The 115,343-nt window shown below is 38.2% G+C and carries 100 protein-coding genes, 1 other RNA gene and 4 pseudogenes (2 of these 105 cut by a window edge); 77 read left to right on the top strand and 28 right to left on the bottom strand.

Going from position 1 to position 115,343, the window contains the following annotated elements:
* Nucleotides 1-151, bottom strand: partial view of an HdrB C-terminal domain-containing protein gene (locus TH67_RS03125; RefSeq protein WP_072594318.1) — the 5' portion only. 863 nt of this gene lie to the left of the window's left edge; the window shows 151 of its 1,014 coding nt (coding positions 1-151); the start codon lies at nt 149-151; the stop codon falls past the left edge of the window.
* A gap of 62 nt (nt 152-213) precedes the next feature.
* Here TH67_RS03125 and TH67_RS03120 point away from each other — a divergent pair, with 62 nt between their 5' ends.
* The 4 genes from TH67_RS03120 (at nt 214) to rnpB (ending at nt 3,622) form a co-directional block, all read left to right on the top strand.
* A complete protein-coding gene (locus tag TH67_RS03120) occupies nt 214-1,035 on the top strand; it encodes a thiamine-phosphate kinase (RefSeq protein ID WP_072594317.1) in 822 nt (273 codons plus the stop codon).
* Complete coding sequence (gene truD / locus TH67_RS03115; RefSeq protein WP_072594316.1) at nt 1,013-2,137, top strand: tRNA pseudouridine(13) synthase TruD; 1,125 nt, start codon at nt 1,013-1,015, stop codon at nt 2,135-2,137. The genes TH67_RS03120 and truD overlap by 23 nt, the downstream gene beginning before the upstream one ends.
* Before the next feature lie 396 nt (nt 2,138-2,533).
* A complete protein-coding gene (locus TH67_RS03110; RefSeq protein WP_072594315.1) occupies nt 2,534-3,151 on the top strand; it encodes a Type 1 glutamine amidotransferase-like domain-containing protein in 618 nt (205 codons plus the stop codon).
* 145 nt (nt 3,152-3,296) lie between these two features.
* Nucleotides 3,297-3,622, top strand: an RNA gene (gene rnpB, locus TH67_RS03105) — RNase P RNA component class A.
* 14 nt (nt 3,623-3,636) lie between these two features.
* Here the strand turns inward: rnpB and TH67_RS03100 are convergent.
* From TH67_RS03100 to TH67_RS03085, 4 genes are read right to left on the bottom strand one after another with little or no spacing between them, the layout of a single operon-like run.
* Nucleotides 3,637-3,864 (bottom strand): hypothetical protein, encoded by a 228-nt coding sequence (locus TH67_RS03100; RefSeq protein WP_072594314.1) that lies wholly within the window; start codon nt 3,862-3,864, stop codon nt 3,637-3,639.
* A complete protein-coding gene (gene fliS / locus TH67_RS03095) occupies nt 3,857-4,228 on the bottom strand; it encodes a flagellar export chaperone FliS (protein ID WP_072594313.1) in 372 nt (123 codons plus the stop codon). Before fliS ends, TH67_RS03100 begins: the two co-directional genes overlap by 8 nt.
* A gap of 9 nt (nt 4,229-4,237) precedes the next feature.
* Complete coding sequence (fliD, locus tag TH67_RS03090) at nt 4,238-5,998, bottom strand: flagellar filament capping protein FliD (RefSeq protein WP_072594312.1); 1,761 nt, start codon at nt 5,996-5,998, stop codon at nt 4,238-4,240.
* Between the two features lie 2 nt (nt 5,999-6,000).
* On the bottom strand, nt 6,001-6,396 hold the full coding sequence (locus tag TH67_RS03085) for a FlaG family protein (protein ID WP_072594311.1): 396 nt from the start codon (nt 6,394-6,396) through the stop codon (nt 6,001-6,003).
* 120 nt (nt 6,397-6,516) lie between these two features.
* Here TH67_RS03085 and TH67_RS03080 point away from each other — a divergent pair, with 120 nt between their 5' ends.
* From TH67_RS03080 to TH67_RS03015, 14 genes are all read left to right on the top strand, one after another.
* Nucleotides 6,517-6,861 carry an ornithine carbamoyltransferase gene (locus TH67_RS03080; RefSeq protein ID WP_072594310.1) on the top strand — a complete coding sequence of 115 codons (345 nt, stop codon included), beginning with the start codon at nt 6,517-6,519 and terminating at the stop codon, nt 6,859-6,861.
* Nucleotides 6,858-7,424, top strand: a complete 567-nt coding sequence (gene rsmD, locus TH67_RS03075) for a 16S rRNA (guanine(966)-N(2))-methyltransferase RsmD (protein WP_072594309.1) — start codon at nt 6,858-6,860, stop codon at nt 7,422-7,424. Before TH67_RS03080 ends, rsmD begins: the two co-directional genes overlap by 4 nt.
* A 64-nt stretch (nt 7,425-7,488) precedes the next feature.
* On the top strand, nt 7,489-8,541 hold the full coding sequence (locus tag TH67_RS03070) for a flagellar basal body P-ring protein FlgI (RefSeq protein WP_072594308.1): 1,053 nt from the start codon (nt 7,489-7,491) through the stop codon (nt 8,539-8,541).
* Nucleotides 8,541-8,840 carry a rod-binding protein gene (locus TH67_RS03065; protein ID WP_021091392.1) on the top strand — a complete coding sequence of 100 codons (300 nt, stop codon included), beginning with the start codon at nt 8,541-8,543 and terminating at the stop codon, nt 8,838-8,840. Before TH67_RS03070 ends, TH67_RS03065 begins: the two co-directional genes overlap by 1 nt.
* A gap of 58 nt (nt 8,841-8,898) precedes the next feature.
* Complete coding sequence (locus TH67_RS03060; RefSeq protein ID WP_072594307.1) at nt 8,899-9,102, top strand: flagellar biosynthesis anti-sigma factor FlgM; 204 nt, start codon at nt 8,899-8,901, stop codon at nt 9,100-9,102.
* Nucleotides 9,103-9,115: 13 nt separating this feature from the next.
* A complete protein-coding gene (gene flgN / locus TH67_RS03055) occupies nt 9,116-9,547 on the top strand; it encodes a flagellar export chaperone FlgN (RefSeq protein WP_072594306.1) in 432 nt (143 codons plus the stop codon).
* Nucleotides 9,548-9,550: 3 nt separating this feature from the next.
* The gene (flgK, locus tag TH67_RS03050; RefSeq protein ID WP_072594305.1) at nt 9,551-11,422 is read left to right on the top strand and encodes a flagellar hook-associated protein FlgK; all 1,872 of its coding nucleotides are present in this window, start codon (nt 9,551-9,553) and stop codon (nt 11,420-11,422) included.
* A complete protein-coding gene (locus TH67_RS03045) occupies nt 11,419-12,186 on the top strand; it encodes a TIGR02757 family protein (RefSeq protein WP_072594304.1) in 768 nt (255 codons plus the stop codon). The genes flgK and TH67_RS03045 overlap by 4 nt, the downstream gene beginning before the upstream one ends.
* Before the next feature lie 66 nt (nt 12,187-12,252).
* On the top strand, nt 12,253-12,789 hold the full coding sequence (locus TH67_RS03040; RefSeq protein ID WP_072594303.1) for a superoxide dismutase family protein: 537 nt from the start codon (nt 12,253-12,255) through the stop codon (nt 12,787-12,789).
* Between the two features lie 154 nt (nt 12,790-12,943).
* Nucleotides 12,944-13,705 carry a TSUP family transporter gene (locus tag TH67_RS03035; protein ID WP_072594302.1) on the top strand — a complete coding sequence of 254 codons (762 nt, stop codon included), beginning with the start codon at nt 12,944-12,946 and terminating at the stop codon, nt 13,703-13,705.
* Nucleotides 13,706-13,770: 65 nt separating this feature from the next.
* On the top strand, nt 13,771-14,454 hold the full coding sequence (locus TH67_RS03030) for a F0F1 ATP synthase subunit A (RefSeq protein ID WP_072594301.1): 684 nt from the start codon (nt 13,771-13,773) through the stop codon (nt 14,452-14,454).
* A 164-nt stretch (nt 14,455-14,618) separates the two neighbouring features.
* Nucleotides 14,619-16,040: an Asp-tRNA(Asn)/Glu-tRNA(Gln) amidotransferase subunit GatB gene (gatB, locus tag TH67_RS03025; protein WP_072594300.1), complete on the top strand. Its 1,422-nt coding sequence runs from the start codon at nt 14,619-14,621 to the stop codon at nt 16,038-16,040.
* 12 nt (nt 16,041-16,052) lie between these two features.
* Nucleotides 16,053-16,943 carry an NAD(P)H-dependent glycerol-3-phosphate dehydrogenase gene (locus tag TH67_RS03020; RefSeq protein ID WP_072594412.1) on the top strand — a complete coding sequence of 297 codons (891 nt, stop codon included), beginning with the start codon at nt 16,053-16,055 and terminating at the stop codon, nt 16,941-16,943.
* Nucleotides 16,940-17,995 carry a glycoside hydrolase family 3 N-terminal domain-containing protein gene (locus TH67_RS03015; RefSeq protein WP_072594299.1) on the top strand — a complete coding sequence of 352 codons (1,056 nt, stop codon included), beginning with the start codon at nt 16,940-16,942 and terminating at the stop codon, nt 17,993-17,995. The genes TH67_RS03020 and TH67_RS03015 overlap by 4 nt, the downstream gene beginning before the upstream one ends.
* Nucleotides 17,996-18,075: 80 nt before the next feature.
* Here TH67_RS03015 and TH67_RS03010 read toward each other — a convergent pair whose 3' ends face one another.
* From TH67_RS03010 to rarD (TH67_RS02990), 5 genes and pseudogenes are all read right to left on the bottom strand, one after another.
* A complete protein-coding gene (locus tag TH67_RS03010; protein ID WP_072594298.1) occupies nt 18,076-19,269 on the bottom strand; it encodes an McrC family protein in 1,194 nt (397 codons plus the stop codon).
* Between the two features lie 16 nt (nt 19,270-19,285).
* Nucleotides 19,286-20,356, bottom strand: a pseudogene (locus TH67_RS10875) (McrB family protein); the annotation flags it as partial.
* 723 nt (nt 20,357-21,079) lie between these two features.
* Nucleotides 21,080-21,532: an MmcQ/YjbR family DNA-binding protein gene (locus TH67_RS03000; protein WP_072594296.1), complete on the bottom strand. Its 453-nt coding sequence runs from the start codon at nt 21,530-21,532 to the stop codon at nt 21,080-21,082.
* Nucleotides 21,525-22,379 (bottom strand): EamA family transporter RarD, encoded by an 855-nt coding sequence (gene rarD, locus TH67_RS02995; RefSeq protein WP_257638029.1) that lies wholly within the window; start codon nt 22,377-22,379, stop codon nt 21,525-21,527. The genes TH67_RS03000 and rarD (TH67_RS02995) overlap by 8 nt, the downstream gene beginning before the upstream one ends.
* 16 nt (nt 22,380-22,395) lie before the next feature.
* Nucleotides 22,396-23,283: an EamA family transporter RarD gene (gene rarD, locus TH67_RS02990; protein WP_072594294.1), complete on the bottom strand. Its 888-nt coding sequence runs from the start codon at nt 23,281-23,283 to the stop codon at nt 22,396-22,398.
* Nucleotides 23,284-23,428: 145 nt separating this feature from the next.
* On the opposite strand from rarD (TH67_RS02990), the gene TH67_RS02985 reads away from it, so the two are divergent.
* From TH67_RS02985 to lpxD, 12 genes are all read left to right on the top strand, one after another.
* The gene (locus tag TH67_RS02985; RefSeq protein WP_072594293.1) at nt 23,429-24,769 is read left to right on the top strand and encodes a class II 3-deoxy-7-phosphoheptulonate synthase; all 1,341 of its coding nucleotides are present in this window, start codon (nt 23,429-23,431) and stop codon (nt 24,767-24,769) included.
* 23 nt (nt 24,770-24,792) lie between these two features.
* Nucleotides 24,793-25,749 carry an NAD(P)/FAD-dependent oxidoreductase gene (locus TH67_RS02980; RefSeq protein ID WP_072594292.1) on the top strand — a complete coding sequence of 319 codons (957 nt, stop codon included), beginning with the start codon at nt 24,793-24,795 and terminating at the stop codon, nt 25,747-25,749.
* Between the two features lie 2 nt (nt 25,750-25,751).
* Nucleotides 25,752-28,004, top strand: coding sequence for a vesicular transport factor Uso1p (locus tag TH67_RS02975; protein ID WP_072594291.1), 2,253 nt, complete (start codon nt 25,752-25,754; stop codon nt 28,002-28,004).
* Complete coding sequence (locus TH67_RS02970) at nt 28,001-28,708, top strand: tRNA1(Val) (adenine(37)-N6)-methyltransferase (protein ID WP_072594290.1); 708 nt, start codon at nt 28,001-28,003, stop codon at nt 28,706-28,708. The genes TH67_RS02975 and TH67_RS02970 overlap by 4 nt, the downstream gene beginning before the upstream one ends.
* Nucleotides 28,705-29,070, top strand: a complete 366-nt coding sequence (locus TH67_RS02965) for a YkgJ family cysteine cluster protein (RefSeq protein WP_021091298.1) — start codon at nt 28,705-28,707, stop codon at nt 29,068-29,070. The genes TH67_RS02970 and TH67_RS02965 overlap by 4 nt, the downstream gene beginning before the upstream one ends.
* The gene (locus tag TH67_RS02960; protein ID WP_072594289.1) at nt 29,049-30,314 is read left to right on the top strand and encodes a tetratricopeptide repeat protein; all 1,266 of its coding nucleotides are present in this window, start codon (nt 29,049-29,051) and stop codon (nt 30,312-30,314) included. Before TH67_RS02965 ends, TH67_RS02960 begins: the two co-directional genes overlap by 22 nt.
* A complete protein-coding gene (gene trpC / locus TH67_RS02955; protein WP_072594288.1) occupies nt 30,311-31,096 on the top strand; it encodes an indole-3-glycerol phosphate synthase TrpC in 786 nt (261 codons plus the stop codon). Before TH67_RS02960 ends, trpC begins: the two co-directional genes overlap by 4 nt.
* Nucleotides 31,096-31,578, top strand: a complete 483-nt coding sequence (locus TH67_RS02950; RefSeq protein ID WP_072594287.1) for an HIT family protein — start codon at nt 31,096-31,098, stop codon at nt 31,576-31,578. The genes trpC and TH67_RS02950 overlap by 1 nt, the downstream gene beginning before the upstream one ends.
* The gene (mnmH, locus tag TH67_RS02945; RefSeq protein WP_072594286.1) at nt 31,565-32,578 is read left to right on the top strand and encodes a tRNA 2-selenouridine(34) synthase MnmH; all 1,014 of its coding nucleotides are present in this window, start codon (nt 31,565-31,567) and stop codon (nt 32,576-32,578) included. Before TH67_RS02950 ends, mnmH begins: the two co-directional genes overlap by 14 nt.
* 264 nt (nt 32,579-32,842) lie before the next feature.
* Nucleotides 32,843-34,537, top strand: coding sequence for an acetolactate synthase large subunit (locus TH67_RS02940; protein ID WP_257638028.1), 1,695 nt, complete (start codon nt 32,843-32,845; stop codon nt 34,535-34,537).
* Nucleotides 34,538-34,539: 2 nt separating this feature from the next.
* A complete protein-coding gene (gene ilvN / locus TH67_RS02935; protein ID WP_257638027.1) occupies nt 34,540-35,001 on the top strand; it encodes an acetolactate synthase small subunit in 462 nt (153 codons plus the stop codon).
* The gene (lpxD, locus tag TH67_RS02930; RefSeq protein ID WP_072594283.1) at nt 35,001-35,954 is read left to right on the top strand and encodes a UDP-3-O-(3-hydroxymyristoyl)glucosamine N-acyltransferase; all 954 of its coding nucleotides are present in this window, start codon (nt 35,001-35,003) and stop codon (nt 35,952-35,954) included. Before ilvN ends, lpxD begins: the two co-directional genes overlap by 1 nt.
* Before the next feature lie 147 nt (nt 35,955-36,101).
* Here the strand turns inward: lpxD and TH67_RS02925 are convergent, their stop codons facing one another.
* The gene (locus TH67_RS02925; RefSeq protein WP_072594282.1) at nt 36,102-37,298 is read right to left on the bottom strand and encodes an acetate kinase; all 1,197 of its coding nucleotides are present in this window, start codon (nt 37,296-37,298) and stop codon (nt 36,102-36,104) included.
* Between the two features lies 1 nt (nt 37,299).
* Nucleotides 37,300-38,667, bottom strand: a complete 1,368-nt coding sequence (gene pta, locus TH67_RS02920) for a phosphate acetyltransferase (RefSeq protein WP_072594281.1) — start codon at nt 38,665-38,667, stop codon at nt 37,300-37,302.
* Nucleotides 38,668-38,735: 68 nt separating this feature from the next.
* Here pta and flgH point away from each other — a divergent pair, with 68 nt between their 5' ends.
* From flgH to hypA, 16 genes are all read left to right on the top strand, one after another.
* Nucleotides 38,736-39,443: a flagellar basal body L-ring protein FlgH gene (flgH, locus tag TH67_RS02915; protein ID WP_072594280.1), complete on the top strand. Its 708-nt coding sequence runs from the start codon at nt 38,736-38,738 to the stop codon at nt 39,441-39,443.
* A 344-nt stretch (nt 39,444-39,787) separates the two neighbouring features.
* Complete coding sequence (locus tag TH67_RS02910; RefSeq protein WP_072594279.1) at nt 39,788-40,933, top strand: hydrogenase small subunit; 1,146 nt, start codon at nt 39,788-39,790, stop codon at nt 40,931-40,933.
* A 9-nt stretch (nt 40,934-40,942) separates the two neighbouring features.
* Nucleotides 40,943-42,661: a nickel-dependent hydrogenase large subunit gene (locus TH67_RS02905; protein WP_072594278.1), complete on the top strand. Its 1,719-nt coding sequence runs from the start codon at nt 40,943-40,945 to the stop codon at nt 42,659-42,661.
* Nucleotides 42,662-42,670: 9 nt separating this feature from the next.
* Entirely contained in the window at nt 42,671-43,351 is a 681-nt protein-coding gene (gene cybH / locus TH67_RS02900; protein WP_021087640.1) for a Ni/Fe-hydrogenase, b-type cytochrome subunit, read from the top strand.
* On the top strand, nt 43,351-43,893 hold the full coding sequence (locus TH67_RS02895) for a HyaD/HybD family hydrogenase maturation endopeptidase (RefSeq protein WP_072594277.1): 543 nt from the start codon (nt 43,351-43,353) through the stop codon (nt 43,891-43,893). Before cybH ends, TH67_RS02895 begins: the two co-directional genes overlap by 1 nt.
* Nucleotides 43,890-45,362 (top strand): hypothetical protein, encoded by a 1,473-nt coding sequence (locus tag TH67_RS02890; RefSeq protein WP_072594276.1) that lies wholly within the window; start codon nt 43,890-43,892, stop codon nt 45,360-45,362. The genes TH67_RS02895 and TH67_RS02890 overlap by 4 nt, the downstream gene beginning before the upstream one ends.
* The gene (gene hypF, locus TH67_RS02885) at nt 45,346-47,571 is read left to right on the top strand and encodes a carbamoyltransferase HypF (protein WP_072594275.1); all 2,226 of its coding nucleotides are present in this window, start codon (nt 45,346-45,348) and stop codon (nt 47,569-47,571) included. The genes TH67_RS02890 and hypF overlap by 17 nt, the downstream gene beginning before the upstream one ends.
* Nucleotides 47,572-47,616: 45 nt before the next feature.
* Nucleotides 47,617-48,030, top strand: coding sequence for a nickel-responsive transcriptional regulator NikR (gene nikR / locus TH67_RS02880; RefSeq protein ID WP_021091291.1), 414 nt, complete (start codon nt 47,617-47,619; stop codon nt 48,028-48,030).
* Between the two features lie 16 nt (nt 48,031-48,046).
* Entirely contained in the window at nt 48,047-48,415 is a 369-nt protein-coding gene (locus TH67_RS02875; RefSeq protein ID WP_072594274.1) for a Na+/H+ antiporter NhaA, read from the top strand.
* A 96-nt stretch (nt 48,416-48,511) separates the two neighbouring features.
* On the top strand, nt 48,512-49,771 hold the full coding sequence (locus TH67_RS02870) for a DUF2157 domain-containing protein (RefSeq protein ID WP_072594273.1): 1,260 nt from the start codon (nt 48,512-48,514) through the stop codon (nt 49,769-49,771).
* Nucleotides 49,768-50,373 carry a GDYXXLXY domain-containing protein gene (locus TH67_RS02865; protein WP_072594272.1) on the top strand — a complete coding sequence of 202 codons (606 nt, stop codon included), beginning with the start codon at nt 49,768-49,770 and terminating at the stop codon, nt 50,371-50,373. The genes TH67_RS02870 and TH67_RS02865 overlap by 4 nt, the downstream gene beginning before the upstream one ends.
* A 168-nt stretch (nt 50,374-50,541) precedes the next feature.
* Nucleotides 50,542-51,354 carry a hydrogenase nickel incorporation protein HypB gene (gene hypB / locus TH67_RS02860; protein WP_072594271.1) on the top strand — a complete coding sequence of 271 codons (813 nt, stop codon included), beginning with the start codon at nt 50,542-50,544 and terminating at the stop codon, nt 51,352-51,354.
* Entirely contained in the window at nt 51,354-51,593 is a 240-nt protein-coding gene (locus TH67_RS02855) for a HypC/HybG/HupF family hydrogenase formation chaperone (protein WP_072594270.1), read from the top strand. The genes hypB and TH67_RS02855 overlap by 1 nt, the downstream gene beginning before the upstream one ends.
* On the top strand, nt 51,593-52,681 hold the full coding sequence (hypD, locus tag TH67_RS02850) for a hydrogenase formation protein HypD (protein ID WP_072594269.1): 1,089 nt from the start codon (nt 51,593-51,595) through the stop codon (nt 52,679-52,681). Before TH67_RS02855 ends, hypD begins: the two co-directional genes overlap by 1 nt.
* 8 nt (nt 52,682-52,689) lie before the next feature.
* Nucleotides 52,690-53,682: a hydrogenase expression/formation protein HypE gene (gene hypE, locus TH67_RS02845; RefSeq protein ID WP_072594268.1), complete on the top strand. Its 993-nt coding sequence runs from the start codon at nt 52,690-52,692 to the stop codon at nt 53,680-53,682.
* Nucleotides 53,682-54,023 carry a hydrogenase maturation nickel metallochaperone HypA gene (hypA, locus tag TH67_RS02840; RefSeq protein WP_072594267.1) on the top strand — a complete coding sequence of 114 codons (342 nt, stop codon included), beginning with the start codon at nt 53,682-53,684 and terminating at the stop codon, nt 54,021-54,023. The genes hypE and hypA overlap by 1 nt, the downstream gene beginning before the upstream one ends.
* Before the next feature lie 220 nt (nt 54,024-54,243).
* Here the strand turns inward: hypA and TH67_RS02835 are convergent, their stop codons facing one another.
* Nucleotides 54,244-56,709: a YhdP family protein gene (locus TH67_RS02835; RefSeq protein ID WP_081370902.1), complete on the bottom strand. Its 2,466-nt coding sequence runs from the start codon at nt 56,707-56,709 to the stop codon at nt 54,244-54,246.
* A gap of 73 nt (nt 56,710-56,782) precedes the next feature.
* Between TH67_RS02835 and mltG the strand changes: the two genes are divergently transcribed.
* From mltG to TH67_RS02755, 19 genes and pseudogenes are all read left to right on the top strand, one after another.
* Complete coding sequence (mltG, locus tag TH67_RS02830; RefSeq protein ID WP_072594266.1) at nt 56,783-57,727, top strand: endolytic transglycosylase MltG; 945 nt, start codon at nt 56,783-56,785, stop codon at nt 57,725-57,727.
* 83 nt (nt 57,728-57,810) lie between these two features.
* Entirely contained in the window at nt 57,811-59,985 is a 2,175-nt protein-coding gene (locus TH67_RS02825) for an NADP-dependent isocitrate dehydrogenase (protein ID WP_072594265.1), read from the top strand.
* A 4-nt stretch (nt 59,986-59,989) separates the two neighbouring features.
* Nucleotides 59,990-60,883 carry a malate dehydrogenase gene (locus tag TH67_RS02820; RefSeq protein WP_072594264.1) on the top strand — a complete coding sequence of 298 codons (894 nt, stop codon included), beginning with the start codon at nt 59,990-59,992 and terminating at the stop codon, nt 60,881-60,883.
* Nucleotides 60,884-60,891: 8 nt separating this feature from the next.
* A complete protein-coding gene (locus tag TH67_RS02815) occupies nt 60,892-61,203 on the top strand; it encodes a 4Fe-4S dicluster domain-containing protein (RefSeq protein ID WP_072594263.1) in 312 nt (103 codons plus the stop codon).
* Nucleotides 61,200-62,330, top strand: a complete 1,131-nt coding sequence (locus TH67_RS02810) for a 2-oxoglutarate synthase subunit alpha (protein ID WP_072594262.1) — start codon at nt 61,200-61,202, stop codon at nt 62,328-62,330. The genes TH67_RS02815 and TH67_RS02810 overlap by 4 nt, the downstream gene beginning before the upstream one ends.
* Nucleotides 62,320-63,165: a 2-oxoglutarate ferredoxin oxidoreductase subunit beta gene (locus TH67_RS02805; RefSeq protein ID WP_072594261.1), complete on the top strand. Its 846-nt coding sequence runs from the start codon at nt 62,320-62,322 to the stop codon at nt 63,163-63,165. Before TH67_RS02810 ends, TH67_RS02805 begins: the two co-directional genes overlap by 11 nt.
* Entirely contained in the window at nt 63,162-63,713 is a 552-nt protein-coding gene (locus TH67_RS02800) for a 2-oxoacid:acceptor oxidoreductase family protein (RefSeq protein ID WP_021085834.1), read from the top strand. Before TH67_RS02805 ends, TH67_RS02800 begins: the two co-directional genes overlap by 4 nt.
* A 301-nt stretch (nt 63,714-64,014) precedes the next feature.
* The gene (locus TH67_RS10310; RefSeq protein ID WP_180371718.1) at nt 64,015-64,371 is read left to right on the top strand and encodes a hypothetical protein; all 357 of its coding nucleotides are present in this window, start codon (nt 64,015-64,017) and stop codon (nt 64,369-64,371) included.
* Nucleotides 64,331-65,152 (top strand): hypothetical protein, encoded by an 822-nt coding sequence (locus tag TH67_RS10305; protein WP_180371717.1) that lies wholly within the window; start codon nt 64,331-64,333, stop codon nt 65,150-65,152. Before TH67_RS10310 ends, TH67_RS10305 begins: the two co-directional genes overlap by 41 nt.
* Nucleotides 65,153-65,303: 151 nt before the next feature.
* Nucleotides 65,304-65,804, top strand: a complete 501-nt coding sequence (locus TH67_RS10300; protein WP_180371716.1) for a TonB-dependent receptor domain-containing protein — start codon at nt 65,304-65,306, stop codon at nt 65,802-65,804.
* A 53-nt stretch (nt 65,805-65,857) separates the two neighbouring features.
* Nucleotides 65,858-66,193 (top strand): TonB-dependent receptor domain-containing protein, encoded by a 336-nt coding sequence (locus TH67_RS10295; RefSeq protein ID WP_257638023.1) that lies wholly within the window; start codon nt 65,858-65,860, stop codon nt 66,191-66,193.
* A 91-nt stretch (nt 66,194-66,284) separates the two neighbouring features.
* Nucleotides 66,285-67,124: a class I SAM-dependent methyltransferase gene (locus TH67_RS02790; protein ID WP_072594260.1), complete on the top strand. Its 840-nt coding sequence runs from the start codon at nt 66,285-66,287 to the stop codon at nt 67,122-67,124.
* 18 nt (nt 67,125-67,142) lie between these two features.
* Nucleotides 67,143-68,126: pseudogene (locus TH67_RS02785) on the top strand (FecCD family ABC transporter permease).
* Nucleotides 68,123-68,899 (top strand): ABC transporter ATP-binding protein, encoded by a 777-nt coding sequence (locus TH67_RS02780; protein WP_072594259.1) that lies wholly within the window; start codon nt 68,123-68,125, stop codon nt 68,897-68,899. The pseudogene TH67_RS02785 and the gene TH67_RS02780 overlap by 4 nt, the downstream one beginning before the upstream one ends.
* Nucleotides 68,900-68,910: 11 nt before the next feature.
* Complete coding sequence (locus TH67_RS02775) at nt 68,911-69,924, top strand: ABC transporter substrate-binding protein (RefSeq protein ID WP_072594258.1); 1,014 nt, start codon at nt 68,911-68,913, stop codon at nt 69,922-69,924.
* Nucleotides 69,925-70,320: 396 nt separating this feature from the next.
* On the top strand, nt 70,321-72,183 hold the full coding sequence (sdhA, locus tag TH67_RS02770; RefSeq protein ID WP_072594257.1) for an 8-methylmenaquinol:fumarate reductase flavoprotein subunit: 1,863 nt from the start codon (nt 70,321-70,323) through the stop codon (nt 72,181-72,183).
* Between the two features lie 9 nt (nt 72,184-72,192).
* A complete protein-coding gene (gene sdhB, locus TH67_RS02765) occupies nt 72,193-73,158 on the top strand; it encodes an 8-methylmenaquinol:fumarate reductase iron-sulfur subunit (protein WP_072594256.1) in 966 nt (321 codons plus the stop codon).
* 2 nt (nt 73,159-73,160) lie between these two features.
* Nucleotides 73,161-74,018, top strand: a complete 858-nt coding sequence (gene sdhE / locus TH67_RS02760) for an 8-methylmenaquinol:fumarate reductase membrane anchor subunit (protein ID WP_072594255.1) — start codon at nt 73,161-73,163, stop codon at nt 74,016-74,018.
* 214 nt (nt 74,019-74,232) lie between these two features.
* On the top strand, nt 74,233-78,939 hold the full coding sequence (locus TH67_RS02755; protein ID WP_072594254.1) for a hypothetical protein: 4,707 nt from the start codon (nt 74,233-74,235) through the stop codon (nt 78,937-78,939).
* 57 nt (nt 78,940-78,996) lie between these two features.
* On the opposite strand, the gene htpG is transcribed toward TH67_RS02755, so the two are convergent.
* Entirely contained in the window at nt 78,997-80,853 is a 1,857-nt protein-coding gene (gene htpG / locus TH67_RS02750; RefSeq protein WP_072594253.1) for a molecular chaperone HtpG, read from the bottom strand.
* Between the two features lie 247 nt (nt 80,854-81,100).
* Here htpG and TH67_RS10770 point away from each other — a divergent pair.
* Nucleotides 81,101-81,997: pseudogene (locus tag TH67_RS10770) on the top strand (Cache 3/Cache 2 fusion domain-containing protein); the annotation flags it as partial.
* A gap of 27 nt (nt 81,998-82,024) precedes the next feature.
* Nucleotides 82,025-83,077: pseudogene (locus TH67_RS10765) on the top strand (methyl-accepting chemotaxis protein); the annotation flags it as partial.
* Nucleotides 83,078-83,223: 146 nt separating this feature from the next.
* Here the strand turns inward: TH67_RS10765 and TH67_RS02740 are convergent.
* The 6 genes from TH67_RS02740 to TH67_RS02715 are packed head-to-tail and all read right to left on the bottom strand — an operon-like array spanning nt 83,224 to nt 88,119.
* Nucleotides 83,224-83,898, bottom strand: a complete 675-nt coding sequence (locus TH67_RS02740) for a lysophospholipid acyltransferase family protein (RefSeq protein WP_072594251.1) — start codon at nt 83,896-83,898, stop codon at nt 83,224-83,226.
* Nucleotides 83,879-85,174 (bottom strand): SH3 domain-containing protein, encoded by a 1,296-nt coding sequence (locus TH67_RS02735; protein ID WP_072594250.1) that lies wholly within the window; start codon nt 85,172-85,174, stop codon nt 83,879-83,881. The genes TH67_RS02740 and TH67_RS02735 overlap by 20 nt, the downstream gene beginning before the upstream one ends.
* Nucleotides 85,168-85,833 (bottom strand): phosphoribosylformylglycinamidine synthase I, encoded by a 666-nt coding sequence (purQ, locus tag TH67_RS02730; RefSeq protein WP_072594249.1) that lies wholly within the window; start codon nt 85,831-85,833, stop codon nt 85,168-85,170. The genes TH67_RS02735 and purQ overlap by 7 nt, the downstream gene beginning before the upstream one ends.
* Nucleotides 85,830-86,066, bottom strand: a complete 237-nt coding sequence (gene purS, locus TH67_RS02725; RefSeq protein WP_072594248.1) for a phosphoribosylformylglycinamidine synthase subunit PurS — start codon at nt 86,064-86,066, stop codon at nt 85,830-85,832. The genes purQ and purS overlap by 4 nt, the downstream gene beginning before the upstream one ends.
* 8 nt (nt 86,067-86,074) lie before the next feature.
* Entirely contained in the window at nt 86,075-86,785 is a 711-nt protein-coding gene (gene purC / locus TH67_RS02720) for a phosphoribosylaminoimidazolesuccinocarboxamide synthase (protein ID WP_021091373.1), read from the bottom strand.
* 17 nt (nt 86,786-86,802) lie between these two features.
* Nucleotides 86,803-88,119 carry a S41 family peptidase gene (locus tag TH67_RS02715; RefSeq protein ID WP_374057345.1) on the bottom strand — a complete coding sequence of 439 codons (1,317 nt, stop codon included), beginning with the start codon at nt 88,117-88,119 and terminating at the stop codon, nt 86,803-86,805.
* A 208-nt stretch (nt 88,120-88,327) separates the two neighbouring features.
* Here TH67_RS02715 and TH67_RS02710 point away from each other — a divergent pair, with 208 nt between their 5' ends.
* Complete coding sequence (locus TH67_RS02710) at nt 88,328-90,901, top strand: ATP-dependent Clp protease ATP-binding subunit (RefSeq protein WP_072594247.1); 2,574 nt, start codon at nt 88,328-88,330, stop codon at nt 90,899-90,901.
* A gap of 104 nt (nt 90,902-91,005) precedes the next feature.
* On the opposite strand, the gene TH67_RS02705 is transcribed toward TH67_RS02710, so the two are convergent.
* Complete coding sequence (locus tag TH67_RS02705; RefSeq protein ID WP_072594246.1) at nt 91,006-92,544, bottom strand: inorganic phosphate transporter; 1,539 nt, start codon at nt 92,542-92,544, stop codon at nt 91,006-91,008.
* Nucleotides 92,545-92,673: 129 nt separating this feature from the next.
* Here TH67_RS02705 and TH67_RS02700 point away from each other — a divergent pair, with 129 nt between their 5' ends.
* Together TH67_RS02700 and TH67_RS02695 are read left to right on the top strand one after the other, a co-directional pair.
* Nucleotides 92,674-93,579, top strand: a complete 906-nt coding sequence (locus TH67_RS02700) for a Ppx/GppA phosphatase family protein (RefSeq protein ID WP_072594245.1) — start codon at nt 92,674-92,676, stop codon at nt 93,577-93,579.
* Nucleotides 93,580-93,609: 30 nt separating this feature from the next.
* A complete protein-coding gene (locus tag TH67_RS02695) occupies nt 93,610-94,041 on the top strand; it encodes a GatB/YqeY domain-containing protein (protein WP_072594244.1) in 432 nt (143 codons plus the stop codon).
* Between the two features lie 475 nt (nt 94,042-94,516).
* Here the strand turns inward: TH67_RS02695 and TH67_RS10590 are convergent, their stop codons facing one another.
* From TH67_RS10590 to TH67_RS02670, 7 genes are all read right to left on the bottom strand, one after another.
* Nucleotides 94,517-94,663 (bottom strand): hypothetical protein, encoded by a 147-nt coding sequence (locus tag TH67_RS10590; protein ID WP_257638022.1) that lies wholly within the window; start codon nt 94,661-94,663, stop codon nt 94,517-94,519.
* Nucleotides 94,660-94,824 (bottom strand): hypothetical protein, encoded by a 165-nt coding sequence (locus tag TH67_RS10585; protein ID WP_257638021.1) that lies wholly within the window; start codon nt 94,822-94,824, stop codon nt 94,660-94,662. The genes TH67_RS10590 and TH67_RS10585 overlap by 4 nt, the downstream gene beginning before the upstream one ends.
* Nucleotides 94,825-94,886: 62 nt before the next feature.
* Nucleotides 94,887-95,009: a hypothetical protein gene (locus TH67_RS10580; RefSeq protein ID WP_257638020.1), complete on the bottom strand. Its 123-nt coding sequence runs from the start codon at nt 95,007-95,009 to the stop codon at nt 94,887-94,889.
* Between the two features lie 4 nt (nt 95,010-95,013).
* Nucleotides 95,014-96,360, bottom strand: coding sequence for a TolC family protein (locus TH67_RS02685; protein WP_072594243.1), 1,347 nt, complete (start codon nt 96,358-96,360; stop codon nt 95,014-95,016).
* A 1-nt stretch (nt 96,361) separates the two neighbouring features.
* Entirely contained in the window at nt 96,362-98,290 is a 1,929-nt protein-coding gene (locus TH67_RS02680; RefSeq protein WP_072594242.1) for a MacB family efflux pump subunit, read from the bottom strand.
* Nucleotides 98,291-99,484 carry an efflux RND transporter periplasmic adaptor subunit gene (locus TH67_RS02675; protein ID WP_072594241.1) on the bottom strand — a complete coding sequence of 398 codons (1,194 nt, stop codon included), beginning with the start codon at nt 99,482-99,484 and terminating at the stop codon, nt 98,291-98,293.
* A gap of 54 nt (nt 99,485-99,538) precedes the next feature.
* Nucleotides 99,539-101,572 carry an ATP-dependent helicase gene (locus TH67_RS02670; protein ID WP_072594240.1) on the bottom strand — a complete coding sequence of 678 codons (2,034 nt, stop codon included), beginning with the start codon at nt 101,570-101,572 and terminating at the stop codon, nt 99,539-99,541.
* Between the two features lie 65 nt (nt 101,573-101,637).
* Between TH67_RS02670 and pbpC the strand changes: the two genes are divergently transcribed.
* The 7 genes from pbpC to TH67_RS02635 form a co-directional block, all read left to right on the top strand.
* Nucleotides 101,638-103,806, top strand: a complete 2,169-nt coding sequence (gene pbpC / locus TH67_RS02665; protein ID WP_072594239.1) for a penicillin-binding protein 1C — start codon at nt 101,638-101,640, stop codon at nt 103,804-103,806.
* 1 nt (nt 103,807) lies between these two features.
* Nucleotides 103,808-108,928, top strand: a complete 5,121-nt coding sequence (locus TH67_RS02660; RefSeq protein ID WP_072594238.1) for an alpha-2-macroglobulin family protein — start codon at nt 103,808-103,810, stop codon at nt 108,926-108,928.
* Between the two features lie 120 nt (nt 108,929-109,048).
* Nucleotides 109,049-111,670: a valine--tRNA ligase gene (locus TH67_RS02655; protein ID WP_072594237.1), complete on the top strand. Its 2,622-nt coding sequence runs from the start codon at nt 109,049-109,051 to the stop codon at nt 111,668-111,670.
* A 142-nt stretch (nt 111,671-111,812) separates the two neighbouring features.
* A complete protein-coding gene (locus TH67_RS02650; RefSeq protein WP_072594236.1) occupies nt 111,813-112,799 on the top strand; it encodes a diaminopimelate dehydrogenase in 987 nt (328 codons plus the stop codon).
* Between the two features lie 32 nt (nt 112,800-112,831).
* The gene (locus TH67_RS02645; RefSeq protein ID WP_072594235.1) at nt 112,832-113,788 is read left to right on the top strand and encodes a methionine ABC transporter ATP-binding protein; all 957 of its coding nucleotides are present in this window, start codon (nt 112,832-112,834) and stop codon (nt 113,786-113,788) included.
* Entirely contained in the window at nt 113,788-114,462 is a 675-nt protein-coding gene (locus TH67_RS02640; RefSeq protein ID WP_021086223.1) for a methionine ABC transporter permease, read from the top strand. Before TH67_RS02645 ends, TH67_RS02640 begins: the two co-directional genes overlap by 1 nt.
* Nucleotides 114,463-114,719: 257 nt before the next feature.
* Nucleotides 114,720-115,343 carry the 5' portion of a MetQ/NlpA family ABC transporter substrate-binding protein gene (locus TH67_RS02635; RefSeq protein WP_072594234.1) on the top strand. It continues 159 nt past the right edge of the window, so the window shows 624 of its 783 coding nt (coding positions 1-624); it begins with the start codon at nt 114,720-114,722; the stop codon falls past the right edge of the window.

The following is a 115,343-nucleotide window of genomic DNA, read 5'->3' as shown; positions in this document are numbered from 1 at the left end:
CAGTTGTTGGCTGAAAATACGGATCAATTTTTTTAACATGCAAAAATAGTTCATCAAGGTTTGCGTAATCTAAAATTTCTAAAAAATATGGTTTAAAATACGACAAAATATCCTTTTTTGCATTAAATCTAAAAATTTCTATTTTTTGCATTTGACTCCTTTTTTTGGCTTATTTTATCCTAAAATTAAAAGGAGTTTCATTATAATTGCCCGATGGATAAAGAAAATTTCACGATTGAATGCTTTGGTAACGCTTATATTGGCGATGATGCGGCTGTGCTTGGCAAGCAGGTCTTTAGCAAGGATATTTTTGCTGAAAACTCGCACTTTAAGCATGGCTGGCTAAGCCTTGAAGAGATCGGCTACAAGGCGATGATCGTAAATTTTTCAGATACGATCGTGATGAATGCTAGGCCAAAATTTGCGCTTCTTGGACTTAGCTTGCCAAAGAATTTTTTGCCGCAGCAAATCAAAGAGCTAAGCGGCGGCATAAACAGAGCTTGCGAGGAGTTTGGTGTAAAGATAATCGGTGGCGATACGATAAGTAGCAAAATTTTAAATATAAGCGTTAGTGTAATTGGCGAGCTAAATGGCAAAGCTGTGCTTAGGAAAAATGCAAAATACGGCGATCTGGTAGCTTTTACAGGTAAGCTTGGGGGCAGTCAAAAAGGGCTAAATTCGCTTCTTAGGCTAGCTAAAATTTCAAAAAACTCGCGATTTAAAAAACCTATTTTAAGAGATAAATTTTTCCACAAAGCAGCTCATCTTGTAAACTCAGCTATGGATATCTCAGACGGGCTAAATGCCGATCTTGCTAAGCTTTTAAAGGCTAGCAAAAAGGGTGCTAAATTTACAAAAAAGCTAAGTAAATTTGAGCTTAGTAGCGGCGAAGAGTATGAAATTTTATTTACTTTTAGTCCTAAAAATTTAAACGCTATCAAAAGGATCGCCGCAAAAACACGGACAAAGATTAACGTCTTTGCAAAAATTTCAAATAAAAGGTTAAAACAAAATGCAAGAAACCACCACTTTTAAGCCTCTTTACGCACTCACTCATGCACCTATTGAGGCCTATTTTTCTAAAAATTCAGATGATTTTGTCGTGCGCGAGATACCACTTTACGAGTTTAGTGGGGATGGCGAGCACTTGATCGTTGAAATTTCTAAAAAAGATATGACGACAAGCGACGCTTTACACGCTTTAAGCGAGGTTACAGGAGCTAAGATGCGCGACTTTGGCTATGCTGGGCTAAAAGACAAGCAGGGCATGACGACGCAGTTTATCTCAATGCCACGCAAATTTGAGAGCGCGCTTGCAAGCTTTAGCCACGAAAAGATGAAAATTTTAAGCCTTAACGTGCATAAAAATAAGCTTCGTATCGGGCATTTAAAGGGAAATAGCTTTTTCATCCGCTTAAAAAAGGTGCTACCAAGTAATGCCAAAAAGCTAGAGCAAGCATTTGTTAGTATCGATAAAATGGGCTATGCAAACTACTTTGGCTATCAACGTTTTGGTAAATTTGGCGACAATGCTGAAACTGGCCTGGAGCTACTTAAAAATGGGACGATAAACGGCAAAAAGAGCAAAAATGTAAAGCTAAACGACTTTTTGATCTCGGCTTATCAAAGTGATCTTTTTAACCGCTGGCTTAGCAAACGCGTGGAAATTTCGAGGTTTTTGCAGGATTTTAGCCTAGTCGAGCTAGCTCAAATTTACCCGTATCTTGATAACGCGATTTTGAAAAATTTAAAATCGCAAAAGAGATTTTTTAAACTGATAGAGGGCGAAGTTTTGGGCCACTACCCTCACGGCAAATGTTTTTTGTGCGAGGATTTGGACGCGGAGGGCGCGCGCTTTGACGATAGAGATATCACTAGCTGCGGGCTGATAGCGGGCGCGAAGGCGTATGAGGCGCAGGGTGCGGCTAGGGAGGTAGAGGATCAAATTTTCGCACAGGCAAATGAATATAAAGCTAAAATGACGGGATCTAGGCGCTTTGCGTGGTGTTATTTAGAGGATACGAGCTACAAATATAACGAGGAAAAGGCGCACTTTACGATAAATTTTACGCTGCAAAAAGGAAGCTATGCGACGGTGGTGTTAGAGGAAATCTTGCACAAAAATATCTTTGAGTAGGGCGGCAGCTCGCCTTGCTAGCGCTTTTAAAGGGACTAGTAAAAAATTGGTTTGATAGATTATATTTCTTATCTTTGCTAAATTTTTATGTCACTTTTGTTTGCAGTTGCGACCGCAAGAGAAACAAAGCTTTAAATCCACCTCGCGATACTTTGTCTTAGCTTTTGCGTTCAAATTCACAATTAAATTTTTAAATTTTGATTTTAAATTTTTGCTCATTCAACCATGTTTCTTAAAAACATAAACCGCCACAAATCTCTAAATCCTAAGTTGTGGTGCAAGATATGGGAAGCTCATGGAGGGGGCGACATGATGATGCAAAATGCGGATCTTTTAAGCTTATTTCCGGATATAATTGGCTTTTAAATTTAAATATCTTTTAAAAGGAATAAAGAAATGGCAAATATTTTTCTTTGCTCTTATTTCGCGGAGGTTGCGAGCAAGATCAATGAAGTGATAGATTTTCAAGGTAAGCACGTTGCTTTTATCGATACGGCAGCAAAATTTGAAGAGGTGAATTTTTACGTAGATGAAGCGGTAGAAATTTTAGAAAATTTTGGCGCGAGGCTAAGACACCTTGACGTCTCTTGCGCCCAGAGTTTAGCTGTGCCAGTATCTGAGAAAGATGAGCTGTTTTGCAACGATGAAATTTTATCCGCCATTAGTCAGTGCGACATCATTTACGTTAGCGGCGGAAATACATTTTATCTGCTTAACGAGCTACGAAAATCGCGCGTCTGGCAAGCTATAAAAAATGCAGTCAAAGCGGGTAAAATTTATATTGGCGAGTCGGCGGGAGCGATCGTGGCCGCACCAGATACTAGATATGCTACGCTAATGGATAAAAATAGCGCGAAAACGAGTGATTTTACGGGGTTAAATTTGGTTGATTTTTGCGTCGTGCCGCACTTTGGCTGCGAGCCTTTTACGCAGGCCACGCACGAGATAATGGAGAAATTTGGGAACTTGTACGATTTACGACCTATAAATAATGCTAAGTTTATTGCGCTTTGAGATAAATTTTTAACAAAACATACGCTAAATATTTGCTCGAAGCACTCTAACTGCCTGCGAATCTACCTTGTAAATAAAAACATAAAGTTTAAAGTCTAAAGCTTTTAAAGCTAGAAATTTAAGCCAAAGCCGCTATAATTTTGCTCTGGCACGGTAAGCGATCGCTTTTGTTTTTGCAAAAGAGGAAAGTCCGAGCTGCGATAAGACAAGGTTCCATCTAACGGATGGCTAGGGAAACCTAAGGGATAGTGTAACAGAAAGCAGACTTCCGCTTCGGCGGTAAAGGTGAAACGGCGGAGTAAGAGCCCACCGGCACGCTTGGTAACTTGCGTGGCCATATAAACCCAACCTGCAGCAAGAAGGGATGGTTTTGGTCTTATATTAAAACCCTTCGCTAGAGCTTGTTTGTAAAAGCAAGTGTAGATAAATGATCGCTCAAGACAGAACTCGGCTTAACGCCGTGCCTTTAAATTTATAAAAATTGATTAGTTTGCTACGTATTTTTGAGCTTTTTGTAGTTTTATAAGCTCATTTTGGATGTGCGAAGACTTGTTTTTTAATAGCTCTATTGCACCGCCAATTAGTGCTTGTGCTTCTTGTGCCAAAGCTAGGCTTGTAAACATATCTTCACTAAAATTTTCTGATAATGCAGCTATCTTACCTGTATCTTCGTTTATCAATGCCAATTTAAATTCATTAATCCAGCTATTCACCTGAAGTTACCTCTCTCCATGCTTCTGATAGTTGCTTTACGACATTGGTTACTTCATTTAAGGCTGCGACATCGTTTTGTATATTTGCCATAGCAAGAAGCTGCATCTGTCTTGTATAGAGGCCGCTAAGATAGTGAGCTACATCGCCTTGAGAATAATCAAGCGAATTTAAAAGCTCAACAAAAATAGCGTTTGTCCTATTAATATAATAAACTTTTTTCTCTATATCTCCAGCTTCTATCGCCTTTTTTGTACGAAATATAAATTTTAAAATCCCGTCATAAAGCATTTCTATTAATTTAGTTGGGGACTCTATGCCCCCAAAACTAGACTGTGCGTATGCACTATATGCACTTTGATTCATCTTTCTCTCTTATTTTCTGCTATTTATCTCTGCATCGATCATTGATTTTAGTGTCGAGAACTGATTTTCTAAACTCGCGATGATAGCGTTATACTTGATAAAACGCTCTTGCATTGTTGTATACTTCTCATCTAAAAGCTTTTGTGTGCTCTCTTTGTTTTTTGTGATCGACTCGTTTTCGTCTTTTAACTGATTTTGCATAGCAACCATCGTACCACTTTTGCCAACGACACCATCAAGCATTTTAGCTAGCTTTGTAAATAGCCCATCTGTCTTTTTAGTTACTGGATTTATAGTGGCTTCATTCATACCTAGAGCTGTTAAGGCTGAATTTTTGCCTTTTACCTCGATATTTTCGCCATCGCTTCTTTTTAAGACGATTCTTTTGCCACTTTTATCAAGACTAGCTGTAACCCCAGTTATGCCAGCGTCATTTATAGCTTGTTGAAGTTTTAGTGCGTTCTCTTCGGCTGTGGCAGTAGCAGTAGTTGAGAATGTAACTGACTTGCCGTTTATCGTAAGATCGCCAGCTTTTATGTCCAGTGCTCCAGCGCTAACAGTCGATGCTCCCATATAGCTTATCGGCTCGATCTTGCTTGATCCCATGAAAAATTTCTGAATCTCTTCTGGATCTTTGCTAAGAGCTGCATTTAGCTTATTTAGATCAAGCTGAAGCTGTCCGTCTTTATCAGGTACTATGCCATATTTGCTTAATGCTTTGCCTTCGCTATCTTGTCCATTTACAAGACGACCAATGTTTGATCTTAAGCTTGAAATTTCGCTAACGCCTTGGAAAGTGCCAGCTCCCTTTTCCTCGTCATATTTTGTGGCTATGCCAAGGTTCATGGTCATTAGGTTGTAATCTTTTATAAATTCTTCAACCGCTTTTATTACCTCTTTTGTATCCTGAGAGACGCTTACGTTTGTTTTACCAGTTTCGTTTAATGTAATAGAAATTCCCGGTCTTAAGTCGTTGAAGGTATTTTTGCTTCTTTTTACATTTACTCCGTTATATGTAAATTCCGCATCTTGTGCCTTTAAAATTCTATTCTTTTCAAAATTTGATGTCATCTTTGGTGTGCCATCAGAATTTGTTAGTGGTGTGCCATTTGCATCTTTATCTTGAAACTGTGTACTATCCCAGCCTAGCTTATCTAAAACGCCAGCCGTATCATTTGAAAATTTAATAGTCTGTGTTGCGCCAGTGTTGCCTGATTGAAGCATGATTTGATTCGGCTTATCTCCGCCAACATTTAAAATTCTAGCTTGCAATTTACCGCCACTGATATCATTTATCTTGTCTACAATATCTTGATATGTGGTTGATCTAGTTACGCTAATAGAAAATTTTTGTCCATCGATCTCAACATCAAAAGAGCCGTTATTTGTTGCGCCTACTAAGCTTGAAGCGTTTTTAAAATTTGAGCTTTGAAATGTATCTTTTTGAGCAAGTTTTTGCACATCGATACTAAAATTTTGCACGCTAACGCCATTTGCCGCTGAGGCTGTTACGCTTTTGCCAGCATTATTTGTAGTTCTTTTTAGATAAAGTGCCTCTCCGCCAAGTGTTTTACCACTTACATTTACGTTGCTAACTAGAGTTTTTAGCGCTGCAAGGTCTTTTTGCTTTAGGTCATTTCTTTCTAGCCTTTTTGTTAAAGGTTTGATCTGTCCTGCCTCATCTGCTTCTTTTAATTTCTTAATAAGATCATCATTTAGCCCGCTATTTTTTGTACCGATGCCTAAATTTGTTACGTTACCTACTGCCATTTTTAACTCTCCTTGTCAAAAAGTATTCCGATGCTTTCTTTGAAATACTCGCTTATTCTTATAGCTTCTTTGCTTGGAAGTTGTGTTATCTCTTCGCCAGTTTTAGCATCTTTTACTTGCACGACCATTAAATTTAGCTTCTCATTGTAAGCAAATCTTACATTAGTATCGAGCTGCTGCATTTGATAGTTCAGTCTGTCAGTGACCTCTCTTGTTCTTTTGGCAAGCTCTTCGTTGCTAAGTCCGTCTAGCTCGTTAATGTCTTTTGTTTCATTGTTTTTATCAGCACTTAATTTAACATCAGAATGCTCGATAGGTCTGCTATCTATTTGACGCTGAGCGGATGTGCTCATGCTCGTATCTAGTACCTGATTTGCTGCTGCCTTAAAGATTTCCATAGTTTTACTCCTTAAAACTTACGTTAGCTTCTACATCGGTAAAATTTTAAAATCCTTTAGTGTTTATACAAATTTTTGATTATTTAGGCTAAAATCGAGCAAAAATTTATAGGAAGAGATATGAAAATTTCATTTGAGTGCGAGTGTATTTTACTTCAAAAGACACTGCTGCTTTTTTGTGGAAATTTAGCTGCTCATCATAAGGATTGTGATTTTGTAGTGAGTGACTGCGAGATTGCGACAAAAAAACCGCTATTTATAATAGGTAAAAATGCTCATCTTTCTCATCCTTTTACCAAGACAACACTTCTTGATACGCTTGAAGAATTTTACTCAGCTATGCAAATTCCAAAAGCAAATGAGCTAAATGAAGCTAAAAATGAAAAGGGCTTAGAAGATAAAATTTCACTTTTGATAGATAAATTTAAAGCTGATCTGCTAGAAATTTTAAGGGCAAATCAGTGAAACTCTACACTAAAATCTCAAGTGGTAAATTTAAAGGTAAAAGGCTTGAACTGCCAAGCCTAAGCACGACTAGAAGCACAAAAAGCATCGTAAAAGAGTCTTTTTTTAACGTCATTAGAGATGAAATTTACTCGCTTACATTTATAGAGGGCTTTGGTGGAAGTGGCGTGATGGCAAGCGAGGCCGTTAGCAACGGAGCACGTGAGGCTATCGCTATTGAAAAAGATAGAGCCGCTTTTAAGATCACACAAAACAATCTTGCTAGCCTAGAGTGCTCAAATTTAAAAGCAATAAATGGCGATACCTTTTCTGTTTTACCCGATATTGTAAATTCTCAAAGTGGCAAGGTCTTGCTCTATCTTGATCCCCCATTTGACATAAGAGCTGGCTTTGATGGCATCTACGAAAAGCTTGTAAATTTAATCTCACAGCTAAAAAAAGAGAAAATTTATATGATAGTTTTTGAGCACAACAGCGACTTTAAATTTAGTGATGAAATTTCTACATATAAACTTGTAAAATTTAAAAAATTTGGAGCTACTTCGCTCTCTTACTTCCAATAATTTATAAAAATTTGGAACATCTTTTGCTTTAAAAACCTAAAATAGCTAAATTTTAGGAAAAAATATGAAAAAATTTTTATCTTTTGTAGCAGCTTCAGTGATAGCTACTTCAGCCTTTGCTACGCAGATAAAAGAGCTTGCAAGCATAGTTGGCGTAAGAGATAATCAGCTAATAGGCTACGGCCTAGTTGTCGGACTAAATGGCACAGGTGATGGCTCAACGTCAAAATTTACGATCCAGTCTTTATCAAACATGCTTCAAGGTGTAAACGTAAAGATAAATCCAGATGATATCAAGTCAAAAAATGCAGCTGCTGTTATGGTAACAGCTAAGCTTCCTGCATTTGCAAGGCATGGCGATAAACTCGATGTCGTGATCTCATCTATCGGCGATGCAAAAAGCTTGCAAGGTGGTACGCTTCTCATGACGCCATTAAAAGGCGTTGATGGTGATATTTACGCTTTGGCTCAGGGTGCTTTAAGCATCGGCGGAAAAAGCATGGGTAGATCAGGTGGCAATCACCCAACCGTTGGCTCTATTCTAAATGGAGCTTTGGTTGAACGAGAAGTGACTTATGATATTTACAATCAAGATAGCATAAGACTAAGCCTAAAAGATACAAATTTTAAAACCGCTCTTGATATCCAAAATGCTATAAATGCAAATATCTCTGATGATGCCGCAAAGGCGATCGATCCAAGAACGGTTATCGTTAAAAAGCCGGATGATGTTAGTATTATCGAGCTTGCAAGCGCTGTGCTTGATCTTGATGTAGAGTATAAGCCAGATGAGAAGATAGTAGTTGATGAGAGAACTGGCACGATAGTAAGTGGCATAAATGCCGTAGTTAGCCCAGTTGTCTTAACGCATGGTGCAATCACAATAAAAATAGAGCCAAATAGCTACGATGAAGCAGTGCAAAACGATATAAATATAGGAAGCGACACATCTGTTGCACCTAGTCAAAATTTACTTAAAATTTCAGGCGAAAAAACAACCGTTGCAAATGTAACAAGAGCGCTAAATAAGCTTGGGGCAACACCAAGTGATATCATATCGATACTTGAAAATTTAAAGCGAGTTGGTGCGATACAAGTCGATCTGGAGATAATATAATGCAAATAGACAACACTTTAGCGCTAAATTCATACAATGAAATTTCGGCAAATAAGATAAAAAACGCAAATGCTAAACAAGATGCACTTTTAAAAGAGCAAACTGATGCATTTGAGGCATATATGGTAAAGGCTGTGCTTGATATTGCTTTAAAAGAAGATGAGCACAACTCGCTATATCCAAAGGCTGCTGGTAGCGACATTTATAGGTCGATGTATAACGATGCAATGAGTAAAGCATTGAGCGGAAATCTTGGTTTTTCAGAACTTTTGTACGATTTTTTAAAGAGAGACTCTTAAGTAAATTTATATTCTGCCGATGTAGTGATATAAACATTTTATTTTAAGAGGTATGAATATGATAAGGCCTTTGAACCAAAGACCAAATTTTCAGGCAAATACGCTAAATAAAAATAGCGATGCCAAGGTCGAAACTCAGAGTAAAGAAGTAAGAACAAACGAAAACGCAAAGCTAAAAGAGATAGCTGATGCCATAGCAAATGGTACTTATCAGGTTGATATCTCAAAAACGGCTAGGGCTGTGGCTGATGCGTTGCTGTAATTAAGGAATTTAAATGATAAAAAAGCTTTTGGACGAGGCTATAGGCGAGCTTGATGAGCTTATAAATTTAACCATACAAGATATCGCAAATATAAAAGAGGCTAAGCACTCAAGTGTTGATGAGAGTGTAAAGAAAAAAAATGCCTTAGTTCGTGCATTTGAAGATACGAAAAGAGCACTAGATAAAGAGCTTTTAAAGGTATCAAAAGAGAGCGGTACGACTACACTTGCTAGTGTTTTAGACGATGAAGTGAAGTCAAAGCTTGTACTTATGCGTTCAAAGCTTGAAAATTTACATAAAGTTAATAAAGAATATGCAAGGCATGTCGTTGCTGTTAAAGAATTTTTTGACTCACTTAATGAAAAAATTTTTGGCACTAAAACAAGTGAATACGGCCAAGATGGAAACAGCATAGATAATAATTTTTATAAATCAAGGGTTTAAAAAATGGCTAATATTTTTATGTCATTAGGCACGGGTGTTTCGGGACTAAATGCAGCCCAGCTTCAAATAAGTACAACCGGAAATAATATAGCAAACGCCGATAGCAACTACTATACAAGACAACGTGTTGTCCAGTCTGCATCTCCAGCGATGAATACAGTCCCTGGCGGAGTTGGTACAGGCACACAAGTAGATACTATAACAAGACTTCATGATGAGTTTGCCTACTCAAGATTAAAATACTCATCATCAAATTTAGAAAATACAGCCTATAAACAAAGAATTTTGCAAGAAGCTACAAAATATTTTCCTGATCTAAAAGATAATGGAATGGTGAAAGATATTCAGGAGTATTTTTCCGCATGGAATAACTTTGCTTCAAATCCTAATGCTGGTGCTCAGAAAGTCAATTTGATAAATAAAGCAAGTGTATTGACTGCAAGTATTAACCGCTCGTCAAAGATGCTTTATGATATGCATGAAAAGATTGATGAAACGATAAAAATAAATATAAAAGAGATAAATTCGCTAGGCAGGCAAATAGCAAATATTAATAAGCAAATCCAAAGAATAGAATCAGGTGCGGACGCTGGTATAAAAATAAATGCAAATGATCTTCGTGATAAACGTGATGAGCTTGAGCTTGCTATGTCAAAGCTGGTAAATACAGCAGTTTATAAAAGCGATCTAAAGAGCAATTCTAGGGTAGATACAGGAATAACAGATCAAGGAAAATACTACAATCTAAACATTGGTGGCGTAAGTATCGTTGATGGTGTAAATTTTCATGAAATTTCTATGAGTTCAACCGAAAGTGGAAGATATACAAAAATTTATTATGAAAGAGAAGATGGCAGAAGAATCCCAATGGAGGAAAAGATTACAGGTGGTAAAATTGGAGCTGCACTTGATCTTAGGGGCCGAAACTACGAGCCAGATAATGATAAATTTAGCGACGGAACGATCCAAAAATACATTGATAATTTAAATACATTTAGTAAAACCTTGATAACAAGTACAAATAATATCTATGCCGAATCCGCAGTTGAAATTTCTAACTCAGATCCGATAAGTTATTTAGAAGATGATAAAACTCTTATGAATCATGATAATAGTATAAGAAACGGAAGTTTTGAAGCTATTGTTTATGATAACAAAGGCAATGTTGTGGCCAGAAAAACTATAAATGTAAATGGCACGACGACGATGAACGATACAAGATATGGCAACTCTATCGTCAAAGACTTTAACTCAAACTCAGATGACAATAAAGACAATAATATGCTAAATGACGTTGATGACTTTTTTGAGGCGTCATATTTTTATGATAAAAATACTAAAAAAGGCATATTTTCTCTCATTCCAAAACAAGCTCAAGGGCTTTATAGCATATCAATAGTCGATCACGGTACAAATTTCCCAGGCGCTGTTGGCATAAATAGATTTTTTTCAGGTACTGACTCAAATAGTATCGGCATAAATCAAAATTTTACCCAAGACCACACAAAGCTTCGTGCCTACTCAAAGCCAGTTATCGGAAATAATGAAGTTGCAAATAAAATGATCCAGCTTCAGTATCAAAAGCAGACCTTTTACTCAAGTGGCATAGCGCTTGATAGAGATGAGACGATCGAGGGATATTACCGCTATCTTACGACTGACATAGCGAGTGATACAGAGGCGAATAATACGATCCACGATACAAATACGTCTTTGCAAAAGACAGCTGAAGAGGAATTTCAATCAACAAGTGGCGTAGACACCAATGAAGAGCTTACAAATTTGATCCGCTTTCAAGCAAGTTACGGCGCAGCAGCAAAGATCATCACAACCGTTGATCAAATGCTTGACACGCTTCTTTCACTAAAGCAATGAGTGAGCTAAAGAGCCTTTTAGACTCGCACGTACTTAGCAAAAATACAAATTTGGGGCTGTTTGAAGCCCCAGATCCACTTCAAGTAGCCACTAAATTTAAAGAGCCAAACGCTGCACTCATTTGTGCGTTATTTGCCTATGGCAATGCAAAAATGATAGTGAAATTTCTAAATTCGCTTGAATTTAGACTGCTTGATGAGAGTGAGCAAAATATCAAGAAAAATCTGTCAAATTTCAAATACCGCTTTCAAAATGAAAACGACGTAAGAGAAATTTTTATCACTCTCTCACGCCTTAAAAAAGAGGGTGACATAGAGAAAATTTTACGCCAAGGTCTAGCAAAAAATGGCGAAATGATAGATGGCGTAAATGAGCTTATTAAATTTATATATAAGCTAAATTCTTACCGCTCTGACGGATATGAGTTTTTCTTTGGTAAGAGTTTTGAGAGGGAGCCACAAAGCCCATATAAACGCTACAATATGTATCTTCGCTGGATGGTGCGAGATAGCGACATCGACCTTGGATTATTTAAAAATTTGCCAAAAGATAAGCTTTTGATACCGCTTGATGTTCATACACATAGAGTTTCTTTAAATTTAGGACTTATAAACAGAAAGAGCTATGATTACAAAGCGGTCATGGAGCTTACAAAAAAACTTAGAGAATTTGACGAGCTAGACCCGATAAAATACGACTTTGCGCTTTACAGGATAGGGCAGAGCAAAGAGTTAGAAACTATCATAAAAAATCTTAATCAATAAAAATTATTGCTAAATTTTTAAATTTAGGGTAGACTTGCCGTACAATTTTATCCACAAGGAGCTTGTATGAAAAAAATCGTTTTACTAAGTGCAGTTTTAGGAACTTTACTTTTTGCTCACGAAGGTCATCACTTTGATGCGAAAGCTGGAGAGCATCTAGTTATACCTGTTAATGAGCTAAGCGAGAAGGGCGATAAGAGTGTCGGCGAAGTAGCAGCTGTTAAGACAAACTACGGCGTTGCATTTTTTCCAAATTTAAAAGGACTTACTGCAGGACTACACGGCTTTCACATCCATGAAAATGCTGACTGTGGTGCGACTGAAAAAGGCCTTGGTATGAAAGCAGGTAGTCACTGGGATCCAGCTGGCACAAAAATGCACTCTTTTGCATGGGACGATAAGGGTCACAAAGGTGATTTGCCAGCACTTTACGTAGATGCTGAGGGCAATGCGAACTATCCAGTGCTAGCCCCAAAGATAAAAAGTCTTGACGAGCTAAAAGGTCACTCACTAATGGTTCATGTTGGTGGTGATAATCATAGCGACAACCCAAAAGCACTTGGCGGTGGCGGTGCTAGAATGCTTTGTGGCGTTATTAAGTAATCACTTTAATAAACGAGTCTTTGAGCTAGATCCAAAGGCTCGTTTAAATTTATAAATTTTAAAAATCTCTCATTTCAAATATAAAAAATTTACAAAAAGATAAGTACAAATAAATTACAATCTGCTTTTATTTCAATTATCAAAAGAGCAAAAAATGGAATTTGATCTACTTAGCTATGTCGTTTTTTTTGTAGCTGCATTTTTAGGTGGTTTTATCGATTCTATCGCTGGCGGAGGTGGGCTTATAACGCTTCCAGCTATTATGGCGATGGGCGTGCCACCACACCTTGCACTTGGCACAAATAAGCTTCAAGGTGTCTTTGGTAGCTTTACGGCGACTCTAAATTTCACAAAACGGGGATTAATTAATTATAAAGAGTGCTTTATAGGTATCGTTTTTACTTTCATTGGAGCTATCATCGGAGCGGTGATTATCCTATTTTTAAATACAAATTTTTTAAAGATAATTATCCCATTTTTACTGATTGCTATTTTTATCTACACACTTTTTATGCCAAAAGTCGGTGAAAATGATAGAGCTGCAAAGATGAATGAAAAGCTATTTTATGTAGTTTTTGGGCTGATACTTGGCTTTTATGATGGTTTTTTTGGTCCAGGAACAGGCTCTTTTTGGACATTTGCGATAGTGGCATTAATTGGACTAAATTTAAAAAAGGCCGTCGCTCATACAAAACTCTTAAATTTTACTAGCAATATCGTTGCTCTTGGCATTTTTATAGCTGGCGGACAGATGCTTTGGGCTGTTGGACTTTTAATGGCAGTTGGTCAAATTTTAGGCGCATATTTTGGATCAAATCTTGTCATTAAAAAAGAGGTAAAATTTATTAGAACAATGTTTCTAGTGGTAGTTGCAGTGACTATTTGTAAATTGATTTTCGATTATTTCAGAGTTTAAAATTAAAAATGTTTTAACAATAATTTTGTTACAATCACGCAAAATTCTAAATCCAAGGTAAATTAATGAAAGATTTGTTTCTATTTTCAAATTTCCTAAATAGCTCCCACGCCTTTATCTATGCGTTTCACTTTCTACTTGTAGCTTTGATTGTTATCATAGTTGCTTATATAGCAAGGAGTAAGATGCAGCTTGTACCAAGAGGTCTTCAAAATATAGTTGAAGCTTATTTAGAGGGCGTTATATCGATGGGAAGAGATACTTTAGGTAGTGAAAAACTAGCTAGGAAATATCTTCCACTTGTTGCAACTATCGGTTTTATCGTATTTTTTTCAAATGTTGTAGGTATTATTCCTGGATTTGAGTCACCAAGTTCAAGCTTAAATTTAACTCTAGTTTTGGCTTTGGTTGTATTTATTTATTACAACTTTGAGGGCATTAGAGAAAATGGATTTTTCAAATACTTTGGACACTTTATGGGACCGAATAAATTTCTAGCTCCTATTATGTTTCCAGTTGAAGTCATCTCACATCTTTCACGTGTAGTTTCGCTATCATTTCGTCTTTTTGGTAATATCAAAGGCGATGATTTGTTCTTACTTGCGATGCTTACACTTGCACCTTGGTTTGCTCCGCTTCCAGCTTTTGCACTTCTAACGCTTATGGCTGTTTTGCAAACATTTATCTTTATGATGCTAACTTACGTTTATCTAGCTGGTGCTGTTGCTATTAGTGAGCACGAGCATTAAAATTTAAAGCCATATTTTTATATGGCTTTTTCCTTTTTAAAACTATTTAAATTTTTAAATCACATTCTTTATTTTTCCAGTCAAAACGCTCATTTTTAGATATTTTAAAAGAAAGTATCGCTAAAATACGCCTTAAAAATTTGCATAAATTTAAAGGTAAAAATATGTTTGAAGTCGTTATTGGTTTAGAAGTTCACACTCAGCTTAATACAAAAACTAAAATTTTCTGCTCTTGCTCGACTAGCTTTGGCGACGAGGCGAATACTCACGTTTGTCCGACCTGCCTAGCACTTCCTGGAGCACTACCTGTGCTAAACAAAGAAGCGGTTAAAAAGGCGATCAGCTTTGGTACAGCTATAAACGCTAAGATCAATAAAAAATCAGTCTTTAATAGAAAAAACTACTTCTATCCAGACCTTCCAAAGGCATATCAAATTTCTCAGTTTGAGATCCCTATCGTAGAAGGTGGCGAGCTAATAATCGACTTAAATGGTACTAAAAAACGCATAGGTGTAACTAGAGCGCACCTTGAAGAGGATGCTGGAAAGAACATCCATGAAGAAACCGAGAGCTTAGTTGATCTAAATAGAGCTGGCACACCACTTCTTGAGATAGTTAGTGAGCCAGATCTTAGAAGCAGTGATGAGGCGGTGGCTTATCTTAAAAAACTACACTCAATCCTTCGCTTTTTAAACATCAGCGACGCAAATATGCAGGAAGGTAGCTTTCGCTGCGATGCAAACGTCTCTATCCGTCCAAAAGGTGATACTAAACTTTACACAAGGGTTGAGATAAAAAACCTAAACTCATTTAAATTTATCCAAAAAGCGATCGATTACGAGGTGGAGCGCCAAAGTGCAGCTTGGGAAGACGGCAAATACGACCAAGAAGTTTATCAAGAGACAAGGCTGTTTGACACGACAAATTTAGTGACAAGATCGATGCGTGGCAAAGAGGATAGTGCGGAGTATAGATACTTCCCTGATCCTGACTTGCTGCCTGTTGAAGTGTCAGAGCAGATGTATAACGAAGCGATAAAAATTCCAGAGCTTGCCGAGCAAAAGGTCGCAAGATATGTTAGTGAGCTAGGCGTAAAAGAGAGTGATGCGCTAAATTTAACTCAAAGCGTTGAGATGGCTAGATATTTTGAAGAGCTGATCGCTGCTGGAATTCAGCCAAAACTTGCTACTACTTGGCTTATAGTCGAGCTTCTTGGTCGCTTAAATAACGGCGTAACGATCGAGACAAGCCCAGTTAATAGTGCTAAAATGATAAATTTACTAAAACGCATAGAAGATGGCACGATAAGCGGCAAGGCCGCAAAAGAGGTGCTAGACTATCTAATGGAAAACGACGCGGACGTCGATAGCGTCATCGAAAAGCTTGGCTTGAAACAAGTGAGCGACGACTCAGCGATAATCGCGATCATAGATCAAATTTTAGCTGCAAACGCTGACAAAGTCGAAGAGTATAAAAACGGCAAAGATAAGATGTTTGGCTTCTTTGTCGGTCAGGTGATGAAAGAGGGCAAGGGTGCCTTTAACCCAGGCAAGGTTAACGAGCTTTTAAAGGCCAAAATAGGCTAAAAAATGGCTAAAATGAGCATAGCAGTCATCGGAGCCGGCAAGTGGGGCAGTGCGCTATTTCACGCTTTTAGTGAAAATAACGAGTGCGTCATCAGCTCAAGAACGCCAAGAGAGATGCCAAATTTTGTAAGTTTGGATGAAGCTTTGGAGTGCGAATACCTAGTCTGCACGATCCCAACGCAAGCTACAAATTTATGGCTAAAGCAAAACTACAAAAACAAAGACCAAAAGATCCTAGTCGCCAGCAAGGGCATAGACACGGCAAATCTCAAATTTCTAAATGAAATTTACGAGGATTTTGTTGATAGAGAAAATTTGGCCTTTCTTTCAGGGCCGACCTTTGCAAAGGAGATCATGCAGAAGCTTCCTTGCGCTTTGGTGGTAAATTCTAAAAATGAAAATTTAGCTTTGAAATTTGCTTCATTTTTCCCAAGCTATATGAAAGCCTACACCTCAGATGACGTGATCGGCGCTGAGGTGTGCGGAGCGTATAAAAACGTGATCGCCATAGCTGGCGGCATCTGTGACGGCCTTGGTCTTGGTAATAACGCAAGGGCAAGCCTCATTTCACGTGGACTTGTCGAGATGGCTAGATTTGGCAAATTTTTTGGCGCAAAAGATGAGACATTTATGGGGTTAAGCGGCGCAGGTGATCTTTTCTTGACTGCTTCATCGATACTCTCTCGCAACTACCGCGTAGGTCTTGGCATCGCAAGGCACGAGAGATTAGAGAAAATTTTAAATGAGCTTGGCGAAGTGGCCGAGGGTGTGGATACGGCAAGGGCTATTAGTAAGATCGCTAAGGAAAAGGGTATATATGTGCCGATTGCCAGCGAGGTTGAAAATATGCTAAATGGTAAAGATGTTTTTGAGAGCGTAAAATCGCTTTTGGGAAGAAGATGAAAGCATTAAAATTTATACTTTTTGTGGCTATTTTTACTCTCGGGCTAAGCGGCGCAGAAGTGAGCCTAAGAGCCAAAGTCTCGCAGATGATAATGGTTGGCTTTAATGGAGCTAGTACAAAAGACGCTGCGTTTCGCGCTATGCTAAGTGACGCTGGATATGAGAGATTTGGCGGTGTGATGCTACTTGGCAGAAACATCACCAACAAAGCCCAGCTAAAAGCAAGCATAAAAGCAATCAAAGAAAAAAGTCCTAAAATTTTTATCGCTATTGACGAAGAGGGCGGCAATGTAAGCCGCATGAAGGATAAGAGCTTTGATGGCCCATATCCTAGCGCATACGAGGTCGCAAGTACGCTTGATATCAAAAGCGCATATGATCTCTACTTAAAAATGGCTACAAATTTAAAAGAGTGTGGCATAAATTTAAATTTCGCTCCAGTGGTCGATCTGCACGATGAAAACTCACCGATCATCGCTGCTAAGCAAAGGGCGTTTAGCGAGTATGCAAGCAAGGTGGTGATCTATGCTGATGCCTTTATGGACGCATTTAAAGAGCAGGGTATTCTAACGACGCTTAAGCATTTTCCGGGACACGGCAGCTCAAAAGAGGACTCGCATAAAAATAAGAGCGAAGTCACGCTAAGTAAAGACGCGCTTTTGCCATATAAAGACGCCATAAGCACTGGTAGAGCGCAGATCATCATGGTCGGACACCTTTTTGTAAAGAGCATCGACGAGGACAATCCAGCCACACTTTCTAAAAAAATAATAACCGATCTCTTGCGAAATGAGCTTAAATTTAATGGCGTAGTCATCAGCGATGATATGCTGATGAAAGGCGTTGGCGACGAAGCTTTGGCTCAAAAAGTGGTGAAATTTATAAACGCTGGTGGCGACATCTTGCTCTTTAGCGAGTTCAAGATAAATAACCAAAGAACGGCCGATCTAGTCGCTCAAATCATAGTCGATGCAGTAAACGAGAAAAAGATCAGCAAAGAGCGAATCGATGCTTCATATAAGAGGATAATGGCTCTAAAAGCGAAGCTTTAATGGTTGCTCTGATGAGTTGCAATCCACTTATTAAGAAATAGAAAATTAGAGTGGAATTTTAAGAGACTTTAAAAAGTACTTTAGACTAGTAAATTTCTAGCAATCTCGTCTTTTTCTAAATCAAAGTATAAAACATTAAGCCACATATTGTTTTCATATCTAAATTTCATAGCTTTTTGGTCAACACCACTTATTCTTGGGTAGACAAGATAAAGCCTACCACACTCGTATTTCTTACCGTAAGCGTAGAGTTGATATAGGTCGGCTTGTGAGATATCATCTCTTGACTTAACTATCTTCCATTTTGTGTCAGCTATAAATTTGCTTTCTAAAAATATATCAGGCTTTAGTCTAAAGCTCCTTGGATTTTCTACGAGGTGTTTTTCTGAGTGTTGCAATATAATATCTGGAAGCTTTTTCTTTATGAAATTTCCGACATAGCTTTCAAAAAGCGTATTCATATCAAACAGCAAAGCAAAGGCCACATCGTTACCTCTATACGGGCCAAACGACTTGTTTTGTAAAAATATCTTGCTCCATAAAAGCGCTTGCTCATAGTGTTTTGTTTGGCGATTTAGTTTTAAGCGGCTAAAGTCCGCGTTTATATCGGAGCTAGATGAAATTTCATCAAAAATAAATAAATATTCCCTAATAAGCCGTTGATTTTTGCTTGATTTTGAGCGTCTGTATAAAAACTCGAGCGTACTTTTTATGAGGCGATTTTCGGCTCTATCTATGGAAAATTCCTGATAACAAACGTAAAATCTCTCTTTATGGACGATATTTTTACGTATTTGCTCCGAGATTTTAAGCTTTCCTTTTAAAAATTTTAGGTTATCTTCTAGCTCTATGTAGTCGCTTTTTATTCCTATTTTTATGAGTTTTGATACTTCATCTAGGAACATCGATATAAAAATTTCAAGAAGCGGCAAATTTAGGCTTTTTAAATTTGCTATGTTTATATTTTTAAATGGATGGTTTTTAAAAGTTTTTAACATTCTCAGTAAAATTCTTTTAGAATTTTCTACCGCTTCTTTATTGCTGCCATTGTCGTTATCATGGATTTTTGGAAGTATCTCAAGGCTATCGCCGCTTTTTGTCTGGATGATACCGACGTAGTTTTGAGCTTGTAAAAAATCGCCCTTTTTGTCTCTGCCTGGCTTTAGAAACTCTACTGTGGCAAAATTTTCTCTAGTAAATGCATCTACGGCTTTAAATAGGTCTTGGTCGTCTTCTGGGCGAAATTTTTCAAACTCTATTAAGTATTTGGTCATTGCTTTGCGTTTTGTTTCATTCGTAAATTTTTATATAGCTTTGAGGATTGTTGAAAATTTTTTGGTCGCTTATCTCGTATAAGACTTTATCGTCTATATCGTCGATCTTTGATCCAAATAATTCTTTTGCAACCATATTTTTCTTGACTTTAACAAACTGCGAATTCTCGTCTTTTTGATTATCCCCCAAAACCAGCCTTATTTTCTCCCAGTCATCATAAAAATACTCTTGTAGTAGCGGTAAAATTTTATTTTTAAAGATATTTGCAAGTATTTTTATGTCTGACACGCCCATAAAATAAGCATGCCCTATCGTGTGGTCTCTGTCGTAAAGATACTCTATGCGATCGTTTATCGTTTTTAGCATTTTGTCTAATTCTATGCCAGTATCCACCCTTTCTTCATTCGTACCTTCTTTTTTCTCGGTGATTTGAATACCTTTTAAGAGTTCAGGTTGTGGCATTATCTCTACAAATTCAAATCTTCTTCTAAGTGCCGTATCCATAAGGGCTATGCTGCGATCTGCCGTATTCATCGTGCCTATTATGTATAAATTTGACGGCACTCCAAATTTCTCTTTTGAGTATGGCAGCTCGACCATTATCTCGTCATCTGCACCGAGCCTTTTTGATGGCTCTATAAGAGTTATGAGCTCGCCAAAAATTTTCGATATATTTCCGCGGTTGATCTCGTCTATTATGATTGTATATTTTGGTGTTTTTTCATTTAAAAACTCTTGTTGTTCCTCTTTTGACAAAGTGCAAAATTTGTCGAGTCCATCCTTGTATCCAGCCAAGTGTAAAGCGTCCTCGCAACACTGATAAAAAATACCTTTTTCTATCTTATAAGATATCTCGTTGTCTTCGTTACCGTTTTCTCTATCAAATACAGGTTTTATACCCTCAACAAATTCTTCATATCCATAGCTTTGATGAAATGTGATAAATTTTATCTGCCCCTTTTCTACATACTCTTTAAATTTAGATCTATTATCGGAAGCATTGCCTTCTATGATTTCTAGTGCTTTACGAACAACGCTATATGTCTTTCCAGTTCCTGGAGGGCCGTATAAAATTTGATTAAGTGGATAAGTTAATTTCTTGTCATTGTCGGTCATTTTATATCCTTCATTATCACTATTGTTTAGTACATCGTGTGTTGACTTATTTTCCTTTGCATATTGGTTCCATAATAGAGACGAATATTCATAAAAGTCCATATAGTTTGGCTTATTTTTTAGTAGTTCTTTTTGAATTTCTGATATGTTTTTTGATTTTATATTATTTTTTTGAGCCAAATACTTGAAAGCTTCTTTTGAGACAATGTGTAGAAGTGTTTTGTCTGGTGCATATAAAAAGGCTATTTTCCATTTTATGGCATTGCCAAGATCAATATCATCTATATTTTCAAATTCTTTGTTTTGTGCATATTTTATAATTTGTAAAATAAGACTTTTTATTTTTTGAAATGCTTGATTTCTAGTCTCTCCATATTTTTCATACCATCCATACTCTGTATCACCAGTTTGTCCACTTTTTAGTTCCTTTTCGACATCGTTTTGTGCTCTTTTAAAAATTCCAAATTTATAAGCAGATCCACCCCATATACTTATAAGATTTTCTGTTTTACTTTCAAGCCAAAAGGTAAAAGTATCCTTGCTCTTAACGCCTGTGTATTGCTCTAAGGTCATATTTTCTACAGCTTGAAAAGGCCATCTTTGTTGAAAGTCATCCCTTAATTTCAAGCGTTCTTGCCATGAAACCATTTTTGCTCCTTGTTTATTTCCTTAAATTTAGTGTCCTATTTTATCTCACAACCCATCAAATTCTTTTTTTAGTTCGTCTCTTAGCTCTTCAGCTCTATCTTCGCCGTTTTTGAAATTTATCTTTACAAAGCCATCTAGCTCGTCCAAGATCGCAAAGAGTTCGCTCTCCCAGCTTAAGTTTTCTTGCTTTGATAAAGTTTCTAATTTTTCTCTTATTTGCTCTAAGGCATCTAATGCTTTATCCTTCTCAGACTCACTATTTAACGCATCTTCAAATAAAATATCTTGCCTTAAGGCGTTTATTTTTTTAAATATTACATTGCAAAATTTTGGATATCTTTCAGTATTGCTTAAATTTTCTAAAACCTCCTGTGCGGCCTTTTGATAAGCTGGCACCGCCCCCTCTTCGTCGAGCTTTCTGGTTAGTTTTTGTATCTGAAAATATAAAATAAGCGCTGCAAAAAATGCAAGTAGCAAATAAATCGTCACACTATTCATTTTTACTCCTTTTTCTAAATTTATCTATGCTAATTATCGCAAGTGCCAGCCAGATCATACAAAACGAAATGACCTTGTAGCCGTCTAAATTTTCGCCGTAAATGAAGACCGCACAAAGGATCGCGATGGTCGGCGAGATGTATTGCAAGTAGCCAATCGTTGTTAAATTTATCCTTATTGCCGCTGCGTTAAAAGCGACAAGTGGCACGATGGTTACGATGCTTGAAGCGATCATTAAAAGTGAGTCCTCGTTTAGTCCAAAGTGGCTTTTACCTAAAAATGCTATGTAAAGGACGTAGGCAAGTGCAAATGGGAACATAAAAAATGTCTCTATAAAAAGCCCGTTAAATGCACTAATCTTTGCCATCTTTCTAACTGCTGCATAAAATCCAAATGAAAGCGGCAAGATGATGGAAACTAATGGCAATCCGCCTTTGGCATAAATTTGTACGCTAATGGCTAAAACGACTATACAAATGGCTAAAATTCCACTTTTATTTAGCCTTTCTTTAAAGATAATAACACCAAGGAGCATGCTTATTAGTGGATTTATAAAATAGCCCAAGCTTGTGTCAAGAATTTTGCCATTGCTAACCGCATATACATAAACGCCCCAGTTTGTGGTGATAAATATGCCACTCAAAAATAAGGTTTTTAGTGAACGAATATCTTTAAGTAAAGCAAAAATTTCGCCCATTTTGCCATTAATGCAAAGCACTGCCGCCATCAAGAAAAATGACCAGATGATCCTGTGGGCTAAAATTTCATAAGCATCGACATCTTTGCTAAATAGGTTGAAATAAACCGCCAAAAACCCCCACATAAAAAAGGCGCTAAGCGCGAGAATAACGCCTTTTTGGCTCTCATTTAGTCTTGGTATTTTTGTCGCCTTTTATAGAATTTATACTATCTATCATCAAAAGTGTGACAGAGATGGCTAGGCAGATCATCAAAAAGTATGAGCTTTTCTCCAGCCTTTCACCGATGGCAAATGAGACAAAAAGCATCATTATAGGCTCAAAATATGTAAGCAAACCTAGTACATTTATCGGCACGAGCGTGCTTGAGAGGATCTGGGCGATGAGGGCTATGCCGCTTATAGCACCAAGCAAGATGAGCAGATAGTAGATGTTTGGATTTTGGCTCATCACGTAGTTCATATCGGCTGTGAGCGCAAAATAAAATGAAAATAAAAACATAAAAATTATCTCTATAACAAAGCTTGAGAAATTTGCAAGGTTGTAGTACTTTCTAATGGTAAAATAGACTGGATAAAGGCAAAAAACTACAGCGCTCTCCCACGAGATGCCACCACTAATGACTGCTGTGCTAAAGACGCCAATGGCAGCGAAAAATATCGATGCTAACTTTGTTTTTGAGAGGTGCTCTTTGAAAAATATCCGTCCAAAAAGGACCATGACTATTGGCATGATGAGGTAGCCTATCGAGACTTTTAGCGCTGCGCCGTTACTTGGAGCCCAGAGATAGAGCCACATCTGAAATGAGACGATGAGCGAGGTAGCAAGCAAAACTAGTAAAATTTTAGGTTTTAGCTTTATTTTTAGAAGTAAAAATTTGAAATTTCGCTGCTGTTTTAATAAAAAAATGGCGGCGATGACAAAAGGCATGGCAAAGATCATGCGGTATCCAATAAGAGCTTGCGTGCTGATGGGGTTCATGAGCACTGACATGTAGTAGATGCAGTTAAATAAAACTGATGCCAAAAGCGAATAAAAAATGCCTTTTATCATGAAAAAAATCTTCTCTTTTTTTGGGTAAATTTAAAGTAGCGATTGTATGCAAAATATCTTTAATAACCCATTAATGGCTTTTATTTTTTAAGTTTGCCGTGATATAATCAGCGTCTAATTTAAGGCAAAAAAGATAGGAAAATAAATGACTTGGAACCGCGATAGCTGGAGAGAATTTAATATCTTGCAACAACCAAATTATCCAGATTTAAAAGAGCTTAAAGAGGTCGAAGAAAAATTAAAATCACTTCCTCCTTTGGTCTTTGCTGGCGAGGCTAGAAGTTTAAAAGAAGAACTTGCAAAAGTTTGCAATGGCGAGGCATTTTTGCTTCAAGGTGGCGACTGCGCTGAGAGCTTTACAAATTTTAATGCAAACAACATCAGAGATATGTTTAAGGTTTTACTTCAAATGGCGATAGTTTTAACCTTTGCTGGTGGCTATCCAGTGGTCAAAGTGGGCCGCGTGGCAGGGCAGTTTGCAAAGCCTAGAAGTAGCGATTTTGAAGAGGCAAATGGCGTTAAGCTTCCAAGCTATAGAGGCGACATCATAAATGGCTTTGAATTTGACGAAAAGGCAAGAGTGCCTGATCCAAAACGTATGATAGAGGCATATTATCAAAGCGCATCTACGATGAACTTACTTAGAGCCTTTTCAAGAGGTGGTTTGGCCGACCTTCATCAAGTGCATAAGTGGAATTTAGGCTTTGTTAAAAAGCCAGAGATCGGCGAAAAATACGCAAAACTAGCTGATGAGCTAACAAAGACGCTTTCATTTATGGCAGCTTGTGGCATCACTTCAGCAAATACGCCAGTCATAAATCAAACCGCGGTTTATACATCTCACGAGGCACTTTTACTACGTTATGAAGAGGCATTAACTAGGATTGATAGTCTTAGTGGTGAGTGGTATGACTGCTCGGCTCATATGCTTTGGATAGGCGAGAGAACACGTGGTATAAACGATGCTCACGTACATTTTTTAAGCGGTGTAAAAAATCCTATTGGCGTAAAGATCGGACCAAGTGCAAAGGCTGAGGATGTCATCGCGCTTGCAAATAAGCTAAATCCAGAAAATGAAGCTGGCAGACTAAATGTGATAATTAGAATGGGTGCTGATAAGATAGGCGAAAATTTACCAAAAATTTTAAGAGAGCTAAAGCGAGAAGGCCTAAATATCGTTTATAGCATCGATCCGATGCATGGCAACACCGTAAAAACATCAAATAACTACAAAACCAGAGAATTTGACAAGATAATAAGCGAGGTTAGAAGCTTTTTTGAAATTCACAAAGCTGAGGGCACAAGAGCTGGCGGTGTGCATCTTGAGATGACAGGCCAAGATGTGACTGAGTGCACAGGTGGGGCATTAAACATTACTGAAAGTTCGCTTGAGCAAAGATATGAAACACAATGTGATCCAAGGCTAAATGCTGATCAGGCACTTGAGCTTGCATTTTTGATGGCTGATCTAGTCAAAAAAGCTTAAAATTATAAAATTTGGAGAAAAAGATGGTAAATGTTTATGATCTAATCGTTGTTGGTGGCGGACCCTGTGGAATTGCTAGCGTAGTTGAGGCAAAAAGAAATGGTTTAAATAATGTTTTGCTCCTTGAAAAAGGTGACAATCATAGCCAAACGATCAGAAAATTTTACAAAGATAATAAGCGTGTGGATAAAGAGTATAAAGGGCAAGATAGCACGATACATGGCGTAGTTTCATTTGAGGATGGCACGAAAGAGAGCACGCTTGATTATTTTGATAAGCTGCTTGATACTGAAAAGATCGAAGCTTTTTTTAATTCTGAAGTAGAGAGCGTGAAAAAAGATGGAGAAATTTTTAAAGTAACTACCTCAAAAGCCGTCTATGAAGCTAAAAATGTAATGATATCAATTGGCAAAATGGGACGACCAAATAAGCCTGATTATAAAATCCCTCCTTCACTAAACTCGGTTGTAAATTTTAACCTCGATAGCTGTACAAACGGCGAAAAGGTGCTTGTTGTAGGTGGCGGAAACTCAGCAGTTGAGTATGCGATCGAGCTTTGCCAATACAATAAAACCACAATCGCTTATAGAAAAGATAATTTTAGCCGCGTAAATGAGACAAATTTAAGCGCACTTTGGGAGCTAGAAAAGCACGGCAAGATAAAAGTTAGACTAAATCACGATATAAAAGAGATAGATAACGAATCAGGCAAGGTTAGAGTGCATTACGAAAATGGCAAAATTCGCGTTTATGACAGAGTTGTCTATGCAATAGGCGGCTCAAGTCCGGTTGATTTTTTACAAAAATGTCAGATAAAAATCGATGAAAAAGGCACTCCAATAGTTGATAGTAACTACCAAAGTAGCGTGCCAGGACTTTATGTGGGCGGTGACATCGTGCTAAAAAATGGCGGCTCAATAGTCGTTGCTCTAAATCACGCTCATCACGTCATAAAAGACATTTTAAAAGGCAAGGCATAAGCTTGATAAATAAAATTTTACTAGCTATTTTTTGTTTGATAGCTGGCTTTTGTCTATCGTTTTTTAAATCTCCAAAAGAAGATGAGACACCAAAAGATACTAATCAAACGATTTATTCTATAAATTTTGACAATTTGCCAGAAGAAGAGAGACAAAAATACATCAGCAAAGATGATCTTTACGAATATGGTGGATATATAACTCCAAAAAGCTATATCCAAAATTTTACTGAAACGAACGATCGAAATTTATCAAATGATGTAAACGAACTTCAGGAGCAAGTTCGTGAGCTAAGTAAAAAAAATAAAATTTTAGCTACTGATAATGTCGATATCAGCGAGAAAAATTTAGACTTTATAAGCAAAATTTCAGAGATGAAAAAAAATATCGAAAATGAAAAAAATGAGATAGTTGAAAAAAATCAAAAGACGCTTGGCGAGCTTGAAGCACAACACTTTGAAAATATACAAACTCTCACAAAACGGCTAAATGAAGCTCAAGCTGATATGATTGAGAGCTCAAAAGCCTATGAAAAAAAGATAATAGACCTTGAAAATGCGATAAATGAGGCAAAAAATGGCGATGAAAGTAAGGTAAAAGACATCGAAGCAAATTTTGCTAAATTTAAAGAGATGGCTGAGGCAAATTACACAGCTTTAAAAGAGCAAAATATAGAGCTAAATACGACACTGACTCAAAAAGACGCACTAATAAAAGAGTATGAAAATACTCAAAATGAAAAAGATAAAAACGAAAAAAAAGAAATTTTGCTTTTAAAAGAGGAGATCGAGCGAGCAAAAAGTGACGCTAAGACACAAAAATTTAGTTATGAAAAAGAGATAAATGCACTAACTGATGGCTTTGAAACGCAAAAAAGCGTTATGGAGGATGAGCTTTCAAAAAAGGCAAATAAGATAATTGATCTTGAGGAGGCTCTTGAGTCAAGCAAGACCGCCTTAAAAGACAGAATTTATGAGCTTGATGAGATAAAGAAAAATTTAAACTCAAAAGATTTGGCAGTTGAAAACTATAATGGTAAAAATTTAGAACTAAATGCCTCTCTTGCGGCACTTCATAAAAGTTTTAATGATCTAAAAGAAAAAAATCTTAAAAGCGAGCAGGAAAATAAACTCGCAAATGAAAATATAAATTCGCTTAAAAAAGAGCTTGAGCGAGTAAATTTGATAAATAAAAAGCTAGAGAAGCAAAATTTAGATGCAAATGCAAGTCTAAGTGAGCTAAATAAAAAGCTAAATTTAAGTGAAGAGAGCTTTAAAAATGCACGAGATGAGTTAAAGACGCTTGATACAAAGACGAATAAATTTTTAAAAACTTTGTTTGAGCAAAACCAAACTATCTCTTTGCAGACCCAAAAGCTTGGTTTAAATGACAGCGAATTAAAAAATTTAAGTGCAAAGATAAATTTAAAAGATGAAAAGATAAAAGAGCTGGAAAATAATCTTACACAAACTAGTCAAATGTTAGTAGCAAAGCAAAATGAGCTAGAAGCTCAAAAAAGAACGCTAAAGATCGATATGCAAAACTATGAAATTTTGCGCCAGCAAATAAATATTTTGCAAAAAAAGATAGCCGATACGTCAGCTCTTTTTGCTGATAGCAATAAAAGTGGCGGTAAAAATTTACTAAGCTTACAAAATGAGCTTGAAAGTGCAAAACATAAGTTAAACGAGAGTAATAAGACGATTGAAAGGTTAAATTCTAAAATAAATGAACTTAGCTCATCTAGCGTAAAAGGAAGTCCAGTAAATGCCAAGATCATCGAACTTCAAAAAGATATCGAGCAAAATTTAAATAGGCAAGATGAGCTTGAAAATGAAAATGTGAATTTAAAAAATATCTTGCAGGCGACAACTAAGCCAGAGACGCCAACAAAGCTAGTTTTGATCTCTAGCCTTGAGTGTGATGACATGGACGTAAAAGATAAGGTTAGCGTGATGTGTAAGAATAGAGTGAGCGAATTTTTACAAAGATTTAACTCAAACTACCTTTATGAGATAATTCCGATCGTAGATAAGAAAAATTTTGTCATCCCGTCAAATGTGGCTCAAAGTATCAAAAAAGACGATCTTGGCAGGCTAAATAACTATGTAAATTACGGCGTTGGCAAAGAGCGCGCAAAGGCAGCAGCCGAGCTTATAAAAGAAGAATTTGGCGATTTTGCAAGGATCAGCTTTAGCTCCGAAGTGATCGTAAAAGATGTCACGCGCGGCTTTATCATCAAGGTTTATAGATGATCTTGGCTCAGCTAAAAAGTGGCTATCGCTACAACAGCGATACGCTGGTACTTTATGATTTTATAAGCTCAAGTTTGAAAAATTTTTCAGGTAGGATTTTAGACGTTGGCGCAGGGTGCGGGATACTAGGACTTTTACTTAAACGTGACTTTAAAAATTCCAGCCTAAGCTTGCTTGATATCTTGCAGATAAATGGTGAAATTTCTAAATTTAATGCCAGTAAGAACGGCTTGGAGGCAGAAATTATAAATGCTAATTTTGCAAATTTTAAAGATAGTGAGAAATTTGACCTCATCGTATCAAATCCGCCATTTTATCACGAGGGTGCGAAACAAAGCGAAGATGAGCATATAAAGGCTAGTAGATACACAAGCTCTTTAAGTTTAAAAGACTTTATAAAAGGCATAAGTATAAATTTAAAACCTCATAAAAGGGCGTTTTTTTGCTATGCACCTGATGATCTTAGCCAGATCGTAATGTGTCTAAAAGAGTTTAAGCTAAATTTAGTAAGCCTAAAATTTATTCATACAAAGGCTGATAAACCAGCAAATTTAGCCCTGTTTGAGGTAAGAAATAATTCAAACTCAAAGCTAAAAATTTTGCCGCCTTTAGTGATGAGTAAAAATGGCTCGCATACAAAAGAGGCGATTGAAATTTTTAAAAAAGCTAATACAAACAGCGTTGATTATCAGGGGCTAGCGTGAGGGTGCAAGGCTTTAGCTATGAGTTTGATGCCAGCTTTTGCGAGAGCTGTGGCGGCAAGTGTTGCACAGGAGAGAGCGGCTACATTTGGATAAACGAAGAAGAAATTTCAAAATTTTGCACTGCATTTCATATGAGTAAAGATGAGTTTGAAAAGCAGTTTTTAATAAGAGTTGGGCTAAGGTGTAGCATAAAAGAGAAACCTTATGAAGATGGCTTTGCTTGTGTATTTTTTGATGAAAAAAATAAAAACTGCTCGGTTTATGAGCTAAGGCCACAGCAGTGTAGGACTTTTCCGTTTTGGAATTATTTTAAAAAAAATTTAAAGGAGCTAAAAGCAGAATGTATTGGCGTAAAATTTTAGTATTTTTTATGAGCGTATTTTTTAACTCGCAGCTACTTTTGGCTGACGATAATAAAAGTATAAATTTACGTCTAATGCAGGCTTTATTGTTTCAAGATAGCGGAGATGTGAATGCTAGTATTCAAGCTTACTCAAACATTTTTAAAGACACAAATCAAAAAGCTTATTTAAAAGAGGCGATCAAACTCGCCTTTGCTACAAAAAATGAAAATTTAGACACTTTGATAAGTGAAGGCGAAAAAAGCTTAAAAGACGATAGCGATTTTATCCGTATAAAGGTGGCAAATTTAGTAAATCTTTCAAAGCTAAATGAGGCTAAAAGTTTAATGCAAGAGCTTGCCACAAAAGAGCCAAATGCCCAAAATTTACTCATGCTTGGCACTATTTGTATGATGCAAAATGAAACAACGACTGCGCTAAAATACTTTGAAGAGGCATACTCGCTAAAGCAAGAAGAAGAAAACTTGCTCCGTATCGTTGATATTTTGATAAATCGCATGGATAAGATAAAAGACGCTACAAAATATCTTGAAAAATTTAGAGATGAACAAGGCTGCACGCTAAAGACTTGCGAGCTTTTGGCTGAAATTTACTCCCAGCAAAGAAATTTCCCAAAGGTGATCGAACTCTTTGAAGAGCTTTATGAGCTAAATCACGACACTTCGTATATTGATAAGATTGTGCAGTTTTTTATCTATGATAAAAATTACAAAGCAGCAATTGAAATTTTAAAAAAATATAGCTACAACGATATAGCGCTTATGGATCTTTATGCGGCGACTAGTAATTTTGGTGATGCATACATACTTGCTGTTAAAATTTATAACGATAGCAGGGATTTAAATTTTTTAGCAAAAGCCGCGATTTACGAATACGAGATGAATAAAGATAACTTGAACGAACAAAAAATGTCTGAAATTTTAGACAAATTTGAAGCTAGCGTGCCAAAGCTAGAAAATGATATGTTTTTTAACTATTATGGCTACTTGCTGATAGATCATGATATTGACCCTAGAAAGGGTATAGAGCTTGTGCAAAAGGCGCTTGCTATCTCGCCTGAGTCGCCTTATTATGAGGATTCGCTAGCGTGGGGATATTTTAAGCTTGGTGAGTGCAAAAAGGCAAAGGGCATTATGCAGCACGCGATGAAAGATATTGATTTTAGAGCTTCAAAAGAGGCAAAAGAACATTTGCACCTAATAGAGCGCTGTATAATAAATCTAAATAAAAGGCTTAAAAAATGATACTTGATGAGATAATAAAAAAGACTAAAGATGATCTTGAAAAAAGAAAAGCAGACTTCCCTGAGGAGTGGCTTGGTCGCTCATTAGCATATAACCCATATGTGCCAAGAGATGTTTTAAGCGCGCTTAGAGCAAGTCAAAATGAGCCTATAAAAATCATAGCCGAGATCAAAAAAGCAAGCCCAAGTAAGGGTGTGATAAGAGAGGATTTTGAGCCGATAAAAATCGCTCAGGAGTATGAAGAATACGCAAATGCTTTTAGTATATTAACTGAACCACATTGGTTTAAAGGCGACATCGAGTACATCACTCAAGTTCGCCGCTACGCATCAAGGCCGATCCTTAGAAAAGATTTTATTATTGATAAGTATCAAATTCTTGAAGCTCTTGTTTATGGAGCGGATTTTATCTTGCTTATCGCAAAAGCACTAACACAAGGCGAGCTAAAAGAGCTTTTAGACTACGCTCATCATTTAGGGCTTGAGGTTTTGGTTGAAACTCACGACGCGAGTGATGTGAAAAAGGCTATCTTTGCAGGAGCAAATATAATAGGTATAAATCACAGAAATTTAGATGATTTTACGATGGATATGAGTCTTTGCGAGAAGCTTATACCACTTTTGCCAAATGGCAAGATAATAGTCGCTGAAAGTGGTCTTTATGAGCATGAACAGCTTAGGCAGCTAAGCAAAATAGGCGTTGATGCCTTCTTGATAGGAGAGCATTTTATGAGGCAAGATAATATAAAAAATGCCGTCAAAAAGATAAAGGAGGGCGAGTAATGCAGCACCTTTGTGCCCCTTGGAGAAGCGAATACTTTAGCGCTAAAAAAGATAGCTGTGTTTTTTGTGATGTTGTAAACTCAGATGATGATGATAAAAATGGTGTGCTTTTTCGAGCTAAACATTGTTTTGGGATTATGAATTTATATCCGTATTCTCCAGGACATTTTATGATAATACCAAATCAGCATACCGATAAGATCGAAGAGCTTGATGAGCAGACTTGGTTTGAGATGAGTAAATTTGTAAGGCTTGGAGTTGAAATTTTAAAAAAAGAGCTTTATGCTAATGGCGTAAATATAGGTATGAATTTAGGCAAAGCAGCAGGAGCTGGCATAGCTGAGCACGTGCATTATCACCTTGTGCCAAGGTGGAGCGGGGATACAAATTTTATAACCACCATCTCTGATGTGAGAGTAAATGGCACGCCATTTCATCCACTTTTTGAGAAATTAAAAAAGGCATTTAGTGCCGTTATTTGAGCTTGATGCAGAGCAGTGGCTAGAGAAAAGAAGCTCTTTTGAAATTTTAATAGACGCAAGATCGCCACATGAATTTTTATATTCTCACATAAAAGATGCTATAAATTTATACGCTTTAAATGACATAGAACATAAAGAGGTAGGCACGCTCTATAAAAGCGATAGATCCCTAGCAAAGAGCCTTGGCGCAAAATATATCTGCAAAAATTTACAAAATATCATTGATGAGGTTTATAAAAGAGCCAAGGTTGGTTCAGCTATTGGCATCTACTGCGCTAAAGGCGGGCTTAGATCAAATTCTGTTGGCTATGTGCTAAGCATGATAGGATATAGAGTTTTTAGACTTAGTGGCGGTTATAAAACTTATAGAAATCACGTTTTAGAATTTCTAAATCGACCTTTGAGCACGAAATTTATCACTCTTTTTGGAAATACTGGCTGCTATAAAAGTAAGCTAATAAGGGCTCTAAGCCCATCAATAGACCTTGAAGCTATGGCAAATCACCTAGGCTCTGTCTTTGGAGCGATAAATGGCGCGCAGCCAAGCCAAAAAAGCTTTGAAGATGCGTTGTTTGAAAAGCTCATCACGCTAAAAGATGAAATTTGCTTTATCGAGGGCGAGAGCAGAAGGATCGGCTCGTTAAGTTTGCCAAAAAGTCTTTATGAGGCGATGCGTAGTGGCATAAATGTCGAAGTAGGTGCAAGTTTAGAAAAAAGAATTTCTTGTATAGTAGATGACTATAAAAGCGTGGATAAAGCCTTTTTTGACGAGTGTATGAAGAAAATTTCGCCATTTATTGATAAAAAAGCTAGAGATGAAGCTGTGGTTAAATTTAATGAAAATGATATTGCTAAAGTAGCTGAAATTTTACTCACAAAATACTACGATAAAGTCTATAAGAAAAATGAAAATATTAATGTTTTTATAAATTCTGACGACTTTGACGAGGCCGTTAAAAAGCTAAATGATATAAAAAACGAAGCAAAATTTTTGGCTTAGTTTATTCAAAAGATTAAGCCTAAAATTTATACAAATGAGTTTTAACTCTTAAAATTTTATAGTCTTTGCTTACTTAAATTTATCAAATTTACTAAAAATAATATGTTTAATTTTATGTAAAATATTTTGTATTATTCTTCTAAACTATTTAAAAATTTTTCAAGAAAATCAAAGCAATACCTAAAATTCGCTAGAAAGTTAAAATGGATTTAAAATGCTTTGGGATATAATCTGCGATAAATTTATCAAAAGGCTAAAGTGATGATAAAACAGATTTCCGGTTCACAGATGATAAGCGAGGCCTTGCACGAAGAGGGCGTTGAGATAGTTTTTGGCTATCCTGGCGGTGCAGCTTTAAATATCTACGACGAGACATATAAACAAACTTATTTTAAGCACGTTTTGGTTCGCCACGAGCAAGCAGCCGTTCATGCAGCCGATGGATACGCTAGAGTTAGTGGTAAAGTTGGCGTTGCTTTTGTGACAAGTGGCCCTGGCTTTACAAATGCAGTCACTGGCCTTGCAACAGCTTATAGCGACAGTATCCCAATCGTGCTTATAAGCGGTCAGGTGCCAACATTTATGATCGGTACAGATGCTTTTCAAGAGATCGATGCGGTCGGCATTTCACGCCCCTGTGTTAAGCATAACTTTTTAGTTAATAGCGTTGAAGAGCTACCTCGTATCATAAAAGAGGCGTTTTACATCGCAAGATCAGGCCGTCCAGGACCGGTTCATATCGATATCCCAAAAAATATCACATCAAGACTTGGTGACTTTGTCTATCCAAAAGAAATTTCTATCCCAAGCTATAAGCCAACTTATAAAGGCAACCAAAAGCAGATAAAAAAAGCAGCAGTTGCGATAAATGAAGCTAAAAGACCACTTCTATACATCGGTGGCGGTGCAGTCGCATCAAATGCAAGCGAGATCATCCGTAAATTTATGAAAAAAACTGGCATCCCAGCAGTTGAGACACTGATGGCTCTTGGCGTGCTTGATGCAAAAGATGAGCTAAATTTAGGCATGGCAGGCATGCATGGTAGCTACGCTTCAAATATGGCACTTAGTGAGTGCGACCTTCTCATCTCGCTTGGAGCTAGGTTTTGTGACAGGATCACTGGCAGGACGGATGAGTTTGCCAAACATGCAAAGATAATTCACATAGATATCGATCCAAGCTCCATCTCAAAGATCATAAACGCTCACTATCCAATCGTTGGCGATCTTACAAACGTGCTAACTGAGCTTTATGAAGAAGTCAATGCAAAGCCTGAAAACTACGCACCTTGGAGAGAAATTTTAGATAGATATTCTAAACTAAATCCACTTGGCTACACAGATAGCGACAAGGTCTTAAAACCACAATGGGTCATCGAAGAGACTGCAAAGATAGCAGGAGCTGATGCGATAATCTCAACAGACGTCGGACAGCACCAAATGTGGGTGGCGCAGTTTTATCCGTTTAACCGAGCAAGACAGCTTGTTACAAGTGGTGGACTTGGCACAATGGGATACGGCCTCCCTGCAGCGATCGGCGCAAAATGTGCAAAACCAGACAATCTTGTTATAAATTTTACAGGCGATGGCTCAATACTTATGAATATCCAAGAATTAATGACTGCTCATGAGATAAATATGCCCGTTATAAACATCATTTTAAATAACAATTTCTTGGGCATGGTGCGCCAGTGGCAGACATTTTTCTATGAAAAACGCTACTCATCGACTGATCTTAGCTTGCAGCCTGATTTTGTCAAGATCGCTGAGGGATTTGGTGGTGTTGGCTTTGTTTGCAAGAGTAAGGATGAGTTTAGAAAGGCTTTAAAAGAAGCGATCGATAGTAAGAAATCAGCGATGATCGACGTTAGGATCGACCGCTTTGAGGATGTGCTTCCTATGGTTCCAGCTGGAGCTGCGATTTATAATATGATATTAAAGAGCAAGGAAGAAAAATGAGTATCAGAAGAACGATTTCGGTTATAGTTTTAAATGAACACGGCGTTTTGGCTAGAATTTCTGGGCTTTTTGCGGGCAGAGGCTACAACATCGATACGCTAACCGTTGCTCCAATACCTGAGAGCAACTTCTCAAGGCTAAGTATCGTAACAAGTGGCGACGAGAGAGTTTTAGAGCAGATCGTAAAGCAGCTTCACAAGCTCATACCAACGTATAAAGTCATAGAAAGTGGCGAATTTGTCGAAAAAGAGATGGCTCTTCTGAAAATTCCGCTTGGTGAAAATTTTGCCGGTCTTGAGGCGATACTAAAGTCGTACAACGGTATCGTTACAAATACAAACGAAAACTACATCGTTGTCATGGTGGCTGACGATGCGAGTAGGATCGAGAGCTTTTTAAAATCGATAAAGAAATTTAACCCAGTTGACGTCGTACGCGGCGGATCTGTGATAATGGATATATGATGAAACTAAGTGAAATAGCTTTAAAAGTAAACGCTACTTTTAGCGGAGAAGATATAGAAATTTTTGCCTTAAATTCTTTAAAAAATGCAAATAAAGCTGAGCTAACATATTGCGACGGCGAGAAGAATGCAAAATTTATAAGCACATCAAACGCTGGAGCCATATTGGTGACAAAATCGCTTTTAGACTTGGTGCCAGCTGGTATGGTCACACTTGTGTGTGATAACCCGCACCTTGCATTTGCCTTGCTTAGTAAAGATTATGCTAAGCCACTTTTTTGTGAGCCAAAGCCATCAAATATCGCCAAGAGTGCAAAGATAATGCCAAATGTCTACATAGGCTCAAATGTGAGCGTGGGTGAAAATACGGTAGTCATGGCTGGAGCATTTTTGGGCGATAACGTAACTATCGGTAAAAACTGCATCATCCATCCAAATGTCGTCATCTACAACGACTGCGTCATCGGCAATGAGTGCCATCTTCTGGCAAACTGCGTTATAGGCAGCGATGGCTTTGGCTATGCACATACAAAAACTGGCGAGCATGTAAAAATTTATCACAATGGCAATGTTGTTTTAGGCGATTTTGTCGAGATCGGTGCTTGCACAACGATAGATCGCGGCGTTTTTGAAAGCACGATGATCGCAAACTACACAAAGATAGACAATCTCGTTCAAATAGGCCATAACTGCGAACTTGGAAATGGCTGCCTAATAGTCTCACAAACTGGACTTGCTGGCTCAACAGTGCTAGGCAGAAACGTCGTAATGGGCGGACAAAGCGGCTCAGCTGGTCATGTAAAAGTGGGCGACTTCGCGCAGATCGCAGCACGCGGTGGTGTTAGCAAAGATCTGCCTGGTGGCAAAAAATACGCTGGAGCTTATCCGATAATGGAGCTTTCAGATCAGTTTAAACTCCAAGCAAAAATTTTGAGATTTTTTAAGAAAAATTGATTGCAAGCTTTTGCGAGCTTAAAATCGCAAAAGCTTTTTATCTCGTAGCCTAAAAATGCTAATTCTATTTTAAAACGAGCTAGGTTTAAAATTTATATATCAAATCTGGCAAAATACAAAATAACTATTTTATTTTTAAACATCTATTTATTTAGCTTTGCTCTCTTTTATTACTCTAGCCGTTTCTATCGCGATTTCTAGCTCTTCGTTTGTTGGGATGATGAGCGTTTTTATTGTTGCATCTTTATCATCTATGCACCTTTCACCTCTCTCGCTTGAGAAATTTAGATCGTGATTTATGTGAATGCCAAGATGCTTTAGATCATCACAAATTTTTTGCCTTGTATTTGGTGCATTTTCGCCAATACCGCCGGTAAATATGAGCGCATCAACGCGTCCTAAAATGGCGTAATATGAGCCAATATATTTTTTCACTCGGTAGCAAAACATCTCAAATGCAAGCTTTGCTCGCTCATCGTCTTGCATTTTGGCCACAACATCTCTCATGTCGCTTGAGCCACAAATTCCAAAAAGTCCGCTTTTTTTATTTAAAAAGTTATCGATCTCGTTCCACTTTAAGACGCCGATATTTAGCAGGTAAATGACCACAGCTGGGTCCATATCGCCACTTCTTGTACCCATTATGAGCCCTTCAAGTGGGCTAAGCCCCATCGAGGTATCGATACTTTTGCCATTTTGTACTGCACAGGCTGAGGCGCCGTTACCTAGATGAAGTGAGATAGCGTTAAATTTATCAAATTCTATGCCAAGCATTTTGGCCGCTTGCTTGCAGACGTATCTATGCGATGTGCCGTGAAAGCCGTATTTTCTGATATGATGAGTCTTGCAAACGTCATAAGGTAGAGCGTAGCGGTAGGCGTACTCTGGCATGCTTTGATGAAATACCGTGTCAAAAACGACCACGTGAGGCACATTTTTGCTCTCTTTCATTGCGTTTTTAATGCCAGCAAGGTGCCCTGGGTTATGAAGAGGGGCAAGTGGACTTATCTCCTCGATCTTTTTGATGACGCTCTCATCAACGATCATCGAGCTAAAAAAGCTCTCGCCGCCGTGAACTATCCTGTGTCCGATACCATCAAGCTCGCTTAGATCGTGCAAGGTGTGTGAAGTGACAAAGAGCTCGTTCATCGCCTCAAGTCCGTCATGGTGGTCTTTTATGAAGCGTTTTATCTCGTAGGTTTCACCATTCGCTTTTAGTACCGCTCTTGAGCTGGAGCTACCGATTTGCTCTATTAGACCGCTTGCTAGACTGGTTTTGGTATCCATTGCAAAAAGTTGAAATTTTATTGAGCTACTACCCGAGTTTAAAACCAAAATTCTCATATTATTCTCCTGCTTGTATGGCACTGATTAAGATAGTATTTACCACGTCTTCAACGAGGCAACCGCGGCTTAGGTCATTAACCGGCTTTTTTAATCCTTGAAGTATCGGACCTACGGCTAGGGCGTTTGCGCTTCGCTGAACTGCTTTGTAACAGATATTTCCACAGTTTAAATTTGGAAAAATAAAGACATTTGCATGCCCAGCAACCTCTGAGTTTGGCATCTTTTTGCCAGCGACACTTAGATCAACGGCTGCGTCAAACTGAATTGGCGCTGAGATTTTTAAATTTGCATCAAGCTCGCTAGCTTTTTTAGCAGCTTCTTTTACAAACTCCACATCAGGCCCACTTCCACTATCAGCCGTAGAGTAGCTTAGCATGGCGATCTTTGGGCTAAGTCCAAAAGCACTTGCCGTTTGAGCGCTGCTTAGCGTGATGCTAGCTAGCTCATCTGCGCTTGGATTTGGCGTGACGGCGCAGTCGGCAAAGAGTAAAATTTCCTCTTCAAGTGCCATGAAAAATGCCCCACTTACCACACTTACATTTGGCTTTGTTTTTATGATCTGCAAAGCTGGGCGGATCGTATCAGCCGTGCTCATTGTAGCACCACTTACCAAGGCATCAGCTATGCCTTCATGAATTAGCATCGTAGCAAAGTAAATTTTATCTTTAGCAAGTGCGTTTGCCTTGACTTCGTCCACGCCTTTATGCTTTCTAAGCTCATAAATTTTCTTTGCAAATTCTTTTGTTAGCTCATTTTGTTCTGGATTGATCACTTTGGCTTTGCTTAAATTTAGCCCCAAAGCGGCCGCTTTTTTTGAAATTTCATCTTCAAGTCCTAGCAAGATGATATTTGCCGCACCTTTTTCTAGCACGATGTGAGCTGCTTTTAAAATTCTCTCATCGTCGCTCTCTGGTAAAACAACGGTCTTGTTTGCTACTTTGGCCCTTTTTAGAAGCAAGCTTTGAAATTTAAATGGTGTGATTATGTCAGCCTTGTAGCTCAAAATTTCATCAAAATCATCGGTTATTAGAAGCTTTGAGTTTGGATTTAGCGCTTTTAGCTCGCTTGCGTTTTCATCAAAAACTGGTGCGTTTAAATTTCTAGCTAGCTTTAAATTTATCTCGCTTTTGCCAAAGACACTAAAGCCCTCACAGCCAATGACTATGACGAAGTCGCTTTTGGCTTTTAACTCTTCAAATTTATCTATAAATTTTAGAAAAAATTCTTTTTCATTTGAATTTATTAAGTTATTTTTATCGTTTTCATCTGGGATTATCTTAAAAATCTCAACTTTTTTGAATTTTGTAGCTATAATTTCTTGCAGATGTGCTAAATTTTTGTCTGTAAAAACGTAACAACTTTTCATTTGCGACCTTTTTAGGAACTTAAATTGCTTAATTCTAGCACAAAGATACTTATTTTAAGGCATTTTTTATGAACCATAAAACGATTTGGCTCGTCTTATCTGCGGGCATTATTTGCACTGGCTGCACACCAAGTGCTGATCCTCATATCAATATGAAACCCCCGGTTTATGTCGAGCAACTCCCTTCAAAAGATAGTGGAACCGGACAAAGCAACGCTGGCAGCCTCTTTGGAAAGGGCGAAAATCCTCTTTTTTCAGATAGAAAAGCGATGAATGTAAATGATATCGTGACTATCGTTATCTCAGAAAATGCAAGCCAAACTTCAACTGGTAGTAAAAGTACAAATAAAGATAGCACCATCTCGCTTGGCGGAGGTGTATTTACGGCTGGAGCTGCTCCACTTTCAAATATAGCTGATAATCTAAACAAATACGGCGACATCGGCTTTAAAGCAGGTGGTGGCAATAAATTTACAGGAAGTGGCACGAGCAACAGAAGTGAGAAATTTACCGCAACCATTTCAGCTAGGATCATAAAAATCCTAAATAACGGCAACTATTTCATAGAAGGTAGTCGCGAGCTACTTATAAACGGCGAAAAGCAGATCATGCAAGTAAGTGGCGTTATCAGACCTTACGACATCTCACAAAACAACGAAATCGACTCAAAATATATAGCTGATGCCAAAATTTTATACAAAACCGAGGGCGAGCTAGACAAATCTACCAAAAAGCCTTGGGGCACAAGGCTCATGGAGGCTATCTGGCCATTTTAATGCAAATTTAAAAGCCTAAATTTCATCCATTTGGGCTTTTAAAAATTTATATCTCAAAAATTTCTCTCGCCTTAAATATGCTAAATTTTTAAAAATCATTAAAAATTATAGTTGATATTTACTTTCAGAATAATATGCTTAAAATATTGAAAATTCATCAAATCAAAATAAAATTTTTCAAAATATTATTTTTTATATTTTGAAAATATATCGCAAAAAAGGGATTTTAAATTTTTTAGTTAAAATTTATTTAATTATAAATATTAATTTTATAAAATAATTTTTTACTTCTTTAAACAAAGATATTATTAACAAAAGTAAAATTTTCAAGCAAAGGAGCTTATATGAATAATGACTTGCGTCAAAAGATAGATAGGCGCTTAAGTGAGCTTAGTGCGTTGCCTAAGATGAAAAGCGACTCGAGTATTGCGCAGCTTTTAAAAGATAAAGGCTTTACGAGGCGTGATTTTATGAAGTGGGCTGGTGCGATGACAGCTTTTATGGCTCTACCAAGTGCGATGACACCGATGGTTGCTCGTGCTGCTGAGCTTAGCGATAGGCTTCCTGTGATATGGCTTCATATGGCAGAATGCACAGGCTGTAGCGAGAGCTTACTAAGAACCGATGCTCCAAGCATAGATAGTCTTATATTTGACTACATAAGCCTTGAATACCACGAAACTATCATGGCAGCTTCTGGTTGGCAGGCTGAAGAAAATTTAGAGAGTGCGATCGAAAAATACAAAGGCAGATACATCCTACTAGTTGAGGGAGGTATCCCAACTGGTGCGACTGAAAATTTCTTAACTGTTGGACCTCATGGCACAACAGGTAAAACTCATGCTGTAAATGCTTCAAAAGACGCAGCTGCTATCTTTGCGATCGGCACCTGTTCTAGCTTTGGTGGCATTCAAGCTGCAAGGCCAAATCCATCAAATTCAGTGGGATTTTCAAAGGTAACTGATAAGCCAGTTATTAATGTTGCGGGCTGTCCACCAAGTGAGAAAAATATCGTTGGTAACGTGCTTCATTTCTTGCTTTTTGGCACACTTCCAGCACTTGATGTTTACAATAGACCAAAATGGGCTTATGGCTTAAGAATTCACGATCTTTGCGAAAGACGTGGTCACTTTGACGCTGGCGAGTTTGTCCAAAACTTTGGCGATGAAGGCGCAAAAAATGGCTACTGCTTATATAAAGTAGGCTGTAAAGGTCCATATACATTTAATAACTGCTCACGCGAGAGATTTAACCAGCACACATCATGGCCAGTTCAAGCAGGTCACGGCTGTATAGGCTGCTCAGAGCCAGACTTCTGGGATACGATGGGACCATTTGAAGAGCCTATGGCAGATAGACTCTTTGATACTGTTTTGGGTCTTGGAGCTGATAATGTCAGCGATAAAGTTGGCATTGGAATTTTAGCTCTTACTGGCATTGGTATAGCAGCTCACGCTGTTATAGCTTCTATGAGTAAAGATAAAGAATAAGGCGAAAAAATGAGTGAAAAAAGAATAGTAATAGACCCTATAACACGTATCGAGGGACACTTAAGAATAGAAGTTGTCGTAGATGAAAATAATGTCGTAAAAGAGGCTTACTCTGGCTCAACTCTTTGGCGTGGCTTAGAGCAGATCGTAAAAGGCAGAGATCCAAGAGATGCTGGCTTTTTCATGCAAAGAATTTGTGGCGTTTGTACATACTCACACTACCGAGCAGGCATCATCGCAGTTGAAAATGCCCTTGGTATCAAGCCTCCATTAAATGCAGAGCTAACTAGAACGCTTATGAATGCAGCTTTATATCTTCACGATCACATCGTGCACTTTTATCAGCTCCACGGCATGGACTGGGCGGACGTAGTCTCCGCACTAAGCGCAGACGTACATAAAGCTAGCGAAGAGGCGTTTAAATACACTGATTTGCCATTTGCCACAGGAGCTGACAAGCTAAAAGAGGTAAAAGAGAGAGTTGAAGCCTTTGTTAAAAAGGGCAACCTTGGACCATTTGCCAACGCATACTGGGGACATAGTACATATAAATTTACGCCAGAGCAAAATTTAATCGTCCTCTCACACTACTTAGAGTGCTTAAGGATTCAAAGAACAGCAGCTCAGATGATGGCTATCTTTGGTGCTAAAAACCCACATCCACAAAGCCTAACAGTTGGCGGTGTGACTTGCGTGATGGACCTTATGGATCCAGCTAGAATGGGCGAATATATGAGTAAATTTGCTGAGATCAAAGAATTTGTTGATAGAGCTTACTATCCAGATATCTTGATGGCAGCTAAAGCTTATGGTAACGAGCCAAGCGTTCTAAACGATGTTGGTGTGGCAAATTTACTCTGCTACGATGAGTTTTTGATCGGCAAAAATGATCATCTATTTAAAGGTGGCTATATCTTAAATGGCGATCTTAACAAGGTTTATGATATCGATGAAAATAAAATCACTGAAGAAGCTACTAGGTCTTGGTATAAAAACGACAAAGCACTTCACCCATATGACGGCGAGACTGAAGCAAACTACACAGGCCTTATTGATGGCGAGAGCATAGATGGCGAGGGCAAGCTAGCTCACAGCAAGCTTTTTGATACAAAGGGCAAATATAGCTGGATCAAAGCACCAAGATATGATGGCATGCCTATGCAAGTAGGACCGATCGCAAGCATCGTCATAAACTACGCTAAAGGCAACGAGAGAGTTAAAAAGGTAGTTGATGAGTTTTTAGCAAAGAGTGGCTTGCCACTAAGCGCAGTCTTTTCAACTCTAGGCAGAACTGCTGCTCGTATGCTTGAAGCAAAAGTGGTCGCAGAGCACACGATGGACGCATTTAATGCCTTGATCGAAAATTTAAAGACAGATCAAGAGACCTGCACAAAATATGTCATAGATAATGGCAAAGAGTATAAAGGCCACTTCAAAGGCAACGCTCCAAGAGGCGCGCTAAGCCACTGGTGCCGCATAAAAGATGGCGTCATCTCAAACTGGCAAGCGGTCGTGCCAAGCACTTGGAACGCCTCTCCAAAAGACGCCAAAGGTCAAATGGGTAGCTACGAGGCGTGCTTAGTTGGTATGAAGATCGCTGATCTTTCAAAACCACTTGAGATAATACGAAAAATTCACTCTTACGACCCTTGCATCGCGTGTGCCGTGCATGTTATGGACACGAAGGGAAATGATTTGAGTACTTATAAGATAAATCCAAATTTGTAAGGAGAGAAGATGTCACATAAAAATCCTGACAGGATCAGCGAATACGAATTCTCCATCGGCGTTAGGCTGACACACTGGATTAGATTTATAGCTATCACACTTTTGATTGTGAGCGGCTACTACATCTCTTATGTCTTTATGAGCCCAGAGATCACGAGCGAGCCTACAAATTTCATGCAAGCAAAGTGGCGTTTGGCGCATCAGGTCGCTGGCTTTGTGCTAATAGCGGTATTTATCTTTAAATTCTATCTATTTGTCTTTGACAAACACAGCAAAAAAGAGTGGATGAGTGTGCTTGACTTTTTGAGTCCAAAAGTTTGGATAGCGCAGATAAAGTACTACATTTTTATGGGGCCACACCCGCATTTAAGGGGCGTTTATAACCCATTGCAGTTTGCCTCATACTTTTTCTTTTACGTCATCTTGGCACTCATTTGCCTAACTGGCCTAGTGCTTTACGCTCACGTTTATCACAATGGACTTGGCGGAGCGATCTACGAGCCAGCAAGATACTTTGAAGAGCTTATGGGCGGACTAGCAAATGTTAGAACGATACATAGAATTTGCATGTGGATTATCATGATATTTGTGCCTATTCACGTTTATATGGCGATATTTAACGCCGTTAAAGGCAAAAATGGAGCGATGGACGCCATCGTTAGTGGCTATAAATTTGTAAAAGAACACTGATGAGAGTGCTTGTTCTTGGCATTGGCAACGTGATGTTTGCTGATGAGGGCATAGGTGTTCATTTTGTAAATTTGATGGCTAAAAACTATAAATTTACAAGCTCTAAAAACGAGCTTACTCTAATGGACGGGGGCACTTTAGCCCTCGCTCTAACTCACATTATAAGCGAATTTGACTATCTTATTGTCGTTGATTGCATTAGCGCAAATGGCGCAAGCGTGGGCGATGTTTATTTTTTCGACTTTCTAAACGTACCAAATTTTATCAGCTGGGACGGCTCGGCTCACGAGATCGAGATGCTTCAAACCCTTCATCTAATGGAGCTTGCAGGCGACAGACCGACAACCAAAATCTTAGGCATCGTGCCTAGCCGCATAGAGTCATCAAATTTTAGCCTCTCAGATGAAGTTATAAAAGCTTCTAGTATCCTAGAAAAAACGCTACTTGAACACTTAAAAGAGCTTGATTTTAAGTGTGAAAAGGTGGCAAATTTTACCCTAAATGATATCGTTGATGAATACGCTAAAAAAGGTTTAAAATGATACTTGCTTTTAAATTTACTTGCCACAAGGACGCTTCGTTTCTGGTGCCATTTTTACGCTTGCTTGCTGGCGATCTAGCTCATAGTCTAAAGTGCAAAGAAGATGAAATTTGTCTAAAGGTAAGTGGTAATGCCAGTGAGCTTGAGAGCGTGGCAAATAAAGCAAGTACGCTCTTGCCATTTAGTCTTTTTATAAAGCATAGTGAGGTTTTGGCTGCAAGCGAGCTTGATGAAGATAGCAAGATAAATGAGATAAAATTTGGTGGACTAACTCCGACTCAAGCGAGCACATTTTTGGCTAGCGAAAAGGCTATCTTAAATGAAAGTGGCGCGCTATGTGAAAGTAAATTTGAGGGCGAGATAACGCTTGATAATTTTAATGAAAAGCTTAAAATCTGCCTAAATTTATTAAAAAATGGTAAGAGTGTTTGCGTAGAGCAAGATAAAAATTTATATGAAATTTCTCTTGGCGTAAATTTTGATACAAATTTCTTGATGCCTGTAAATTTAAAGCAGCTACCAAAAATTTTTATTGCTGATGATAGAGCTTTGACATTTCTGGCTAGTTTTGAAAAGCCACTTTTAGCACTAAAGACAACAGCTATTTATAGGCAAAATCACGAGAATGCACCACTATTTTTTGACGTGATGGCGCCAAACGATCTTTTTCTTTATGCCATTTGTGAGCAGCTAAATAAAGAAAGCTTTAGCTTTTTAAGCGTTAAAGTAAAGGAGCAAAAAAATGCTCTTTCAAGGCTTACTTTGCTTGAAAGTAGCGCAGTTTTAAGCCCATTTTTCTATGCAAAAAACGAGGAATTAGAGCTTAGTAATTTTAGCGATATAGCTTTAGGGCTAAAATTTAGCAAATTTAGCGATGATGAAATTTGCCTGCTTTCAAAATCAAGCAAAACGCAGCTTCTATTTTTGCCAAAAATTAGTAGCTTTGAAGAAATTTATGAGCTCATAAGAGCCGAGGAGGGCGGCGAAAGGCTACTTGAAAATTTCAGCAAAGAGCATGCCCTGCCAAGTGGTAAATTTAGCTCAAATGCTAGCTTTTTCTCGCTATTTTGCATAGCTGGGCGCATACTTGGCTTAGGTGATGACTTTAAAAAAGCAGGAGAGAATTTGCTCCTTATGGCAGCTGATTTTAGCGGTCAAAAGGGCGTTAGGATCGATTATAAGATGAAAGATGACTTTGGTTTAGACGGGGTTAAGTTTGTAAAAAGTATCATTTCATTCATCCTTGCTGGCGCTGGAGAGAAGAATATCAGCTTTGGTTGCACCGAGTCTTTGGCGCACTTTTTGAGCGATTTTAGCTATGAAAAACGAGATAAATTTAACATCAAAAATGTTACTTTAAGCGGGGATTTATTTTATAATAAGGTAGTTAGCAACTTGATAAAAAAGCACCTAAACCCAAATATAAAAACAAATTTTGACCCCGGATTTGGCGTTGAGATCAAGCTTTAGATATGAGATCAAGGGCTTAGTTCAAGGCGTTGGCTTTAGACCTTTTGTCTATACTTTAGCGGATAAATTTAAGCTAGTTGGTGAAATTTACAATGACGATGAGGGTGTGAAGCTAAATTTTAGCGGCGAAGAGGCCAGCTTTTTGGCTTTTGAAAAGGAGCTTTATGAGAAGCTGCCAGCCCTTGCTAGGATCGATGAGCTAAAGAAGATTAAGATAGATAAAATTTATGAAAAACTTGAGATCATCGCTTCAAAATCAGCCACCAAACAAGCGCCCATTTTGCCTGATTACGCACTTTGTGACGACTGTTTGCGCGAGTTTTATGAACCCACAAATCCACGCTACAAATATCCATTTATAAACTGCACCAACTGCGGACCTAGATTTTCGATCATCAAAGCATTGCCTTATGACAGGGCAAATACGACGATGAACGAGTTTAAAATGTGTAAATTTTGTGAGAGCGAATACAAAGATCCGCTTAACCGCCGCTACCACGCAGAGCCGATCTCTTGCCCAAACTGCGGACCAAGGCTCTATCTAAAAGATAAATTTGGCAAAGTCTTGGCTAGTGGGAACGAAGCGGCCAAAGATGCGGCTAAGCTCATAAACGAGGGCAAAATCTTAGCCATTAAAGGGCTTGGTGGCTTTCATTTGATTTGTGATGCGACAAATGAAGACGCAGTTAGCGAGCTAAGAGCTAGAAAGCACCGCCCAAGCAAGCCCTTTGCTTTGATGAGTAAAAATTTACAAAACGCTAGAGAGATAGCGCAAATTTCAGAGGCAGAGGCAAAGCTACTTAACTCAAATTTAAAGCCAATCGTCTTACTTGAAGCAAAAAACGGCTCAAATATCGCAAAAAGCGTCGCACCAAATTTAAACAAGCTTGGCGTCATGCTCGCATTTAGTGGCATACATCTTTTGCTTTTTGACTACCTTGAGCACGACATCGTCGCAACTAGCGCAAACATCTCAGGCGAAGTTGTGATAAAAGATGAGAGCGAGTTAAGAGAAAAGCTAGGTGACGTCATAGACTTTTACCTTGATCACGACCGAGAAATTTACTCACCAAGTGACGATAGTATCGCATTTTGCGTTGGCGATGAAGTGGTTTTTACAAGGACGAGCCGTGGGCTAAATCCAAATTTTATCCATACAAATTTCAAGCAAAAAGGGACATTTTTAGCCCTTGGAGCGGAGCTAAAGAGCTCATTTTGCATCTATAAAGACGGACTTTTGATGATCAGTCCATATATCGGCGATCTAAAAAACGTGGCGACTTTTTATAGGTTTAAGGACATTTTCACCCTTTTTGAAAAGACTTACAGCCTAAAAATCGATAAAGTTATAGCCGATTTGCATCCAAATTTTTTAAATACAAAATGGGCAAAGGATCAGGGCTTTGAGCTAGTTTATTTGCAGCACCACTACGCGCATTTGCTAAGCGTGATCTTTGAAAATGATCTAGCAGATAAAAAGTACCTTGGCTTTTGCTTTGATGGCACTGGATACGGGGAAGATGGCAAAATTTGGGGTGGCGAGGTCTTTAGACTAGATAAAAAGAGTTACGAGCGAGTTTATCATTTTGATGAATTTAGCCTATTTGGGGGCGAAAACAGCATCAAAAATATTTATCTAATCGCATATTCTATTATTTTAAAATACTCTCTTGAGGACGAAGCTGGTAAATTTTTAGTAAATTTTGATGAAAAAATGCTTGCAAATTTTAAAAAAATGGAGCAAAAAGGGTTAAACTTAGTAAAGACTAGCTCAGTTGGTAGGATATTTGACGCATTTGGGGCGATTATTTGTGGGCTTTTTCACTCGAGTTTTGAGGGCGAGAGTGGTATGAGGCTTGAAGCGCTTTATGATAAAAATTTAGATGCGTGTTATAAATTTAGTCTAGATAATGAAGTGATCAGCTTTAAAGAAGCTTTTAAAAGTGCTTTAAAAGATGAGCCAAGAGTGGCTGCAACGGCATTTATAAATGGCTTGGCTGATATTATTTTTGAAATTTCAAAAAAAGAAAAAATTGAAATTTTGCTAAGCGGCGGAGTTTTTCAAAATAAGACTTTACTCGAACTTATTTACAAAAAATTTACTAAAGCAAATTTGAAATTTTATATCAATAAAAAATTCTGTAGCAACGATTCTAACGTAAATTTAGGGCAAATTTATTATTATTTATCCACATTTTCTAATAAGTGATGTATAATGATTATAAACGGTAATCAAACGAGAAAGGAGCAGAAAATGGATAGTGTTATACGTTTTAGTGTTTCTTTACCTAGTCAGTTACTTGACGAACTAGATAAAAAGGTTAGCGAACAAGGCTACGCTTCTAGGAGCGAATTTACGAGGGATTTGATACGCGAAAAGATCGTAAGTGATAGCTGGAAGGACGCTAGTGAGGAGTTGATCGGGGTTTTGACGCTCATTTATATGCATCATCACAACGATTTGGTGAATAAAAAGATGGATATAGAGCATAGCTCTGATGTGAAAATCATCTGTACAAACCATGTTCATGTCGATCACCATAACTGCTTAGAAACGATTTCAATAAGAGGCGAGGCGGGCAAAATTGAACGCTTTGCTGAAAGGATCGCCGGCTTAAAGGGCGTAAAATTTTCTAAACTCACAAGGGCAGCTATTCCTAGGTTTTAGTTTTTTAAGGGTCTTTATGGGTTTTAGGAATTTTTGGGATTTTTTTATAGGTGAAGCTAGCGGTGGTATTTTTTTTATCGCTGCTGCTTTAGTGGCATTTATCTTTGAAAATGTTTTTTTAAGCAGTTTTTATAACTCATTTTTACAAATCGATACAAGGCTAAATTTTGGCAGATCGCCGATACAAAAGCCCCTTATCCTTTTGGTAAATGATAGTTTGATGGCCGTTTTTTTCTTTTTACTTGGGTTTAGACTTAAGCGAGAAATTTTTAAAGCAAAGCTTAGGAATCTGGCCCAAGCTACCTTGCTAAAAATTTTTATTATCGGTGGCATTTTAGCTTCTGTATTTTTTTATATTTTAAATCACAATTATATTTTTTGTTGAAAGACTAAGGGCAGTGTCAATGGATATAGATACGGCATTTAAGACACTGGTTAGAAATTTGGTGTTTTGTATATCTTATAAAAGAAAGTGTGAATAATGAACTTTTTAAATAGAATTTTTCTAACAAAAGAGCTAGATCGGTGGCAAAGTGACGGCATAATCGATAAAGAGACTGCTATAAAAATAGCAAATTTATATGACATCGACCCTGATGCTCATAGCGACAAGATAAGTTTTGTCCTAAAGCTCGTAGCATATCTCTTTTTTGCGCTAGCCTTTTTCACGCTCGTTGGTGCAAATTGGGAAGAGATACCAAGACTAGGACGTTTAGCACTTGTGTTGTTTGTACTTGGGCTTGTAAATTTTGGTGGAATTTACTATCTTGCAAAGGGAAAGGAAAATCTATCAACGGCGATGTTTTTTCTTGGAAATTTCTGCTTTGGTGCGGCGATTGCTCTTATTGCTCAAATTTATAACATTAGCGATGAGCCAAGCGGCGGTATCTTGCTTTGGAGTATCGGAGCGTTTGCGGTTTCTTTTGCTAGCAAAAAGGGTGTGTTGGTAGCCCAAAGTCTTATCTTTGCGACAGTTTGGTTTTTTATGATAGCTTATCAGGGCGACTTTGGCTTTGGCTTTATCATTTTTATAGCACTTGGCGCATATGCGCTTTACAAAGACGACTCAAAATGGCTTGCTTTTGTGCTTTTTATAGATATTTTTATATACATCATTTCATTTTGCGGCTACATTAGTGGTCTTAGAGCGATATTTGATTATGGATTTTTGTTTGGGCTTCCGATGGTTGCGATCGTATCGCTATCTTATTCACTTTTACTTATTAGTATTTCGCCGCTACTAGATAAATTTAGAGTAGGGCTTGGCGCATTTACAAAAGAATTTGGTAAAAATTTTGGCGTTTTTGTGTTGTTATTTTGTCTGCTTTTATTTGAAGAAAGGAATTTATTTGAGGTTGGAGATGAAGAGCTTTGGTTTGTGAAGTCGTTTTTTAAAAGCAATTTTGGCTTTGTCTTTATCTTATTTAGTGTTGCTTATTTTGCACTATTTTTTAAAGAAAAAAACAAGAGTGGTTTGCTGCTTGGGGCACTGCTCGTGTCGTTGCCATTTGTCTTTAGCTACGGGCCTGGCTATGCAAATATATTTTTCTCGCTCGCAAATATCATAACAGCTGCGGTTCTTATCAAAAAGGGTGAGTTAAAACTTGGTCTTTGTATGATATTTTTGGTTGCAGCCGTGAGGTATTTCCAACTCATAGGTGATTATATTGGTGCTACGGCACTGTTTATGGTGTTTGCTTTCATAGTGCTAGTTGTGGCTAGAAAAGGACGTAAAAAATGAAGATAAAAGTATTAATAGTGGCTGTAATTTTTCAAATTTCACTTATTGGCATTATGCTTGGCTACGCGCTTATGCCGCTTTATTTTGGGCAAGAGGTAAGAGTGAGGGTAAATCTTTACGATCCAAGAGATCTTTTTCGCGGAAATTATGTTGATTTAAACTATGAATTTTCAAATTTTCATTCAAGAAATTTTGACGAAAATGATAAAGATGACCGCTATATCGACCAATACGATGAGAGAGTAAGAGATGGGGCTAGAGTTTATGCTGTTTTAAAACCAGATGTTAATGGCACTTACAGCTTTGCAAAATTTAGTATAAGCAAGCCAGAGAATGGAGTCTTTTTAGCTGGTAGATACGATGGCTACTCGCTCGTAAAATACGGCATAGAGCACTTTTATATGTCACCTGATAGTGCAGCTAATACCGAAGATGAAATGAGAGAAGAGGATGTTCATGCGTATGCGATTTTGATGGTGATGGATAATGGCAAAGCTAGACTAAAGGATCTAATAATCCAAAAGAATGCCCAAAAAAATAGTAAAAAACTACTTGGTGATGAAAATTTTGATAAGTTGGATGAGATTAGGCAAAAAGAGTAAAGTAAATTTAGTCAAAATACTTGAAAATTTCATTTATATTTTTAAATTTAAATGAAAATTTAAATAAATTAATTAATTTTGATCTATTTGCAAAAACTCCTAAATTTTAATTTTATTTTTAAATTTAAGAGTTAAAATCTCCATAAATTAATAAAAAAGGATGAAAAAATGTGTAAAGATTGCGGTTGTTCAATGGGTAATCACGCCCACACTCACACTCATGCTGATGGCACCACTCACTCGCACCCACACACTCATGATGGACATACAGATCACGCTCATGACGCACATGAGCATAGCCATGAGGCTCACGCACACCCTGTGCTAAACGAGAGTAAAACCATAGACGTGATAGAGAAAATTCTCTCCGAAAACGACAAAGAGGCCGCTCACAACAGAGTCCATCTTGATGAGAAAAAGATACTTTGCGTAAATTTAATGAGTAGCCCAGGTGCTGGTAAGACGACGCTTTTAGAGGCTACGATAAAGGCTGGTAAATTTAAAATAGGCGTTGTTGAGGGCGATTTGGAGACAAATCAAGATGCCGACCGCATAGTAAAAGCTGGTGCAAAGGCTCATCAGATAAGCACAGGTCAGACCTGTCACTTGGACGCATTTATGGTGCATGAAGGGCTTCATCACCTGCCACTAAACGAGCTTGATCTAGTCTTTATAGAAAATGTTGGAAATTTAGTCTGTCCTGCAAGCTATGACGTTGGCTCACACTTTAACGCTGTGCTTCTTTCAGTACCAGAGGGCGATGATAAGGTGAGCAAATATCCAGTGATGTTTAGGGCTGCTGATGTGCTTCTTATCACAAAAGCTTCGCTTGCACCGCACTTTGACTTTGATATCGAGCGAGTGAAAAACGACGCTAGAAAGCTAAATCCAAAGGTCGATATCTTTGTGATAGATAGCAAAACAGGCGAAGGCGTCAATAAATGGATAAACTATTTGGAATTTAAAAAAGAGCTAAGATAATGTGTCTTTCAATACCTTCAAAAGTAATAGAAATAGATGAAAATAACGTTGCCACCGTTGAGACTCTGGGCGTTACTAGAAAAGTAAGCCTAGACCTTATATCTGAAGAGGTAAAGGTTGGCGAATACGTGCTAATCCACGTTGGATACGCCATGCAAAAGATCGATACGCAGTTTGCGCTTGAGAGCTTGGATGTCTATCAAAAGATCGCTGATGATATGAACGCGGGGAAAATTTGATGGATCTTATCAATGACTTTCGCGATAAAAATTTAATCCTAGCCCTTTCAAAGCTCATCCAAAAAGAGAGCACAAAGCCCCTAAATATCATGGAAATTTGTGGCGGCCATACGCACAGCATTATGAAGTTTGCACTGCCAAGCTTAGTTGGAGAGCATATAAATTTCATCCACGGCCCAGGCTGTCCAGTCTGCGTGATGCCAAAGAGCCGCATAGATGAGGCCTGTAAGCTAGCTAGCATGGATAATGTGATCTTTTGCACGCTAGCTGACATGCTAAGAGTGCCTGGCTCAAAGACAAGCTTGCAAAAGCTTCGCGGAGAAGGGCACGACATAAGAGCACTTTACACGCCACTTGATGCGCTAAATATAGCTAAGCAAAATCCAGACAAAAAGGTCATATTTTTTGCGATCGGTTTTGAGACGACGACTCCGATGAGTGCAAATTTGGTTGAAAAAGTGCTTCAGCAGGGCATTAAAAATTTATACTTTCATATAAATCACGTAACCGTCCCAGCACCAGTTAGAGCCATAATGAGCGATGAAAACGTGAGGATAGATGCATTTTTAGGCCCAAGCCACGTAAGCGTCATCACTGGCAGTAAAATTTATAAAGAGTTAGCAGATGAGTTTAAAAGACCGATAGCCATTAGTGGTTTTGAGCCGCTTGATATCATGGCAAGTGTGCTAAATTTAGTCCGTCAGCAAAATGCAGGCACTTATGAAGTCTATAACGAGTACGCAAGGGCTGTCAAAGAAGAGGGCAACCTCAAGGCAAAAGAGCTCATCGCTAAGTACTTTGAGCCGTGCGACTTTGTCTGGAGAGGCCTTGGCGAGATAGCGCAAAGCGGCATGAAACTAAAAAATGAGTTTGCCTATCTTGACGCTAGAGCGCAGTTTGACTGCAACGTAGAGAGCGCTGGAGAGAGCAAGGCTTGCATTTGTGGGCAAATTTTAAGAGGGCTAGCAAAGCCAACAGAGTGCAAAGTCTTTGGCAAGGTTTGTAATCCACAAAATCCGATAGGATCGTGCATGGTCTCAAGCGAGGGCGCTTGTGCGGCATATTTTAAATACGCAAGAGTTGGTTAAGGAATTTAATGAAAAAGATAATGCTAAGCCACGGCGGCGGCGGCGAGGAGATGAACTCGCTTATAAACGAGACAATATTTAAAATTTTTGATAATGAAATTTTAAGACAGAGCAACGACTCGGCGATATTAAATTTAAACGGCAAGATCGCATTTAGCTCTGATAGCTTTGTGGTAACTCCCATTTTTTTTAATGGTGGCGACATCGGCAAGATCGCAGCTTGCGGTACGATAAACGACCTAGCAATGGTTGGTGCAAGCGCTAAATACCTAAGCTGCTCGCTCATCATCGAAGAGGGGCTTAGTGTAGAGGAGCTTGAAAAGGTGCTTGGCTCGCTTGCAAAAACTTGCAAAGATAGCGGCGTGAGCGTAGTTTGTGGCGATACGAAGGTCGTGCCAAAGGGCAAATGCGATAAAATTTTCATAAACACAGCAGGTATCGGTGAGATAGTTTGCGAAGGCGTGGAGCTTAAAAATTTAAAAGCAGGGGCAAAAATTTTAATCTCTGGAGATGTTGGCAGACACGGCGGCGTGGTGCTAGCAGCAAGAGAGGAATTTGAGCTTGGGCTTGATCTAAAAAGTGACTGCAAGAGCCTAAAAGAGGTTGCTTTAAAGCTATTTAGCGCTGGCATAAAGCCGCAAACTATGCGTGATGCAACTAGAGGCGGACTAAGTGCAGTACTAAATGAATGGGCTAAATTTGCTAAATTTGACATCTTAGTTTTTGAAGAAAATATCAAGGTCGCAGACGAAGTGATGGGCGTTTGTGAGCTATTTGGATTTGAGCCTTATGAACTTGCAAATGAGGGCACTTTTGTGATGGCGGTTGATGAGAGCCAGGCTGAGGACGCGCTTGGGATTTTGCGAGAATTTGACAAAAACGCGATGATAATAGGCGAAGTAACGGAGGCTAAAAACGAGCGTGTCATCATCGAAAATGCCTATAAATCAAGAAGATTTCTCGAGCCGCCAAAGGGCGAACTACTACCAAGGATTTGCTAATGCACGAGCTTAGTATCGTTCAAAATTTAGTCAGCCTTTGTGAGAAAAATGCCGCCAAAGAAAACGCCAAAGAGATAAGCAAGATCGAGATAAAGGTTGGCCGTTTAAGCGGAGTGGAGCCTCATTATTTAGAAAGCGCTTTTGATGTTTATAAGACCGGCACGATCTGCGAAAATGCCGAGCTTGTGATAAATTTACAAGGCATTGTTATTGAGTGTTTGGATTGCGGATTTGGCGGGGAGCTTAGCGAAAATGACTTTACCTGTCCAAAGTGTAAAAGTCAAAATTTAAAGGTGACTGACGGCGAGGATATGTATCTGATGCGCCTTGGGATGAAGTAAATTTTATATATTTTTATATGTAAAATTTTATGTTTTTATCAAAATATTTCAATGGTTATAGTATCAAAAAATAGCTACCAAAACCTTGATCTTTAGCTTTCGATATCTTTACGCATTTTGCGAGCCTAGGATAATATATATAATCAAAAATGAGTGCCCACTCTTGGCTTTAGAAGCAGTCAATAATTTTTATATAATTTCTGTGCGTTGCAGACTTAAACTACTCAAATATCAAAAACGGAGCCTGAATCACGTTTCTTATGATCTTCAGTGGTGAGAGCAGGGCATCTTGCAAGATCTGCGTCGAGTATTCTGGCTTTTCAGTCGTGCCGCGTATGGCGATGACGGTTGAGAGCGAGCGGTCCTTGCCAAGGATTATTTGATTTACCAGTGGAATTTTATCAATGATACTGCTAGCGTCTTTTAGTAGCTTTAGCTCAAGGTCGATATTTATCTTTTTACTCTTTAGATCGATCGTGCCACGTCCGCCGATATCAGCACTTGTGCCTATCATCTCAATCGCTAAAAACTCGATCATATCACCATTTCTAGTGAGTAAAATTTTACCATTTTTAACAGTAAAGCCTTTGTCATTAAAGTCAGGCGTTTTAAAGCTAAGAAGCGATGGAACGGAGTTTAAAAAGCTAAGTAGCCTTTGATAAAAGATATAATCCTTTAAAAAAGTATCAAAAAATCTCACCTCAGCTTTGAAATTCTTTGAGTTTTCTCCAAGTAGTTTCAGGCGAAATTTACCACCCTCAAAACTCTTGATGCCAAAAAGGTCGTTGATAAATTCTCCGCTTATATCGGTTGCGTCTAAATTTATACTCTTTTCATCGTTAAAATAGCCAACTCTTCCTTGCTGCGCCAGCCCATTTAGCGAGGTGCTTTTGCCCTTTTTCTCGGCACTAAAGCTAGCAAATGGCAAGGTCTTGTTTAGATCCCTTAAAATGATATCGCCATTTTTTGCTAAAAGCTCAAGCGGAGTGCTTTGCTCGCTGGTTTTGTTATCATCAAGCACTAGCAAATTTAGGTCTTTAGTTTTTACGTTTATGGCTTTTTCTTTTATGTCTAGGCTTAGCTTTTTACTTGCGCTATCTACCTTTACACCAGCTTTTGAGACTAAAATTTTAAGATCGTCATTTTCATACTTTGAGCCATTTTTATCTAAAAACGGCAAGTCAAAGTTTACTCCTTTGGCAAAAATTTCAAGATCAGTAAAATCCTTACTTTTTATACTAAGTTCATCAAAACCAAGCACGCCGTTTTGCTTTAAAACAGGTGAGCTCTCTATGAAAAATTTACTATTTTTTGTTGCTATTTTACTTTCACTGCCAAAGCTCATATCAAGCCCAAATGGCTCTATCTTAAGCAAAGTTTCATCAGCCTTGCTAAAGTCCAAAAATGCGTTAAATGGCTCATTTTTAAAGGCTAAAATTTCATCATTTTTCTCTTTTAGATCAAAGCTTTCTATTGTGCCTTTTATCTCGCCAGTGCTTTTTTGCAAATCTATATTTGCTTTGGCATTTGCCTTAAAAAAGTCAAGCCCAAAGCCAGTAGCATCGATATTCAAATTTGTTGTATCTATGAGCTTTACAAGGGCGCTTTTAGCGTTAAATTTACTCCCAGCTATTTCTAGGACTGCATCGCTGATTTTAAACTCACCATTTGCGATAACGCTTTTTTCATCAAAATTTTCTAGGCTTTTTTCATCAAGTTTGATTAAAATTTTTAAGCCAGCATCCATTTTCCCGCTTAGCTGTTTTACTGGTACGATGATATTATAGGCTCTTAAAATGTCATTTATTGCCTCATCATAGATCGATTTTGTCTTTATAAACAGCTCTAAGTTTGCACTTTTTTCATCAAATATATTATTTATCGTAACATTTGAGCCATCAAGCTTTTTGCCTTTGTAAATGGGCGCTGTAAGATCAAATTTAAGCTTTGAGTTTTTAAGCGTAATATTTGCCTCAGCGACATTTACTGCCGGCAGGCCTTTTTCAAATTTAACGAGTAAATTTTTAGCATTTGCGGTGGCTTTTAGATCATTTAGATAAAAGTCATTTTTAGCTAGATTTGCCTTGCCGTTTATCTCGTTTAGATGGTAGTCGTTTGCTACGATATAGCCATATATCCAGCTTTTTACCTCGCTGTTTAGCTCTATACGTTTATCAAGTTCATCAATGAAGTCCTTAATGCTACCAGCATTTACGTCGTAAGCTTTATAGGTTAAAAATGTATCTTTTAGAGCAAAACTAAGCTTGCCATTTAGCTCATGAGATGTGAAATTTCCATCAAATTTATAGTCATTTTTATCAAAACTTGCACTCCCTTCGCCACTAATGCTGACGTTAAAATCCTTAAAGCTTAAATTTCTAACGCTAAAAAGATCTATTCCGTCTTGCTGTTCGTTTTGGAATTTTATATCCACGTTTAAATAAGGGCTATCAACAAAAAATATATCATCTAAAAATAGAATTTTTAGTTTAAAATCATCTCCTATTTGCACATTTTCAAGTGAAATTTCTTGAAAAATCGTATCTATAAAATCTACGCTTTTACTAAGGTTTAAAAGGCGCTCGTCGCTGCTTTTTTGCTTGCTCTCTTTCTTAAAATTTGGAAGCCTTATCTGCTTTGCTCTTGCAATTATTTTTTTATCTAATTTTATATATAATTGCTCCAATTTTACGCCGTAAAACTCGAAATCGTTAATTTTTATGCCGTATTTTAAAAGTAAGATAAATGAAAGAATCAAGATGATAAAAAATTTTATGAAAAAGCCATATTTAGACATTTTTTTTGATATTGTAGCCATCATTTTCCTAAGTATTTTTGTCTATTTGGCACGCCCTATAAACACAAGCAAGGTCGTTTTTATACCAAAGGGAAGTGTGGGCGAGATTATATCTTATTTAGCTAATCGCAACTTTAACTTAAGCGTGATAGACAAATACGCCATACTTTTTATCGGCTCTCCACAATCTGGCTGGATAGAGATCGGCCAAGACAAAATTTCAAGGGTTGATTTTTTAAAAAAACTTGCAAAATCAAAAGCGGCTTTAACCGAGATAACGCTAATACCAGGCGAAACGACTATCGTTTTTTTAAACCAGATCGCCGCCCAGCTAGGACTTGATCCAGTTAAGCTAAATAGTGAATATAACGCCCTTGCTCCAGTTGGTGATGGCTTTTTGATGCCAAATACATATAAAATTCCAATAGGTATCAGCGAAAGGCACCTTGCTTTTTATCTTGTAAATTCATCAAGAAAGGCTCAAAGTGATATTAGCAATAAAATTTTTGGCGAATACAATGAGAAAAAATGGTTTAAAATTTTAACGATTGCTTCGATCATCCAAAAAGAAGCGGCAAATGATGCCGAGATGCCACTTGTCGCCTCAGTCATTTATAACCGCCTAAATAAAGGCATGAGGCTGCAGATGGATGGCACACTAAACTATGGAATTTATTCGCACGATGTGATCACGGCTGAGCGCATAAGAAGTGATATGAGCGAGTTTAATACCTATCTAAACGATGGTATCCCGCCAAGTCCGGTCTGCTCGGTCTCAATAAGTGCGATCAAAGCGGCGATAAATCCTGCAAAGAGCGATTATTTATATTTTGTGCTTGATAAAAAGGCGAAAAAACACATTTTTTCAAAAACCTTAAGCGAGCACAACCAAAATATAGGAAAATAGAGCTAGAATTTGCGGCAAATGCCTAAAATACAACGAGATTTAATAAAGAAAGTGATAAATTTTAAAAAACTAAAAGGGCTAAAATGAGTGACATTATCTGGACCAAAACTGACGAAGCACCGCTATTTGCAAGCTACTCTCTCTTTCCTATCGTAAAGAGTTTTTTATCACGTGCTGACATTAGCATAACAAGGGCCGATATTAGCCTGGCCGGGAGAATTTTATCTCTTTTTAGCAAAGAGCTTGGACTAAATAAGGCCGATGAGCTAGAGCTTTTGGGCGAGCTGACTGCGCACAAAGAGGCAAATATCATAAAACTGCCAAACATCTCAGCCACGCTTGTTCAGCTAAAAGCAGCGATAGAGGAGCTTAGAAGCAAGGGCATAAATGTGCCTTTTTATCCAGATGAAATTATCACAGACTACGACGAAGAGATCGCTAAAAAATACCAAAAAGTGCTTGGCAGCGCGGTAAATCCAGTGCTTAGGCAAGGAAACTCAGATAGAAGAGTCTTGCCACCGGTTAAAGAATTTGCCAAAAAGCATCCTCACAGCAACGGTGACTGGGATAAGGCAAATAAGACAAAAATTTGCTACATGCAAAAGGGCGACTTTTATGATAATGAGTGCTCAATTATCGCTAGTAAAGATGAGAAATTTTATATAAATTTTGTGAGCACGGATGGCAAAAAAGAGCTTTTAAAAGAGCTTGCCGTACAAAGTGGCGAAATAGTTGATGCTACATATTTAAGCGTAGATGAGCTTGATAAATTTTATGAAAACTGCTTTGAGGAGGCAAAAAAAGAGAATTTGACCTTGAGCTTGCACCTAAAGTGTACGATGATGAAGGTTAGCGATCCAGTCATCTTTGCGCATGCGATAAAAAGCTATTTTAAAGAGGTTTTTGAGCTATTTGGTGAGGAGTTTAAAGCTCACGGCGTGGAGGCAAAAAACGGACTAAAAGATATGTTTGCTAAAATTTTAACTCTTAAAAACAAAGATGAAATTTTGGCTAAATTTGATGAAATTTTGAGCAAAAAGGCAAAAATTTGGGTATTAAATGAAAATACCAGCAACTTTGACGTGCCAAATGACGTTATTATCGATGCCTCCGTGCCTGCGCTCATTAGAAACTCTGGCAAGGTAAAAGATAGAAGCGGCGAGCTAAATTTCTCGCTTTGTATGATCCCAGATAGGACCTACGCTAGGGTTTATGAGGCCTGCGTGGCGGACTTTAAAGAGCATGGTGCGCTTGATGTGAGCAGCATAGGCAGCGTAGCAAACGTGGGGCTAATGGCTAAAAAGGCTGAGGAATACGGCAGCCATGATAAGACTTTTATCGCAAAAGAGGATGGAGAATTTGTAGTTTTTGATGAGGCTGGCGAAAGTATCTTTAAATTTAGTGTTAAAAGTGGCGACATTTTTAGGATGACGCAGACAAAAGATGATGCGATAAATGCGTGGTTTGAGCTTGCTTTAAAAAGAGGCGAAATTTCAAAAGATGAGCTTATATTTTGGCTAGATAGTAGCCGTGCTCATGATAGAAATTTGATAGCTAAATTTGAAAGATTTAAAGAGAAATTTGCTAGCGCTGGTGTAAAATTTGAAATTTTAAACTACGAGCAAGCGACGATAAGGTCGCTTGAAGTAATAAGAGCTGGCAAAAACGTAATAAGTGTAACTGGTAATGTTTTAAGAGACTATCTAACAGATCTTTTCCCAATATTTGAGCTAGGCGGCAGCTCTAAAATGCTCTCAGTCGTGCCACTACTTGCTGGTGGGGCAATGTTTGAAACAGGCGCTGGCGGAACGGCTCCGACGCTCGTAAAAGAGCTAAAAGAGAAAAACCATCTACTTTGGGATAGTCTCGGTGAGTTTTTAGCACTTAGTGCTTCGCTCGAGCATTTAGCGTTTGCTAAGCAAAAAAAAGAGGCAAAAGAGCTAAGTGACGCGCTAAATAGAGCGGTTGCTAGCTATCTAGATGAAAACAAAACTCCAAATGCCACTCTTGATACCAGGGAGTCGCACTTTTATCTAGCGCTTTTTTGGGCAAGAGAGATGGCAAAAAGCGGCGAGATTTTAAGTAAAATTTTTGAAAATTTAGCAGACGAGCTAGAGAAAAATGAGAATGAGATTCTAAAAGAGTTAAGACAAAATGATGGTGCAAGCGTGGAATTTGGTGGATATTATTTGCCAGATGAAGTGAGGGCAAATGAGGTCATGAGACCAAGCAAAATTTTAAATCAAATAATAGGATGAGAAAATGAAAATAAGTATAGTTGGAGCAGGAAACGTCGGTGCAAGCATAGCTTATGTGCTTTGCATGAGAGAAGTTTGCGATGAGATCGCACTTGTAGATATATTTGGTGATGTGGCACGTGCAAAAGCAATCGATCTAGCGCAGTCAAGTTGCGTATTTAATGCTAAAACTATCGTTTGTGGTGGCGATGACTTTATGCTAATAGAGGGTAGTGATATAGTAGTGGTAACTGCTGGAAGTCCAAGGAAAGAGGGTCAAACAAGAGAGGACTTACTCCTTAAAAACGCCGTAGTCGTAAAACAAACGGCTCAAAATATCGCAAAATTTGCACCAAATGCGGTGATAATCGTCGTGACAAATCCGCTTGATGTGATGGTCTGGACGGCTCATAAATTTAGTGGTTTTAGTAAAAATAAAGTGATCGGCATGGCTGGTGAGCTTGATGGCGCAAGATGCAGATATGAGCTAGCACTTCTAAAAGATAAAGATGCAAAAGAGCTAAAGACAAAGATAATTGGCGCTCACAACGACGAGATGATCGTATCAGCTAGTAATATCAGCGAAAATTTAAACGAAAATGAGCTGGCAACTCTTAAAAAAGAGACAAGTACGGGTGGCGCAAAGATCGTTAAACTCCTTGGCACTTCAGCTTACTATGCACCAGCAGCTGCAGTTGTGAAGATGTGTGAAGCGATCATGGGCAAGAGTGATGAAATTTTAAGTGCTAGCGTGCTTCTTGATGATGAGCTAAGTTGCGGCAGGCTAGTAAGGCTTGGACGCGAGGGCTTAAAAGAAATTTTAGAGCTAAATATAAATGAAAGTGAGCAAGAGCAGCTAAGTAAAAGCGAAGCTGATATTAGAAAAAACATTAAATTTTTAAAAGAAAATTTGGATTAGGAATATAGATGATAGTAAAAGAAAACGTACCTGTTTGGGTCGATGAGAGCAGGTGTAAAGCCTGTGATGTCTGCGTGAGCTACTGCCCAGCAGGCGTGCTAGCGATGAGGCTTGAGCCAAAAGCAGTGCTTGGTAAGATGATAGAGGTCGTCTATGCTGACTCATGTATAGGATGCCGTGACTGCGAGCTTCATTGCCCTGATTTTGCCATTTATGTGGCTGATAAAGGCTTTAAATTTGCAAAGCTAACGCCTGAGAGCAAAGAGCGAGCTGCGGCCGTAAAGGCAAATAAATTTGCAAAGCTTGGAGAGAGCGCATGAGAGAGCTAGTATCAACTGGAAATGCCCTAGTAGCAAGGGCTGCGGTCGAGTGCGGCTGTAACTTCTTTGGCGGATATCCGATCACTCCAAGTAGTGAGATCGCCCACGAGCTAAGCGTGCTTTTGCCAAAACATGGCGGTACATTTATACAAATGGAAGATGAGATAGCTGGAATTTCAGTTTCTCTTGGTGCAAGTGCGAGTGGTGCTAAAGCGATGACTGCTAGCTCAGGTCCAGGAATTTCACTAAAGGCTGAGCAAATAGGCCTTGGCTTTATCGCTGAGATACCGCTTGTCATCGTAAACGTAATGCGCGGTGGCCCTTCAACTGGCTTGCCAACCCGCGTCGCACAAGGCGATATCTTGCAGGCTAAAAACCCAACTCATGGCGATGTAAATATGATAGTGCTAGCCCCTAGCAGCCTAGAGGAGTGCTATACGCAGACGGTTTGCGCATTTAATCTCGCAGCTAGATTTATGACGCCAGTTATGCTGCTACTTGATGAGACGATAGGTCACATGCAAGCAAGGGTGCGTTTGCCAGAAATCAGCGAGCTAGAAATTTATAAAAGAAGAGAATTTAGTGGCGAGCCAAAAGAGTATAAGCCTTACGAGGCAGCACCCGATGAGCCAGCTACGCTAAATCATTTCTTTAAAGGCTATCACTACCATATCACTGGGCTTCATCACGGAGCAACTGGCTTTCCAACAGAAGATGGAAAAATCGTTGAATACTCGATGAATAGGCTATTTAATAAGATAAATTTACACACTGATGAGTGCGAGAAATATGAAGAATTTATGCTAAATGATGCTGAAATTTGTATCATCGCTTTTGGTAGCGTGGCGCTTTCGGCTAAGCAAGCGATACTAAATTTACGTGAAAAAGGGCTAAAAGTAGGGCTATTTAAGCCACTCACGCTTTTCCCAGCTCCAGCTAAAAAGCTAAAAGAGATATCAAATAAATTTAAAAAAATTTTAGTCTGCGAGCTAAATTTAGGTCAATATAGTGGCGAAATTTCAAAGATCATCTTAAGAGATGACTTTGCAAAACTGCTAAAAGCAAACGGCAGACCGATAAGCCCAAGCGAGATCGAGGCGAAGATAGGAGAAATTTATGGCTTTTAATTATGATAAATATTTACGAACAGATAAAATGCCTACTCTTTGGTGCTGGGGCTGTGGCGACGGCGTCATACTAAAGGCGCTCATCCGTGCTATCGACACCATGGGCTGGGACATGAACGACGTTTGCGTGGTCTCAGGCATAGGCTGCTCTGGGCGCTTTAGCGGATATCTTGACTGCAACACCATCCACACAACTCACGGCAGAGCTGTAGCATATGCTACTGGCGTAAAGATGGCAAACCCAGACAAGCACGTCATAGTTGTAACTGGCGACGGCGACGGACTAGCGATCGGAGGCAACCACACGATACACGGATGTCGCCGAAATATCGGGCTAAATCACATCTTAATCAACAACTTCATCTACGCGCTAACCAACTCGCAAACCAGCCCAACCACGCCAAAAGGCATGTGGACGGTCACAGCGCAGTATGGTAACATCGATCCTAGCTTTGACGCCTGTAAGCTCGCAACCGCTGCAGGTGCTAGCTTTGTAGCGCGTGGCAGCGTCATCGAACCAGAGAAGCTTACAAAGCTCTTTGTAGAGGGCTTTAGTCACGATGGATACAGCTTTTTTGATGTATTTTCAAACTGCCACATAAATTTAGGCCGCAAGAACAAAATGGGCGAGGCGGTGAAAAATTTAGAGTGGATAAAGGGCCGCACGACGAGCAAGGTCAAATTTGACATGTTAAGTGATGAGGAGAAAAAGGGCATTTTCCCACTTGGTGTGCTTCATAAAGACGAAGAAAAGATAGAATACACCAAGGCTTACGATAGGGTAAGAAAGGCTGCTATGAGTGGTGAGAAGATAAATTTTGAGGAGCTAGCATGAAGTCACAATTAAGATTTGTCGGCGTTGGCGGACAGGGTGTCATACTAGCTGGCGAGATCCTCTCAGCTGCCAAGATAAAAGCAGGCGGTTACGGCGTCAAGGCATCTACCTACACATCTCAGGTGCGTGGCGGTCCAACGAAGGTCGATATCATACTTGATGAGAAAGAAATTTTATATCCTTACGCAAACGAGGGCGAGATAGACTTTATGCTTGCCACCGCGCAGATAAGCTACAACGCCTTTAAAAGTGGCGTGAAAGAGGGCGGCGCGATCGTTGTCGAGCCAAATTTGGTAAAAGTGAGCGATGAGGATAAAAAGCGCTGGAAAATTTATGAAATTCCTATCATCTCTATCGCAAAAGACGAGGTCGGAAATGTCATCACTCAAAGCGTCGTGGCCCTTGGTGTGGCTGTGGCGATGAGTGGGTGCATGGATGAAAATTTAGTGCGTGAAGAGATGCTAGCAAGCGTGCCAGCTAAGGTCAAAGAGGCAAACGCAAAAGCTTACGAGCTAGGTCTAAAATACGCAAAAGAGCTTTTAAAATAAATTTTGGCTAATTTTTAGCCAAAATTTCTACTATAAACAGAAAAATCAACCTTTATTACATTTTTATCAATTATTACTTTTCTTAAAATTTAAAGCATTACTTATCGATATAAAAGATTATATTTATAGTATTTATTTATCTTATCAAAGCTATGAAATTTTTAAAAATTGTTCTCATAATGCCTTATTTTAGTTTTCTTAAATAAAATATATTTTTAAATATTTAATAAATTAATAAATTATATTTAAGATTTGTTTTAGTAACATTTCAGATGTAAAATTTTGTAAAAAGGAGTAAAAGTTGAGTTACAAAATCTCAGTTGCAACATGTGCTGCACTTTTGATGTGCAGTGGTTTTTTAAGTCAAGTTTTTGCTGTGCAAACGACAAAGCTTGAGGGTGTCGAAGTAAATTCAGTCGGTGACAATATCAGCGAAAGTGGTATCAGCGAAGGTATACTAAACAAAGGCATTGCTAGTGGTCCTCTAGCAGGAAAAAGAGTGCTTGATATGCCTTATCAGGTAAATACAATGTCTATTGAAGCTATGAACAACCAAGGTGTAGCAGGTTTTGAAGACGCAGTAAAATACTTCCCTTCGGCGCAAATTCAAACCAGAGGTGGGTATAGAAGTCGGTCGTCCGCAAACGCGTGGCTTTGAGGGATCAGTCGTTGGCAATGTGCTTTGGGACGGTTTTTATGCGGTTTCTACGACAGCTATTCCGATGTATATGTTTGAAGGTCTGCAAATCCAAAACGGACTTGCTGGCTCACTTTATGGCGGACAAAATCCAGCAGGCTTTTTTAACTACACAAGAAAACGTCCGATACCTTTTTCAAATACGGTTTGGGCTGACTATACGAGCCGCTCAAATTTTGGTATAGGTTGGGATACTTCAAATAGATTTGAACATGTTGGATATCGTGGTGTGTTTTATAAAAGCGACGGTGCAAAACAAGCTAAAAAAAGCGACTACGAAAGAAATTTGGCTAGTCTTGGACTTGACTTTTATTTAACTGAAAACTTCACGATCGAGACAAATTTTAGCTACTACAGACACAAAATGCTAGGAAATCCTGGTGGCTTTTCTATGCCAGGTGATAACGGTGTCTTAAAATTTGATATTCCAAGTGCTACTAAAACTACTAAAGCTGGTTTAGAGCAAGAGTGGGCTGGAAATGATCTAAAAACAACGACTGCAAGCTCTAAATTTAAATACGCACCTACCGAGAATTGGTATTTCGAGGGCGGCTATCAGTGGCAAAAGGCCATCCGTGATATGTATGGCACAAGCAAAACTTTTACTAATCAAAACGGTGATTTTGACGTAAAAGCTGGTGGCGGTGGCGGTGCAGCTCAAAGATTTGACGTGCAAAGCTGGTTTGCAAAGGCTATAACCGAATTTGAAACATTTGGCATAGAACACAATCTTGGCGTGTAAACAAATGGATATATATATGGACTTTATATGGTGCTAGAAATCCTGCTTCAAGACCAGTTTCTTTAGGAAATTCTAACTTATATAGTCCGCGCGTCTTTGCACAGCCTAACACAAAAAAGCAAGCGGAGCTTATAAAAGTAGCGATACTATTATGAAAAATATAACTATCGCTGACGACATCAAAATAAACGACTATTTTAGCGTCATTTTAAGTGCGGCTAGAAGCAACTTCGAAAGTAAAAACAAGCAAACGGGTGTAAAAAGCTACGACAAAAGCGGCAATAGCTATGCAGGAAGCCTCATCTACCGCCCAGTTGAGAACGTCAGCTTGTATTTCACATATGCAGATAGCTTACAAACCGGATCTGCTTATACATATACCGACGTAAGAAACCCGCGATACGGCGAGACGATCGTTCTAAAACCTTATAGAAGTAAGCAATACGAAGTCGGTGCAAAGGCTAGGATAGACGAGCTTGACCTATCAGCAGCACTTTTTGAGATCAAACGCCCAATAGCCTATGTAGGCGATAATGGAGAATATGGCACTCAAGGCGAACAGGTAAATAGAGGCTTAGAGCTTACCACAGGCGGCAAGATCACGAATGACCTTAGCGTAATGGGCGGTATTACACTAATCCAACCTAACTAAAAAAGGCAAAACAAACCTACGCAGAGGGTAAAATCGTAATCGGTGAGCCGCGCGTGCAATCAAACCTACTCTTTGACTACCTTGTGCCAAATACAAATAAGCTAGCATTAAGTGCAAATTTTCACTATACTGGCAAACGCTATGCTGATCAACGTAACATAAATGCAGCTCCTGCTTACTTTACAACCGATCTTGGTATTCGCTATACAACAAAAGAGTGGTTAGGCAAGCAAACAACTTTAAGATTTAACGTAAATAACGTTTTTGACAAAAAATACTGGGTTGGAATGTACCCATCAAATATCGATGGAATCTCGACGGGAACTGGCGCGAGCATATTCTTAGGTCAATCAAGAACATTTATGCTATCAGCTGAAGTTAAATTCTAAAACCAAAACTTAAAGCCAAATTTATTTTGGCTTTAGGCTCTTTAAATTTGCCCTTTTTGTAGGGCAGATTTAAATAACCAAAGGGAGAAAGATGCAAGGGCTGGTTGATTATCAAGCGATTTTGGAGCGAGTGTTCTCGCCTACTTTGCAAAAAGTAAAGGGCAAAGAAGGTGGCGTAAATTGGGACGATGTCGCAAATATGTATAACGAGATGACCGGCATGGAGGCGGCTTCTACGCTAAATTTACTCTCAAATTTACCTATCACAAAAGATGATAGCGTGCTTGATGTGGGGTGTGGTCCAGCAAGGCTTAGCGTGCCACTTGCAAAGCTAGCAAAGAGCGTTAGTGCGCTAGATCCGTTTGCTAAAATGCTTGAATACGCTAAAAAAAACGCAAAAGAGGCTGGAGCGAAAAATATAAATTTCATCCAAAAAGACTGGAGCGATGAGGCGAGCATAAAGGGCTTGCCAAAGCATGACATCGTGCTAGCATCACGCTCGGTTGGGCTTTTTGATATAAAAAAGCTTTGTAAATTTGCTAAAAAATATGTCGTGATGACCTCGTTTTTGCCAGATCATCCAAGCCTAAAAGATATCTGGCAAGACTTCTTAAAAGGGACAAAAGATGAAAAAGAGGCAGGTCTTAGCGATAGGAGATTTGGCTACAACTTTATCTTTAACATCGTCTACGACATGGGGGCAAATCCAAATTTAAAGATAATCGACACCATTTATGAGATGGATTTTGCTAGCCTTGAAGAGGCGTTTTCTTATTTTAGATTTGTCGGTGAGATCGCGCCTGAAAAAGAAGAAATTTACAAAGAAAATGTAAAAAGCTACCTCACAAAGACCAAAAGCGGCTTTAAATTTAAAAGAGAGATGAAGAGCTATCTTATCTGGTGGGACGTGCGGGAGATGAAATTTGAGTAGCCAAAAGATCATTTTCGCATTATTTGCGCTTCTTTTGCTGGTGCTCTTTTTTCGCTAGGCATCGGACGCTACGAGATAAGCTACGCTCAAATTTTTGAGTTTATAAGATCAGCCATTTTAAACGAGCAACCAAGCGACGAGCAAGGCTACACGGTCTTTACGCTCATTCGCTTGCCAAGGGTGCTTTTTGCCATCCTTGTCGGTGCAGCGCTTGCTAGCTCTGGAGCTGTCTATCAAGGTCTTTTTAAAAATCCTCTAGTCTCGCCTGACATCCTTGGTGTCTCAAGTGGCGCAGCTGTGGGGGCTAGCGTGGCTATTATCTTAAATTTTAACTACATAGGCGTGTAGCTTAGCGCATTTGCTTGCGGTCTGTTTGCGGTTTTTGCTGTCGTTTTTATAAGCAGCGTCATCGCAAAGGGCAGACTAAATTTACTCGTGATGGTGCTAACTGGCATCGTCATCTCATCTCTTTTTGGGGCGCTTAGCTCGCTTATAAAATTTCTAGCTGACAGCGAAGATAAGCTACCAGAAGTCACTTTTTGGCTGATGGGAAGCCTTGCAAGAAGCGGCAAATATAAAAATTTAGCTCTGCTTTTTTGCGTAGTTATGATCTGTCTTGTGCCACTTTTCATGCTTCGGTATAAGCTAAACACGCTTAGCTTTGGCGAAGAAGAGGCTAGGGCAATGGGGCTAAATGTGAAATTTTACAACATCATAATCATCATCGCCTCGACACTTCTAACCGCTACTTGCGTCTCATTTTGCGGTATCGTGGGCTGGGTGGGGCTTGTTATCCCCCACATCATGCGCTTTGTCGTGGGAGCAAATTTCATCACGCTCTTTCCAGCTTCGCTGCTTGGCGGAGGGCTATTTTTACTGATAGTAGATACCACTTCACGCAGCCTAATGGCAAGTGAGATCCCGCTTGGCGTCATCACTTCGCTAGTTGGCGCGCCTCTTTTTGTCTATCTGCTCTATAAGAGTAAAAAGGGTTTTGCGTGAAATTTGAGATAAAAAATTTAAGCTGCGGCTACGATAAAAAGGTCGTTATAGAAAATTTCAATGCAAATTTACAAGATGGCGACATCTTTTGCCTGCTTGGTAGCAATGGCGTTGGCAAAACGACGACGTTTAAGACGATACTTGGCTTTTTAAAGCCACTTGGAGGCGAAATTTTAATAGACGGCAAAGATGCGCTAAAAATGAGCGAGAAAGAGCGAGCAAGCTTTATAAGCTACGTCCCGCAAGCTCACACTCCGCCATTTGCCTTTAGCGTTTTTGACGTGGTGATGATGAGTGCAAATGCCAGACTTGGTATATTTGAACGCCCTAGCAAAGAGGATGAAGAGATAGCGTTAGATGCACTAAAAACGCTAAATTTAGAGAGCTTTAAAGATAAAATTTACACCGATCTAAGTGGTGGCGAGCGGCAAATGGTGCTCATAGCTAGGGCATTAGCGCAGCGCTCAAAGGTTATGCTACTTGACGAGCCAACGGCAAATTTAGACTTTGGTAACCAAATGCGAGTTTTAAAAGAGATAAAAAAGCTCGCAAAGCAAGGCTACATCATCATCCTTACCTCTCATCAGCCAGAGCAGGTCTTTTATCTAAATGCAAAAGTTGCGATGCTTGGGCGTAATAAAAACTACATCTACGGCGAGGCTAGCGAGGTGATGAATGGCGAAAATTTAAAGAAAATTTACGGCGTAGATATACGAGTGGTGAAAAATATCATCGATGAGCGCGAGCATTACTCTTGCGTGATGGTGGATTGAAAGGAGAAAATATGTTTAAGAAAATTTTGCTTTTGGCTTTTTTGCTTGTTAGTTTGCAAGCAAGAGTGGTGCTTGATAGCGACGATAAAAAGATAGAAGTGCCTGACGTGATCGAGCGTGCGACGCCTTTGATAGTGGCATTTGTGCAGGTCTCTGCGATGCTTGGCAACGAAGATCATATAATTAGCGGTGCACCAAAACTGCCTCCACTAATGTCAAAAATTTTTCCAAAAATAAAGAGCAACGACAATAAAAGCGGCATGCTAAGTAGCAGCGTCGAGACGATCATCGCTTCAAAAACGCAAGTTGTTTTTGGACCAGTTGGTATGATGTTTGATGAAAATAGCAAGGCTCAGCTAGAGAGCGCTGGCATCGCAGTTGTGAAGATAGATAAATTTCAAAGCATCAAAGAGATACAAGATAGCTTTAGCAAGATCGCTGAAATTTGGGGCGAAAAGAGCGTAAAAAGGGCGCGTGAGTTTAATGACTATTTTAACGAGAATATAAAATTTGTAAGCCAAAAAACAGCAAATTTAACGCCAAAAAAGAGAGTTTTGGTGCTTAACTATAACTCAGGAAACTTTAACACCATTAGCTCAAAAGATATCGGCGCAGAGTATATTAGCGTGGCTGGTGGTATAAATTTAAGCTCAGGGCTAAGCGAAGGGGATTTTAAAATTTCAAAAGCAATAAACGAAGAGCAAGTCATCATCTTTAACCCAGATATCATCATCACAAATTCGCAAAAAAGTGCCGATGCTATCGCTAAAAACGCATCATTTACCAAGCTAAAAGCTGTACAAAATGGAGAAATTTTTGTAGTGCCAAGTGGCGTTTATCTTTGGAGTGTAAGAAGCGCTGAAGGTGCGCTTTATCCGCTTTGGCTGGCTAAGACATTTTACCCAGAGCTATTTAGCGATCTAAATTTAGAGCAAAAAACAAAAGAGTTTTACGAGAGATTTTATAACTATAAGCTAAGTGATAGCGAGCTAAAAGAAATTTTGCACCCAAAGGGTGAATTTTGATAATAGGACAAAAATAATGTTATTTAATATATTTAATATATTTATTTAAGTATAAAAGTAAATTTATCTTTCTAATATCCTAAAAAAGAGCTTTTAAAGCTTAAAAACTCAAAAATAAAAATAAACTTCAAATCTGTAGAAATTTTTATATATTTTATAAAATTTCTACCGCTAAATTTATATAAACTACCTTGAAAAGCCCATTTTATCCTTTTTGATTTTAATACCAGCTCTCATTTCTTAATCTAAAATAAATCTTTATGTTTTTTTTAAGTAAATTTAATGTAATGTTTCATTATTAATTATTTAATTAATGTAGTTATTTTAAAAAATATTAAGAAATGAACTGGCGGTGCGTTTTAAACGTTAAAAATTTACTAAGATAGGAAGTTATCAATGAGTGAAAAATTTACCAGAAGAGAATTTCTACAAAGTGCCTGTATCAGCGTAGGTGCGCTAGCTACAACAGCTGGTACGACCAATGTTTTTGCTGGTGAGTTGCCAAAAGGCAATGAAAGTGGCTTACCATCTGTTGATGTGCTAATAATCGGCTCTGGCGGTGCTGGACTTCGTGCAGCAACAGCCGTTCGCAAGCAATATCCAAACTCAACCGTCGTTGTTGCTACAAAGATGATGCCATCTCGCAATGCGACCTGTATGGCGGAGGGTGGCATAAACGGCGTTACTGACTTTAGTAATGGCGATAGCTTCAAGCTTCACGCTTATGACACAGTTAAAGGTGCGGCTTATCTTGCCGATCAAGATGCAGTTGTGAAATTTTGCGAGGCAGCAGGCGCAGTCATCCACGAGCTAGACTACAACGGCATGCTCTTTTCTCGTATAGACAATGGCGACGTGTCCCGTAAAGATAATGGTGATGTTGCGTTTCGCTTCATGGGTGGTGCTAGCAAAAAGCGCTGTAACTACGCGGCTGATAAAACTGGCCACATTTTGATGCACGCCTGTCTTGATGACGCTATCACAGCTGGCGTTAAATTTCTAATGGATCATGAGCTGCTTGAGATCGGTCTTGAGGATGGTAAGGTTGAAGGCGTCGTTCTTCGCAACATCCAAGATGGTCAAATTTACCCAGTCCTTTGCAAGTCACTTGTCATCGCAACTGGCGGCTACACTAGAATTTTCTATAACCGCACATCAGTTCCATTTATAGCAACAGGCGATGGCATAGCTGCTGCGCTTAAAGCAGGTCTTGGTTTTGAAGATCCTGAGATGCTTCAGTTTCACCCAACTGGCGTTCAAAATGGTGGCACACTAATCACTGAAGCAGCCCGCGGTGAAGGTGGATACTTATTAAATAACAAGGGTGAGCGTTTTATGAAAAACTATCACGAAAAGATGGAGCTAGCTCCTCGTGATGTTGTCGCTCGTGCGATCGAGACAGAAATTCGCGAGGGTAGAGGCTTTGGCGAGGGTATGAGCGCTTATGTACTTTGTGACGTTCGCCACCTTGGCAAAGATACTATTATGAAAAAGCTTCCAAAAATTCGCCACACAGCTATGCTTTTCCAAAATATCGATCTAATCGAGCAACCAGTGCCTATCCGCCCAACAGCTCACTACTCAATGGGCGGTATAGAGGTAGCTAAATTTGATGATATGAGCACAAAAATTCCTGGAATTTATGTAGGTGGCGAGGCTTCATGCGTATCTATCCACGGTGCAAACCGCCTTGGTGGTAACAGCCTAACTGACGCAGTTGTAACTGGCGATCTAGCTGGCAAAGGTGCTGGTGCTTACGCTCAAAATGCAAAATTTGCAAGCGGCAAAAAGACTTCTGAGCTAGCAAAAATGTGGCAAGATAAATTTAAAGCCATAGCAACAGGCGAGGGCGGTGTAAATGATATGTACGCACTTCGTGAAGAGCTTGGTAAAAATAACTGGGATCTAATGGGTATCTTTAGAACTGGCGCAAAACTTGATCAGCTCTCTAAAAATTTAGAAGCTATCCAAGCAAAATATGACACCCTTAAAGTGCCAAATCAAAACCCAGTCATGAACACAGCATTTACTGACTATGTCGAGCTTGGCAACCTTATACTTCTTTCTCGTGCAGCATGCCTTGCAGCGCAAAATCGTCTTGAGAGCCGTGGCGCTCACACAAGAGAGGACTATCCAAAAAGAGATGATGTAAATTTCTTAAAACACAGCATAGTCACACTAAAAGACGGCAAGCTTGAACTTAGCTACAAAGACGTTGTGGCAGGCATATTTTCACTTGATGGCAAGAAGCCAGAGTAAGGAGCTAGGATGAAAATTATTATCGACCGCTTTGACGGAACTAAAAAATATGAATCAACTTATGAGCTAACAAACGAAGAGATCGCGGGAAAAACTCTCTTAACAGTGCTTCTTGATATCAAACAAAAAAAGGATGCGACGCTAAATTTCACAGCATCTTGCCGCTCAGCGATATGTGGAGCGTGTGCTGTTAGAGTAAATGGCCACTCATATCTAGCCTGTGATACGAAGATGAATGAGCTTTTGGCGGAGTATGACAATCCAGAGAGCATAAGAATTTCTCCACTTGGAAATTTTAAAGTGATCTCAGACCTCATGGTGGACTGGGAACCAAGTATTGAAAATTTACGCAAGATTAAGCCTAGTATAACTGCTAAGTCAGAATTTAGCGCAGAAAAAGGCTGTAAGCAAAGCCAAAAAGAGTATGACAAAGTAGCGCTTGAATGGGACTGCATACTTTGCGGAGCCTGTGCTAGCGAGTGTAATAAACTAGAAGCTGATGCGAGTGATTATATGCAGCCATTTGTCTTTGTGCATGCTTATAGAGCGGCGTTTGACTCACGCAACAAAGATCCTATGCCGCATCTAAAACCAGCTATCGATAATGGTCTTTGGATGTGTGTAAAGTGCCAAGAGTGCGCTGATCGCTGTCCAAAAGGTATAAGTGCATGCAAAGATATAACTGATCTTCGCATTATGGCTATACAAAAAGGCTTTGATGATGGTATGGGACCAGATCACGCTGAGGCGTTCTTAACCGATCTAGTTGATGGCTCAGGCAGACTAAATGAGATCAAGCTTGCACTTCGCTCTGAGGGAGTGTTTAGAAATATGGGCAAAATGGATATCGCTGCAAATTTAATGCTTGCAGGTAAGATGAATCCACTTCATATTTTCGGAGAAGAGGACATAGAAGGACATGATGATCTAGTAAAAATGATAAATGCGGCTCGCAAAGCTGCTAGTAAGGAGTAATTATGCAAAACGAATTCGCTTTTTTTCCAGGATGCGTACTCTCTCAAGCAGCTAAAGAGGCTAAGATGTCGCTTGAGGCTATCGCTCCGATACTTGGCTGGAAGCTTCACGAGATAAAGGGCTGGAGCTGCTGTGGTGCCCAACAAGCACAAGACGTCGATCCTATCGCTACGCTTGTGGCAAATGCTAGAAACATAGCGCTTGCTGAGCAGATGAATATGCCTATGCTTACGACATGCTCAACTTGTATGCTAACTTTAACAAGAGCTAAAAGCACGCTTGATAAGGGTGCAAAGGATCGCATAAATACTTTCTTGGCTGAAGGTAATATGAAATATAATGGCTCAACCGAGATCACAAGCCTTCTTTGGGTGCTTTATCAAAACGTAGAAACACTAAGAGCAAAGGTTGTTAAGCCACTTAGTGGGCTAAAAGTAGCACTATTTTATGGCTGCCACAGCCTAAGACCTGAAAAAGATCTGCATAATAGAGAAAGCTCGGTCAATCCAAAGAGCTTTGAAACCGTTGTAAGCGCACTTGGTGCTACTATTGTGCCATTTGAGAAAAGACTTGACTGCTGCGGATTCCACGCTAGCTACCCAGCTGGCACATCTGTAAGAAAAATGTCAAGCCAGATCGTAAATAACGCCGATGAAAACGGCGCTGACGTAGTTGTCACACCATGCCCACTTTGCCAAATGCAACTTGACATCTACCAAGAGAGATATCAAAATGAAAACCACTCAAACGTGAGAAAGCCAATCATTCACCTATCTCAGCTTGTAGGTCTTGCACTTGGACTATCTGTCGAAGATCTAGGACTTGATCTAAACATCATCGACGCTACTAAGATAGCGTAAATTTATCCCACGTCCTTTGGCGTGGGAAATTCTTAAAATTTATTTTTCTATTACAAACAAAGCAAATTTGGCATTTTATAAAAATTTTTAATATAAAAATGGATCAAAAATAATAAAATTTATTATGTAAATTCTTTTATTTATATAAAATATTTTTTAGCTATAATCGAGTGAAATTTTAAATGGATTGATTATTAAATTTAAAGGACTAAATATGCAAAACGTTGGTATAGTCGCAAAAATAAGTGGAAAAGTATTTGTAAAACGCAATGGAAAGTTGATCGCACTAAAACAGGGGGATGAGATATTTTTAGGCGATGAGATCATCACACAAAGTAGCGGTGACACTATCGTTATAAATTTCTACCACGCTTCGCCAATCACGCTACTTGAGCCCCAAACTATTATCATCACAAAAGAGCTATCAAAAGCAAATTTTAATACGCAAGGCAGCGAAGCCCAGATAGAAGAAGATAAGAGAAATTTTCTTGTTGAGAATGAAGAAACAAAAAACAAAGGCGAAGACGACAGCTCTCATAACGCAAGTCATAGTTCTCATGGCTCAAACCACGGTAGTAGCTTTGTAAGCATAAATGGTTTAAATTTTGATACACAAGGTCATATCTCAAATATTATTAGTGTTGATGGTGGTGCGGTTGTACTGCCAGTCATATTAAAAGAGTCGGCATTGGCACATAGGTCTATTAGCGGTGCGGTAGTAGCGGTAGAGCAAAAAGAGAGTGTTCCAGTTATTGCAGCACCAAGTGTTAGAATTTTAAAAGACATTGATGGCGACGGCTATATAAATATTGTAGAAGCAGGCGGTGATCCAAACCATACAAGTATAGCGGTTGCTTTTAATAATGACTTCAAGCCAAATGATAAAGTGACATTAGAAGTCATAAATAACGGTGTAAAGACTATGCTTGTTTATAAAGTTGATCAAGCTGATACAAGCGTGATAAATATAAATAATCCAAGTGAAATTTTACCTATTTCGTCAAATGCTACAAACCTAGAGCAAAAAGAATTTATCATTCCAAGTGTCACTGTCGCTCCAAATGCTACATTTAGTGTAAATTCTAGTATCACTCTAGCAAATGGCACTAATTCATCTGTGGCAAATATAGCCACAAGTGTTGATACTATCACTCCAACTCTTGCTTTTAAAAAGGTAGTTTTGGGTAAAGATTTAAACCGAGATGGCGTCATAGATGCAAGCGAAAATAGCTTTAATCCAGCAATTAGCACACCAAGTGATGATGCAAAGGTCATCTTATCACCAAATATGAAAATAGGCGACAAGATAAAACTAACTACCACTGATCCTGACGGAACTTTACATGAAAAAGTGCTGGTTAAAACATCTGGTAATATGCTTGTAGATAAAGAGAGCGGTGAGAGCTATCCGCTTACAAGTGAAAGTGGTGGAAATGTCGGTTTTAACGTAGCAAATGCGGTTAAAATTTCATCTTCAACTCCAACAAATGTAAATATCCAAATGATAAGTAAGTCGGGTAATCCAGGTGTAACTGAAACCATAGCCATAGCAAACAATAACGACCCAATCGCTGTTTTTACACTTGATGAGAATAAAGATGGCATGATAAATTTAGCCGAGCTCGCAAAAAGTGGTAGTACAGCCTTGATGATAGATATTTATGTGCCAAACAATGCTACAGCTGGTGACAAAATCCGTATAAAAGTTGATGATCCAGCTAGCGCACCAACAAGCGTAACAAAGACATATATCATCTCATCTGACGGACTTACCGCTACGCTTGATGGTGGCACAGAAATTATCCCTATAGAAAATGGCAAGATAACAATTGCTGATCCAACAAACTCGAGCGATCCAAGCATAAAAAGGCTAAGTACGACGATCATTGATGGCACGACTGGCACCCTAAAAGCTTCAAGCGTGAGTGAAATTTCAAGCGATACAGTTGCACCTATTAAATCCCCACATATACAGTTTGCAAAAGATAACGATAAAGATGGTGTTCTAACCAGTAAGGAGAGCGGCTTTAGCCCTGATGGTGTAAAGACACCGATAAAGATAAAAATTCCAAACGATGCAAAAGATGGTGATAAATTTGAGATAGATATCGCAGGAAGTGATGGCAAAACAGATAAAATCACTATTAAAATTTCTCAAAACGCATCTGGTGTATATAGTGCCACGAGAGATGATGGTGTGCCTATTAGTGTAAATAATGGTACTATAGAGACTACCACAAGGCTTTATGGGCTTACGACAAATTTTACAACTACATTTACTGACAAAGCTGGCAATAAAGCGGCCCCAGTCACAGACAAGATAACTCTAGATAATAGCATAAAGGTGCAGTTTGCAAGGGATAATGATGGTGATGGACTGATAGATAGTATCACAACTCCTTCTGGCTCGTCATCGACTCAAAGCGATCTTGATATCTACCTACCTAACAATACAAAACCAGGAAGCAGCATAAACGTCACGATATCAACTCCTACCATACCATCTATTACAACAACTGTCAAATATACCATAAGCGACGATGGATTAACAGCTATACCAAGTGATGGTTCGGCACCGCTTCCAATAGCCGGTGGTAAATTTAGCATACCAGACGTTCCTATTTCTATGGATCATTCTACGCCGGTTAGAGCGACTATCACAACACCTGGCGAGGCTACGACGACTGATGGTATCCGCGGTAGATTATTTGACTTTGGAATTTTAGAGTATATTGACGATGTAAAGCTTGCTACGCAGATAGATGGAGGAGTTATAAATATCGCAAAATACTTAAGGGCAGGAGATAATGAAAAAGTTATTCAGAAAAATAACTTTGATAATGAGAGCAAAACTATAAAAGAGTACAATATTTCGCTTACTAACGATGAGCAGCCAAATATAGTCTTTGGTGTAGACCGTGCTCCTGGAACCAAGCTTCGTTTAGCTCTTGAAGATAATCTTGGTAATGCTAAAATTTTACCAAACGGACAAAACTATATAGACCTAGTTGTAGGTGCGGACAAGCGTGTAAATATGGACTTTGAAGCGCTTGGGATAAAGCTAGATGAAAGATACTCAAATATTAGAGCGACTGTTTTAAAAAGTGATGAAACAAAAGATGATGATCTCTTGGTTCGAGTCGATCTTGATGCTACTCCAGATGCGATAGGAACACCAAATGCCACGTCTAATGTTACTAGTGTAGATATTTCAGGCAGTATCGGAACCGACTCAAATGGCAATAACACTCTTAATAAAAATACCATAAATAAAGTTGATCTTTATGATTTGCTAAATTCTGTTCACAAAAGCTCGTCTCTTGATAATACACATAGCTATTCTGAAAATTTTGCCCTATCAGCCAATAGCACTGGGGCAAATTTTATGATAAAAAATTCTGACGCCGCAGGAAACGTATCTATTAGCACTGTTACATTTATTGGCAACAGCGGTCTTGATGCTGATATGTGGTTTTACAACTACGTAGATCCGTCATGGAGAGCTAGAGTTGGTAATAATTCTGGTGTTTATAGTACGCGAGGAGGTAAGTCTATTTATAAAGACTATATGGAAATTTATTCCCCAAGTGCCTCTACTACCTATGATGTTGTGCAGTTTGCTTCAGGAACACACTATAAGACTTTGTCTAATCAAGGAAATATGCATGCGGAGGACCTAGCTAGAGTTGGTAGACACGGAGATAGTGCCTTATACGATGCGTCTAATCCATATGCACCAAAGAAATTTAGAAATGGCGTCGATACTGCTGCTGGTACTGGTGATAATATAGGCTTTGCAAATGGTGTTTTAAAAGGTAGACCCGGCAACTATACTCTTGGTGAGTCAAATCCTGTTGGTTCTGATCTTGTTATGAAGATGAATGGCTGGATATATGTAAGTGCACCTGGAATATACTCTGTAAGAGCAGCATACTTACATAACTATGCAGAGCTTACTATAAATGGAACGACACAAAAATTTGGAAGTCCAACAACATATATAAACCCAGCTACCGAAGCATCATATGGTAAAAATGGCCAGTGGTGGAGTAGGGATTTTACATTTGATAAAGCTGGTTTTTATAAACTTGATATGGAGTATATGGACGGAACTGGTGAGATGAACTTATCTTTATATATGCTTCCAAAAAGTGTAGCAAACACTTATGGCCCTCAAGATCCATATCCTTCATCTATGCTAGTTGGAGCACAAGGTAGCGGCACGCATCTCTTTAGTAATAATTACGTTGAAGCACTTATTCAAAATGGACATTTAAAAAAGATAGGGACTACAAATTCTTACGAGCTAAGTGACGCTAGTAAATACGGCGAATCAAATTTTGGCGATCTAGTATATCTAAGACAAGAGGGTGATATAAAAGGTGGCAACCTAGACGATGCTTTTGTTTATAGTAAGGGTAGAATGATAGATGGCAGAGGCGGCGTGGACACTCTGATAGTTATTGATGATGTGGATTTTTCAAATTTAGATAACGTTAAAAAGATAAATAACTTTGAAAAGATCCAGCTAGGAAGTGCCGATCAGGCGGTATCTATAAAATTTAGCCCAGATGGTGTCTTTGATATTATTGATAGCAGAAACACAAGGGATGCAAGCAATAGTGCAGCTAGTGAGAGTGTAAATACAGTGTTAAAAGTCATAGGCGATAGCAAAGACCTAGTACAGCTCACACATGACTTTGTAAAAGCTACAAAAGCTGATGTTGCTACGCTAAATAGAAAACATAGTGTTGTAGGTGACATATATAACAAAGTAGATGTCACAAGCGATGGTGACGCAGTAAATCAAGTCTATAAAGCGACATTTAATCGCCAAGAAACTATCAATGGAAATACAATAAACACAAGACACACTGTTTTTCTTGAGATCCAAGATGGTGTACAGGTCGATCTATTATAGAAATTTAAATTTTATAAAGAAGAGTAAAGCCCAAAATTTCTCTTGGGCTTTATAAATTTAGATAGCTTTTAACATGACTTTCGTTAATAGCTCTGAAAATTTAGCAGGATTTTCTAGGCTCATGCCCTCATTTAGCCTTGCCATATCAAGAAGTAAAGGCGCGATGTCATAAACCATCGCCTCATTTTTCTCAAGTTTTGCAAAGATTTCATGATCAGCGTTGATCTCCAAGATCGGTTTAACTTTTGGAGCATTTACGCCTTGTCCCATTTGTTTTAGCATCTCTTGCATAGCGTAATCAGGATCGTTTTTATCGTAAATTAGCACCGCAGCCGAGCTTGAGAGTCTTGAGCTTAGTCTTACATCTTTGACTTCATCTTTTAAAATTTCTTTCATTTGAACAAGCGTGTTTGCAACCTTGCTCTCATCGACCTTCTCACCGCTTTTGATCTCATCATTTATATCAGCGTGTGAGACTGATTTTAGAGGTGTTTTGTCAAATTCATTGACCATTGGCATAACGATCGTATCGATCTCTTCATCCATAATAAGAACCTCAATATCATTTTTCTTAAAACTCTCAAGAAGCGGAGAATTTCTTAGCATATTTTCATTGTTGCCGCTGATGTAGTAGATCGACTTTTGATCCTCTTTCATCGCTTCTTTGTACTCTTTTAGGCTGATAAGTCCGTCTCTTTTTGAACTTTTAAATAGGCAAAGATCTAAAATTTGCTCTTTTTCAGCGTTAAATCCATAAAGCCCCTCTTTTAAAACCTTGCCAAATAGTTTGTAAAATTTTATGTATTTTTCGCGGTCGTTATCTTTTAACTTTGCAAGCTCGCTTAAGATTTTTTTCACGCTTTGCTCTTTGACACTTCGCATGATCGCATTTTCTTGTAAAATTTCGCGGCTAACATTTAGTGGCAAGTCCTCAACATCAATGATACCCTTGATAAATCTTAAATATGGCGGCAAGAGTTCTTTTGCATCATCTGTGATGAAAACTCTTTTCACATAGAGCTTCACGCCACTTTGGTAATCAACTCTAAATAGATCAAATGGCTCGGTGCTTGGCGCATAAAATAGAGTTGAGTACTCGATCTTACCCTCAGCTTTTGTGTGGATGTAAAGGAGCGGGTCACTGCTATCGTGAGAAATTTGCTTATAAAAGTCGTTATAATCTTGCTCTTTAAGGCTAGCTTTGTTTAGCCTCCAAAGCGCATTTGCCTTGTTTATTTGCTCATTTTTAGTCTCATATGTGCCTTCTTTTTCGCCTTCTTTTGGAGCGACATAGCTTTGTTTATCCATAAATATAGGATAAGGAATGTGATTTGAATACTTCTTGACTATCTCTTCGATACGCCAAGAATTTGCAAACTCATCGTCATTTAAATGTAAGATGATGTCCGTTCCAAAGCTATCTTTTTTAGCATCTTCTATCTCGTAGCTTTTTGCATCAGATGTCCATTTATAGGCTTTGTCGCTAAGTGCTCGTTTGCTTATGACCTCGATCTTGTTTGCCACCATAAATGCTGAGTAAAAGCCAACACCAAACTGACCGATCAGCGAGCTATCTTTTTTAGCATCGCCGCTTAAATTTTTCATAAAACCTTTTGTGCCACTTCTTGCGATGGTACCTAAATTTGCGATGAGCTCATCTTTATCCATACCGATACCATTATCGCTAATGGTTAAAGTCTTAGCCTTATCATCTACTTTGATGTCGATCCTTGGAGTATAGCTTAAGCTTTTATACTTTTCATTAGTCAAGCAAAGGTAGTTTAGCTTATCAAGAGCGTCATTTGAGTTTGAGATGAGCTCTCTTAAAAATATCTCTTTGTTTGAGTAAAGAGAGTGGATCATCAAATTTAAAAGGTCATTGACCTCGGTTTGAAATTCAAATTTATCTGCCATTTTTCTTTTCCTTGTTTTAAAATTTTTGGCAAATTATAACACAAAGTGATAAAAATATACTTAACCTTGATAGCATTACTATCAAGGTTTTTAAATTAATTTTTTAAAATGATTTCAAAAAAGTTACAGTTTATGAATAAAATAATAACGATAATTTATTAATTATTATTAATTATGCATTCTTGTATAAAGTTTATTTAAAATAGTGCTATAATTAAGGCTAAAATTTTTGGAAAAAGGAGACAAAATGAATTTACGAAGCATTTTGGTAAAAGTTTCAGCAACGATTGCTACGGTTTTAGCAGTATCTATGATATGTTTTGTCGTATATACATCAAATATTTTAGAGCGTGAGATAAAAGATGGTGTGCTTACGACAGTAGAACAAAACGTCCAGCTTGCTATGAATACTGTTAAATTATTTGAAAAAGATAATGTAAGTAGTGCAGAGCTAATAATGAGTGTTTTTAAAGAGATGATTGGAAAAATTTCAACTAATCATCAGATGAGTAAGACTGGTAAATACGAAGCGATAGAACTAATATCTCAAAATGGTATTTTAAACAATAACTACGATATTCTAGATAAATTTAATAACGCTACAAAAGGCGGAATTTCAACGATTTTTGCAAAATCTGGTGATAATTTTTTAAGAGTTAGTACATCGGTGACGAAGGCTGATGGCAGTAGAGCTGTTGGTACAATGATTGACAAAAACGGTCAAGCCTATAAAAATATCATGAATAAAGAGAGGTATATAGGCGTTGTAAATTTATTTGGACGCAACTATATGAGTATTTATGATCCTATTATTGAAAATAACGAGGTAATAGGAATTTTATTTGTTGGTTATGATCCTACCGAGGGATTAAACAATATGAAAAAGACTTTTTCTGAGATGAAACTTGGTAAGCATGGATATTTTTCTCTTTACAATACTAAAACTGGTAAATTTGACTTTCATCCAACCAAGGCAAATCAAGAGCTAAGTAGTGAATTAAAAACTACTATGGATAATATTGTTAAAAAAGGAAAGGGTATTGAGCCTATTATAATTGATGGGGTTGACTGCATAGTTGCTTTTGAGTCATTTGATAAACTAGACTGGATGGTTTTAGGTTCAGCTGTTACTGATGATTTTTTAACACCACTAAAAGTAGTTAGTAAAAATTTCATCATAGCAAGCATCATAGTTACCTTACTTTTGATAGCCGTTTCGATGTTCTTGCTTAAGAAGATGGTTGCAAATCCTATTGATAGACTAGGAACAAATTTAAATGCGATAACATCTGATTTTACAATTAAAATTCCTATTTATGGTAAAGACGAGATAGCTAAGATAAGTAAAGATATAAATGATTTTATTGAAAGAATAAGAATATTAATAAGTGATACAAAGCACCTTTCAAGTGAAAATAGCTCTGTTGCAAATGAGCTTAGTTCTACATCTCTTCAGACAGGTAAACGTGTAGAAAAATCAACCGAAATAGTAGAAGAGACAAATCAAAGATGTAAAGTAATGCAAGAAAATATGAAAGAATCTTTAGCGGTAGCTCAAGCTGGCAAAGACGATCTTCAAAAAGCAAGCACGCATATAAAAACGGCAACTGAAGCTATAAGATCGCTATCAGCTCAGATTATTGATTCTGCTAATGTAGAAAATCAAATGGCTGATAAGATCGATCAGCTTAGCCGTGATGCCGAGCAGGTAAAATCAGTCCTTGTTGTTATCAATGATATAGCTGATCAAACAAATTTACTTGCACTTAATGCCGCTATTGAGGCTGCAAGAGCAGGTGAGCATGGACGTGGCTTTGCCGTTGTTGCTGATGAAGTTAGACAGCTAGCTGAGAGGACTCAAAAGAGTTTAACTGAGATAAATGCAACTATCAATGTCATCGTTCAAGCGATCAATGATAGCAGTGAGCAAATGGGTATCAACTCTAAACAGATCCAAGAGCTAACTCACGTGGCAAGCGACGTTGAAAAAACTATAAATGTTATGAGTGAGACAATGAATAACGCTATAGCAATGTCTGATAAGACTATGCAAGACTACATAGCAACTGGCAAAAATGTAAATGAAATCATGGAAGGCATCTCAAATATCAACCAAATTTCATCTGAAAATGCTAGAAGTGTCGAAGAGATAGCTTCAGCAGCAGAACATCTAAACAAGATGACAGATGCATTAAATTCAAAACTTAGTGTCTTTAGGACTTGAAAGCTTACCTCTTAAGCTAATATTTTTAGGTCTAGCTCCCGCTAGACCTTTTTAAATTTGTTGATAAAAATTTCTAGTATATAAAATCAAATTTTTATAGATAATGATATAGAGCAGGGGGGCTTTGTAAATTTGTAAAGCCAAATTTATTTTCTATTTTCGTTTAGGACTTTTTGCATACTCTCTCTAGTCGTCTCTAGCCAGTTGTCTTTTGAAGTATCGACTAAATCAAGACAAAAGAGCTTGATATCTGCTTTTTTAAAGCTAAATTCTTTTACTTTCATCGCATCGCTTCCTACAATAACGATAGGCTGAACTTTTAAATTTAGCTTTTCAACTAATAGTTTTGCACCGCCCTTAAAAGGTAAAAGCTTATTAGTTTGAGATCTAGTTCCTTCGGGAAATATGGCTAAAACGCGACCATTTTCAACCCTATCTTTTGCTTCACTTAAAAGCTTTATTAGTGAATGTTTATTTTCACGCTCAACCGCTATCATTTTTGGCAAGCTTAAAATTTTACCAATTATAGGAATTTTACCGATCTGTGCCTTTGCGATCCAGCAGACATTTTTTGGGTGAAGCTCTTCGATGACGATGATATCAAGCATGCTTTGGTGGTTTATAAGTAAGATATTTGCCTCATCACTAAAATTGCCTATCACTTCAAGTTTATATCCACCAAAAAACCTTTGCGATCTTCCCCAAAATTTTCTTATGGCTCTATTTTTATCATTAAATAGCCACATAAAAAAGACGACTAGAACAACGCTAATAACAAACTCAATAGCAAAAAATAAAGCTCTAATTTTTGACAAGATTATCCTTTTTTACCCAGCCAATCTTACCATCAGCAAATAAAATTTTTGAGTAGTCGCCTTTTGTGTCTAAAATTTCTACATTTTCATTTTTATGGGATGTGTAAAAAATGGTTGAGTTTTTTGTAGGCAAGATCGAAACGCTAATATCTGGTTTTAGAACAGCCTTACCAAAAGGGTTGTAGGTATAAATTCCAAGTGCTATAAAAATGGCTGCCACAAAAAAGTAGCTAAGCCTTCTACGCCAAATAGCTAATAATATAAAAATTACCGCACAAGAGTAGATCGTGACATCTTTATAGGTGCTAAACTCGCTTTGTTTTGGGTTTAGTCCGATTTGTGTGCTGACGTCGTCATCTTCGACGCTCACTGGCAAAGAAAAACTTTCAAATTTGGCCTTTTTTAGGTTGTAGTAGTTAAAGTCAAGCGATTTTTTATTTGGCTTAAATACTGCAAAATAATATGCGCTTTGTGAGTTAAAGTCGCCATTTATTGTATCTACGCCTTGCTTTAAAATTGTCTTATTTTCAATATTAAAAGCACTTAGATCTACGTTGTTGCCATAAATTTCGACAACCATGATATTGTTTATATCATCAAATTTTGTTGTCTTAAATTTCTTAACTTCAAGATTATCAGCCACGATATGGTTGTAGTTCTCATCGCTTCTAAGCTCTTTTAGCTTTGGCAAAAAGATATTTATGCTTGAGCTCTGATAGTTTTCGCCATTTCTTTTTAGATCTAAGCTAACTTTTAAAGTCTTTGCGTCAATGCTTGTTGCCTCAAGATAAAAAGTACCTACATATTTGTTGTCTTCACTTTTTACCCATTGAAAATTTTTCTTATTTAGCCATTTGATATTTGTTTCATCAAGCTGTGTCTCAAACCCAAACTCAAAGTCATTTTGCGTATCAGCCACTATCTCAACACTAAAAATTTCTCCTATAACAACATTTTTTGGCACATTTGTGGCTTTTAAAAGAAGCTCTTTTACTTTGATCTTATCATATACTTGATTGTCTGGGACACTAATATCTGGCTCGTTTGTTGGCACGATGTTTCGCATCTGCTCTGGAGTGATACGCTCTGGCTGTGGTGATACAAATTTTCTTGAAAAATCTTGTTCTTTTAGCGGTTTTTGAGTTTTTGGATTTGAAGTAGGGCTATTTACAAATTTATCCTCCCTAGCTTCGTCCATCATGTCAAAAACGCTTACTTCGTCGGTATTTACAGCAAATAAATTTAGTACGAGCAGGGAAATAAAAAGAAAATGTTTTACCAAACTAGACCTTTTAACATCTTCATGCCATCATCTGTACCTAAAATTTTCTCACAAGCGCGCTCTGGGTGAGGCATAAGACCAAAAATCTTTTTGCCCTCATCGCAAATTCCAGCTATATTGTCGACTGAGCCGTTCGGATTTATTTCGTTACCTTTAGCATCACAGTATTTTAGTAATACTTGATCGTTGTCGTAAAGGCTTTTTAGAGTGTTTTCATCAGTATAATAGTTGCCCTCGCCGTGAGCGATAGGTATATTAACTACTTCATTTTTGGCTAAATTTGCTAAGAATTTATTGTTATTTGAGATTACCTTTAGGTGGTGATATTTTGAGACGAAATTTAAATTTTCATTTCTTCTCATAGCACCCTTTAAGAGTCCAAGCTCAAGCAGCATCTGAAAACCATTGCAAATTCCTAAGATATAGCCGCCTTTTTTTGCATGCTCTTTTACAGCCTGCATCGCTGGGCTAAATTTAGCTATCGCAGCTGTTCTTAGATAATCTCCATAGCTAAAACCACCCGGAAGTACAACTAGATCAGCATCAATCTTATCTTCTTTGTGCCAAATGATCTGTGTTTGGCATCCAAGCAATTTAAATGCGTGAGCTGTGTCTTCTTCGCAGTTTGTGCCAGGAAAAAGTATTATCGCTACTTTCATAGCACGATCTCATAGTCTTCGATGACGGTATTTGCTAAAAGCTCTTCACACATCACTTTTAGCTGCTCATTCGCTTTAGCTTTATCACTCTCAACGATATCTAAAACGATTTGTTTGCCTATCCTGACATTTGATACACCGCTAAATCCGAGAGAATTTAAAGCATGCTCCACTGCTTTACCAGCAGGGTCAAGAACCCCGCTTCTTAATGCTATATTTACAACAGCTTTCATCTTTGTCCTTACGATAAAATTCTTCTTAAAACTTCTTCGTAAGCTACTTTTACGCTACCAAGATCTTGTCTAAATCTATCTTTGTCAAGTTTTTCATTAGTTTTAGCATCCCAGAATCTACAACTATCAGGGCTTATTTCATCAGCTAGAATGATATTACCGTCTTTGTCGATACCAAATTCTATTTTAAAATCAACTAGTTTTAGGTCTCTTTCGGCAAAAAATTTAAATAATATAGAGTTGATCTCTCTTGCTGTGTGTCTTAGAGTTTGAAGATCTTTTTCGCTCTTTACTAATCCCATAATGATACAGTGCTCATCTGTTACTAATGGATCGTGCAAATCATCGTTTTTGTAGTAAAACTCAACAAGAGTAAAAGGTAAAACTGTGCCTTCTTTTATGCCAAGTCTTTTGCTAAGTGAACCAGTTGCGATATTTCTCACAACAACTTCAAGAGGTATGATCTCACATTTTTTGACTACTTGCTCAGTGTCACTGATAGTCTCAACTAAGTCAGTCACGATGCCTTTGCTCTCCAAAAGCTTAAAAAGCTGTGTTGAAATTTTATTATTTAATGCGCCTTTACCAGCTTCGTTGCCTCTTTTTTGAGCATCAAATGCTGTTAGATCGTCTTTAAATTCAGCCACAAGCAAATTTGCATCGTCTGTGGCATACATTTTTTTACCTTTTCCCTCGTAAATAAGCTCTCTTTTTTGCATGGAGATCTCCTTCTAATTTATTGTTTTATTTTTAAAATTTTGATCGTGTCAATTGCTGTTTTTAATTGAATATCTTCATCAACTTTTTTTTGCGTGATTATCTTTTTATCATCTTTTGCTTCAGTTTTATTGCCCTCACTTGTAGGATTTATCTTGTTTAGCTCGCTTTTTAGGTGCGCTTTTAGCTCACTTTCTTTGATGCTAAATGCACTATCGTCGCTTTGCGGCACTTTACCAGGATGCACGACTACATCAGGTGTTACGCCAACTGCTTGGATAGTTCTGCCACTTGGCAAGTAGTATCTTGCGATGGTTAGCCTTAATGCTTCTGTATCGTCTATTGGTAGGATTACTTGAACGCTGCCTTTTCCAAAGGTATTTTCGCCGATTATTACAGCACGTTTATGATCTTGAAGTGAGCCACTTACGATCTCGCTAGCACTAGCACTTCCACCATTTACTAGTGCAACAAGCGGTAGTTTTGAAAGAGTTTTACTAGCACTTGCTTTATACTCTACATTTTCAGATGCGTCGCGACCTTTTTGAGAGACGATGACGCCGTTATCTACAAAAAGATCAACTAGATCAACAGCTTGATTTAAAAGTCCGCCAGGATTGTTTCTAAGATCAAGTATGATGCCACTTGCTTTTGGATACTCTTTGATCGCTTCTTTTACCTTTGTAACAACATTTTTGTCAAAATTTGTGACACGCACGTAAAGAATATTGTCATTTTCTATCATTTTTGCATAGACAGATTCAACCTTTATTAGATCTCTTATAATCTTTACATCAAATGGTTTTTGCTCACCTTTTCGCAAAATTGTGATAGTTATTGGAGTTTTTGGCTTGCCGCGCATTTTATTTACTGCTTCATCTATCGTTGTACCGATAGTCGAGTTACCATCTATCCTTAAGATAATGTCGCCTGATTTTATACCTGCTTTATCAGCTGGGGTATCTTCTATCGGTGAGATAACGGTTAGTGCGCTGTCTTTCATGCCAACTGTTATGCCAAGGCCACCAAATTCTCCGCTTGTTTGCACCTGCATATCTTTGTAGGCTTTTTCATTTAAAAAGCTTGAGTGGGCATCTAAATTTTGCATTAAACCAGCAATGGCTTTATCGATGATCTCTTTAAATTTAATGTCATCAACATAGTATTTTTCAACGGTTGAAATTGTTTTTGTAAGCTTTGAAAGTGCTTCAAGCTTCGCACTTGCTTCGTCTTCACTCTTTGCAAAAAGTGCATTTACTGCTACGCTTGAGATAAGCAAAGCACCTGTAATTTTTAGTGCAAAAAATCTACTAAATTTATTCAAAATTTCTCCTATAATTTTTGGTTCAATTCTATTAGCTTTTGGCTAAAAAAAGTATAAATTTAAGCTTATATTTTTGCTTTTGGATAGTTTTTTGATACAAATTTATAACGGTAAATTTTAGCAATTAAATAAAAAGAGTGACAAGCATTATAAAAATACTTGACAATATAAGACTAAAGTTATATAATGGCGACCATATAAAATAATCCAAGGAGATTTAATGGCTGATATAACAGAAAATTTAACAGCTCAGATGCAAGAAACTCTTGAAAAAGGTATTAGTTTAGCGATATTTTCTAAAAATCCGCAAGTTGTTCCGCTTCATATTTTTTGGGCTTTACTTGCAGATAGTAATTCTATTTTAAACCAAGTGTTTAATAAAATGAATGTAAGTAAAGACGCCGTCGAGCTTGAAGTAAAAAGTAAAATTTCTTCACTTCCAAATAGCTCAAACGTTACAAAAGATAACGTTTCAGTTTCAAGAGAGCTTATAAATTCTCTTGAAAATGCAAAAGCTTTGATGGTAAGCATGGGCGATAGCTACATAGCTGTTGATACATGGATCATCTCATCTCTTGAGCTTAGTGAGATCAAACAAATTTTAAGCAAATTTTGCGATATCTTAGAGATCAAAAAGAACCTTGAGAGCATAAGAGGTGGTAAAAAGATAGATAGCCAAACTGGCGATGATACTCTTGATAGCTTAGAGAAATTTGGTATCGATCTAACGCAAAAAGCGCTAAATAAAGAGCTTGATCCAGTCATCGGCCGTGATGAAGAGATCACTAGGATGATGCAAATTTTAATAAGAAAGAGCAAAAACAACCCTATATTATTAGGTGAGCCAGGCGTTGGTAAAACAGCCATCGTTGAGGGGCTAGCTCAAAAGATAGTCGCTCGTGATGTGCCAACAAGCCTTGCAAACAAGCGTGTCATCGCGCTTGATATGAGTGCAGTCGTAGCTGGCGCAAAGTATAGAGGCGAGTTTGAAGATAGGCTAAAAGCTGTCATTGACGAGGTTAAAAAAGCTGGTAACATCATACTTTTTATAGATGAAATTCACACCATCGTTGGAGCTGGTGCGAGCGAGGGCGGAATGGACGCGGCAAATATCCTAAAACCAGCTCTTGCACGTGGCGAGCTTCACGCTGTTGGTGCGACGACATTAAAAGAGTATAGAAAGTACTTTGAAAAAGATGCAGCACTTCAAAGACGTTTTCAACCAATAGACGTTAAAGAGCCAAGCGTAAATGAGGCACTTCAAATTTTACGTGGTATAAAAGAGCGTCTTGAAGTTCATCACGGCATCACGATAACAGATAGCGCGCTAGTTGCCGCAGCAAGGTTAAGTGACCGCTACATCGCAAACCGCTTCTTGCCAGATAAAGCGATCGACCTTATAGATGAGGCAGCAGCTGAGCTTAAGATGCAAATAGAGAGCGAGCCATATGAGCTTTCAAAGATAAAACGCGAGATCGTAACGCTTCAAGTAGAAAAAGAAGCTCTAAAGATGGAGGATGCTGATAAAAACAAAGAAAGACTTGGCGAGATCGAAAAAGAGATAGCTGACCTAAATGAGAAAAAGCTAGCACTTGATACTAAATTTGAAAATGAAAAGGCAGTTTTCGGCGGAATTTCAAAAGCTACAAAAGAGATAGATAGCTTAAAATCACAAGCTGAGATAGCAAAAAGAAATGGTGATCTTCAAAAAGCTGCCGAGATAGAATATGGCAAGATAGCAGATGCTAAAAAGCACAAACACGAGCTTGAAGAAAAATGGGAGAGCATGAAAAAAGAGGGCGTGCTTCTTAAAAATCAAGTCGATGAAGAGCTTGTAGCTGAAATTTTGAGCAAATGGACTGGAATTTCAGTTAAGAAGATGCTAACAAGCGAAAAAGAGAAGTATCTGCGCATTGAAGAGTATCTAAGAGAGAGCGTTGTCGGTCAAGATGACGCACTACACGCACTTGCACGTGCTGTAAAAAGAAACAAAGCAGGGCTAAATGAAGGTCAAAGGCCGATTGGTTCGTTTTTATTTCTTGGACCAACAGGCGTTGGTAAAACCCAGTCTGCTAAGGCTTTGGCTAAATTTTTATTTGACGATGAGAAGGCGCTTATCCGCTTTGATATGAGCGAATATATGGAAAAACATAGCGTGAGCAGGCTTCTTGGCGCGCCTCCAGGATATGTAGGCTACGATGAAGGCGGTCAGCTAACAGAGGCAGTTCGCAGAAGGCCATACTCAGTAATACTTTTTGACGAGGTTGAAAAGGCTCACAAAGATGTATTTAACATACTTCTTGGCATACTTGATGATGGACGTGCGACTGACAACAAAGGTGTAACGGTTGATTTTAAAAATACGATCATCATTTTAACTTCAAACATTGCTTCAAATTTCATAATGGAGTTAAAGGGCGAGGATCGTGATGTGGCTGTTAAAAACGAGCTTAAAAACTACTTTAAACCTGAGTTTTTAAATAGGCTTGATGATACTATCATATTTAATCCTCTAAATGAACAAGGCCTAATCTCTATCGTTGAGATCATGTTTAAAGAGCTTGAAAAGACTCTTCACAACCGCGGTATCAAGGCAGTTTTAAGCGAAGAAGCTAAGAAATTTATCGCAAAAGCTGGCTTTGACATAGTTTATGGCGCAAGACCTCTTAGAAGAGCGCTTTATGAGCTAGTTGAAGATAAGATCGCTGATATGATCTTGAAAGATGAGCTTGAAAGTGGCGATGAGATCACCATTGATAGCGATGGCGAGAAGATTATCATTAAGAAAAAATAACTTCAAATTTACTTGGCAGGTTGGATCGACTTGCCAAGCTTTCATATAAAATTTATACAAAAAACATCAAAAGAATAGGGCGATCTTGCTATTTAAAAATATGACTAAACGCCTAGAAATTTAGCAAGGGCAAAGTAAAATATAGCCGATGAGATAGCAGCCGCTGGAAGAGTGATGAGCCAAGCAAGAATGATTGGTCTTACCATTTTCCAGTTTGCATTTTTATTTACGATGCCGATGCCTAAAACTGCACCTATTAGGATATGCGTCGAGCTAACTGGTATGCCAAGTTTTGTGGCTAGAAGTATGACGATACTTGAGGCAAGCTCGGCACTAAAGCCAGTTGTCGGTAAAATTTCAGCTAGTTTTGAGCCGATGGTGGTGATGACCTCTTTGCCTAAAAACCAAAGTCCGACGACAAGTGAGATGCCAAATGTTACCATTGCGATGCTAGGTATCGGCGAGCTTTCGTTTATAGAGCCAGTTTTTAGCACATCAAGCACAGCGGCAAATGGTCCAACTGCGTTTGCAATGTCGTTTGCGCCGTGTGAAAATGCAAAAGATGAAGCGGTAAAAATTTGAAACCATGAGAAAATTCTATTGATGCTTTTTTCGCTATCGTTTTTGCTCATGACATTTATGATAGCAAGGCTTGCAAGATATGCTAGAGCTCCGATGACGAAGATGATCCAGACTGTTTGGATGATGCTAAAGGCTAAATTTATATGCTCAAGCCCTTTAAAAAGCATCATTGATGAGATGACCATTGCGGCAAATCCAGCGATGATTGGGATGTGCTTTTTCATCGCTTTAAAAGTATCTATCTCTTTTTCGCTATCTTTCATGATGCGAATTTTTGAGCGGTATTCGCTATATTCAGTGGTTTCGATCTCATCCTCATCGATAACTGCGATCTTTGAAAGAGTGGCTATCTGCTCCTCAGCTGGCTTTGTTTTGAGTGCTTTTATAAAGCTTTCTTTGTAGGCTTTTCTCTCAGCTTTTAACGCTTTTAGATTCATTTTAAGTTCATGTGTTGGCTCGATAATCTTACTTTTTACGTAGCCAAATATAACGTAAGACATCACGCCGCCAAGCAGTGGTGAGATAACCCAACTTACGGCGATTCTACCGATCTCACCCCATGAGACCATATTAAATGGTTCCGGATCTTTTATCATAAAGCCCATAGCAAGTCCTGCGCCAACGATACCGCCAACGATCGAGTGAGTGGTTGAGACTGGTAGACCTTTTTTGGATGCGTAAAATAGCCAAAGACCTGAGCTAAGAAGGGCTGAGATCATGATAATGACAAATTTCATCGGGTTTAGATCGCTTGGAAATTTCACGATCTCGTTTCTAATCGTATTTGTAACCTCAGATCCTGCAAATATCGCACCGCTAAGCTCAAAAATGGCTGCGATGATGAGAGCTTGCTTAAGCGTAAGAGTCTTAGCGCCAACGCTTGTGCCAAAGCTGTTTGCAACGTCATTTCCACCGATATTAAAGGCCATAAAAAGACCAAACATGCCAGCGATCAAGAATAAAAAGTAGTTATTTGTCGGGATGTATTGATAGCCCCAAACGAAAAATCCAACGCTACAAATTGCAAAAATAACAAATGCCAATAAGTTATCTCGAAGCAATCAAGCCCCCTTATAAGGTTTTTGATAGGGATTATATCTTGAAAAATATTAAAGTTTTTAGAATTTTTCAACTTTAAATGATACTAAATTATCATATGTTAGAATCTGCAAAAATTTTAAGGATAAATTTTGGTTATAGCGATAGATCTTGGCTCAAACACATTTCGCGTAGCACTTGTCAAAAAAGAACAAAATGGCTTTAGTAATGAGCAAATTTATGAAAAGATAGTAGGAGCTGCTAGAGGGCTAAATGAAAGTGGCAAGATAGCAGATGAGTCTAAAAATAGGCTCTTTGAAGCGATAGCAGAGGCTAAAAGCAAATTTGACTTTACTAAATTTAAATGCGTAGCAGTCGCAACTGAGGCTTTTAGGGTGGCGTCAAATAGCAAGGAAATTTTTAGCGAGATAAGAGAGAAATTTGGCATAAATTTTCATATCATCAGTGGCAAAGCAGAAGCAAAGCTTACATTTTTGGGTATTCAAAATGCTTTTAAAAAGCTTGGAATCAGTGAAAATTTTAGTATCATTGACATCGGTGGAGCAAGCTCAGAGATCGGCGAAGATGGAAATTTTATGAGTTTTAAATTTGGCATTATTACATTTTTTGAGAAATTTAAAACGCTTGATTTAATGCAAGAAAATGCAAAATTTTATACAAAAGATGCAGGAGAATTTTTAAATAGCTTAAAAAATAAATTTATCGTGCTGACTTCTGGCGTACCAACTACTATCGCAGCGCTGCGACTTGGACTTAACTACGAGAACTATGATCCAAAAAAAGTAAGCGGATTTGAGCTTAAAAAAAATCGTGATCTCGCTTGGTTTGTAGATGAACTTTTAAAGATGGATGATAAGAGCGCTGATTTGGCGGTTGGAAGAAACAGAAAGCATCCGCTCATCGCTGGAACCTTGCTTTTAGAGGAGCTTTTAAGTGGGCAAGAAGCAAAATTTATAGTTATCGACGATGGGCTTAGAGAGGGTGTTGGGGTTGCTTATCTGCAAGGAAAATTTCAAGAAATTATCACAAATTTTTAGTTAATATTTCAAAAATTTAAAGGAGAGGAAATGAGTATAAGAGAGCAAATTTTAGCTGATATAAAAGAGGCTATGAAGGCAAAAGATGAGTTTAAAAGAGATACTTTAAGAACGCTAAATGCAGCACTTAAGCAAGTTGAAGTCGATCAAAGGATTGAAATGACTGATGAAGTGGTACTTCCACTGCTTCAAAAGGAGATCAAAAAGAGGGCTGACTCGGTTGAGCTTTATATAAAAGGTGCTAGAGAGGATTTGGCTAAAAAAGAGCAGGGCGAGATTGAGCTTATTAAGGCATATTTGCCAGCACAACTAAGCGATGAAGAGCTTAAAGAAAAAATAAAAAAGATTATTGAAAGAGCTGGTAAAAATTTAGGTGCTGTAATGAAAATGGCAAAAGATGAGATCGGAGCAAGTGCTGAAGCAAAACGCATAAGTATGATCGCAAAAGAGCTTTTGGCTTAAAATCTACAATCTTATAAAACTTCTAATTTTGAAAACTTACTTCTAAATGTTGTAAGTTTTCAAAAAATCAAATACGACTTTCATTTTTAAAAAAGATAATTTAAAAGCATAATACTTAGATACGAATATGTTAAAAGGTAAAATATGAACTTTTTTATATATTTGTATTGAAAACTATAATTTTCAAATTGTTATTTTAGTTTTCTTATTTCTTCTTTTAAATAAATTTAAATATTGATTTATAGGCTTATTTTGAATTTTATCTTTTGTATGATTTTAATTTATCCATTAAATTTGATGTAAAAATATTTGTAAGAAAATTAGTTAAATTTTACACTTTTCAAAAAATTTGATCTACCCTATTTTGAAAAAGTGAGCAAGAGCTATCTTTGAAGTTTGTGGTTCTTGCTTTTAAGCGCAGAGCACTAAACTTGCAAAAACTGCGATAAATGTACATAAAGCGCTCGCTCAAGAATTAAATTTTATCGTCAAAAAGTGTGCGGATATCCAGTGTGTAGTTTTTAGGCATAAAGATCGGCGAGTCTAAAATTTCAAGCACGCCATCATCAAACGAGAGAAATTCCACTACTCTTTTTGGCTTTCCGGCGGTTTTTATGCTCATATCAGCTCTAGGCGCACCACCTTTATGATCTGCATTTTATCTGTCGTCCATTCAGAAAAAGCTAGAAATTTAGAGTCCTCTGAAAACAAAAAGCAAGACGTTGCTCTCTCGCTAAGTAAAATTTGAAGTGCATCGTCATCTTTAACTAAATTTTGATCCAAATTTGATAGCCTTTTTGCGTGGTTTGAAGTCTTATTTTTTAAATTTAGACAGTGCTCGCTATTTATAAAAGCTGTAGCTCGCCAAGGGTTGGAGCGCCCATGGCAACCTCACAGCCTTCAAATTTGGCGCTAAATTTGCCATCACTGCTACACGCATTTGCCTCGTAGTCCCAAGCTGAACTCATAAATTTACCTATTAAATTTGCCTGCCATGGCTTTGTAGATATTTAGCTCGTCTTGTAAAAGCGTATATTTTGCCTTTAGTAGCCCTATTTTGGCTTCTAGGTCGCTATTTTTTGCTTCCAAAAACTGCTTTAACTCAACCTTGCCATAAGAGTATTTTAGCTCGTAAATTTTTGAAATTTCTTCGTAGTTTTTTATTTGCTCTTGATAGTTTCTAAGTAGTGCTTCGTCGTTTAGGTAGCCTTTATAAAATGCGTCTATCTCGTTTAGCACGCTATTTAGAGTGCTTATGTAGTTTAGCTTTGCAAGCTCGAAATTTGCCTCGCTTACTTTTAAATTTGACTTTAGCTTAGAGTAGTTTAAAAACGGTAAATTTAAAGCGATGTTGCCATTTAGAAATTTAAGATTAAACGCTTCGTCTTTTTTGTCGGTACTGCTTTTGAGGCTAGCTCCTAGCGTGATGCTAGGATAAAAATCTTTTTGACTAGCTTTATAGTTTAGGATACCCTCTTCTATGCGGTAAATAGCCGCTCTTAGGTCCGGACGGTTTGCTATGGCGCTTGTTGGCACTTCTAGATCAACGCCCGTTCTTTTAACTGGACTTAGTGTGAGTCCCTCAAATTTAAGCTCAAAATCTGGTCTCTCATTTAGCAAAATCCTAAGCGTTTTTTTAGCAGTCACAAGATCTTTTTTGGCACTTTCTATCTTATTTTGAGCGCTTAAAAGCTGTGAGTTTATCTGTTTTAAGCTTAGCGCCTCCTCTTTGCCAAGCTCAAATTTAAGCCCAACTATCTCGTTTAGCTTGTTATAAATTTCTAAAATTTGCTCATAAGTTTTTATGCTCTCGTTTAGATATAAAATTTGAAAATAAGCGTCTGCCACGGAGTTTATGACGCTTAGTTTGCTAGCTTCTAGGTCAAATTTAGTAGCATCTGCCTCAAACATCGCTGCATCTTTGCTATTTGCTAGCTTTTGCCAAAGATCAAGCTCGTAGCTAAGCCCTATGCTTGAGCCAAAATTTCTACTAGAAGTACCACCCTCTTTTATGTTTTTGCTACTTCCAGCCTCGATGCCAGCGTTAAAGCTTGGGATGAGATTTGCCTCCAAAATTCCAGCTTGAGCGAGTGCTTTATTTACATTTATTGCCGCTTTTGCAAGGTCGGTATTGTTTTTAAGCGCAAGTTCTACAAGCTCATCAAGGTAGCTTTGATGATATTCTTTCCACCAAGAAGTGTTTAAATTTAGCTCCCTGCTAGCGTTATCTTCAAGTAAAATTTGTTTATAATTTTCATCTATATTTTTAACAGCGCAACCGCTTAAAACGAGCACTAAAGCTAGGCTTAGAAATTTCATATTACTCCCTTGAAAGCGCATCTATTGGATTTAGTTTTGAGGCATTTTTGGCAGGCATATAGCCAAAGATGATGCCAATGGCCATCGACGTGACAAGTGCAAGTACTATCGAGCCATTTGAAAAGATCATGCTAAAACCATCTAAAAAGTTGTTGAAAATGTAGCCAATAGCGTAGGAAAAGGCTATACCGATAGCTCCACCGATAAGGCAAAGTAGCACCGCCTCTATCAAAAACTGCTGCAAGATGTTGCTCTGTCTGGCTCCGATCGCCATTTTGATGCCTATCTCTTTGGTGCGCTCGGTGACCGAGACTAGCATGATATTCATCACGCCTATGCCACCAACTACTAGCGAAACCACGGCGATACTTGATATTAGAAGGCGCATGGTTGAGATCGTCTCTTCGATAGTTTGCTTGATGCTATCAGAATTCCTTGTAAAGAAGTCTTTTTTGCCGTGTTTTATCGTTAAAAGATCAGTCAGGCTCTTTTCTGCAATTTGAGCATTTACGCTTTCATTTACTTTTACGGTTATTGAGCTAATAAATTTATCGCCCGTTATCTTGTTTATAACAGTCGTGTATGGAGCATAAATTTTAAGTGAGCTAGCATCGCCGACTTTAAATTCATCTTTTTGCAAAACACCTATAATGCGAAGTGGCTTTTTGTTAAAAAGAATGATCTTACCGATAGGGTCTTCGTTTTTAAATATACTATTTTTGGTGTTTTGGTCTATTAGTGTGACAGAATCTGAGTTTAAAACCTCGTCGTCATCGTAAATTCTTCCCTTTTCTAGTTTTAGTCCATTTACGTCAAAGCTCCCTACTCCACCGCCCTTTAGTGTCGCTGTTAAGGAGATATTTTCATACGTTAGTACGCCTGAAGTGCTTGTGTTTGGAGTGACTGAGTCCAGAAATGACTGTTTTGAGAGCATATTTGCGTCACTTATAGAGAGCGTTTTTACCCTGCCCGAGAGCATATCGCCAAAGCCTTTTCCTGGCATTATGTCGATCGTATTTGTGCCGATCTTTCTGATGCCAGCTAAAATTTGCTCCTGTGAGCCTTTGCCAAGAGCTACGACGCTAATGACCGCCGTGATGCCAATGATAATACCAAGCATAGTAAGAAGCGATCTTAATTTATGAGCTAGCATCGCATTTACCGACATTTTAAAACTTTCAATTAGCTGATCTTTATAGTAGGTAAATTTGCTCTTTTCTGGCTGGTTTTGCTTTTTGGCCTCAAAAATTTCACTATTTTTTATATTATCACTTACGATGTTGCCATCTTTTATCTCGATCACACGACTCGCGTATTCGGCGATCTTTGGGTCGTGCGTGACGATGATGATGGTGTGACCTTTTTTGTAAAGATCCACTAAAATTTCCATCACTCTTAGACCACTTTTGCTATCAAGCGCACCTGTTGGCTCATCAGCCAAGATAATCTCGCCACCATTCATCAGTGCCCTTGCTATGGAGACCCTTTGCTGTTGTCCGCCTGAGAGTTTATTTGGTAAATTTTTTGCTTTTTCGCTAAGGCCAAGTGAGTCTAAGATCTCCATACCTCTTTTTTCTCGGTCGCTCTTATTTGCCCCTGCATAAATGCTAGGAAGTGCGACGTTTTCAAGGGCGTTCATCGTGCTAAGAAGGTTATATCTTTGAAAGATAAAGCCAAATTTATCTCGCCTAAGCTTGGCAAGCGAGTCACTATCAAATTTAGATATATCTTTGCTATCTAGTAAGTATTGCCCGCCACTTGGGCTATCAAGGCAACCAAGGATGTTCATCAGAGTTGATTTACCAGAGCCAGACTGACCGATGATAGATATAAATTCGCCCTTTTTTATCTCTAAATTTATGCCATGAAGAATTTCTATTTCATTCTCACCTAGCTTAAAGCTTTTTGTGATATTTTTTAGACTTATCACTTAAAACTTCTTATTTTCTTTTTCGATCATCTTGGCTATCTCGCTTGCTGAGCCTTGTGATGTGATGATCTCATCACCCTCATTTACACCGCTGATGATCTGTGTATCGAGGTTGTCTTTTATGCCAGTTTTGACCGCTGTTTTTACCGCTTTGCCGTCTTTTAGAACATAGACAAATGTGCCGTTTTCATCTCTTTTAATGCCGATACTTGGTACGATGATAGCGTCCTTTACATTTGCTATTAAAAGCTCATTTTGTGTTGTCATGCCTATTCTTAAAATTTTATCTTTATTTTCAACTATGCTTTGAGCATAATAATAAACAGCTGAGTTGCTTGAAGTGCTTGAGCTTGTGGATTTACTACTACTGCTAGAGCCATAGCTACCATCGCTTAATGTCGTTAAGCCAGGGTCGATTGAGCTAACCGTCGTTTGAAATTTTTTCGTTGGCTCAGATAGGATCGAGTATTCAACTGGCGTGCCAACTTTTATCTTTGTGATGTCGCCCTCAGCTATTTGCATCTTCATCTTAACATAGCTAAGATCTGCGATCTTTACGATAGTTGGCGTAGTTTGATTAGCATTTACAGTCTGTCCTTCTTCGACCTGTACGCTTACTATTATTCCATCTCTTGGAGCGGTGATCTTTGTGTAGCCTAAATTTATCTTAGCTGTGCTTAGCTCGATATTTGTCTGCTTTATCTGAGCCTCCAGCTCCTTTATCTTTGCGCTATTTGTACTATAAGTATTTTTTGCGCTTTCAAATTCTTGTTTTGAAGTGGCATTTTTGGCAAAAAGTGCATTTTCTCTATCAAACTGCGTTTTAGCGATATTTAGAGCCACTTTTGCGCTTTCTAGCTGGGCTTTGTAGATAGCTAGTTGCGCCTCTTTATTATCGATGTTATTTTGCTGGGTCGAGCTATCGATACTTGCGATCATATCGCCTTTTTTGACCTGATCTCCAAGCTTAACGTAGAGTTTTTTTATCTGGCCGCTCACCTGAGCACCCACATCAACTAGCTCGGTAGCAAAAATTTCTCCAGTCGCATCGACTTTTTTACTGAATGAACCTTTCTTTGCCTTTTTGGTGATAAACTCCACCTTTTCATCTTTTATCTTAAAAAAATTATCATAGATAAAATATCCACCGACGCCTAAAATAAGCAGGATTATTAAAATTTTAGATTTTTTCATTACTTCTCTTTGTAAAAAATTAGTCAATTTTACTTAATAAGATTAAAATTCTCTTTAAACTTCCTCTTTTGCCATGCCAGCCTCTATCAAAAACCTACTCGGCTGATAATTCACCTTCTTTATCTTGTCGTATTTTGCATAACTTAGATATAGCTCATCTTTTGCTCTAGTTACTGCCACGTAAAAGAGCCGTCTTTCTTCTTCTAGACTACCGCCCATGCTCATTAGCTTTAAATTTGGAAAGCGGTTTTGTGCAAGATCGACGATAAAGACTTGGTCAAACTCAAGCCCCTTGCTCGCATGCACACTAAGCAAGCTAACGCCCTGCCCTTCGCTCATCTCGTTGCTTCCAAGGGCTAAGAAGTTATAAAATTTACTGATATCTTGATATTTTTTAGCTAGCTCGCTTAGCACCACGCTCTTTGCCATTATGCGCTCTTTGACCTCTTCTTTGAGTGCTAGATCGACGTTGCCATTTTTTAGAGTTGCCCTTTTTGTGCTGATGTTTTCGACGATTAGCGAGTAAATTTTGCTAGTTTTTATCTCATTTATCATCGTGGCTGGCTTTGAGATATTTCTCATGCCTCTTAAAAAGTTGTAAATTTCATATAAAAACTGCGCCCCACTCTCGCTTAGCTTTTGTAGTTTTAGCACAGGATGGCCTAGGAATTTATCGCTAAAGCCAAGCTTAGAAAACCTTGAAACTTCAGCAAATTCGTCAAGATCGTCAAAAAGGCCTAGCTGGTAGTTTCGCCTTTTGTTTGATGAGATATTTACGCTCTCGTCTGGCTCAACTATCCCTTTTATTAAATTTCCATGCCCAAGCTTAAGTAGTGCATCAAAAATTTCTTTGCTAACTGCGCTGCCAACGCCTTTTGCGTATTCGCAGATGTGGATAAATGCCATTATATCTTTTGGATTGACATAAATTCCCATGATGTCGATAAGCGCCTTGATCTCGCGGCTCTCAAAAAAGCTCACCCCGCCCTTTCGCTTTGAGCCAATACCTCGCTCTTTTAGCGCGACCTCGATGCCATCAGCTGATGAGTTATTTCTAAAAATTATGGCGATATTTTCTCTATTAAATGGCGAGAGCGAGATGATGTCGGCGATGTTTTGATATTGATCAAAAAGCTCGTTATAGACAAGCAGCCTTGGCGGCTTGAAATTTCCCTCTCGGCTTACGGTTAGGTGCTTTTCATAAAGCCTTGGATTGTTGTTTATGACCTTATTTGCAAGGGCAAGTATGCTTGAGCTTGAGCGGTAATTTACATTTAAAGCGTAGATATTTGCGTTTGGAAAGCGATCTTTAAATGAGCCAATGATCTCGATATTTGCGCCGTTAAATGCGTAGATGCTCTGGTCAAAATCGCCCACGCAAAAGAGGCTCTTTGTCTTAAATGCGTCTATTAGACTGCCTTGAAGTGTGTTTGTATCTTGATACTCATCGATCAAAATTTCATCATAAGCTAAATTTGCCCCATTTTTTAGCTCGTCGCGCATTTTTATGAGAAGGTCGTTAAAGTCAGCGTAAGAAAATTTAGTCTTTTCAGCCTCAAACTCCTCTAAAACATCTTCATAAATTTCAGCATAAACGCCCTGCTCTTCGCTCTTTTGGCTTATCCATTTGCCAAATGTTGTGCCTTGTTCGCTGTTTTGAAAGAGCGAGTAAAGATCGTATAGATAGGCTCCGCCATAAGGCTTGACGTCGCTTAAATGGTAAAATTTTCGTCTCTCAACAAGACTTTTTAAAAGCGTCTTTAGCTCGCTTGGCTGCTTTAGCGTGACGCCTTTATCAAGGCTTTTTAAAAGCGAAAATGAGACTGAGTGAAAGGTGCCTGCGGTGATTTTGGAGGTGATTTGTTTGTCAAAATACCTATTTAACCGCTCTATCATTTCGCTGGCTGCTTTGTTGGTAAATGTTAGAAGCAAAATTTTCTCTGGCTTTACGCCTAAATTTAAAAGATGTGCGATGCGAGCGACAATCGTGCTAGTCTTGCCAGTGCCAGCTGAAGCGATGATGAGATTGTGTCCAAATGGTGCAGTTGCGGCGGTGTATTGTTCTTTGTTTAACCTAGATAAGGGCATTGTTTCCTCTTTTTTAAAAAGGTCTAATTATAGCTACTTAAACTTTAACAGCTATAATCACGCCGATGAAAAAGTTTAAATTTATAAAATTTCTTGCCCTATTTTTGGCTCTAATGGTTGCTATTTTTTTGATACTTGATCAAATTTATCCACTAAATTTAGATGCACTCAAAAAAGACGAAGCCAAAATTTTGCTTGATAGAAATGGCAACATTATAAATATGAAGCTTAGTAGCGATGGAATTTGGAGATTTCACGAGCAAAGCTTCCCAAACTCGCTAAAACAATGCGTCGTGCTCTTTGAGGATAGGTACTTTTACTACCATTTTGGCGTAAATTTTGCCTCTATTTTTAGAGCATTTTTTCACAATCTAAGAAGCGACAACCGCATAGGCGCTAGCACTATCACGATGCAAGTAGCTAGGATGCTTGAGCCAAGTGATAGGAGCTATAAAAATAAGATAAAAGAAATTTTTAGAGCTTTTCAGCTAGAGCTTCACTTTAGCAAGGATGAAATTTTAAATTTTTATCTAAATTTGGCCCCATACGGCGGCAACATCGAGGGTGCAAAGGCGGCTAGCTTTTTTTATTTCGGCAAAGAGCTAAACGAGCTTAGCTATGCTCAGGCCGCACTTTTAAGCACGATACCAAAAAATCCAAATAAAAATAGACTAGACCGCGTCTCAAACATAAATGCCTTAAAAAATAGGGTCATAAAGATGCTTTACAAGGCAAATTTAATCGATCTTAGCGCCTTTAAAAGAGCGCAGGCTGAGCCATTTAAAAATGTAAGAGCAAAAGCTATCGTAACTGCGGAAGATTATGCAAATGTCGCTTTTAAAAACCAAATTTCAAAGGCGAGTTTGGATCTAAATTTACAAAAAGATATGCTTAAAATTTTAAAAGATGCGATGTTTTCGCTAAAGGCAAAAAATGCAAACAATGCCGCTGCAGTAGTCATTGATAACAAAAAAATGAGCGTTGTTGCCTTCATAGGCTCTCATGATGAGCACGCGCGTGATGGCAAAAACTCAGCCCTAAATATGAAGCGAAATACCGGCAGCACGCTAAAGCCTTTTATCTACTCGCTTGCGCTTGATAGCGGGCTTATCACGCCAAATTCGCAGTTAATTGATACGCAAATTTATATAAAAGAGTATGCCCCAAAGAATTTTAGTAATGATTTTTTAGGTATCGTAAGCGCGAAAGATGCTCTAAATTTCAGCCTAAATATTCCGGTTATAAATTTAAACTTAAAACTAAAAGACAATTCGCTTTACGAACTACTTGAAAAGGTAAATTTAGTAGATGAAGATAAAGAGTATTATGGAGCTTCTATAACGCTTGGAAGTGCTGAAATGAGCCTGCTTGATCTTGCTCATCTTTATACTATTTATGCAAATGACGGCATTTATAGGCCGCTTGAGTTTGCTGGCAAAAACTACAAAAATGAGGAGAAAAATGTAACTCTCATCTCGCCTCAAAGTGCCTATTTGACTGCTAAAATGCTAAGTGAAGCCTCAAGATCGTATCTAAAAAATGCTTGGCAGTACGCCCAAAATACGCCAAAGATTGCTTTTAAAACTGGCACAAGCGCAAACTCACGTGATCTTTACGCCATAGGCGTTGATGAAAATTACACAATTGCTATTTGGATTGGAAATTTTAATGCCAGTAAAACCGATAAATTAACAGGACTAAATGACGTATCAAAGAGTCTTTTTGATATGTTTAAGATAATCGCTCAAAAAGAGAAGTTAAGATTTATAAGTGAGCCAGATGGCATAGAAAAGCTGCCAACCTGCCTTGATGCCTTTAACTATGAAAAGTGTAAAAAAATGGCGCTTGATGATAGGATAAAGGGTGTAGATTTAAAGGATAAGTGCGAAAGTTTAAGAGGCGAAGAGCTTAATTTTTTGGTTAAAAATGAGCTTTTGGATAAAGATGAGATACAAACAAGTCCTTGTGCTGAAATTTTTAAAGACAAAAAGCCAGTTTTTGCCTATCCGTATGACGGTGAAGAGATAGTGACAGATGAAAATATCACACAAGTTATGGTAAAATGCTACGCGTTTTTAGGCGATGAAATTTACCTAAAAATAGATGATTTGAACTTTTCTAAGATAGAAAACGCAAGCGAAAAAAAGTTTGATCTAACTCTTGGCGAGCACAGCATAAAATGCCTTGATCAAAACTCAAATCAAAGTGAAATAACAATAAAAATAAGGAGATAAAATGTGGCAAAAAGTAGCACTTCTAGCACTTTTGGGAATGACAAATTTATATGCTTTGAGCCTAAATGGCACTGCGCAGATAAAATCGCCACTAAGCGTAGAGTTTGGACTAGAAGACAAAGTCGATAAGAATTTTGTTGGTATGCTAAGCGACAAAAAGCTACTTTTGTGCCAACCAGCATTAAATGGTACGGTTAGATTTAATAGTCAAAGCTTGCTGCTTTTTACAAAAGATATGCATGCTGGTTTGGATTATAGCTGCAAGCTTGAAAATGGAAGCACTGCTAGTTTTGCCACGAAAGAATTTGAGCTAACAAAGATAGAAAAAATAAGCGATAGCAAATATATAGTTAAATTTAATGATGAAGTAAATATTGAAGCTATCAAAAATATTGCCGTAAAAGATGCGAAATTTAAAGCAATTGAGCTTTCTAGCAATAGCTTTGAGCTTAATCTTGATAAAAATTTAAGCAATCCAGTTTTTGATTTTGGTGAAAAATTTGAGAGCAAATTTGGTGCAACGCTTTCAGGTGAAACGATAGTAAATTTCGCCGATGAAATAAGCGAAGAAAGCGTAAATATAAATGATAATGCAAAGAGTCTTGAGATACCTGAAATTTATCCAGTAAGCCTTGATAATGGCATCTTGGGCTTTAGAATTTATCTAAAAAATTGGCTTGATGACGACATTAACTTAAAAAAATTTATAAACATTAAAGGCGTAAAAAACTTTAGCATCAGTGACGTTAAATATAGTGACAACTATGGAGAAAACTCAGAACTTAGCGAGTATTATTACTACATTGATATCACAAGTGACGATTTTAAGCCACAAAATAGTTATGAAATCACCATTAAGCCAGGCTTTGGCGATGATAGAAATGTAGTAAGAGAAGAAAATAGCTATGAAGTAGTAGCTGGCAATTTTACTCCATTTGCAAATTTTATAAATAATGAGCCATATATCTCAAGCGTCGGTGAAATCGGTATCAGAAGTGCAAATTTGCCTGAGCTAAATGTAAGCATTGAAAAGCTAAGCGATCAAAATTTTAGATATTTCTTAAATTTTAATGACAATAACGAAGAGTTAAGCAACTTCAGCACAAAAGTGGCAAGCAAAAGTTATAAGCTTGATGGCGCATTAAATGAAATTTCTCTAAATAAAATCAAACTCGACTTTGCCGGGGCTGGAGACGGCGTTTATAAGATAAATTTAAACTACGGCAAGGATAAGAGCGTCTCAAAAGTAGTCTATCTAAGTGATATCGCCGTAAATGCAAAGCTTGGCAAGGATGAAATTTTCGTATTTGCAAATCGTCTTGGCGAAAATACAATGCTTCCAAACGCAAATGTGAAAATTTATGGCAAAAAGAACGAAGAGATCGCAGTTGGTGCGACAAATGATATAGGTGTTTTTAAATTTAACAAAAAAGATATTTACAAAGATATCTCCTCAGTGGTTGTCTCTCTTGGAAAAGAGCAAAATTTTCTTATTTTAAAAGAAGACGAAGCGCTAAATGAAGCGAAATTTATGAGTCAAAATACCAGTGATAGTATCGATGCGTACGTTCATTTTGCTTCAAATATCATAAGACCAAATGAGAGTTTAAAGGGCGCAATCTATCTAAGAGATAGAGATTTTAATCCTTTAAAAAATATGCCTATAAAGATAAATTTTTTTGATCCGCAAGGCAAAAGTAGTGCTGAAATTTCAAAAAATACAAATGACGTTGGCATGGTAAATTTTGAAAAAGAGATACTAAGCGATCTTAGCGGTAGATTTAATATGCAAGTAATTTACGCAAGCAAAGTGATCTCAAATGTGCCATTTTTTGTTGAGAGTTTTATGCCAAATAGGATAAAAAATGAGATAACGCTTGAGAGAGATAAATTCTTCGCAAATGAGCTTATTAGAGCCAATCTAGCCAGTAACTATCTCTTTGGTGGCGCTGCTAGCGAGCTTGATGGCAGCATGCAGGTGAGCTTTTTTGATGATGAATATAAAAATAGCGAGTTTAAAGAGTATAAATTTAAAAACAATACTCTAAAACCAAGCGCTTATCCATCTTTTGAGAATGATCTCACTCTTTCAAAAGATGGTAAATCAAGCCAAATGATAGATCTTAGCTTTAGCACTAAAAATGCCTCTTCTATCATAACAGGTGTGATAAATTTCAATGTAAATGATGATGGTAAAAACGTAAGCGATACAAAAAGCTTTACGCTCTATCCTTACAAAGATATGGTTGGTATTGCAGCAAGTACGACATTTGCTGAGCCAAACGAAGATGTAAAAATAAGAACGGTTGTGGTAGATATGTCAAGTCAAAAGGCCGTAAAATCAAATTTAAAATTTGATATAAAACGTGTCACTTGGCAATACCAAAGAGATGCAAATGGCTATATAAAGTGGTTTCAAACGCTAGAAGATGTGGATAATTTTTATAAAGACAATGGCGAGTTTAGCTATAAATTTACACAAAGTGGCTCATATGTGATCATCGCTACAAATCTAGTAAGTGGAGCAAGCACAAGCCTTGATATGGACGTAAGTGGCTACAACTACTCGACTCTAGCGCCTACAAAAGAGCTTAGCAAATCTCAAATCAAACTAAATAAAAATATTTACAAAAAAGGCGATGAGCTAAGTGCTGATATAAGCTCGGCTATAAAAGAAGGTATCGCCCTTGTTACACTTGAAGATGGTGGCGTGAAAGCTTACAAGGTTGTTAAGATAAAAAATAACTCAGCAAATGTGAAATTTAAACTTGACTTTGATTTTAGCGGACTTTACGTGAGTGCAAATATCTACCGCATGACAGATGGTGGATTAACTCCGTTTAGAACTTACGGTAAGGTTTATGCTAAAGCTGATAAGTCATCAAGGACACTTGATCTAAGCCTTGATGCGCCAAATACGGCAAAAAGCGATGAAAATATAAAAATTTCTTTAAAAACAAAGCCAAAAGCTTATGTGAATTTCTTTATCACAGATGTTGGCGTGCTTGATATAACGTCACAAAAGCCAGCTGATCCACTTAAATTTTTTGACAAAATTTTACCAGATGGCGTTTTTGACTATGACATTTATAATATGCTCACAAACTATAAGGTCGAGGGCAAAACTTTAAGCTTTGGTGGCGATATGGCGGCACTTGCTATGGAGGCAAAAATGGCAAAACACGCTAGTCCGGTTGATAGCAAAAATATAAAAACATATGCAAATTTAGTAAGCCTTCAAGCTGACGATAATGGTGAAATTTCATACGAGTTTAAAACGCCAAATGGCTTTAACTCTGCCATTAGAGTAGATGTCGTGGCAAATAATGAAAATAGCATGAATGCAGTAAATAAAGAAATTCTAGTAAAAGATGATGTGATTATTAAGCCAAGCGCGTTAGTTTATCTGCTAAAAGGCGATGAGCTAAATGCGAACTTAAGACTCATAAACACAACAAATGAGGATAAAAATTTAACCATAAAAGTGGCTAGCAGTAAAAATTTAAACATCAAAACAAAAGAAAATATAAATTTAAAGCCGCTTGAGAATAAAGCCTTTACATTTAAAATTTCAGCTCTTGAAGCTGGAGCTGGCGAATACAACATAACAATAAGCGACAAAAATAGCTCAAAAATAGCTCAAAATTTACTTGATGTAGTTAATCCTTATACGATTAGCACCTATGCAAGAAGTAGCGTCTTTGATAAAGAGAGCATGATCTCGCTTCCAAAAGGCTTTCACAATGTTAGTATAGATGCGTCAAGCTCGGTTTCAAGCGTGCTGTTAGCAGCTTCTAAAAATTTAGTCGAGTACCCTTATGGATGTGCGGAGCAAAGGAGCTCAAGACTGCTTGCGCTTTTAAATTTAAAGCCAAAAGATGAGCTTGAAAAAAATGATCAAAAGAGATTTATTGCAAATGGTATGAGTGAGCTAATTAAGATGCAAAAACCAGATGGTAGCTTTGGCTACTGGAGCGATCTAAGTAGCACTAATGCATTTGCTTCGATCTATGCAACTGATGTGCTGCTTGATCTTGAAGAGGCTGGATATGAGCTAAATAAAAATGTAAAGCAAAGAGCATTAAATTCGCTCTTAAAATATACAAATACAGATATTGAAGCTCTATATGCTATATATGTAAGCTCCCGCGCAAATGTTGCTGATAAATCAGTGCTAAATAAAATTTATGACCACAAAGCTTACAATACGACTGCACTTAATAAATATCTAATGGCAGCAGCTTTGAAACTAAATGGCTTAAATGACGAAGCAAAGGTGGCGCTAAAAGATATTAAAAAAGCTCAAGCGGCTGATTACAGCAGGGATTATTCTAGTTTTGGCTCAAAGATGAGAGACAATGCATTTATCTTGTATCTACACGCAAAATATTTTGAGAAAAACGACTACTCAGATGATCTTGCAAATTTCTTGATCACAAATTTAAATGAGCTTAGCTCAACGCAAGAGCGCGCTTTTACACTTAGAGCGCTAAATGCCTACTTTGGCAAAGATGTTGGCGAGAAAAATAATAAATTTAAACTTAGCTACAACGGCGAAAGTAAAGAATTTGACGGCCTTTTAAGCGTATCATTTACAGCAAAAGATGGAAATTTTACCATCACTCCACTTGGTGAAAACAAGCTATATGCCTCCATCTTAAGCTACGCTTATGTGCCACTTGAGATTAAGCATAAAATAGAGCCAAAAGAGCTTGATATTTATAGAACGTTTGTCGATGAAAAAGGCAAAGAGCTAGGTCTTGACAGCCTAAGAGTAAATGATGTTGTCTATTCAAAAATAGTGATAAATTCTAAAGCTATGGTTAAAAATGGTGTAATAAACGAGATAGTAAGTAGCTGCTTTGAGCCAATAAATGAAAATCTAAGTGGCTTTAATAAGAGTCTTAAAGATAGCATTGAGCTTGAATATCAGAGCATAAAAGATGATCGCGTCTTAAGTTTTTATACACTAGATAGTGACAAGAGAGAGGCTGTGCTTTATACGCCTTATCGTGTAAGACTTGGTGGCAAATGCTCGCTTGGTGCGGTCACAACTGAAAATATGTATAACGAAAGACAAAACGACTACGACCTAGCTCAGCGAAGCTTTACTGTCAAATAAGCCATATAAATTTCGGGGCGTTTAACCGCCCCAAGCCCATATTTCCCCACTTTTGCAAAGATTTTTTTAAACAAATTTTAGATAACATTAAGCATTTTTTAAACGAAAGAGGATACTAAAGTGGCAGAATTTTACAATGCAAAAGAGATAGAAGATAAATTTTATAAAATTTGGGAAGAACGCGGATACTTCGAGATAGACGCGAACAAAGATATCCAAAAAGATGGACGTAAATTTTGCATTATGATGCCACCTCCAAATGTGACTGGCTCGCTTCACATCGGACACGCCCTAACCTTCACGCTCCAAGACATCATGACTCGCTACAAGAGAATGGATGGCTACAAGACGCTTTGGCAGTCAGGACTTGACCACGCTGGTATCGCTACTCAAAACGTCGTTGAAAAGCAGCTTTTAGCTCAAGGCATCAAAAAAGAAGAGCTTGGACGCGAGAAATTTGTAGAAAAAGTGTGGGAGTGGAAGGAAAAAAGCGGCGGTATGATAGTCCATCAGATGCGAAAACTTGGCATCACTCCGGCTTGGTCACGCCAGAGATTTACTATGGATGAGGGCCTAAGAAAAGCTGTGAAAAAAGCCTTTGTAAATTTATACGACAAAGGGCTAATAGTCCAGAAAAACTACATGATAAACTGGTGTACGCACGATGGCGCACTCTCTGACATCGAGGTCGAGCACAAAGAAAATAAAGGCAAGCTATATCATTTGAGATACTACTTTGCAGACAAGCCAAGCGAATTTGTTGTTGTTGCAACAACTCGCCCGGAGACCTACTTTGGCGACACCGCTGTAATGGTAAATCCAAACGACGAACGATATAAAAATTTAATCGGCAAAAAGGTTGTTCTACCTATCGTAAATAGAAAGATTGAGATCATCGCAGACGAGCACGTTGATATGGAATTTGGAACAGGTCTTGTTAAGGTCACTCCTGCGCACGATCAAAATGACTATGAAGTTGGTAAAAGGCACGACCTTGAGTTTATCACCGTATTTGACGAAAAGGGCATTTTAAACGACAAGTGCGATAAATTTGCAGGTCTTGAGAGGCTTGAGGCTAGAGATATCGTAGTGGCCGAGCTTGAAAAACTTGGCAATGTTGAAAAGATAGAAGACTACGAAAACCAAGTGGGATACTGCTACCGCTGCAAAAACGTCGTTGAGCCATATATCTCAAAGCAGTGGTTTGTCAAAAAAGAGATCGCAGACGAGGCGATACAAAAGGTCTCAGAGGGCCTTGCCAAATTTTACCCACCGCACTGGATAAATAGCTTTAACGCGTGGATGAGAGAGTTAAGAGACTGGTGTATCTCACGCCAACTTTGGTGGGGGCATCAAATTCCAGTATTTTACTGCGATGATTGCGGTTATATGTGGGCTGACGAGGGAGAGCCATGCGAGTGCAAAAAGTGCAAAAGTAAAAATTTTCACCAAGACCCAGACGTGCTAGATACGTGGTTTAGCTCTGGTCTTTGGCCATTTAGCACGCTTGGTTGGGGTAATGAAAATGAGCTAAAAAATGAAAAATGGTTTGAAGGAGACCTTGCTGAGTTTTATCCAAACAACCTTCTTATAACTGGCTTTGATATATTATTTTTCTGGGTTGCTAGGATGATGTTTCAGGGTGAAAATGCCCTTGGCAAGCTGCCATTTGACGACATCTATTTGCACGCGCTTGTAAAAGATGAATTTGGCAGAAAGATGAGTAAAAGCCTTGGCAACGTCATCGATCCGCTTGATAGCATCAATGAGTATAGCGCCGATATCTTGCGCTTTACGCTAACACTTCTAGCCGTTCAAGGACGCGACATCAAGCTAAGTGACGCCAAGATGAAGCAGGTAAGAAATTTCACCAATAAGCTTTATAATGCAAGCAAATATCTCATGCTAAATGAGAGCAAATTTGAAAATTTAGAAGACATCAAGCTTCAAACAAAGCTTGGAATTTATATGAATAGCCGCTTTAACGAGTGCGTAAGAGAGGTGCGTGAAAATATCGACGCTTACCGCTTCAATGACGCAGCAAACACACTTTATAAATTCCTTTGGGATGAGTTTTGCGACTGGGGCATTGAGCTAAGCAAGGCGGATAAAGCGAGCGTAAAAGAGCTTGGAAGTATATTTAAAGAGGCGATGAAACTGCTAAATCCTTTCATGCCATTTCTCTCAGAGTATCTATTTCAAGAGCTTAGCGGCACACAGATTGAAAATGCAAAATCAATAATGGTTATGAGCTATCCAGAGGTAAAAGAGCGAAATTTAGATGTTGAGAAGAAATTTGAGTTAGTTATCGAAGCGATTGTGGCTATTCGCCGTGCAAAAGCGACCATAGATCTTGGCAACTCAAAGATCGCAAAAGCCTTTGTTAAATTTAATGAAAAAATCGACCTTGACGAGGTCAAAGAGTATATCAAGCTGCTTGCAAAATGCGAAGAGATCGGCTTTGTAGATGAAAAAATAGAAAATTCTATCAGAGACGTGAGCGAAAATTTAGAAGCATTTGTCCCACTTGAAGGGCTTGATATGAGCGGTATCATCACAAGACTCAAGTCTCAAAAGACAAAGCTTGAAAAAGAGATAGCCAAACTCTCAGGCATGCTAAATAACCAAAATTTCGTAGCAAACGCACCAAAAGAGGTCATAGAGACAAACAAAGAGGCGCTAGAGAGCGCTGAGGCTAAATTTAAAAAAGTATGTGAAGAGCTAGAGGCTCTTGGCGAGTAGGTTTTGCGGCAAAAGTTGAAGGGTAGCGTTTTATCTTTGGCAGCTTGTAGTTGCCACGCTACCATTGGCGCTAATACATTGTCTTATTAAAGTGAAATTTATCGTCCTGCACTACCTTGCATGTAAATTTAAAGGATAAAAAATGAGTGAAAAAATAAAAATAGCAGTTTTAGGATATGGAAATTTAGGTCGTGGCGTCGAGCTTGCGGTGCAAAATAGCAAGGATTTGGAGCTAACAGCAGTCTTTAGCCGCAGAGATCCAAGTAAGGTAAAAACGTGTGGCGCACCAGTATTTAGCGCGGATGAAATTTTATCGCACAAGGGCAAATTTGATGTTTTAGTGCTTTGCGGTGGCAGCGCAACCGACCTTCCAACGCAGACGCCAGAGTTTGCAAAAGAGTTTAATGTCGTCGATAGCTTTGACACGCACGCTAAAATACTAGAGCATTTTGCCGCAGTGGACGCAGCTGCTAAAAAAGGTGGCAATGTAGGCGTCATCGCTGTTGGCTGGGACCCGGGGCTATTTTCACTAAATAGACTATTTGGCGAGAGTGTGCTTGAAAACGGCAGCAGTTACACATTTTGGGGCAAAGGCGTGAGTCAAGGCCACTCAGACGCTATCCGCAGGATAAAAGGCGTCGTGGACGCTCGTCAATACACGGTGCCCATAGATAGCGCACTAGAGCGAGTACGCGCTGGGGAAAATCCAAATTTAACCACAAGAGAAAAACACTTGCGCGATTGCTATGTCGTGGCAGAGGACGGCGCTGATAAGGCACGCATCGAGCATGAGATAAAAACGATGCCAAACTATTTTGCCGACTACGACACAAGCGTGCATTTTATAGATATTGAAACGCTTAAAAAAGAGCATGGCGGCATCCCTCACGGAGGATTTGTGCTGCGAAGTGGAGTGAGCGGAGAGCATGGCGAGAACAAACACTTGATCGAGTTTTCGCTAAAACTTGACTCAAATCCAGAATTTACAGCAAGCGTACTTGTAGCCTATTCCCGTGCGACATATCGCTTGGCACAAAGAGGCGAGCGCGGCGCATTTAGCGTATTTGACATAGCTCCAGCACTTCTTTCGCCAAAGAGTGCAGATGAGCTAAGGCGCGAAATTTTATAAGATGACGCACTTTTAAAAATAAGGAAAATTTAGTGATAAAAATAGAAAATTTAAGCAAATTTTATGGCGATACGCAGATCCTTTTTGATGTAAATTTAGAGGTTAAAAAGGGTGAAATTTTTGCTATCGTGGGACATAGTGGTGCTGGCAAATCAACGCTTTTAAGGTGTATAAACGGGCTTGAAAGCTATCAAGGTGGCAGCCTAAAAGTCTTTGATAAAGAGATAAAAAATTTAGATGAGATGCAGCAAAGGCATTTAAGGCGAGATGTCGGGATGATATTTCAGCATTTTGCATTAATGGCTAGAAAAAACGTCTTTGAAAACGTCGCTAATCCGCTTAAATTTTGGGGTTATAAAAGCGATGAAACTGAAAAAAGAGTGAGAGAGCTTTTAAATTTAGTCGGTCTTGAAAGCAAGGCAAAAAGCTATCCAAGCGAGCTAAGTGGCGGGCAAAAACAGCGTGTCGCTATCGCTAGAGCGCTTGCTTTAAATCCTAAAATTTTACTAAGCGACGAGGCAACTTCGGCTCTTGATCCAAATACAACAAATCAAATTTTAGAGCTGCTTGAAAAGATAAACAAAGAGCTAGACATCAGTGTCGTCATCGTCACGCACGAGATGGAGGTTGTAAAATCGATCGCAAAACGTGCAATACTGCTTGAAGGTGGCAAGATCATAGGCTCTGGAAGCATCGAAGAGCTATTTTTAAAGCCAGATGAGAAGATGAAAGAGTTTTTGGGCGAAGTTGAAATTCTGCCAAGCACTGGCACAAATATTAGGCTATTTTTCCCAAAAGAAGTGGCTCAAAACAGCGTGATCACGCACATGGCAAGAAGCCTAAATATCGACTTTAACATAGTCTGGGGCAAGCTTGAGAAGCTAAACGAAAATGTTCTTGGCTCGCTTGTCATAAACATAGATGAAAAAGATAAAGAAAACGTGCTTAACTACATCAAGCAAAGTGGCGTTTTATGGGAGGTTGCTTGATGTTTGGTATTGATTTTTCTAAATTTCCAGATGTGTTTTCTAGGATACTGTTGCCAGCTATCGGCGAGACGCTATATATGAGCATCGTCTCTACCCTGCTCGCCTTTGCCATAGGCCTAATACCTGCGGTTTTGCTCATCCTTTCAGACAAAGACGGACTAAAGCCAAACAAGCAGCTTTATTTCGTTCTTGATATCGTTATAAACGTACTTAGAAGCTTTCCGTTTATCATTTTAATCATCGTGCTCTTTCCTGTCACAAAAATGATCGTAGGCACAAGTATTGGCACCACAGCTGCGATCGTTCCGCTAACTATCGGCGCAGCTCCATTTGTGGCAAGGCTAATCGAAAATGCTCTAAAAGAGGTTGATAAAGGTATCATAGAAGCGGCTCAAAGCTTTGGAAGCTCGAAATTTCAGATCATCTTTAGAGTGATGTTTGTAGAAGCACTTCCTGGTATCATCTCGGCATTTACACTAACTCTTATCGTAAATATCGGCTTTTCAGCGATGGCTGGAGCAGTTGGTGGTGGCGGACTAGGATCTGTCGCTATAAACTACGGATATCAAAGATTTCGCCCAGATATCATGCTCTACACCGTGGTTATTCTTATCATTATGGTTCAAATTTTTCAGGTTCTAGGTAACTACTTATATAAAATTTCTAAAAAATAGGTCTTTGTTTTTATCTGATTTTAAGCTTTTTTCCTTAAAATTGCCCGAATTAATTTTTAGCTGAAAGGATAAAAGATGAAATCAGATATGTGCCACATGTGCCGCCTATTAAAAAACGCGTTGTCGAAAGACTAATCTCTAAGCACAAAATTTCTTTTTAAGTGCTTAGAACTAGCTTAAGCGCTTAAAAAGAAATTTAACCCTCTAGCTTAAATTTATCCTTTTTTGGTGCTTGGCAAATTTTAAAAGGATAATAAATGAAAAAACTACTTCTTACCTCTTTAGTTGCTCTTGGTCTTAGTGTAAGTGCAAATGCAGCTGATAAATCAAAAATAATAATCGTTGGTGCTACACCTATTCCACATGCTGAAATTTTAGAGGTTGTAAAGCCTATTTTGGCAAAAGATGGCTATACGCTTGAGATCAAAGAATTTAACGACTACACTACGCCAAATCTTGCAACAGAAGATGGCGATTTAGATGCAAATTTCTTTCAGCACCTTCCATATCTTGAAGAATTTAACAAAAACAAAGGCACTCACCTTATAAAAACAGTTGGCGTTCATCTTGAGCCAATGGGAGTTTATTCTAAAAAGATAAAAGACATCAAAGATCTAAAAGATGGTTCGACCGTATCTATCCCAAATGATCCGACAAATGAAAGCCGTGCTTTAGATATTCTTGCAAATGCTGGACTTATTAAGCTAAACGATAATCCACTAAAAACTCCGCTTGATATAGTTGATAACCCTAAAAAGCTCAAATTTGAAGAGATAGAGACTGCTCAAGTACCAAGAACACTTGATGACGTTACTATCGCGGTTATTAACACAAACTATGCTCTAAATGCTAATCTTAATCCGGTAAAAGACGCACTTGTT

It is taken from the genome of Campylobacter concisus, assembly GCF_001891085.1.
Taxonomy (GTDB): domain Bacteria; phylum Campylobacterota; class Campylobacteria; order Campylobacterales; family Campylobacteraceae; genus Campylobacter_A; species Campylobacter_A concisus_O.
Note: the sequence above shows the minus strand (reverse complement) of the source record. Positions and strands in the feature narration are given on the sequence as shown.

Coding starts and splice junctions, on each gene's coding strand:
- purC (WP_021091373.1), bottom strand. CDS start 86,785: ATGCAAAAAAGAGAGCTTATTTACGAGGGAAAAGGTAAAAAAATGTAT.
- TH67_RS03070 (WP_072594308.1), top strand. CDS start 7,489: ATGAAAAAATTTTTATCTTTTGTAGCAGCTTCAGTGATAGCTACTTCA.
- TH67_RS02865 (WP_072594272.1), top strand. CDS start 49,768: ATGAAGATAAAAGTATTAATAGTGGCTGTAATTTTTCAAATTTCACTT.
- TH67_RS03000 (WP_072594296.1), bottom strand. CDS start 21,532: ATGAATAGTGTGACGATTTATTTGCTACTTGCATTTTTTGCAGCGCTT.
- hypD (WP_072594269.1), top strand. CDS start 51,593: ATGGATCTTATCAATGACTTTCGCGATAAAAATTTAATCCTAGCCCTT.
- TH67_RS10300 (WP_180371716.1), top strand. CDS start 65,304: ATGAAAAATATAACTATCGCTGACGACATCAAAATAAACGACTATTTT.
- TH67_RS02820 (WP_072594264.1), top strand. CDS start 59,990: ATGAAAATAAGTATAGTTGGAGCAGGAAACGTCGGTGCAAGCATAGCT.
- flgK (WP_072594305.1), top strand. CDS start 9,551: ATGGCTAATATTTTTATGTCATTAGGCACGGGTGTTTCGGGACTAAAT.
- TH67_RS02815 (WP_072594263.1), top strand. CDS start 60,892: ATGATAGTAAAAGAAAACGTACCTGTTTGGGTCGATGAGAGCAGGTGT.
- TH67_RS03015 (WP_072594299.1), top strand. CDS start 16,940: ATGAAAGCATTAAAATTTATACTTTTTGTGGCTATTTTTACTCTCGGG.
- TH67_RS02775 (WP_072594258.1), top strand. CDS start 68,911: ATGTTTAAGAAAATTTTGCTTTTGGCTTTTTTGCTTGTTAGTTTGCAA.
- cybH (WP_021087640.1), top strand. CDS start 42,671: ATGTCACATAAAAATCCTGACAGGATCAGCGAATACGAATTCTCCATC.
- lpxD (WP_072594283.1), top strand. CDS start 35,001: ATGAAACTAAGTGAAATAGCTTTAAAAGTAAACGCTACTTTTAGCGGA.
- TH67_RS02670 (WP_072594240.1), bottom strand. CDS start 101,572: ATGCCCTTATCTAGGTTAAACAAAGAACAATACACCGCCGCAACTGCA.
- TH67_RS02710 (WP_072594247.1), top strand. CDS start 88,328: ATGGCTGATATAACAGAAAATTTAACAGCTCAGATGCAAGAAACTCTT.
- TH67_RS02825 (WP_072594265.1), top strand. CDS start 57,811: ATGAGTGACATTATCTGGACCAAAACTGACGAAGCACCGCTATTTGCA.
- TH67_RS02890 (WP_072594276.1), top strand. CDS start 43,890: ATGATACTTGCTTTTAAATTTACTTGCCACAAGGACGCTTCGTTTCTG.
- TH67_RS03065 (WP_021091392.1), top strand. CDS start 8,541: ATGCAAATAGACAACACTTTAGCGCTAAATTCATACAATGAAATTTCG.
- TH67_RS03030 (WP_072594301.1), top strand. CDS start 13,771: ATGAAAGATTTGTTTCTATTTTCAAATTTCCTAAATAGCTCCCACGCC.
- purQ (WP_072594249.1), bottom strand. CDS start 85,833: ATGAAAGTAGCGATAATACTTTTTCCTGGCACAAACTGCGAAGAAGAC.
- TH67_RS02755 (WP_072594254.1), top strand. CDS start 74,233: ATGCAAAACGTTGGTATAGTCGCAAAAATAAGTGGAAAAGTATTTGTA.
- TH67_RS02895 (WP_072594277.1), top strand. CDS start 43,351: ATGAGAGTGCTTGTTCTTGGCATTGGCAACGTGATGTTTGCTGATGAG.
- TH67_RS02790 (WP_072594260.1), top strand. CDS start 66,285: ATGCAAGGGCTGGTTGATTATCAAGCGATTTTGGAGCGAGTGTTCTCG.
- TH67_RS02695 (WP_072594244.1), top strand. CDS start 93,610: ATGAGTATAAGAGAGCAAATTTTAGCTGATATAAAAGAGGCTATGAAG.
- TH67_RS10580 (WP_257638020.1), bottom strand. CDS start 95,009: ATGAGTTCAGCTTGGGACTACGAGGCAAATGCGTGTAGCAGTGATGGC.
- pbpC (WP_072594239.1), top strand. CDS start 101,638: ATGAAAAAGTTTAAATTTATAAAATTTCTTGCCCTATTTTTGGCTCTA.
- fliD (WP_072594312.1), bottom strand. CDS start 5,998: ATGGCAGTAGGTAACGTAACAAATTTAGGCATCGGTACAAAAAATAGC.
- TH67_RS03085 (WP_072594311.1), bottom strand. CDS start 6,396: ATGGAAATCTTTAAGGCAGCAGCAAATCAGGTACTAGATACGAGCATG.
- TH67_RS02980 (WP_072594292.1), top strand. CDS start 24,793: ATGGTAAATGTTTATGATCTAATCGTTGTTGGTGGCGGACCCTGTGGA.
- flgN (WP_072594306.1), top strand. CDS start 9,116: ATGATAAAAAAGCTTTTGGACGAGGCTATAGGCGAGCTTGATGAGCTT.
- TH67_RS10590 (WP_257638022.1), bottom strand. CDS start 94,663: ATGAGCATAAAAACCGCCGGAAAGCCAAAAAGAGTAGTGGAATTTCTC.
- hypA (WP_072594267.1), top strand. CDS start 53,682: ATGCACGAGCTTAGTATCGTTCAAAATTTAGTCAGCCTTTGTGAGAAA.
- TH67_RS03045 (WP_072594304.1), top strand. CDS start 11,419: ATGAGTGAGCTAAAGAGCCTTTTAGACTCGCACGTACTTAGCAAAAAT.
- TH67_RS03035 (WP_072594302.1), top strand. CDS start 12,944: ATGGAATTTGATCTACTTAGCTATGTCGTTTTTTTTGTAGCTGCATTT.
- sdhA (WP_072594257.1), top strand. CDS start 70,321: ATGAGTGAAAAATTTACCAGAAGAGAATTTCTACAAAGTGCCTGTATC.
- TH67_RS03060 (WP_072594307.1), top strand. CDS start 8,899: ATGATAAGGCCTTTGAACCAAAGACCAAATTTTCAGGCAAATACGCTA.
- nikR (WP_021091291.1), top strand. CDS start 47,617: ATGGATAGTGTTATACGTTTTAGTGTTTCTTTACCTAGTCAGTTACTT.
- TH67_RS02985 (WP_072594293.1), top strand. CDS start 23,429: ATGACTTGGAACCGCGATAGCTGGAGAGAATTTAATATCTTGCAACAA.
- TH67_RS03080 (WP_072594310.1), top strand. CDS start 6,517: ATGAAAATTTCATTTGAGTGCGAGTGTATTTTACTTCAAAAGACACTG.
- TH67_RS02685 (WP_072594243.1), bottom strand. CDS start 96,360: ATGAAATTTCTAAGCCTAGCTTTAGTGCTCGTTTTAAGCGGTTGCGCT.
- TH67_RS02855 (WP_072594270.1), top strand. CDS start 51,354: ATGTGTCTTTCAATACCTTCAAAAGTAATAGAAATAGATGAAAATAAC.
- TH67_RS02970 (WP_072594290.1), top strand. CDS start 28,001: ATGATCTTGGCTCAGCTAAAAAGTGGCTATCGCTACAACAGCGATACG.
- truD (WP_072594316.1), top strand. CDS start 1,013: ATGCAAGAAACCACCACTTTTAAGCCTCTTTACGCACTCACTCATGCA.
- TH67_RS02800 (WP_021085834.1), top strand. CDS start 63,162: ATGAAGTCACAATTAAGATTTGTCGGCGTTGGCGGACAGGGTGTCATA.
- TH67_RS02660 (WP_072594238.1), top strand. CDS start 103,808: ATGTGGCAAAAAGTAGCACTTCTAGCACTTTTGGGAATGACAAATTTA.
- hypE (WP_072594268.1), top strand. CDS start 52,690: ATGAAAAAGATAATGCTAAGCCACGGCGGCGGCGGCGAGGAGATGAAC.
- rarD (WP_072594294.1), bottom strand. CDS start 23,283: ATGATAAAAGGCATTTTTTATTCGCTTTTGGCATCAGTTTTATTTAAC.
- gatB (WP_072594300.1), top strand. CDS start 14,619: ATGTTTGAAGTCGTTATTGGTTTAGAAGTTCACACTCAGCTTAATACA.
- mltG (WP_072594266.1), top strand. CDS start 56,783: ATGATAAAAAATTTTATGAAAAAGCCATATTTAGACATTTTTTTTGAT.
- sdhE (WP_072594255.1), top strand. CDS start 73,161: ATGCAAAACGAATTCGCTTTTTTTCCAGGATGCGTACTCTCTCAAGCA.
- TH67_RS03110 (WP_072594315.1), top strand. CDS start 2,534: ATGGCAAATATTTTTCTTTGCTCTTATTTCGCGGAGGTTGCGAGCAAG.
- TH67_RS02810 (WP_072594262.1), top strand. CDS start 61,200: ATGAGAGAGCTAGTATCAACTGGAAATGCCCTAGTAGCAAGGGCTGCG.
- TH67_RS02910 (WP_072594279.1), top strand. CDS start 39,788: ATGAATAATGACTTGCGTCAAAAGATAGATAGGCGCTTAAGTGAGCTT.
- TH67_RS03040 (WP_072594303.1), top strand. CDS start 12,253: ATGAAAAAAATCGTTTTACTAAGTGCAGTTTTAGGAACTTTACTTTTT.
- TH67_RS02960 (WP_072594289.1), top strand. CDS start 29,049: ATGTATTGGCGTAAAATTTTAGTATTTTTTATGAGCGTATTTTTTAAC.
- TH67_RS03020 (WP_072594412.1), top strand. CDS start 16,053: ATGAGCATAGCAGTCATCGGAGCCGGCAAGTGGGGCAGTGCGCTATTT.
- TH67_RS02925 (WP_072594282.1), bottom strand. CDS start 37,298: ATGAGAATTTTGGTTTTAAACTCGGGTAGTAGCTCAATAAAATTTCAA.
- TH67_RS02870 (WP_072594273.1), top strand. CDS start 48,512: ATGAACTTTTTAAATAGAATTTTTCTAACAAAAGAGCTAGATCGGTGG.
- TH67_RS02905 (WP_072594278.1), top strand. CDS start 40,943: ATGAGTGAAAAAAGAATAGTAATAGACCCTATAACACGTATCGAGGGA.
- TH67_RS02875 (WP_072594274.1), top strand. CDS start 48,047: ATGGGTTTTAGGAATTTTTGGGATTTTTTTATAGGTGAAGCTAGCGGT.
- purS (WP_072594248.1), bottom strand. CDS start 86,066: ATGAAAGCTGTTGTAAATATAGCATTAAGAAGCGGGGTTCTTGACCCT.
- TH67_RS02650 (WP_072594236.1), top strand. CDS start 111,813: ATGAGTGAAAAAATAAAAATAGCAGTTTTAGGATATGGAAATTTAGGT.
- htpG (WP_072594253.1), bottom strand. CDS start 80,853: ATGGCAGATAAATTTGAATTTCAAACCGAGGTCAATGACCTTTTAAAT.
- pta (WP_072594281.1), bottom strand. CDS start 38,667: ATGAAAAGTTGTTACGTTTTTACAGACAAAAATTTAGCACATCTGCAA.
- TH67_RS02805 (WP_072594261.1), top strand. CDS start 62,320: ATGGCTTTTAATTATGATAAATATTTACGAACAGATAAAATGCCTACT.
- TH67_RS02950 (WP_072594287.1), top strand. CDS start 31,096: ATGCAGCACCTTTGTGCCCCTTGGAGAAGCGAATACTTTAGCGCTAAA.
- sdhB (WP_072594256.1), top strand. CDS start 72,193: ATGAAAATTATTATCGACCGCTTTGACGGAACTAAAAAATATGAATCA.
- fliS (WP_072594313.1), bottom strand. CDS start 4,228: ATGAATCAAAGTGCATATAGTGCATACGCACAGTCTAGTTTTGGGGGC.
- trpC (WP_072594288.1), top strand. CDS start 30,311: ATGATACTTGATGAGATAATAAAAAAGACTAAAGATGATCTTGAAAAA.
- TH67_RS03010 (WP_072594298.1), bottom strand. CDS start 19,269: ATGACCAAATACTTAATAGAGTTTGAAAAATTTCGCCCAGAAGACGAC.
- TH67_RS03120 (WP_072594317.1), top strand. CDS start 214: ATGGATAAAGAAAATTTCACGATTGAATGCTTTGGTAACGCTTATATT.
- flgH (WP_072594280.1), top strand. CDS start 38,736: ATGAACCATAAAACGATTTGGCTCGTCTTATCTGCGGGCATTATTTGC.
- TH67_RS02640 (WP_021086223.1), top strand. CDS start 113,788: ATGTTTGGTATTGATTTTTCTAAATTTCCAGATGTGTTTTCTAGGATA.
- hypB (WP_072594271.1), top strand. CDS start 50,542: ATGTGTAAAGATTGCGGTTGTTCAATGGGTAATCACGCCCACACTCAC.
- TH67_RS02675 (WP_072594241.1), bottom strand. CDS start 99,484: ATGAAAAAATCTAAAATTTTAATAATCCTGCTTATTTTAGGCGTCGGT.